A 114019-nucleotide genomic window follows, 5' to 3' on the forward strand; every position below is an offset into this window, starting at 1 on the left:
TTCGGGTCCGACTCGGCCAGCTTCGTCAGGATGCCGAAGTAGTCCAGGCCCCCCGACCAGTCCGGCGGCTCGGTGGTGAGGATGAGATCATTGCCCGCGAGGAAGGCGCGCCGCACCACCTCCTCGCGCTCGGTGCCGAGGTGCTCGGCGAGCGCGCCGATGGCCACGTCGTCGGTGACGGAGATCCACCCGCTCTCGTGAGCCATGGCGACGAGCGAGGGCTCGAGGATGGCGGGCGCCTTGCCGAGCTTCTCGTAGACGATGTTCGACATCATCACGCCACCCAGGAACCGGTCCGCGGCGAGGAACGCCGACGCCTCCTGGCGCACGCGCTCCACCTCCCAGTCGGCGATGGCCCGCACGTGGTCCGAGTCGGAGTCGAGGTCCCCATAACCCGGGAAGTGCTTGCCGATGGAGACCACCCCGGCCTTCGCCAGCCCCCGGGCGAAGGCGGTGGCCTTCTGCTTCACCACCTCGGGGTCTCCGGAGAACGCGCGCCCGTTGCGGAACATGTGGCCCTTGGGCGACACGTCGAACACGGGCGCGAGGTTCATGTTGAGCCCCACCTCCCGCATCGCCTTGCCGACGCGCACGCCCCACGCCTCGACCGCGGCGTCCTCCATCGTGGCCATGTCCCGCGCGGATGGAAGCTCCTTGAGCGCCGGGTGCCGGTTGAGGCGGTTGAAGCCGCCCCCCTCGATGTCCACCGCGAAGAAGGGAGGCACGCGGGAGCGCTCGCGGGATGAACGGATGCGCTCCTTCGCCGCCTCCAGCTTGCGCAGCGTCCCGCCCACGAACAGCACCCCGCCCACCTCCACGGGGTTCTCCTTGCCGACCTGCGGATAGGCGAGGAGCAACTGCCCCACCTTCTCGCGAGGGGACAGCGACTGGAGGACGCGCTCCACGCGGGCCTCGTCGGGCACGCGGTCATGGATGCCCGGGTGCGTTCCCCCCGGAGTGGCCGCTCCGGCGACGGTGGACACCACGAGCGTCAGGACGATGAGCGATGAGCAATACACTGCGCGCATGAGGGGCTCAGTCTTCCACGGAGGCGCTCCAGGGGCTCGGACCAATTCACTGGCGGGTGACGGCATGCCCGGCCGCGAGGCTGGCGGGCGGCCGCGCCTGTCCCCTCACCCCACGTCCCAGGCCAGCGGCAGGTGCTCGTAGCCGCGCACGAAGAAGTGGGGCCGGCGTACGGGGCGGAGCCCGTCCTGGTAGCGCAGGTTCGGCAGCCGCCGCAGCAGCACCTCCAGCGCGATGCGTCCCTCCTGCCGTGCCAGGGGGGCTCCCACGCAGAAGTGGATGCCCCGGCTGAAGGCCAGGTGCGCGTCCGAGTTGGGCCGGTGCAGATCGAAGCGCTCGGGGTGGGGGAAGACCGACGCGTCATGGTTGCCCGAGGCGTACAGCACGTGCAGGCGCGCTCCCGCCGGTAGCTTCACCCCGCTCAGCTCCACCTCCCGGGTGGTGGTCCGGAAGAGCCCCTGCACGGGCGCGTCCATCCGCAGGCTCTCCTCCACGGCCTGGGGGATGAGTCCCGGGTCCTCGCGCAGCGCTCGCAGCTGCTCCGGCCGGTCGAGCAGCAGGACGAGCGAGTTGCCGATGAGGTTCGTGGTCGTCTCGTGGCCCGCGTTCAGCAGCTGGCTGAGCATGCTGACCAGCTCCGAGTCGCTCAGCGCCGAGTCCCGCTCGTTCCGGCCCGTGACGATGAGCGAGAGCAGGTCGTCGCGAGGCTCGGCGGCGCGCTCCCGGACCCGCGCCAGCAGGTACTTCGTGAGCTGCACCATGCCCCGGGCGTACTCGAGCTGCCGCTCCAGGGGCTCGTGGGCCGAGCCGAGCAGCCCCACCATGGCATCCCCCAGCCGCTTGAGCTCGGGCATGTCCTCGCGCGGCAGACCCAGGATGTCGGCGATCACCCAGCCCGGGAAGGGCGTGGCGAATCGGGTGATGAGGTCCGCGTGGCCCTCGCGCACGAAGGACTCGACGAGCTCCTGGGCCGCCTGGCGGACGCGTGACTCCAGGGCCGCCACCTGGCGGGGCGCGAGGGCCTTGTTGACGAGGTTGCGGAACCGGGTGTGCGACGGCGGGTCGTTGTCGACGAGCGAGGGGGTGATGGGGACGCCCTCCGCCAGCACCGCCAGCACCTCCGGTGGGAACCCGCTGCCCACCGATGCGGCTCCCAACGAGGAGAAGGTCGCCGGGTCCTTCACGACGGTGCAGATGTCCTCGTAGCGGGTGACGAGCCACATCTGCAGCTCGGGGCTGAAGAACACCGGCTGCTCGGCGCGGGCGGTGGCATAGACCGGGTAGGGGTTCTCCATCTGGTGTGGAGACGTCGGATCGAACTTGGGCACGGGGGCGCTCCTGGGTCGGGGGGGTGACGGCCCCACGGAGTTTCCCATGAAGTGCTGACATTCCAGTAATCCCCGGGCCCTACCCGCTCACAGCGCGTCGCCGCGGCGCAGCTCGCGCACCACGGCCACCACGTACAGGGCGATGGACACCGTGAGCAGCGCTCGCCGAAGCCCACGAGAATCTCCAGGTCCGAGCGCGCCTCGCCCGGGGGTCCACCAGCTTCTCCACCAGGTGGTAGCGGCGCTCGGACTGGGAGAAGACGCCCTCCTTCTCCGACCACATGGCCGCCGGGAGGAAGACGTCGGCGAGCTGCGCGGTATCGGTGGGGAAGATGGAGTCGCTGACGACGAGGAAGGCCTTCTCCATGCCCTCGCGGTAGCGGTCCGCGTTGGGCAGCGAGCGCGCCGGGTTGGTGGCCATCACCAGCGCCGCGCGCACCTTGCCCTCGCGCATGGCCTCGAAGAGCTGCACCGCGGGCAGGCCGGGGTTGGGCGAGATGCGGCCCTCGGGCAGCCCCCACAACTTCTCCATGTCGTGGCGGTCGTGCTCCTTGGTGACGAGCCGCCCGGCCGGCAGAGCGTGCGCCAGCGTGCCCGTGTCTCGCACCCCGCCGCCCGCGTTGGGCTGGCCCGTCAGCGAGAAGGGCCCCGTCCCCGGGCGTCCAATCTGTCCGGTGAGCAGGTGCAGCGCCATCACCATCCGGTTGGCCGCCACCCCGTGCGTCTGCTGGTTGAGCCCCATCGTCCAGAAGCTCATCGCCGCCTGGGAGATGCCGAAGAGCCGCGCCGCCTCGCGAATCTCCGCCGAGGACAGGCCGCACAGGTCCGCCACCTTCTCCGGCGCGTAGTCCGCGAGGAACTTCCGGAAGTCCTCCCGCGTGAGCGGCGGCGAGTCCGCCGTGCCCTCGCGGAAGGTGACGAACTTCTCGATGAAGGCCGCGTCCACCAGGTTCGTGTTCAGCAGCTCGTGGGCCATGGCGTTGAGCAGCGCCACGTCCGTGCCCGGGCGGAGCTGCAGGTGCAGCGTGGCGTCGCGCGTGGTGGGCGTGCGCCTCGGGTCCACGACGATGACGCGCGTCTCGGGCGCGGTGCGGATCCGGTCTCGCACGCGCTCCCAGACCACCGGGTGGCACTCGGCCATGTTCGCGCCAATGACGAAGAAGAGCGTCGCGTGCTCGATGTCGTCGTAGCAGCCCGAGGGCTCGTCCGCCCCGAACACCGACTTGTAGCCGAACGCCGCCGACGCCATGCACAGGCGCGGGTTGCCGTCCACGTTGTTCGTCCCGATGCCACCCTTGAAGAGCTTGTTGGCCGTGTAGCTCTCCTGCGTGAAGAGCTGCCCCGAGCCGTAGAAGGCCACCGCGTCCGGTCCTCCCTGGGCCAGGGCCTCGCGAAAGCCCGCCGCCGCCGCGTCGAGCGCCTCGTCCCACGTGGCTCGCACCAGCTGCCCGTTCTTGCGCACCATCGGGTACTGGGCCCGGTCCGAGACGTAGAGGATCTCCCGGTTGAGCAGGCCCTTGATGCACAGCCGGCCCCGGTTCCACCCCGACTGGAGGCCCTCGACCTTCACCACCTTCCCGCCTCGCACGCCCACCCGCGTCTCGCAGCCCGAGCCGCAAAAGCGGCACACGCTCTTGTGCCAGGAATCGACCGGGATGGCCTCCTCGCGCGTCCAGCCGATGCACCCGGACCCGCTCAGGCCCGCCGCCGCCGTCATGCCGAAGTACTGGAGCAGCTCGCGCCTCGTCAGGTTCATCTTCCCTCCGGGCCCGGCATCTCAACCCGGGTCCGGAGGCTCTGATTGCGCTTGTGTGCCTCTCGTCCCGGAGTTGTCCGCTCAGCGACGGCGGCGGGACTGTTTTGTCTGGGTGATGCTCGTGGGTGAACGGTGCGGCACGGGCACGGGCTCGTATACCCTCACCCTGTCCCTCTCCCAGAGGGAGAGGGGTTGTGTGGGCTCAGCGGCCCACGGCGCTCGGCGTCAATGGCTTGAAACGCACCACGAGGAACGGCGGCTGCGTCTGCGCCTTCCCGTTGTTCAGCACCGCGTGCCGGTGCAGTTGGTTCACCGTCACGTAGAAGTACCCGTCCGGCCCGTAGCTCAGTCCGTCCGGCCAGCGCAGCAGCTCGTCCTTCACGTACTCACCATAGCTCCCGTCCGGCTTCGTCACTCCGATGGCCCCCGCACCCAGGTCGGTGATGTACAGGTTCCCCCCGGAGTCGATGCTCATTCCATCGCTCACCGCCTTCTCCCCGTACCGCTCCACCTTCCCGCCCAGCTCCGCTGGCGACAGCTTCGGGTCCGCCACGTCCTTCAATGGCACCCGCCACACCGTGCGGCCGTTCATCGCTCCGAAGTAGAGCCACTCGCCCTTTGGATCCATCGCGATGGGGTTGAGGCCCAGCCTCGGCTCCACCTGCATGCCCTGTGCGTCGGACACGGTGAGCTTCCGGCCCTCGACGGTCATGGAGACGTCCTCGGCGTTGAGGCTCGGGTGGCCCATGAGCACGCGCCGGCCCTGGCCGCTCTGCAGGTCCACCACCACCAGCGCCGGCATGTTCTCGCCCACCAGGTCGCCCCGGCCCATGTCCGCCAGCACCGCCACGCCCCGCTCCGTGTCCACCACCAGGTCCTGCAGGAAGGAGTTGGGCGCCGCTACCGGCTGGGTCAGGGGGATGCTCTTCACGAGCTTCTCGCCCCGCGTGTCCCAGCCCACCAGCTTCGCCCCCTCGCCGCCGCCCTTGCCGTTGTCGAGCATCCACAGCACGCCGTTCTTGTCCGACTCGAGCCCGATCACCGTCCGCAGGCCGATGCCGTCCGCACCAGGGGCTCGGGCCCACTGCTCGGTGGGGTAGGGGCGCGTGGTGCCTCCCGGCAGTAGCTCCACCACCGAGTGTTGGGGGCCGCCGAACGGGTGCAGGCTGAGGAAGACGCGGCCCTCGGGGCTGATGGCGATGTTGCCCGGCGTCTGCTCCAGACGCGCCACCACCTCCAGGTGGGACGGGCGCTTCTCCAGCGCCGGGAAGTGTTCCCGCATGGCCAAGGCGCCCTGCGTCTCCTGCACGTCCTGCTGGGCCGTCTGGGTGGAGGACTCCGCGCCGGGCGAGCTCTTTCCGCTCGTGGCGCAGCCGGTGGAGAGCAGTCCCAGGAGCAGCAGCGCGCGGGGCGTACACGATCGATTCGACATGGTTCGAACCTCCGAGGAAATGAGGAAGGCGCCTATTTAGCGTGCGCGGAACGCGCTCCTCCAGTGCCGCTTCTCGAGCACTCTCACGTTGATGGCATCCGCGAGCGTCGCCAGGTACCTGGACAGGTGGAGCAGCTCGTCATCGTGTTCCGCGCCTTTGTACTCGCTCACATAGATGGCGTTGCCGTAGTTGTGGCCGCATTTCTGGGGCGTGTCATCGACGATCAGAACGCGTTCCAGCCGGTAGCCCTTGCGCTTCAGCTTGTGCAGCTTCTTGACGTAGTTGTAGTGATTGGACGGGTCCAGATACCCGGCCATCTGCACCAGCTGATGGTCGAGCGAGAACGTGCACCGGCTTCGCCCCCAGATGAACTCGAGACGAAGCTCCGGCGGGAAGATCTTCTTCACGACTTGCGCCGCGTAGTCATCGGAAGCGGATGACCAGACCGCGAGACGGAAGTGGGCCGCGCACTCGAGCAGGAAGCGCTCCACATGGGGGCGCACGTAGACGAAGTAATCGAAGAGACGGAAGTCCTCGGCCCGTTCCAATCGCTCGTCGCTGGCGTGGATCAACGTCTCGTCGAGATCGAGCACCAGCAGTATCTTGTCCGTGCCTGTCATGCTTCCGCCGGGAGCCGCCGCGTCGAATATGGCATGGGGTCGGGCTTCAGGAAGGCGGCGGGCAGTACGTCTCCTGCTCCGCCTGGATGCTGACCCTTTCGAGGGGCGGTGGCGAAAAGTCCTGGCCAAGTTCAGGACGCGGCCTTAGTCTTTTCCGCGACGCGCCACCCGCGTCTCTCATGATCTCTGCCCGCTAGAACCACCGCTCCGCCGTGCGACCCTCTGGGGTGAGCCGTCTACCGCACCGGTAGGCAGGCTGCCCGTTCGTTGCCACGAGTGCTCAGTGCCTGCGGAGTGGGGTGCCGACAAGCGAACGAACCGAGGCCCTGGTTGCCCACCTGTGTGGGTGCCTCGCGCTCGCTCGTCACCCGACAGAGTGCTTCCACTGGTGTTGGGGCGAGCAGCCCGGGCAAGACATCCAGAGCCACGGCTCTCCATCGCGTGTCGGTTCGTCCTGGACCCGAACCGCTGTGATGACCGGAGGACCTTATGAGAGTCGAAACCCTGTTTCTCGTTTTCACCTATGGTGTTTTTCCTGCGTGGGCACTCCTGTTGTTCGCACCGCGTTGGAAGTGGACGCAGAGGCTCGTGCACTCGGTGTGGATACCGGTGATGCTGGCCCTGGCCCATATTGGCTTCCTGCTGCTGGCGGCTTCCCCTCCCGAGGGAGCCAGCGCGGCGACCCTCGAGGGGGCCATGCGGCTCTTCCAGGAGCCGTGGACGGCGTTGGTCTGCTGGATTCACTATCTGGTGTTCGATCTGTTCGTCGGCGCGTGGGAAGTCCGGGATGCGATCCGACGCAAGCTTCCCCACCTGGCTGTCGTCCCCTGTGTCCTGCTGACGTGGCTGTATGGTCCGCTCGGGTTGATGCTGTACTTCCTCGTCCGGTTCATCGTCCGCGGGACGGTCACCCTCGAGGAGATGCCCGAGGCCGCGAAGGCATCCGCTCTTCCGTCAGCGGAGACTCCGGCCTCGGGGCATCTGGTGAATGTGTGACAGAGGGCCCACTGCGCTGGCGGACCTGTCAGCGCAGTGGGTCACCGTCTAGTCTCCGCGTCGCTTCGCTCGTGAGCGCTGCCTGCCTTCCAGGATGCGGTTGCGCTCGACGCGCTTGTGCTCGCGCTGCAAGGCGCTGCTCGCCTGACGCGCGTGGAAGGCCTGCTCGCGCTGGAGCTTCTCGAAGCTCCTGAGCCGCTCCTGGGTGAGAGCCCCGGTGTCCACCGCGGCTCGCACCGCGCACCCCGGCTCGCGCCGGTGTGTGCAGTCCGAGAAGCGGCAGTCGGCGGCCAGCGCGAGGATGTCGGAGAACGCCTGGTCCAGGCCCTCCTCCTCCCCCCACAACCCGAGCTCGCGCATCCCCGGCCCATCGATGAGCAGGCCACCCTGGGGCAGCACGAAGAGCTCCCGGTGGGTGGTGGTGTGGCGGCCCCGGTCGTCATCCGGCCGGACGGGCTGGGTGGCCAGCCGTGCCTCTTCCAGCAAGCGGTTGACCAGGGTCGACTTGCCCACGCCCGAGGAGCCGAGCAGCGCTCCGGTCTTCCCGGCGGGAATCCGCTCGCGGAGCGCCTCGAGCCCCGTGCCCTGTTGCGCGCTCAGCGCGAGCACGGGGACCCCTGGGGACAGGGCTTGCACCTCCTGGATGCGTTCGGAGACGTCCTCGTGGAGGTCGGCCTTGCTGAGCACCACCACGGGCTCGGCGCCGCTGTTCCAGGCCACGGTGAGCGCCCGCTCGATGCGTCGCGGGTTGTAGTTCCCATCCAGCCCGGTCACCAGGAACACCACGTCGAGGTTGGCGGCGATGAGCTGGCCCTCGCGCTCGCTTCCCGCCTCGCGTCTCATGAGGACGCTTCGGCGGGGAAGGACGGCGTGGAGCAGCGCCTCGCCCTCACCGGAGGGCAGCAGCAGGGCCACCCAGTCGCCGATGGTGGGCAGGGCCTCGGCGCCCGGGGCGTGGTGGAGGAGCCGTCCCGAGGGCCGCGCGAGGTACGCCCGCTCGGACGTCTGGACGGTGAGGAGCCCGCGCTCCTGGCGCACCACGCGGCCAGGGACGAGGGGAAGGGAGGATTGGGACAGCAGAAGGGAAAACGCGTGGGTGAGGTCTGGACCCCAACCGAGGGACTCGAGTGACACTGAAAGGACTCCGGGCAGAGCGGTGCCTGTGGCGCACCTGGTTCTTCAGGGCACCCAGCGGGGAGTCAGGGACGCGCTGCGACGGACCTACGGAGCCGAGCCAGGCGGCCTACGCCCTCTGGGCGAACAGGACAGCAACCGCGGCGGGGACAATGGGCGAGTTCATGAGTGCCTCCGAGTGCTCGCGGGGCGGCGTTCATCGCCGCTCGGCAGCCCAGGACATAACAGGCTTGTGGGTGTCAGGTCATCCCCCCTCGGGTCAGCGCGCGCCGGTCACGGGGTCCGGCGCGTCCACCTTCTGGTGCCCCGTCACCGTCACTTCCGTCCGGAAGCGCACCTTGTAGAGGAGGACCCCGCCCGAGCCGACGATCTTCATCCGCGTGGGCTGCTGCTCGCACGGGGTCTCCGCGTAGGCCAGGAAGTCCATCTGGAGCTCATCCAGCATGGGAGGCATGTCGGACGGGGACATGCGCAGGGTCATCACCTTCCCGGCCCGCGCGTCCACCACCGCCTGTCCCTTCATTCGCTTCTTGTCCGCCTTCACGGGGGCGAACTTCACGGTCAGGAGCCCCTCGCTCGGGCCCGGTGCGGAGTCGAAGCGGTAATCCGCCCGGGCTCGCGGGTGGAACGGGGACAGCCTTGCCTTGTCGTCCTCGTCCTTCGGTGGGTCCTTCGGCTCGGCCTTGAGCTGGCTGGTCAGGTCCCCCTCTTCCTTCTGGGAGAGCCGCTTGCGTGCAACCACCGTGGTTCCGGACCGGGTGACCTCGTAGCTGCGAGTCAGCCGTCCCGTCACCTTGCCCTCCTTGTCCAACTCCTCCGTGACCGAGCTCTCCACGGTGCGGCAGGCGGGGACGGCCAGTTTTCGCTCCTCCGCCTCGCCCAGGCGTTGGAGGAGGTCATCCAGTGGCGCGTCCGCGCGGGCGGAGACACCGAGGAGCAGGGGCAGAAGGGCAAGCACGCGCATGGCGTGGAACTTAATCTCCACCCGTCTTCGAGTCGCAACCGAATGGCGATGCGCGAAGACTCCGTCCGGGTGGGGACACTCCCGGTCAGAGGACGTGCGCCACCTCCACGTCGAAACGTTTCATCTTGTGCGAGAGCAGGAGTTGATGGAGCCGCTGGGAGATGAGCAGAAGCGGCCGGGGGCGATAGGGGCCCATGCGCTGTCCCACGGCCTGGCGTGTGCAGTGCCAGTCCGCGGCGTTCACGCTGGCGCGTTGGACGTGGACTTCGGAGAGCACGTCGAACCCCGCGACGTGCCCTTCTGGGCAATGCGCATCATCTGGCGCGGGCGCGAAGAAGCCGTGTCCCACCCGTGTCTGAGACGCCAGCTCCAGCCGGCATTCGGGCAGCAGGAGCTGGTTCCAGGCCGGGCTCGGCTTGCCATTTCGATCCACCACCGGTCCCAGCTCGTAGCCACGGAGACCGATGGACTGCATTGCCTCGGCCAATCGCGCGGATACCACGATTTCTCCCCCGAGAGTCTGGGCGATGTCCCGCTTCGGTATCCTCTTCACGTCCAGGTGCAGCGGCCCTACCTGCCTGGCGCCGAAGCCGCACCTGGGACACGCTCTCGTCTCGTCATAGCCGGTGCCGCAATCCTCGCCCGTTGGCTCGAAGAGTGGGCGCACCTTCATCCAGAGGAGCTCTGCTTCGTTCAGCTCCCTGGGCGTGTATTTCCGGTGAATCTCCCAGAAGGTCACCGCCAGCGATCCTTGCCCGCGCTTCTCCTGCTCGTATTGGCGTATCCGTTCGATGAGCGGATCATCCATCTCGAGCACCACCCGGCGTGACATGCCGATCTCCTGCCCCACGTCCGGTGGGAGGAACTGTTTGGCGTCGTCCGCGAAGAGCCGGACCTCGAGGGTTTCTCTCATGGTCAGAAGTGGACTCCGGGGAGAGGGTATCTGGCGTAGACCCTCTTCATGAGTTCCCACACGACTTCGAGCGGAGGTGGTTTCAGCCCATATCCTGCCAGGCGCCGGAACTCGTTGGTGATGAGTTGATGGTAGGCGCGATCCAGGTCCACGGTGGGGCCGTTCTCCGGGCCGCCGAGGTAGCGGGGGTGGATGTGGTGTTTCTGCTTGGGGCCACCGGCCAGGTGGGGGAAGGCCCTGCGGGCCTCTTGCATGCCCTTGTCGTACAGCGCACGAGCGGACTGCGGGTCCAGTGAGGGGGGCGCCGACAGGACGACGAGTGCGCCCACCCCGGTTCCCAATACGGCGGTGACCGCACCGGCTGGCACGGCCATCTCCGCCACCATCAGCGTGCCCTGGGCACCGAGCTTCAGGACCGGGAGACTGGCTCCAGCGCCTGTCACACGTGCCCCCATCTCCAGCCCTCCTCCCGTCAGCATGAGCAGGTGCGTGGACAACCGTGCTGCTTCCCGCACCTGCTCGCGCAAGGGTCTGTCGCCGTAGCTGGCGAAGTACTCGGGAGAGGATGCAATCAATGTGGCGACGGCAGTGGGGAGCTGGCGCAGACCCTCGAGCGTGCCAGGGATGTCCAGCAGGCTGGTGGCCAGGGCCCGAGCCGTTTCCTCCAGGGCATCCTGGGCGCCGTCCAAGGCCGTGTTGAGGAGGTCCTTGTCCAGACCCTGTTCGCCCAGGGGAACGTGGCTGGAGCGGCGGAGCTCGTCGTCCAGTGGATAGAAGACACCACCCAGAGAGAGGTACATGCGACCGACGAGGAAGCCGCCAGCGACGAATGTGCCTTCTCGCAAGGTCACCTGCCCCATCCATTGCACGGGCTGGCCAGTGGACACGGAGGCGAGGTAGCCGTCCGGCCGCATGACGACGAGGGCGAGAAAGCGCTCGCAGAGGGAGTCCAGTTCGGCGGCGGGTACCACGGGCCTCGCCGAAGAGAAGGACGACGGAGTCAGTAGTCGCAGCGGATGCGGCTGCGTGCGGTCCATCCGCCAGTGCGAGTCCGTGACACAACCCACCAGCACTGACGTGATGGCCAGGAGCAGTCCAAGGCGAACGTGAGCCACACGAGACGTGGAGCGTTCAGTGGTGTCCAAGGGCACTCCTCGTGCGTTGGGCGCGGTGGACGTGGGTGGGCTCCGCTCGTGGAGCCCCGTTTTCACTCGTGGGAGCCGGCCCGTCGCTGCGCGGGAAGTCCGGCGTTGTCGGGCACGGGGCTGCCATCGGGCGCGCGGGCGGGAGTGGCGGAAGCGGGTGCGTCCTGCTCCTGCTTCTCCTCCGTGCCCTGGGCCTTGGCGAGCGCCTGGCGGGCCTCCTCCGAGCGCGGGTGGAGGGCCACCGTGCGCTCCAGCCAGCGCAGCTGCTCCTCGTGCTTGCCCTTCCGGCCGTAACGCGCGGCGATGCGCATCATCTCCTCCGCGTAGTCCGGGTGCAGCGCCGCGCCCGTGGTGGCCTCCTCCAGCGCGGGCCAGAGCTCCTCCGGGTCCGACGTCTCGTCCAGCCGGGCCCGTCGCAACTCCTCCACCTGCGAGCTCCGCCACTCCTCGTCGAGATGCTTCACCTCGGTCTGGAGGGCCTCGCTGAAGCGCAGCTCCGTCGGGCACGTCAGCTGCTCGCAGGCGGCGAGGTAGTCGGTGAAGAAGGCGAGGGGGCCTCGCGCGGGGTACTCCCGGAGCTTCTCGGGTCCCAGGGCCTGTTCCAGCGTGCGGGCCATCTGCGCCCCCACGCGGATGAAGAGCGAGCCCCCGCGAGGCTCATGCGCGGTGCGCACGCGCGCCAGGGCGGCCGGGGGCTCCTGGGCGATGGTGGCGCGGTCGAGCAGCGCGGATACCTGAGAGAAGGCCTCGGGCAACTCTCCCGGCTCGGGAAGCGCGCCAGGCCCCCGGGTGGCCCATACGTGCCAGGCGAGCCCGTAGGTGAAGACACGGGAGAGGCCCTCGTGCACCACCGCGTCCACCTCGTCCGCGGCGTGCGTGTCGCGGCGTACCTGCCCGTCCTCCAACAGCACCTCGATGATGCGCAGCGATATGCGCCGCAGCCGTTTCGCCTCGCCCTCCAGGTTCGTGGCGAGCGCGATGACGACGTCCTCCGCCGGCAGCATGAGGAGCAGCGTGGTTGTCTCGGGCTGGCCACCCGCGTGGGCCACCACGTAGTGGCCTCGCAGCGGGTAGGTGGCGAAACCCATGCCGTAGTCGGTGAGCTGGCCCTCGCGGGTGCTCATGGACGTCTGCATCCGCCGCGTGGTGTCGGGTGCCACCAGACTGCTCTGGAGCACGGCCTGACCGAAGGCGAGCAGATCCTCCACCGAGGCACGGGCGCCGCCTCCGCCGAAGCGGCTGGACACGTCCAGGTAGTGCGAGGCGACGAGCTGCCCCTTCTGGTGGCGGTAGCCCAGGGCGTGCTGCTTGTCGCGCGTGCGGTAGTCGTCCAGCGCCGCGTGCCTCATGCCGGCGGGGCCGAAGACATGGGACTTCAGGTACTCACCGAAGCGCTGGCCCGTGGCCGTCTCCACGGCGGCGCCGAGCAGGTTGTAGCCCCAGGTGGTGTAGACGAACTTCGTGCCGGGCTCGGCGACGAGTGGCTTGTCGGCGAAGAGCGCGAGGGCTCCCGCGGTGTCGAGGTGCTGCGTGTTCTCCGAGCCCTCGGGGCCATCGTAATGGGACACGCCGCCGAGGTGTCCCAGCAGCTGGCGCACGGTGACGGGCCAGGGCTTCTCGGGGTAGCCGGGCACCAGGGTGTGGATGTCCGCGTCCAGGTCCAGCCTGCCCTCCTGCGCCAGCTGCAGCACGGCCATGGCGGTGAAGGACTTGGTGATGGACGCCATCCGGTACGTCGTCCGGGGCGTGGCGGGCAGCTTGTGGGCGAGGTCTCTCAGCCCGTAGCCCCGCGTCCAGCGCATGCCCCCGTGGAGCACGCCCACCGAGAGCCCCGCGTAGGGCCCCCGGGCGAGCTCGGCGCGGACGAGGGCATCCAGCGCGCGCTGCACCTCCGGGGGGAAGGCCTTGTCCTTCGCCTTGGAGGAAGCGGGAGTGGAGGCGGCCGGAGCGCGCGAGGGGGCCGGACGGGGGTCCGCCAGCGCGGTGAAACCGAGGAAGAGGAGCGCGACGGGGAGCGCCCTCACCGGGTCTCCTCCGAGGCCTGGAGCGCCGGGGCCAGGGTGGCCTGCCGGCTGGGGTCCTCGGACTCCACCCAGCCGCGCAGCAGCGCATCGGTGAGGAGCTGGCCGAGCAGGTCGAGCCCGTGGCTCCGCGGGTGGACGAGGTCCTCGTGCACGAACCCCGCCTGGACGAAGCGCGCCAGCGAGCCGGAGCCTCCCATGGCGGAGAAGATGTCGAAGAAGGCACAGCCCTCGGCGAGGGCGATCTGCCGCTCGATGCCGATGACCTCGTCGAGGTAGGGCCGCTGGGTGAGCTTGTTCGGCCCGTTGCCGCCGCGCACGGCGTCGATGGGGCCCATCACCAGGCAGGCGCTGTCGGGGCTGGCGGCGCGCGAGCGGCGGATGAAGGTGCGCAGACCCTCCTCGACCTCGGCGAGGTTGGAGCGGCCCCACTCGAGCCGCTTGGCCTCGTTGCCGCCGAGGATGAACAGGAGCAGGCGCGGCGAGCGCTCGGCGAGCTGGGCTCGGAAGATGTCCTCCTGGGCGCGCAGGAAGAGGTTGGCATCGGCGGAGGGTACTCCCAGGGTGTCGAGCACGATGCCGGGGCGCTGGTGTTGCAGCACCACGCCGAGCACCACGGCGCCTCGGCCCTCGGCGACCACGTCCAGGTTGCGAGCCCCCGGAGGGAGGTCGAAGGTGAGCGCCTGGGCCTGGCCGTTGCCCCGTGGCTCGGCGCGGGCGAGCTCCTTGCCATCGACATGGACGGACAGCCGGCCGGCGCGGGGCATGTCGAGCCACCACAGGGTGCCGCGCGGCTCGCCGGTCAGTTGGAACCGGCTGCTGGCCCTGGGCTCGGTGGTCACGTGGTAGACGCCGGTGAGTCCGAAGGGCAGCTCGGCGAGCTTCAGCTCTCCCAGGGTGCGAGCCTCCCAACCGCCACGCGCGAAGCCGGCGCGGACGCGGGGCCCGTACGGCGCGAGCCGATCCACGAAGAGCACGCCGCGGCCGCCATCACCGAAGGCGCCGCCGAGCTCCTCGCGCACCACGTCCACGATGCGGTCCCCGGCGATCAGCGAGTTGCCGAACGCGGAGATGACGGCGGGGGTGGAGGCCTTGCCGGAGGCGAGGGTGTCGAGGGACTCGAAGAAGGGGGTGAGGGCCGTGCGGGAGCAGGAGGCTCCGGACTGAAGGACGCAGGGGTTCTCCAGGCCGATCTCTGGGCGGACGCCGAGCTTCTCGCCGATCTGGTGGAGCTTGAGGGCCCGGGGGGACGGAGCGGGCAGCGCGCGCCGGATGGCGGGAGCCGGAGCCGGAGCGGGCTGCACCGGTTGTGCGGACGAGGGCGCCTGGGCGAGCCGGAGCGGCTTGCCGGGCGGCACCGGGGACCGGACGGTGCGCGGGGCACGGGAATGCCGGGGTACCGCGGGCCGAGACCCGAAGTGCCAGAGGGCCCAGTCGAGCGCACCGAGGAGGAACGGGATGAGGATGAACGCCCACCGCCGACCACGAAAAGCTTCGAGCATGCGGCCCGGGACTCTAGACGAAAGCTCCGGACCGAGACAGGAACCGGCCGCGAAGCCCCCGAGCCGGGCGGCCCACCGCTCTCCCGCTCGCCCTCCCTCCCCGCTTTCAGACGGCGCCGGACAGACCTCCATCCACGTTGATGGCCGTGCCGCTCACATAGGAGGCGCGCGACGAGACGAGGAAGGCCACCACGTCGGCGAACTCCTCGGCCCGGCCCACCCGCCCCAGGGGGACTCCCGCCTCCCGGCTCCGCTCGGCGTACAGCTCCTCCGGCGGCTTGCCAGCGGCCTGGGCGCGGCGCTCCCACTGGCCGCTCTCGATCATCCCCACGAGCACGGCGTTGACGCGGATGCCCTCGGGTCCCAGCTCCTTGGAGAGCACCTTCGTCAGCGCCATCCCCGCCGCGCGGGACACCGACGAGGGCGTGGTGTTCTTCCCGGGCTCCTTGGCCTTGATGGACAGCACGTTGACGATGGCCCCTCCTCCGGCCGCGCGCAGGTGAGGCACCGTCAGGCGCACGGCGCGCATCGCGGCGAACAGCTTGAGCTGGAGATCCTCCTCCCACTCCGCGTCGGTGACCGACAGGAAGGCCTTCGCGGAGGCCGAGCCGGCGTTGTTCACCAGCGCGTCCACGCGTCCCCAGCGCTCGTGCGCGGCGGCCACGAAGCGCTCGAGGTCCTCCGCGCGCGACACGTCGGCGGGGACGGCGAGCACCTCGCCTCCGAGGGCGCGCAGGCGGGCCGCGGTGGCCTCCAGCCGCTGCGGATTCCGGGCACACAGCGCCACGCGTGCCCCCTCCTGGACGAGCCGTTCACACACGGCGGCGCCCAGTCCCTCCGAGCCACCCGTTACCAGCACCACCTTGCCAGCGAGCTGCAAGTCCATACGAGAGGGTCTCCTCCTGCAGAGAGGCCCTCCTTATACACACCGTCGTCACGGAGTAGGTGAAGGACCGGAGCCTCCCACTCCCTGTTGGGACTGCTGCTCCTGGGCCATCGTCGCCCACTGATTCCGGATGGCGTCCTTCTGTGTCTCATCGAGCGCCAGCCACTGCTGGCGGAGCGTTGGCCACTGGGCCTGGAGCTGATGGAGCTGTGCGCGTTGCTCGGGGGGCAGGCTGGGGTAGAGCGCGGAGAGCTCCCGGGCCGCCTTCTCCTCGCAGTCCGCCTGCTTGGGCTGGGCCGCTATCTCCTCCATGAAGAAGCAGAGGGCCTCGGCATTGGCCTCGATGAGCCCCGCGGGGGGCGTTCCTCCTGGAGTGGGTGGGGCGGCGCTCGCCGGCAGTGCCTGGAACAGCGACAGCGCACAACAGAGCGAGGGGACGAGGCGCGGAACTCTCATCGGGCTTCCTCCTGGGTGTTGCCCGGGCACGACACGATGAAGCTTTGTCGTGTCCCAGAAGAGAGGAGGCGGCCCCGTGGTGTGAGGCGTCGGTCCCGCCGAGCGCTCCGGCCCCGGTCTGGAGGCACGCATGCGGCCTGTCGGTGATTCGACCCGCCGCGTGGTGACGGACGCGTCACTCCTCCGGGGAGCCCGTCCCGGTGTCCGGAGGAGCCGCGCGGCGGCGGCGAGGGGGCGAGGCGTGAACGAGCGCGGCCTCGGGGGCGGCGTCCTCGCGGCGGAGGACCTCTCCCTCGACGACGGTGGCGCCCTCGGGGGTGACGGGGTGGCCGATGGTCGCGACGAGCTTGCGGTGGGCCTCCTCCAGCCGGCGGTGGAGGGTGTTGAAGGTCTGCTGGGCGGTGCTGGGCATGTCCTCGGTGTAGGTGAAGTACCAACGCAGGGCGTCCAGACACTCGTAGAAGTGGTCCACGACCGACTGCTCGCGCGCGGGCAGGTTCATGAGGTCGTGGAAGGTGGCCGAGGCATAACGGGTAGCCAGGGTGCTGAGCATGGGCTCGCGGCTGCGCAGGCGGGAGAAGAGGACGAACATCTCTCCCCGGCGCGCCTCGAGTCTCCGCATGATGCTGGCGGAGTCGAGCGCGATGAGGTTGCGGACGCGGGCGGTGATCTCATCGGCCTGTTTGCGGCGAGCCATGGCACGGAGAGCCTACCGCCGAGTGCGCTTCCCGCGTAGGCGGTACCGTGGTGACGGAAGAAGTTCGAGGGCTCAACGTACGGGCACCTCGTGGATGTCTGCCCCGTCCAGCTCCAGGCGCCGGAATGTGTCCACGAAGCGCTCGGTGGCGATGAAGATCGTTTCGAAGTCGCTCAGCCGGAACAGGTCGGTGTCTGCCGGGAGTGATGCCGCGTCCAGGACGGGGTCGTCCGGGAAGCGGAACGAATCCAGACCACACCTGGCGCACGGTGGAGGCCGTGGTGGCGTGCAGTCCGGATGCAACCGGCCATGGGCTGGAATTTCCAGTTCCAGCAACTCCGGGTGTTTCTTCTGCCGGAAGCGCAGCTCCGTCGGGAAACCGCGCAGACCTTGTACGCCCGCGGCCTGCAATTGCTCCAGAGCCTCACGCCGTATCAATACCGCTCCCAGGAGATGGAGATAGAGCGCGCTGAAGGTTCCGGTGGCAGTGCCCGTGAGCGGACCAAACGTAGAGCCCGGGAGGAGTTGGCTCCCGGGCATCACGAGTGGCCGCACCCGTTCTCGTAGACGCACGAATTCATCGAGGGGCTCCGGCCGGGATTTCTCATACTCGTCGCGTTCGGGCAGCGAGGACAGGTCCACGCTTGGATACGCGGTGAACCCTCCCGTCCATGTGTCCTTGCATTCAGTGCAGCGGAGCCATGGGAGGCTGCCCCACTTGTGTCTGGCGTTGATGTCACCGGTGTACCGCGACGTTCTTGGCTCCTTGAGCCGGTAAAACCTCGGCATCTCGTTACCTTCTCCCGCGTTGGTACGGCGCGATGGGGCCTGTCAGCCCGAAGCGGAACATCAGCTCGCCCGCGTGGCGGTATATCTGTTCGGGTGGAGCATTGGGGTAGGTGTTCATGAACTCCCTCCACGCCTGGTTCCACAGGCCCCCATTGGGTCCGCCGCTGTGGAGTCGGATATGGACGTGCTCGGGGATGAGAATGGTAAACTGATGGATGTCGGGTACTCCTCGGCCGTGGAACCAGTTCCTGAGTACCTCTGCCTGCGGGAAGATGTGGTGCTGGACCCAGCGGCCTGGAGGAAGGGCGAACGCAGGGGGCTTGGGGTCGAAGTGCCGGTTGAAGCGGAAGGTGAGGACGGGCTCGTTGTTCCGTGGCCATCCTCCGGGGCGGCCCCACCAGCGGCGCGGAGAAGCGGGTGAGGCACCCGGGATGTAGATGGGCCCGCCGCCCCGGTAGGCCAACAGTACCTCGCCAGGTACTGCCTCCCGGCAGCGAAAGAAGCCACACTCCTCTCCATCGTCACGGCACAGCAGGACGAGGCTGCGTTCGTCCTCGCAGCCCTCCTCCCAGGAGGAGGACACCACCTCCGGTGCTTGGTTCTCTTCCAGCGCGACGGGGCTCGAGGTCGCGCATGCCGCCAGCAGCCCGAGCAGCAGCAGCCAGATTCTCGTCAGGGCTCTCATGGGTCCGCGGAGCGTAGCCTGTTCCTCATCCGCCACCTGCCCGTGTCCTCGCCGTTTCCATTGCCGCTCAGGCAACGCGGCGCGCGCTCGCCACACGGTTGCTGTTGAACCGGAGGGCCATTCGGGACCAGAAAGGGGTCTCCATGGCCCAGACGAAGCGTCCGCCGCCCAACGACCCCTCGTACGACCTGCTGCACCTGCGAGGCCGTCATCCCCTCGACGCCATCTTCAATCCGCGCAGCGTGGCGGTGGTGGGGGCGAGCGAACGGCAGGGGAGCGTGGGGCGCACCATCCTCTGGAACCTCATCAGCAGTCCCTTCGGGGGCACCGTCTACCCCATCAATCCCAAGCGCACCAACGTGCTGGGCATCCGGGCCTGGCCGTCGCTCGAGGCGCTGCCGGAGCCGGTGGACCTGGCCATGATCGTCACGCCGTCCACCACCGTGCCCGGCGTGATGCGCGAGTGCGCCCAGGCGGGGGTCAAGGGCGTCATCATCATCTCCGCGGGGTTCAAGGAGATCGGCCCCGAGGGCGTGAAGCTGGAGCAGGAAGTCCTCCAGATCGCCCGCGAGGCGGGCATCCGAATCATCGGTCCCAATTGCCTGGGCGTGATGCGGCCGCCGAGCGGACTCAACGCCACCTTCGCGGGAGGCATGGCGCGGCCGGGCAACGTGGCCTTCGTCAGCCAGAGCGGCGCGCTGCTCACGGCCATCCTCGACTGGAGCATGCGCGAGTCGGTGGGCTTCAGCGCCTTCGTGTCGATCGGCTCCATGCTGGACGTGGGGTGGGGAGACGTCATCGACTACCTGGGGGACGACCCGCGCACGCGCAGCATCCTCCTCTACATGGAGTCCATCGGTGACGCGCGGGGCTTCCTGTCGGCGGCGCGAGAGGTGGCGCTGCACAAGCCCATCATCGTCATCAAGGCGGGGCGCTCGGCGCAGGCGGCGGCGGCGGCGGCCTCGCACACGGGTTCGCTCACGGGCAGTGACGAGGTGCTGAGCGCGGCCTTCCGGCGCACCGGCGTGCTGCGCGTGGACTCCATCGCGGACCTCTTCTACATGGCCGAGGTTCTGGCCAAACAGCCACGTCCGGACGGCCGCCGGCTCACCATCGTCACCAACGCGGGCGGCCCGGGGGTCCTCGCCACGGACGCGCTGGTGATGGGCGGCGGCGAGCTGGCGAAGCTGTCGGACAAGACGGTGGCGAAGCTGGACGCCATCCTTCCCTCGGCGTGGAGCCGCGGCAACCCGGTGGACATCCTGGGCGACGCGGACCCGGAGCGCTACGCGAAGGCCCTGGAGGTGGCGGGCGCGGACGAGAACAGTGACGGCCTGCTCGTCATCCTCGCGCCGCAGGACGTGACCGAGCCCACCCAGACGGCGGATCGCCTCAAGCCCTATGTGAAGATGGGCAAGCCGGTGATCGCCAGCTGGATGGGAGGCTCGGAGGTGGCGGCGGGCGAGCGCATCCTCAACGACCTGGGGATTCCGACGTTCGGCTACCCGGACACGGCGGCGCGCATCTTCAATTACATGTGGCGCTACACGTACAACCTGGAGGGCCTGTACGAGACGCCGGTGCTGACGCAGGAGCCGGAGCGGCGCGAGGAGGCCGAGGCGCTCATCCGCGAGGCGCGCGCCGCGGGCCGCCTGCTGCTGACGGAGCTCGAGTCCAAGCGGCTGCTGGCCGCGTATGGCATTCCGACGGTGGAGACGCGGCTGGCCACGAGCGTGGACGAGGCGGTGCGCGAGGCGGAGTCGCTGGGCTACCCGGTGGTGCTGAAGCTGCACTCGCAACGCATCACCCACAAGTCGGACGTAGGCGGGGTGCGGCTGAACCTCTGTGACGCGGACGCGGTGCGAGGCGCCTTCGAGGGCATCCGCCAGAAGCTGGAGGAGCTGGGTCGGGCGGACGCGTTCGACGGGGTGACGGTGCAGCCGATGGTGAAGCTGGACGGCTACGAGCTCATCATGGGCAGCAGCCTGGACGCGCAGTTCGGGCCGGTGCTGCTGTTCGGCGCGGGCGGCACGCTGGTGGAGGTGTTCAAGGATCGGGCACTGGCGCTGCCGCCGCTGAACACGACGCTGGCGCGGCGGATGATGGAGCAGACGCGCATCCACGAGGCTTTGCGGGGCGTGCGCGGGCGCAAGCCGGTGGACCTGGTCGAGCTGGAGAAGCTGCTGGTGCGCTTCAGCCAGCTGGTGGTGGAGCATCGCTTCATCAAGGAGGTGGACATCAACCCGCTGCTGGCGTCGGCGGATCGGCTGGTGGCGTTGGATGCGCGCGTGGTGTTGCACGGCCCGGAGGTGAAGGAAGAGGAGCTGCCGCCGCTGGCCATCCTCCCGTACCCGGTGAAGTACGTGGAGCGATGGAAGATGAAGGATGGGTCGGAGGTGATCATCCGTCCCATCCGGCCCGAGGACGAGCCGAAGATGGTGGAGTTCCACAAGACGCTGTCGGAGCAGACGGTGTTCTTGCGGTACGCGGGGATGATGAAGCTGGACCAGCGCGTGGCGCACCAGCGGCTGGCGCGCATCTGCTTCAACGACTACGGGCGGGAGATGGCGCTGGTGGTGGAGAGGAAGAACGGCGGGGAGATTCTCGGGGTGGGGCGCCTGACGCGACTGCCGGGGACGCAGGACGCCGAGTTCGCGATGCTCATCAGCGACGCGGTGCAGCGGCAGGGTCTGGGGTCGGAGTTGCTGAGCCGGCTGGTGGCCGTGGGCCGGGATTGGGGGCTGCGGCGCATCGTCGCGGACATCCTGTCGGGCAACGGGGCGATGCAGCACGTCTGCCGCGGGCTGGGCTTCACCATCCACCAGGCGGAGGCAGTGGGGGACGGCGTGGTAAAGGCGGTGAAGGTGCTGGAGTGAGGAGGGCCCTCTGTTCACACGGTTGGATCCGCGGCGGCTCGAGACGTTCAGGGTAGTGGCCACCACGGGACAGGTGTCGGCGGCCTCGCGGCTGCTCCACCTGTCCCAGCCCGCGGTGACGGCGCAGGTGCGCCAGCTCGAGCGCGAGTGTGGCCAGCCGCTGCTGGTGCGCACCGCGCGAGGCGTGCGTCTCAACGACGCGGGCCGCGCCCTGCTGGAGTACGCGCAGCGCATCCACCAGCTGCTGGACGAGGCGGCGCTCGCGGTCTCCGTCGAGGAGGAGCCGGGCGGAGAGCTGGTGCTGGCGGCGAGCACGACCGTGGCCAGCTACGTGGTGCCGGAGCTGCTGGCCTCCTTCCTGCGCTCGCACCGGGGCGCGCAGGTGCGGGTGGAGGTGGGCAACACCACACAGGTGCTCGCCTGGGTAGGCGAGGGCCGCGCCCCACTGGGCCTGGTGGAGGGACACGCCCGCGCCGCCCTCATCCGCCTGGAGCGCTACCTGGATGACGAGCTGGTGCCGGTTGTCTCCTCGCGGGCCCCGGCGGAGCTGCTGCGGGTGCGCTCGGTGGAGGCTCTTCGCTCGGTGCCGCTGCTCTGGCGCGAGCCGGGCTCGGGGACTCGGGCCGTGATGGAGCGGGCGCTGCGCAAGGCGGGCGTGCGCCGGGGGCTCCAGGCGGGAGACCTGCAGCTCGGCGACAACGAGGCCATCAAGGGCGCGGTGCGGCTCGGCCTGGGCGTCGGCTTCCTGTCCAGATGGAGCATCCAGGACGAGCTGGCGCTGGGCCGACTGCGGGTGCTGCCAGTGCCGGGGCTGAGCGTGGAGCGGGCCTTCTCCTGGGTGCTGCCGGTGGATGCGCCCTCGGGGCTCGCGGGCCGCTTCCTGCGCCACGCACGCGCCTCGCCACCGCCCCTGCTGCTCCCCTGAGCGCCTCACTCCACGAGGCGCAGGACGATGGCGCCGAGGCTCAGGCCCGCCATGCACACCCAGAGCGCCAGTCCCTGGGCGAGGGGCCGCACGCCCACCGAGCGGAGGGCGCCTCGGGTGAGGCTGGCGCCGATGAGGAAGAGCGTCAGGACCAGCGCCTGCCTGGACGCGGCCGCCACCAGCTGCCCCGCCGGCCGGAGCGCGGGCACCCAGGTGACGATCGCCGCCGTGGCGATGAAGCCGAGGATGAACCAGGGATGCCGCGCCCTGCCCTGCTGGGGCGTCGCGTCACCCGAGCGCCGCCGCCATGCGCCGACGAGCAGGGTGAGCGGGACGATCCACAGGGCCCGGGCCAGCTTGACGGTGGTGGCCACCTCCAGGGCCTCGGGGCCGAACTGGATGGCGGCGCCCACCACGGAGCTGGTGTCGTGGATGGCGAGGGCGCTCCACAGGCCGAACCGGCGCGCATCGAGTCCGACGGCATGACCGATGGCGGGGAACACGAAGAGCGCCACGGCATTGAGGAGGAACACGGTGCCGAGCGCGACGGAGACCTCGTGCGCCTTGGGGCGCAGCACGGGCACCATGGCGGCGATGGCGCTCCCGCCGCAGATGGCGGTGCCAACGCTGATGAGCAGACCAGCCTCCCGGGACACGCCGAATGCCCGGGTGAACAGGGCGCCGAGCAACAGACACACGGCGATGCCCGCCACGGTGTAGAGGACGCCGTGTGCGCCCACGGCCGCGACGACGCGCAGATCCATGCCGGCGCCGAGTCCCACCACGGAGAGCGCCAGCAGGGGATGGGTGACGCGGCGGGTCCACTCCACGTAGGGGTTGCCCACGAGCAGGGCCACGAGGACGCCGGCCACGAGCGCGACAGCGGGAGCGTTCATGCGCTCACGATGGGTTCGGAGCCTTCGGGAAACCAGACGGAAGACGGGATGAGCCATCAGCTTCTTGGATGGCTCGCGAACACCCTCTCCCCCTGGGAGAGGGCCGGGGTGAGGGTCTGCGCTCTGGCTCCCTGTCGACAACTCGAGACAGGGCACCCTGGCCCCTACATTCATGGTCACGTCCAGGTGTGCTAGCTGCCATGCGCATGGACCCACTTGCTGGCCTGAAGGAAGCGCTCGCGCTGCCAGTGGCCTCGTTGCGCAAGGAACCTGGGGCAATCACCCTCCTGGTGTATGCCGTGCTGGATGCACCTCCCGCGGAACGGGGGCTGGCCATCGAGCGTCTGCTCCAGCTCACCGAGGCGCGGATGCACCTTCCCCTCCAGGAAGCGCTTCCCGGCCGTGTGGTGGAGCTGCTGGAGAGCGAGCAGTCCGAGGTCCGGCGCATCGCCGCGCGGCTTGTCGTGACATGTCCGCATGCCGCGGCCATCCCGGGGTTGATCCGCTGCCTGGCGGACGACGATGTCCGGGTCCGCGAGGACAGCATCCTCGCGCTGCGGCACGCCGACTTCGACACGGGCGCTCTGGTGCCGCACCTGGGCTCGGAGCGCGCGGAGGTCCGGGAAGCCGCGCTGCGCGTGCTCCATCCCCCGGCGCCTCCATCCGTTCGGGCCGAGCTCCAGCGCCTGCTGGGAGACGACGTGCCGGGGGTGCGCCACCTCGCCGCGGGATTCCTGCCGGATGACGACGGCACGCCCGGGTTGTGGGGCGTCACGGTCGATGCGCTTCGGGCGGGAGGGGACGAGAGCACGCGAATCCAGGCGGCCGGGCGCCTGGGCCGGCTCGAGCCCCAGCCGGAGACATCCGAGGTGCTCCTGGAGGCGCTGAGCACGGGGACGGCGCGTGTCCGAGCCGCCGCCGCCGAGGCGCTCGCGCGGTTCTCTCCCGCGAGCACGGAAGCCGCTGGCGCACTGCTGGAAGCACTTCACGACTCCTCCTCGGCCGTGGCGTGCAGGGCCGCCGCCGCGTTGTCGGTTCGAGGCCCTGCCACGGAGGCACTCGCACCGAGCCTGTTGGCCGCGCTGGAGGATGTCTCCATTCCCGAGGAGGTGCGGGGCCAGGTGGCGCTGGCGCTCGGCAGGCTCGGGGTTCGCGAGGCCATCCCGCCGCTGTCGCGCCTGCTGGACAGGCCGGACTCGTCCTTCCGGCTCGTGCTCGACGCGTTCACCGGCCTGTCCTCGCTCCCGGGGCTGAAGCATGACGCGGTGGTGGCGCTCGGACTGTTCGGTCCGCTCGCGGCGGAGGCGGCATCGGCCTTGTCCCGGCTGGCGCGCGAAGGAGGCCCGGCCCTCCGCCATGCTGCGTCCGAAGCACTCGGGCACATGGGCCTGTTCGCATCATGAGGGGTGAGATGAGCCTGCAGACTTCGAGAATGTCGCTCGCGGGTGCGCCCGCGCTGGTCGTCCACCGGGGTCCTCGCGAGGAAGCCCTCCGCCGTGGCGTGGTGCTCTTCTTCCACGGGCTCGGCGCGTCCAAGGAGGTGAACGAGCGGGAGCTCGGCGTCTTCGCGGACCGGGGACTCGTCGCGGTGGGGCTCGACGCGATGGGGCATGGTGAGCGGCGCTACCCGGACTTCGATGCGCGCTTCACCCACGACAACCCGCGCGCGGAAGAGGACTTCCTCCAGGTGGTTCGTGCGACCGCGAACGAGGTGCCATCGGTGCTCGATGCACTCGTGTCACTCGGGGCGGATGCGGAGCGGTTGAGCATTGGCGGTGCTTCGCTGGGCGGGTTCATCACCTACCGGGCGCTGCTGCTGGACCGGCGGCTGCGCGTGGCGGTTCCGCTCATCGGCTCGCCCGAATGGGAGCTCCCGCTGCCCGAGAGCCCGCACTGTTTCCCGGAGCGTTTCTTCCCCGTGGCGCTCTTCAGTCAGACGGCGGGCCTGGACGACGTGGTGCATCCCGGGATGGCGCGAGCCTTCCATGAGCGCCTGGTCCCTCTCTATGCCCAGGCTCCCGAGCGGCTGCGCTACCGGGAGTTCCCCCTGTCCAGGCACAGGATGCGGCCCGAGGACTGGAACGAGGCCATCCAGGACGCGGCGGACTGGCTGGTCCGCTTCCTGGGCGTTGAGCGGAGCCACCCTTCGCGGAACGCGGTGTAGAAGATGAAGAACGAGAAGGTGCACATGGCGGACACGGGTTTTTTCAAGGGGTGGTTGGGGCGCTTCAAACTCCTCAGGCGGTACGCGGCCAGGAAGCCGGAGCAGGACACAGAGGAACCAGGCCGACTCTACGAGGCCTACAACGTCCTCGAGGACAAGCCGGCCCTGGTATTGATACCGAGCGAGCGTGCACCCATGGAGCCCCAGGAGGAGTGGCGGGTGTGCTTGCGCTCCCAGGCCATGCCTCCCCATTTCGTGCTGGAGGTGGAGAAGGCTCCGAGCTCCGGTCGGTTGTCCCAGCTCCGTGGGATGCTCGAACAGCTCGGCACCGCCGTCGGGCGGTTGGCGAACGATGAGGAGGCGCGTGCCCATCTCACCCGCGTGCCGACGGGGCCGATGGAGTTCATGTGGCACCTGCCCGCATCCGCCTGGAAGTGGGTACGCGCCAGTCGCTGGCGCACCGCCGCGGCGATTGTCCTGATGCTCCTGTCCTCGCGCCTGGCCATCCATCTGGTGGAGCGGGACATGTATGCGCAGGAGCAGGACACGAGCCGTTCGTCCGTGGAGCGGTGGAGGGCCGAGCAGGCCATCGCCGCGCACCGGGCGCCCGCGTTGATCAACAAGGCCAGGGTGGGTCAGGCGCCCATCGCCTATCCCCTGCCCAAGGCGCCATTCGTCGATCAGGCCAAGACGCCCTGCAAACCCAATGAGGACGAAGTGGAAATCAACGGCGGCTGCTGGATGGCACTCGAGAGGCGCCCGCCCTGCCGCGAGAACCAGGCCGAGTACCGGGGCAAGTGCTACCTGCCGGTCTCTGCCAGCTCCCGGACGCGTGAGCCCCAGTCCCTCCACCGGTGAATCATGGCGAGCAGGACCATCGAGGAGAGCCGTATCCAGCGGCTCAACACCCGCGAGTCGAAGGGTGGCGAGTACGTCCTCTATTGGATGCAGCAGAGCCAGCGCGCCGGGTTCAACCCCGCGTTGGAGTACGCCATCCAACGGGCCAACGAGGCGAAGCTGCCGCTGCTGGTGGGCTTCGGGCTGATGGATGGCTACCCCGAGGCCAACGTCCGTCACTACCGCTTCATGTTGGAGGGGCTCCAGGACACGCAGCGCGCCCTGGCTCGCCGGAAGATTCCCCTCGTGGTCCAGCGCGGTGCCCCGGACGTGGTGGCCCTGAAGCTCGCCCGGCACGCGGCCCTGGTGGTGTGTGACCGGGGCTACCTGCGCCATCAGAAGCAGTGGCGCCGCACGGTGGCCGACAAGGCCTCCTGCCCGGTGATTCAGGTCGAGGGGGACGTCGTGGTTCCGGTGGCGGCCGCCTCGGGCAAGGCCGAGTTCGCCGCGCGCACCCTTCGTCCCAAGATCCACCGTCTCTGGAGCGCGTACCTGGTGGAACTCGCGCCCACGCCGCTGAAGACGGACTCGCTCGGGCTCGGCGTGAAGGGACTGGACCTGGAGGACCTCGACGCGGTGCTGGCGAAGCTGGACCTGGACCGCTCCGTGCCTCCGGTGAGCCACCGCTTCAAGGGCGGCACGAGCGAGGCGAAGCGCCTCTTGCGCAAGTTCCTCACGGAGCACCTTCCCGAGTACCAGGAGAGCAGGCCCCACCCGGAGACGACCCACGTCTCGCACATGAGCAAGTACCTCCACTTCGGGCAGGTGAGCCCGGTGGAGGTGGCGCTCGCGGCGCGCGAGGCGAAGGTGGCGGACCATCAGCGCGAGAGCTTCCTCGAGGAGCTCATCGTCCGGCGCGAGCTGGCGCAGAACTTCGCCGAGTACACGCCCCTCTACGACTCCTTCGAGTCCCTGCCCGAGTGGGCCCGGAAGACGCTGGAGAAGCACCGGGGCGACGAGCGGCACCACCAGTACACGAAGGAGCAGCTCGAGCGGGCTCGCACGCATGACCCGTACTGGAACGCCGCCATGCGCGAGATGCGTTACACGGGCTACATGCACAACGCCATGCGCATGTACTGGGGGAAGAAGATACTGGAGTGGAGCAGCACCCCCGAGCACGGGCACCGCACGGCGCTGGAGCTCAACAACAGGTACTTCCTGGATGGGCGGGACGCGAACTCCTACACCAACATCGGCTGGGTGTTCGGCCTGCACGACCGGCCCTGGGGCGAGCGCGAAATCTTCGGCACCGTGCGCTACATGTCCTCGGGCGGTCTGGAGCGGAAGGCGGACATGCGGGCCTATGTCGACAAGGTGGACCGGTTGGTGTCCGAGGCCAGGGCGGCGGGAGTCCGCTTCGAGGGGGACTGAATCCTCGCCGCCCTCGCGATGCACGCCGCCGTACGCACCCCACCGAGCGCCGTGGCCAACGTGCTCTGCCCCGGGAACACCGAGTCCCCCACCAGCCACAGCCCGCGCTGCACCTCGCGGGGCCCCAGCGTGCGGTAGTGGTGCAGCCCGGCGCGCCGCGGCACTCCGCCCACTGCCCCCGCCTCGCGCTGGGTGAAGCGCTCGAAGGTGCGCGGCGAGGCCGTCATCTCGTGCTGCACGTTCTCCATCCACTCGGGCGCCAGCCGTCTCAGTCCCTGCCGCATCCGCTCCTGGATGGTGGAGACGAGCCGGGCCTGCTCCTCCTCGGAGCGCGCCATCAGCGAGCGCAGGGGCACGTGCGTGGACACCGTCAGCGTCCGGTGGCCCGGCGGCGCGCGGCCCGTGTCCGCCTCTCCGCTGAGCGAGGCGAAGAGGTGGTTGCCCTCGACGAAGGGCGCCTGCTCGTTCTGCACCAGCTCCAGGTGGTGCGCGCTCGGTGAGGCCTCCCCGGGTGCTCTCACCACGAGGTACAGCATCACCGCCCCCCAGCCTTCCTCCACCCGTCCCGCCAGCGTTCGCAGGTACGAGGGCACGCGCTCGGGCGGCAGTCCCAGCAGCCGCACCAGCCCCTGCGGAAGCATGTTGGCCACCACGTGGCGCGCGTGCAGCTCGCCCTGCCGCGACGTCACCTTCCAGCCTCCGGGCACGGGCTCGAGCGACTTCACCCGGTTGGCGAACAGCACCTCGCCTCCCCCGGTCTCCACGGCCCCCGCGAGCGCGCTCGCCAGCCGGCCGATGCCTCCGCGCACGTGCCCGGTGCCTCGCCAGTAGTAGTCCATGGCCGCGAGCGCGAAGGGGGCCTCGGCCTCGGTGGCGCCGCACTGCACCGTTATCTGGCAGAGCGCGTCCAGGTACGTGCGCAGCGGGGTGAAGCCCAGCAGGCCGAAGCGCTCCAGCACGGCCCCGAGCGGCCGTCCCATCCAGCGCACCAGCGGCAGGTACCGCGTGGCGCGCGAGGTGTGCCGCAGCAGTGCGCGCAGGTCGAGCGGCGGCAGCAGCGTGGGATCATCGAAGAGGGGCCACAGCGCCTGGGCCACCTGCTGCTGCAGCGTGAAGAAGCCGCGCAGCGCGTCGGCCGGGGCGCCGGGGAAGGCGTGGAGCTGGTCCATCAGGCGCTGGCGCTCGCGGTACACGCCCAGCCGCATGCCCGGGGTGCGCAGCTCCACCAGCGGATCCAACCAGTCCACCGTCACGTCCAGCCCGAGCTGGCGCACCCAGCGTCCGAAGAGCTGCTCCTCGGCGAGCCCGGAGAAGAGGGTGGCGCCCGCCTCGAAGGAGTAGCCGTGTCGGCGGAAGGTGCTGGCGCAACCTCCCGGATAGTTGAGGGTCTCGCAGAGCGCCACGCGGGCGCCCCGTTGGGTGAGCTCGAGCGCCGTGGCCAGTCCGCCGAAGCCCGCGCCCACCACCACTGCGTCATACCAGGTGCTCGTCATCGTCCCGTGCCGCGTGTCCGTCGCGGCAGGAGATAACGCTCCCCGCGTGGCCGGTCACGTCCGATTTCCACGCGGCGTGGTCCGAGGTGGGAGCACTGGAAAGTTGCCGCCTCCCTCCCCGGTGGGCGTCAGGGCTCGGAGGGTTCCTCGCCCTGGGGCTGGACGCCCTGCTCCGGCTGGACGCCCTTCTCGCGCAGCACGCGCACCACCTCGGCGGCCATGACGCGATGGCCCTCGGCGCTCGGGTGGATGCCGTCCACCTCCAACCCGTCCAGGAAGAGGTGCACGTTGTCCGGCTGGCGCGTCACCGCCTCGAGGTCGATGACGTCGGGGAAGGTGCTTCGAATCCACGCGTTCATCGCCAGCCGGTCCCTCTTCACCACCTCGTAGTCGCCGTGGTTGGACTTCTCCTTGGGAAGCAGCGTGCTCACCCAGGTGCGGCACAGGGGCGCGAGCCGCGAGAGGAGCAGGTTCATCCGCGTCTGCAAGCCGCTCACTTCCAGCGAGCTCAGGTCATTGGTGCCCAGCAGCACGATGCAGTCGGTGACGCCCTGGAGCGACAGCACCTCCTGATCCAGGTTCTGCAACTCGTCGTAGAAGCCCTGGCCGGACACACCGGCGTTGACGATGGGCACGCCGAGCTGGGCCTCGGCCAGCGAGGGCCAGGCCTTGCGCGTGTCATCGTGCTCGGTGATGTAGCCCTCGGTGATGCTGTCGCCGATGGCGACGAAGGCGCGCGCGGGCGGGCCCTCCACGTCCACGGTGGCCAGTCCCACCGCGCGGGCCCAGGCCGAGCCACCAATGGCGCCCGTGGTGCCCGTATAGGCCCCCGAGCGCACGTAGCTGCCGGGCAGCGTCTCGATGGCGCTCACGCCCAGCGCGCCCTGCACTTCGAAGGACACGGCCAGCTCGTCGCGGAAGCCCACGGGGAAGGGCACGGGATCGGACACCACGCGCTTCCTCGCCCCCACGGAGAAGCCCTGTGCACCGGAGAACGTCACCGTCACGGGCGTGGAGGCCAGCGAGCCGTTGGGACCGGCGCGCGCCACCGTGGCCCGGCGCAGCACCAGGCTCCCATCCCCCGATCGGAAGGCGAGCCGCACCCGTTGCCCCGCGCGGCCCACCGGCACGCGCAGGCGGAACGTCACGTTGCCCGTGCTGTAGGACCAGCGCAGCGCCGCGTGGTAGCCCGGCTGGAACAGCGGGGGCACGGCCCGGGGCTGTCCCACCTCAGGCTCCACGTTGACGGGCGCCACCTCGAGCCCTCCGTTGGGCAGGGGCGCCTCGGTGGACACCTCCCCGGAGGTGCCCGGCTCGGAAGGGAAGGACTCTTCCCACCCGTCCCCGCCGGGCCCGCAGGCGACCCCGAGGATTGCCCAAGCACACACCAGGACTCGCGTCCGTTGGCTTCCGTTCATTCCTTCCCCTCCGTTGCCGGAAAGGGTGTGCACCTCCCAGGCCAATGGGGAGCGGGCACACCGTCCAGAATCGGTCGCTCGCCTCGTCCCTTCGGGTAGGACGGGCGCGCACCCAAACACCACGGCCCCCGCTCGCGGAGTGCGCGCGGAGGCCGGGGGAGTGCCGCTTTTTCAGGTGCCAGCGACTACGGCAGGATCCGGGCCACCAGCTTCCACTTGGAGCTGGTCTGGGCCTCGTTGTCGAGCCACGTGGACACGCCGATGAGGCCGGCCATGGTGGCGAGGCTGAAGACGCCCAGCCAGTTGACGAGCTTGGTGGCGTTCTTCACGTCCTGCGGGGCCTCTTCCGCGGCCTTGCTGCCGGACTCCATGGGGATGCCCTCCTGGAGGGAGCGCTTGGCCAGGAAGCCGCCACCGATCAGGTTGACGAGCCCGCTGACCAGCGTGGCGCCCATGAGGAAGTCCTTGGCGATGACCAGCTTGCGCGCCACCGGCGAGATGCTCCGGCCGCTCACCTTGGAGCGACCAAAGAACCAGGTGAGGGCGGACGTCCCCAACCCGATGGCGTTGACGATGTTGTAGCCGTTCCACGCCGCGTTGACGATCTTCGCCCGGTCCTGCTTGTCGGTGATGAGCTTGGCCGACGGATTGAGGGCGATGCGGCCGAAGAGCGAGCCGCCGAAGCCCGAGGCGAGACCGAGGTTGTGGAGAACGTAGGCGCTGGTCGTGAGAGTCGGTGTGGGCATGATTCAACCCCTCCTTGCTGCGTTTGTGGTGCGGGGGTGAAACTACGCATGCTCCGTGTGACGGCTCGGCAACCTCGGTCCCCTGCTCGGTGGGAGGCTGGGTGGGCCTGTAGCTCCTTCCCGGATTTCCTCGGCTGGACGGAAGAGCCGGCGGGAAGTCGACACGTGCCCTCCCGAATCCGTTGAGAGTGGATCCGCGTGCGGCCGAGCGGGATGCCGGGTGTCAGTGCGTCTGCCGCCGGGGAAGCTTCACGGTGAAGGTGGAGCCAACGCCCAGCTCGCTCTCCACCCCGATGGTGCCGCCATGGGCCTCGACGATCTGCCGCACGATGTAGAGGCCCAGCCCCAGCCCACCGAAGTTGCGCGAGGACGCGCGCTCGAAGCGCTCGAAGATGCGCTTGCGGGCCTCGGGCGCGATGCCGATGCCGCGATCCCTCACCACCAGACAGACCTCGCCCTCGTGTCCGCGCACCGACACGTCCACCGGCTTGCCCTGTCCGTACCGCGAGGCGTTGGCCAGCAGGTTGCCCACCACCAGCTCCATCCGGGCTTTGTCCCATTGCCCCACCATCGGACCGTCCACGTGCAGCGTGGGTCTGCTCCCGGTCCACGCCAGCTCCTCGCCGAGCCGCCCCACCACGCCGCGCACCACCTGCTCCAGGTCCAGCTCCTCCCGGTGCAGCTCCAGCCTCCCCAGGCGGATGCGCGAGATGTCCAGCAGCTCACTCACCAGCCGCGCCAGCCGCTTCGTCTGGCGCTGTGCCACGTCCACCATCCGGTGCAACTGCTCGTCGGTCAGCGCGTGCGTGCCCTCGCCACCGGCCACCGTGCGCTGCAACCGCTGCAGGTTCATCAGCAAGGGCGTGAGGGGCGTGTTCAGCTCGTGAGAGGCGATGGAGAGGAACTCGTCGCGCACGCGGATGGCCTCCTGCGCCTCGTGGTAGAGCCGGGCGTTCTCCACCGCGCTGCCCGCGCGCCGCCCCAGCTCGTGCACCAGCGCGCGCTCCGGGCCCGTCAGCGGGCGCTCCCGCGTGAAGACGGTGATGACGCCCAGCACCCGCTCGCGGTGCATCAGCGGCACGATGAGCAGCGCCCGCGCCCGCGCGTCCCTCGGCAGTGAGAGACACTCGGACCCGCCGGCCAGCCGCTCCAGCACGCCGCGCGGCAGGGGCGAGAACAGCTCGGGCTGCCCGGTGCGCAACACCTTCTGCAGCGGTGACTCCGAGTGCTCGTCGAGGACGTAGCGGATGCACCGGTAGCGCTCCTCCTCCTCCCGGTGACGCGGGTAGCGGACCGCCAGGCGGCGCAGCGAGCTGCCGTCCTCCTCGAACAGGTCCACCAGGCACCCGTCACCCACCTCCGGTGCCACCTGGCCCGCCAGCAGCTCCGCGATGGTGGGGATGTCCAGGCTGCGCCCCAGCAGGGCGCTGGTGTCCGCCAGCAGCGTCAGGGTGCGCTGGGCGTGCCGCTGCTCGATGTCCACCAGCGAGCCGAGCAGGGTGAGCGCCAGACCGGCCAGCGTGGCCACGCCGATGGCCACCGCGCCCAGCCCGCCAATCTCGAAGCCGCTGGCGACGTACCCCGGTGGCATGGGCGTGGGGACGAAGCGGGCCGCCGCCATTCCCGTGTAGTGCATGCCGGAGATGGCCGCGCCCATCAGCAGGGCGCTGACCAGCTTCGCCCAGGACCAGGCGCGCTGCTCCCGCTGGAACCGCAAGGCCAGCCACAGCGCGGCCAATGACGCGGCGATGGCGACGAGCACCGAGAGCGTGAACAGCAGCGGGTCGTACTGGAGCGTCGCCTCCATGAGCATGGCGGCCATGCCGATGTAGTGCATGGCGCAGATGGCCAGCCCCATGAAGATGCCGCCCGTCACCAGCCGATCCGGCGTGACGAGGCTGCGGCTGACCACGAACAGGGCCGCCCACGCCCCGAGGATGGCCACCCCCATGGAGAGGGCCGTGAGCCCGGGCCCGTAGCTCATCGGCATGGACATGCGGAAGGCCAGCATCCCCACGAAGTGCATGGACCAGATGCCCACGCCCATCATCGCCGCGCCGCTGCCCAGGATGACCCGCCGCGCCATTCCGGTAGTGCCCGCCACCCGGCCCGCGAGGTCCAGGGCCGTATAGGAGGCCGCCACGGCGATCAGGATGGAGAGCAGGACCAGGCCCGGATGATAGGCCCCTTCGATGTGCGCCCCGGCGCATCGAAGGCACCCGAGCAGATTTCCCGCGAGTATCTCGGAGCCCCAGTGCACGATGTCTCTACAACCTGTGCATGCCCGGCACTCCATGCTCCCGTCCACCCGGGGCGGTGCTCCGGAAAACGCGAGCGCCCCGGCTCACCGGCTGACAGCTCGCCGGGGGACCAGGGCACGGAGCGCTCGTCGTGGCGTCGGCCTACGGGCGCTTCTCGGTCACGCGAACCGGCACGGGCACGGGCACGGGCACGGGGCGCGACACCTCCGCGCGGGGCACGGGCCTCCACAGCAGGTACGCCATGCCCAGCAGCAGCCCCAGCTCCAGCGGCAGCCTCCAGAACTGGTTCATCACGGGGAGCCCATCCAGCATCACCGGCCGTCCCTGTACCTCACGGATGCCCACCAGCAGCGCCACCATCATGTCCCCCAGCAGGGGCAGGGCACAGAGCCGGGTGACGAGCCGCGTCGCCGGCAGCCACGCGGCGAGGATGAGTCCCAGACCGCACAGCAGCTCCACCGCGATGACCATCCATGCGTTGAGCAGGGGGAAGGGGATGCCGAGTCCGGCGATCAACCTCGCGAAGCCCTCCGCTCCCGTCGTCACCTGCAACCCGGGCGCGCCCACGAGGATGGGCAGCGTGGTGTCGAAGATCTTCATCAGCCCGAAGACCATGAAGATGATGCCCGTCACGCCGCGCAGCTGGTAGCGGCCGGCGGTCTCGGGGACGCGCTCGAGCCAGGAGTCGAGCCGTTCGCGCGAGACCCGCGAGCGCACGAGGCGGAGGCACGGGTTGCGGCTCTCGGCGGGGCGGGCGGGGACCAGAGTGTTGGCGGCCTGGGAGGTGTGAGGCATGGGCGAGTTCATGGGTGTCTGTCTTTTTTGTGTTGGAGTGTCATTCATTGTCATTGACTGCCACTCTCATGACGCACTGCGGGGTGTTTTGTTGTGCGGGCTGAATTTGTCTGGATTATTGTATGGGATTGTTCGCTCAGGGCGCGTGCTCTTCCGCGTGCGCGGCGGCGACGGGGCGCAGCAGGGCCTTCAGCTCGCGCCGCGCCTGGTGCAGCCAGAAGCCCACGGTTCCCGGGGTGGTGCCGAGCTTCTCGGCGATGGCCTTGTAGCGCAGCCCCGCGAGGTGCAACTCGAAGGCGGTGCGCAGGGGCGGCCGCAGGCGCGTGATGGCCCACCGCAACTCCTCGTCGGAGACGCGCTCCCAGGTGCGCCACGCGCGGGGCTCACGCACGAGCACCGGGGCGCCCACGCGTTCCAGGTCCGGGCCCTCACTGTTCTCGGTGCGCTGGCGGCGGCATTGGTCGAGGAACTTCCGCTGGAGCGTGGTGCACAACCACGCGCGGCGCGTGCTGTCACTCCACTCGCGCAACTGGTCGAAGTGGCGCAGCGCGCGTTCCAACGTGTCCTGGACGAGGTCTTCCGGATCCGCGGCGCCGCTGTTGCGGCACAACTTGCGTGCGAGTCCGAGCAGGAGTGGCCGGTGCGGGCCGATGACGGATTCGAAGTGCTGGCCATCTCCAGCGAAGGCCTGTGACATGAAAACCTCCCGCACCAATAGAGGAGGCTCGATTCGAAAAGAACGCGGGCCGGACAATGTCCGGCCCGCTTGCTCGCTGGTATGGGGGCCTCAGTGGACCGTCGCACACCCGCTATCAGTCTCCCAGGTGGTCCGCCGCGCCACCCGCGACAGGTCCTCCAGGGTGATGCGCCGGGAGGGCGGACCCTGCTGGCTCGCGCCCGAGTCCGTCAGTGTCCGGTTCACCACCTCTTCAAACTCGGTCAGCTCCGAGCACTTGGAGAGGAAGGCCCGGACGCCCGGGGCATGCGGATCCGTCGCGGAGCTGTGCATGATGATGGGGACGTCATGCAGCTCCGCGTCCTGCACGAGGCGCCGGCACAGCTCGACCCCGCTCATGCGCGGCATCTGCCAGTCCGTCACCACGAGGTCCGGCCGCCGCTCGTGGGCGATCTCCAGGGCCTCCCTTCCATCATGTGCACGAAGCACACGGTGGTCCATCAGCTCGAGAACTTCCGTATAGAGGTCGAGGAGCTCGGGCTCGTCATCGACAAGAAGAATGGTGCTCATGACTTCACCTGCTCCTTTCCGTGGAATGGGGTGAAAGCGGGACGGAGCCTCTCCAGGTGGGAACTCCATTCCCCGCCTCTCTATAAGGTGGAGTCCTCGAATCACTGGTGTGATGTGTGAGATTTGGTGCGCGTTGCGCGAGATGGCCACGGCTGCGTCAGCAGGGCCCGCTCGCCTCGCTGGTGGACGCGCCCGCGAGCGCGGACCACGAGAGAAATAAGACGTTACCCCCACCCTCTCGGACGGATGCGTTGCTCGGCTCCTCGTGCACGCCTAGCTTGTGAGGGAGGGGCGGGGGGAGTGCCATGGGACGGACCGGCGATCAGGACGGCCAGGGGTCGGTGCATCTCCATTGGGATGAAGCGAAGCCCGGGGTGGACGCTGCGGCGTCCGACTTCGGCGATTCATTCCTGATGGAGGTGGCCAGCTATGGCCCGGCGTCGACGTTCCGCCGGCTGCTCCCCGGAGAGCGGCTGGGGGGCGCGGACGGACGCCGCTTCGAAATCATCGAGGCGCTGGGGGAGGGCTCCATGGGCCAGGTGTTCCGGGCCCGGGACGACGAGCTGCAGCGCGTGGTGGCCCTCAAGTTCCTCTTTCCGCGCGAGGAACTCGCCGGCATGGGCCTGAGGGAGGCCCGGGCCATCGCGCAGCTCGACCACGAGAACATCGTCCGCATCTTCGACGTGTCCGAGTGGAAGGGGGGACCGGGCGAGCCCACCGTCCCCTTCCTCGTCATGGAATGTCTGGATGGCGAGTCGCTCGCGGACCTGCTGGCGCGGGAGCGGCGACCCCCCCTGCGGCGCACCCTGGAAATCATGCGCGACGTGGCCGCGGGGCTGGCGCACGCGCACGAGCACCACATCATCCACCGCGACCTCAAGCCCAACAACGTCTTCATCTCACGCCAGGGCACGGTGAAGCTGCTGGACTTCGGCCTGGCGTGGCTCGTCACCCCGGGCAGCGCCATGCACCTGCCCATGGCCGGCACGCCTCCTTATATGGCCCCGGAGCAGTGGCTGGGCGAGCGGGTGGACGCTCGCACGGACGTCTGGGCGGCCGGCGTCATGATGTACGAGCTGCTCACCGGACAGCTGCCCTACCCGGGTCTGATGGTGGAGGAGATGCGCGAGAAGGCGCTCTCCCCGGAGCCGGTGCCGTCCCCGCGCGAGCGCAACCCGGAGCTGTCCTGGGAGCTGGAGTCGCTCCTGTCCGTGGCGCTGGCGAAGGATCCCGAGAAGCGTCTTCTATCGGCCGCGGAGCTGAGGGACGAGCTGCGCGAGTTGGAGGAGCTGCTGCGCCCGGGACGCGAGTCGCGGCGCCTGGTGGCGCCCCAGCGCCGGCAGGTGACGCTGGTCTTCTGCCGGCTGGCGGGGCTCTCCCCGCTGGCGGAGGAGTTGGATCCGGAGGACTTCGGCGAGCTGGAGGCGACCTTCCACCGCGCCGGCTCGGAGGTCATCCAGCACCACGGCGGCTTCGTCACCCTGTGCATGGCGGACGAGCTGCTGGCCTGCTTCGGCTATCCGGTGGCGAAGGAGGGGGACGCGGAGTGCGCGGTGCTCGCGGGGTTGGACCTGCCCAAGGCCGTGCACGACGCCCTTCACGCGAAGCTGCCGCCGGGGACGAGCCCGGAGCTGGCGGTGCAGGTGGGCATCTACACGGACATGGTCGTGCTGGACGACATCCTCCCGGAGCTGCGGGGGCGCACACCCACCATCCAAGGCGAGGCTCCGCGCATCGCCGCCTGGCTGGCGGGGCAGGCCGGGCCGGACGAGGTGGTGGTCGGCCCCAACACCCACAGCCTGGTCCAGCGTGCCTTCGACACCGAGCCTCTCGGGGCTCGGGCCTTCGACGGGCGGCGCACCCTGAGGGCGCACCACGTCTTGCGCTCGCGCGCGGCCGTCATCCGTTTCGAGCGCACGCTCGAGCGGGATGGGAAGTTGAGCTCCCTGGTGGGCCGCGGGCGCGAGCTTCAAGTGTTGCTCGACGCCTGGCGCCAGGCCCGCGAGGGACATGGGGGGTACGTGCTCGTCAGTGGTGAGGCGGGCATCGGCAAGTCCCGCCTCATCCAGGAGTTGCGCGAGCGGGTGCTGAAGGAGAAGCCCCTGCTCCTGCGGCTCCAATGTTGGAGCCAGTTCAGCACCAGCGCCTTCCACCCCGTCATCGAGATGTTGCAGCGGCTGTGGGTGCGTCCAGAGCGCACGCCCGAGGAGAACCTGCGCGCGGTGGAGCGGTTCCTCGAGGAGCGGGGGCTGAGGCCGGTCCAGGTGCGCCTGCTGGCGTCGCTGGTGTCACTGCCCGTGGCCGAGGACTCGCCGCACCTGCGCCTCACCCCGCAGCGGCAGAAGGACGAGACGCTGGCGGCCCTGGCCTCGCTGCTGGTGCGCAACGCCGGCGAGCGCCCGTTGCTGATGGTGGTGGAGGACCTGCACTGGGCGGACCCGTCCACGCTGCAACTGCTGACGTTCCTGCTCGGCATCGTGGAGAAGACGCGGCTGCTCTTCGTCCTCAGCGCCCGGCCCGAGTTCCGCCCGCCCTGGGCGCAGCGCCCCGGCTTCCAGTCCATCACCCTGGAGCGGCTGCCAGCGGCGTGCACGCAGCAGCTGGTGAACGAGGTGGCGCGGGGACAGGGCCTGCCGGACGAGGTGGTGTCGCAACTGGTGGCCCGCACGGACGGCATCCCCCTCTTCGTGGAGGAGATGACGCGCGTGATGTTGGAGGGCGGCTCGGCGGCGTCCATCCCCATCACGCTGCAGGAGCTGCTGCTGGCCCGGCTGGATTCATTGCCGCGCCGGCACAAGCAGCTCGCGCAGCTGTGCGCGGTGGTGGGGCGTAGCTTCTCGCATTCGCTGCTCGTCCTCCTCACGGGGCTGGGCGAGGCCGCGCTGCGCAGGGACCTGCTGGGGCTGGTGTCCGCGGGGCTGCTGCAGTCGCGGGACGCGGAGTCCGAGCCCGGCTACCAGTTCCGCCACGCCCTCATCCAGGAGGCGGCCTACCAGTCCCTGCCCCGCAGCGCGCGGCGGCAGTACCACCAGCGCATCGCTCGGGCCCTGGCGGAGCACTTCCCCGAGGAGGCCGGGACCCGGCCCGAGCTGCTGGCCCACCACTACACCGAGGCCGGCGAGGTGAAGCCCGCCATCCGCTACTGGAGACTCGCCGGCATGCGCGCCAGCCTGCGCTCGGCCAACCAGGAGGCGGTGAGCCACCTCACCCAGGCGTTGAAGCTGCTGCGGGCCCTCCCGGATGCCGAGACGCTCACGAAGGAAGAGCTGCAGCTGCTCATCGCCCTGGGCATTCCGCTGATGCATTTGCACGGCTTCAGCTCCTCCGAGGTGGAGAGCACGTACACGCGGGTGCGGCAGCTCGTCCTCCAGGTGGGTGAGGAGCTGCCCCGCCTGGAGCTGAGCTTCTGGGGCGCCTTCGCCTACTACTTCGCGCGAGGCAAGACGCGGGAGGCGCACGAGGTGGGCGAGCTGCTGGTGAGCCTGGGCGAGCGCCAGGGCAACCAGGAGCTGCTCTCCATGGGGCACCGGATGATGGCCACGGACTTCTTCACCTGGGGCGAGATGAGCCGGGCGTTGAAGCACGTGCGGCAGGCGCTGGAGTACTCGGACTGCGAGCTGGAGCAGCACCGGCTCCTCGCCGTGCGGCACTGGGTGGACCCGCGCGCGTCGGCGCTGGCCTATGGCTCCGTCATCCTCTCCGTGATGGGACGCGGGGAGGAGGCCGAGCGCTTCGCGCGGGAGGCCCTGGAGCTGTGCGGGCGCATCGGCCACCCTCACACGACGGCCTTCGTGCTGACATACTGCGCCCTCGGCGCCCAGCTGCGGTGGGACGCGCGGACGACCCTCTCGCTGGCGGATCAGTGCATCCCGCTCGCACGCGAGCACCGCTTCCTGCTGTGGTACCTGTGGCCCTCCGCGATGAAGGCCTGGGCCCTCTCCGAGCTGGGTCAGCCGCGGGAAGGCCTGCGGCTGATGCGCGAGGTGATGGAGCAGTGGAAGCTGTCGGGCATCCTCGCCGGCATGCATCACAACCTGGGCATGCAGGCCATCATCCACCTGCGGCTGGGAGAGGTGCGGGAAGGACTGGCCACCGTGGACGAGGCGTTGACGTGGCCGGCGGTGACGGAGGAGTACTCGTACCTGCCCGAGCTGCACCGGGCCCGGGGCGAGCTGCTGCGGCGGGCCGGCCGCGAGGAGGAGGCCCGCGGGGAGTTCCTCCAGGCCATCCAGCTCGCCCACGAGCACGAGATGTTCGCCTACGAGCAGCGGGCCCAGGCGAGCCTGCGCCGCCAGCTCCAGGAGACGGGCTCGCACGGCGAGGAGCCGCTGCACCCGTGACGCCGGGCGTCCCCCTTGGCCACTGGGACGCGCCTGTGCTCCGCTCGCGGCCATGAGCTCTTCTTCCCGACGCGCCCTGGATGCACCCGAGGGTGAGCTGGTGGTCCTCTCCCGCTCGCTCGTCGAGCAGGCCACCGAGGTCTCCCGGACGAGTCCCCGCCGGCGCATCATCCTGCCCTTCCACAAGACCGAGGCCGAGACGCTGCACCGGATGCTCAACGTCATCCAACCGGACAGCTATGTGCGGCCCCACCGGCACCTGGAGCCGCCGAAGTCGGAGGCCTGGGTGGTGCTGCGGGGCGCGGTCGCCTTCTTCACCTTCGAGGAGGATGGCCGCGTGCGCGACTGCCTGGCGCTGGAGGCCGGCGGCGAGCACTTCGGCGTGGACCTGGCCCCGGGCATCTTCCATGGCCTCGTGGCGCTCGCGCCGGACACGGTCCTCTACGAGGTGAAGAACGGGCCCTACGCACCGGCCAATGACAAGTCTTTCGCGCCCTGGGCGCCCGCGGAGGGCACCCCAGAGGCCACGAGCTACCTGGCCCGGCTGAGCGAGGAGTTCCGGCGGCGCTACCCGTAAGGGGGACTGGCGGACCACCCATTGGCCGGTTGCCTGGGGACCGGCGGGGGAGGCGCACGCGAACGCCCCTCCACCAAGTGTGTCACGAACGCGCGTCGAGCCCTCCAACGTCCATGGGAGCACTGCACATGGACGACACGAGCGCACGCGTATTTCCAGTTCGAGAGACCGAGGCGACGGGGGACACGCTCCTCCCGCGGCGTCAGGAGGTATCACCCCGGCGGGCGCGAGCCAGGGCCCGAGTGGCCGCGAGGCGCAACGCGCTGACCGTGGTCGTTCCCATCCAGTCCGACCCCGAGGGGTGCTGGCGGCTGGAGACGGTCCTGAAGGAGATCGGCCAGGACATCCGGCGCAACCCGCACATCTCCTTCCAGGCGTTGAGGGCCACGCACTTCCTACGCTGGGTCATCGTGCCGGGCCGCGACCGGCGGATGCTGGCCCTCGAGGCCAACTTCGACGGCTCCGTGGGGGAGTTCCTCGACGACCTCATCCAGGTGGCCGGGAAGACGTTGAAGGAGAGCCTCTACTGCCACTGCGAGCCGGCCATCCAACGCGAGGATCCGGACGAGGCCCTCAAGGGCTACCTGCTCGACCACGCGCTGCCTGAGTCGCTCTTCTACCGGGGCTATCCGGGCCTGACCGTCGAGAGCATCGAGAACGACGCCCGGGTGCGCGCGCTCACCAATGAGTATCTCGACCTCCCCCGGAAGGGCCGTTGGAAGTCGGCGTCACAGCTCCAGGAGGACATCCGGCGGTACCTCGAACGGGCCGACCCGATGCCGCGGCTCGACCCGGAGCCGGTGCCGTGGAAGACGCGGCTGATGCGGACGCGCTTCGTGCGCACGCTCCTGGGCGGGCTCTCGCTGCCGGTGGGCATTCCCCTGGGACTGGCCCTGCTGGCCCATGAGGGCGTGGACGTGATGAAGGAGAAGGTGAAGGCGCGTCTGGGGAGACGCTCGCCGGTGTTGCACGCCTACGGTGACGAGGACGCCAGGCGGTTGGGCGAGCTGCTCGTGCGAGAGGACTTCCAGGCGCAGAACCAGCTCACCCACGTGGTGGACCTCAAGCCGGGCCTGCTGCGGGTGCCGCTCATCAAGCTGGCGTTCCGCTACTGGGGCTACCTGGCGACGTACTACTTCGACGAGGGCAAGCTCGGGGGCATCGAGGGCATCCACTTCGCCCGCTGGGTCCTCGTCAAGGACCGGCGGCAGCACGGGAAGCGGCGGCTCCTGCGCCGCGCGAAGTACCAGGTGCTCTTCTTCAGCAACTACGACGGGAGCTGGGAGAGCTACCTCGGCAGCTTCGTGGACCGGGCCAGCATCGGCCTCACCACCATCTGGTGCAACACGGTGGGCTTCCCCCGCACGCGCTTGTGGTTGCGGCCCTTCCGTCTGGAGCTGGGCGCGGACCGCGAGGAGGCCTTCAAGCAGTGGGTGCGTCAGCACCAGGTTCCCACCCAGGCCTGGTTCTCCCGGCACCCGGACAAGAGCATCGGCAACATCGTCAACAACAGGGAGATCCGCTCGAAGGTCCGGGCGCGGATGAGCCCGGAGCGGACGAGGGAGTGGCTGCTGTGTCTGTAGCGCCACGCGGGGGATGGGAGATGGAGAACATGAAGCAACCACTCGAAACACATGACATCCAGGCGCTCGCCTTCGCGGGTTATGGCGAGCTCCGGCGCGCGCGCTACATCTTCCTGCGTCTGGAGGACGCGGCGCGGGCGAAGAAGTGGCTGAGGGACATCGCCTCGGAAGAGGTGACCACCCAGAAGGCCCTCGAGATGCGCAAGGCGAAGGGGGAGAAGAAGCGCCATGCGCTGCACGTCGCCTTCTCCGCGAGCGGCCTGCGGAGCCTCGGGTTGAGCGAGCAGGTGCTGGGCTCCTTCCTGCCCGAGTTCGTGGCGGGCATGGCCGAGGAGTACCGTGCCCGCGCCCTCGGTGACACGGGCTCGAGCGCGCCGGAGAAGTGGCAGTTCGGCGGTCCCGACGCGCGAGGGGAGCGGGACATCCACCTCGTCCTCATGCTCTTCACCCATGGGAACCTGGACCAGTCGGGGTCGATGGACGCCTACCACCTGCGTCATCGCCAGCGGTACGAGGCGCACGGCCTGCGCGAGGTCTTCATCCAGGACGCCTGCCTGTTGCCGATGGTCCGCGACGATGGCACCGAGGACGGCTCCCGCGAGGCGTTCGGCTACCGGGATGGCATGACCCAGCCCACCCTTGAGGGCACCCATCACAAGCCCGGGCAGAGCGCGCCCCTCAAGGCCGGGGAGTTCATCCTCGGCTACGAGAACGAGTACGGGCAGCTGCCCTTCACACCCGTCGTGCCCGCCGAGCAGGATCCCCAGGGCCTGCTGCCCGTGCTCGACGTCAAGGGCTCCTCGGCGAAGGACCTGGGGCGCAATGGCTCCTACCTGGTCATCCGCAAGCTGCGGCAGGACGTGGACGCCTTCGAGCGCTTCCTGTCCGAGCACTGCCATGACCCCGAGGATCCGGAGGGGGACGCCGCGCGCAAGGAACTGCTGGCGGCCAAGATGATGGGGCGCTGGCGCAGTGGCGCGCCGCTGTCGCTGTGCCCGGAGAAGGATGACCCGGGGCTCGGCAAGGACCCCGCGCGCAACAACGACTTCTGCTTCGAGTCGGACCCGAAGGGGCTGCGCTGCCCCCTCAACTCACACGTCCGCCGGAGCAACCCGCGCGACGGGCTCATCCCCGGAGACCCGAAGGAGTCGCTGAAGATCTCCAACCGCCACCAGCTCCTGCGGCGTGGCCGGCCCTACAAGGACCCGGATGGCGAGCAGGGGCTGATGTTCCTCGCGCTCAACGCCAACATCCGGCGCCAGTTCGAGTTCGTCCAGCAGACGTGGATGAACAACCCGAAGTTCGGCGGGCACTACGACAGCAGGGATCCCATCGCCGGGGACAACCATGACCCGGCGGTGGAGGGGAGCGATCCCAAGGCCTATTCGGTGACCATCCCCGGGGAGCCGGTGCGCCAGCGCATCACCGGGCTACCCCGTTTCGTCCACACGCGAGGCGGCGGTTACTTCTTCCTGCCGGGAATCCAGGCGCTGCGCTTCCTGGCCTCGTGACCGTCTTGCCCTTCCGGGAGGGTGAGCGGCCAGCCCCCGACATCGCTCCTGCCCTTCCGACCCGTTGCATTGCCCGGTGACCATGAGACCCATAAATTCATTCATCAAGGCCCTCCGAGGCGAGGGCTCGTCGACCGGGGAGCAGGGAATGCGAGACGAGACCGGTCACAGCAAGGAAGCGTCCCAGGTCGATGACGTGGACTTCGACGATTCCTTCCTGAAGGAGGTGGCGCAGCAGCCACCGCCCTTCCGCAAGCCGGCCAACGGGGAGCGGCTGGGGGGCTCGGATGGCCGCCGGTTCGAAATCCTCGCGGAGCTGGGCGGTGGGGCCATGGGCCGGGTCTTCCGCGCGCGCGACGAGGAGCTGCAGCGCGTGGTGGCCCTCAAGTTCCTCCTCCCGCGCGAGGGCCGGGGCGACCGCTGGATGATGACCCTGCTGCGCCAGGAGGCCCGGGCCATCGCGCAGCTCGACCACGAGAACATCGTCCGCATCTTCGACGTGTCCGAGTGGGTGGGGGAGCCCTGGGAGTCGCGCATTCCCTTCCTCATCATGGAGTGCCTGGAGGGCGAGTCGCTCGCCGCGCTGCTCCACCGGGAGAAGCGGCTCGGCGTGCGGCGCGCGCTCGACATCATGATCGCCGTGGCCGCGGGGCTGCAGCACGCGCACGAGCGCCACATCGTCCACCGCGACCTCAAGCCCAGCAACGTCTACCTGGGCAAGCAGGGCACGGTGAAGTTGCTCGACTTCGGTCTGGCGTGGCTGACGTCCGGCGTCGCCCCCGGGCAGTACATGCCCTCCGCTGGCACGCCGCCGTACATGTCCCCGGAGCAGTGGCGGGGCGAGAAGCAGGACGAGCGCACGGACATCTGGTCCGCCGGCGTCATGTTGTACGAGATGCTCACCGACGAGCTGCTCTACCCGAGCGCCACGCTGGAGGAGCTGCGCGCGAAGGTGGTGTCTCCCGAGCCGGTGCCCTCGGTGCGCGAGCGCCACCCGGAGGTACCCGAGGAGGTGGCGGCGTTGATCGCCGAGGCCCTGGTGAAGGATCCGCGGCGGCGCCTGCGCTCGGCCACCGAGCTGCGTGACAGGCTGCGCCGGTTGGAGGAGCGGCTGGGGCCCTGGCGCGAGGAGCCGCGCTCCCTGGCGCCTCAGCGCCGGCCGGTGACGCTGGTGTCCTGCCGGCTGGTGGGGCTGGTGGGGCTCGCCGGGATGTTGGATCCAGAGGACTTCAGTGAGCTGGAGGCCGCCTTCCAGAAGCGCTGCTCGGAGATCATCCAGGGGCATGGCGGCTCCATCACCACCTGTCTGGGAGACGAGGTGCTGGCCTGCTTCGGCTACCCGGTGGCGCGCGAGGAGGACTCGGAGCACGCGGTGCGCGCGGGCCTGGAGTTGATCGGCTCGCTGGCGGACGAGCTGCGCGAGCGCCTCGCCCACCCCTTCCTGCGTTCGCTGGCGGTGCAGGTGGGCATCCACACCGAGCTGGTGGTGTTCGACGACATCCTCCCGGAGCTGCGGGGGCGCACGCCCACCATCCAGGGCGAGGCCCCGCGCATCGCGTCCTGGCTGGCACGGCGCGCGGAGCCCGGCACGGTGGTGCTCAGTCACACCACGCACACGCTGGTGCAGCGCGGCTTCGAGTCCGAGGCGATCGGTGCGAGCACCTTCGAGGGTCTGTCCGGAGCGCGTCACATGGAGGCCTGGCGCGTGACGCACGCGCGCAAGACGGTGTTCCGGTTCGATCGGGCGCTGGTCTCCGGTGCGCTCTCCCCGCTGGTGGGCCGCCAGCGCGAGCTGAGTCAACTCCTGGGCCGCTGGGAGGCGGCGCGCGAGGGCAGGGGCTCGTTCGTGCTCGTCACGGGCGAGGCCGGCATCGGCAAGTCCCGCCTCGTCCAGGAGCTGCGCCAGCGGGTGTCTCCCGCCACCAGCATCCAACTGCGTTGCCAGTGTTGGAGCCAGTTCACCAACAGCGCCTTCCACCCCATCATCGACATGCTGCAGCACCTCTTCCGGTTGGATCCGGAAGGCTCGCCGCGTGACAACCTGACCCGGCTGGAGGCGAGCCTGGGCGCGTTCGGCATGACGTCGGAGCACATGGCCCTCATCGCCGCCTTCCTCTCGCTGCCGGTGAAGGAGAACCTGCCCGTCCTCCAGCTCTCGCCGGACCGGCAGAAGGAGCGCACCATCGAGGCGCTGGCGGCCCTGCTGCTGCGCATGGCCCGGGAGCGTCCGGTGTTCGGCGTGGTGGAGGATCTGCACTGGGCGGACCCGTCCACGCTGGAGCTGCTCGGCCACGTCCTGGGCCGGGTGGATGGGTCTCGTGTGCTGCTCGTGCTGAGCGCCCGCCCGGGCTTCCAGCACACCTGGCCCTTCCAGGAGCGGCTCCTCTCCCTGTCCCTGGACCGGCTGCCGGCGCGGCTCACCGCCACGCTGGTGCAGGAGGCGGCCGGCGGCCTCGAGCTGTCCGGGGAGCAGGTGCACCAGCTCGTGGCCAAGACGGACGGCATTCCCCTCTTCGTGGAGGAGATGACGCGCATGGTGGTGGAGGGCGGCACCCTCTCCTCCATCCCCGTCACCCTGCACGAGCTGCTGCTGGCGCGCCTGGACCGGCTGCCGGAGCGGCGCAAGGCCCTGGCCCAGGTGTGCGCGGTGGTGGGGCGCGACTTCTCCCATGCGCTGCTGGCCACGTTGACGCGGCGCGACGCCTCCGAGCTGGTGGAGGACCTGGATGCGCTGGTGGCCGCGGGGCTGCTCCAGCGCGAGGAGGAAGGAGATGGGCCCAGCTACCACTTCCGCCATGCGCTGCTCCAGGACGCGGCCTACCAGTCCCTGCTGCGCAACACCCGGCGCCAGCACCACCGGCGCATCGCCCAGGCGCTGGTGGAGCAGTTTCCCGAGGTGGTGGAGACGCAGCCGGAGTTGCTGGCCCACCACTACACGGAGGCGGGGGAGTACGAGCCGGCCATCCGTTCGTGGATGCAGGCCGGCATGCGCGCCAGCCTGCACTCGGCCAACCAGGAGGCGGTGAGCCACCTGCGGCAGGCGTTGAAGCTGCTGCGCTCCCTGCCCGACGCGGGACAGCGCATCCAGCAGGAGCTGCAGTTGCTCATCGCCCTGGGTATTCCGCTCTCGGCGGTGCAGGGCTACCGCTCGCCCGAGGTGAAGCAGACGTACGTGAGGGCGCGAGAGCTCTTCGGGCTGGTGGGGGACGCGCTGCCGGACCTGGGGCTGTCCTACTGGGGGCCCTACGCGTACTACTTCGCCCGCGCCGAGTACCGCCTGTCACACGAGCTGGCCGAGCAGCTCGTGGGGCTGGGCTCGCGTCAGCACAACCAGGAGCTGCTGGCCCTGGGCTACCGGATGATGGCCACCGACTTCTTCATCTGGGGCCGGATGAACGACGCGCGCGAGTTCGTGGAGCGCGCGGTGGCGTGCGCGAACTTCACCCTGGCGCAGCACCGCGAGCTGGCCGTGCGGCACTGGGTGGACCCGAAGTCGATGGCGCTGAGCCACGCCTCCGTCGTCCACTCCGTGCTCGGCCAGCCGGAGCGGGCGCGGCGGTACTGCGATGAGGCGCTGGCGCTGGCCGAGCGCATCGGCCATGCGCACACCCGGGCCTATGTGCTGCTCTACGCGGCCGTGTCCTGCCAGCTGCGCCACGACGCGCGGGGCACGCTCGAGCTGGCCGAGGAGTGCCACGCCCTCTCGCGCGAGCACTGGTTCCGTCTGTGGCTGGTGTGGTCGGGTCTGCTGCGCGGCTGGGCGCGCGCCGAGCTGGGGCTCCCCGAGAAGGGGCTGGAGCAGATGCGCGAGTGGCTGGGCAAGTGGCGGACCGCGGGTCTGCGGGCCGGCATGCCGCACCATCTCGGGTTGTTGGCGGAAGTGCACCTGCGGTTGGGGCATCCCCACGAGGCGTTGCTCTCGGTGCACGAGGGATTGAAGTGGGGCGAGGCGGTGGGCGAGCGCTTCTATGAGGCGGAGCTGCACCGGATCGGAGCCGAGGCCCAGCGGTCGCTGGGCCACGAGGAGGAGGCGCACGGGTGCTTCCTCGAGGCGGTGCGCGTCGCGCGCGAGCAGGGCGCCGGGGGTTACGAGCGGCACGCCCTGCTGGCCATGGGGCGCTCGCCAGCGGAGCCGGGACCCGGAGCGGAGACGCCACGGCCGGTGTGAGTGGAGAACATGGAAGCCGAGAGGCCAGGACGAGGGAGAGCCATCATGCAGTTGGAAGAGCGCGAGAAGCTGGAGCAGGAGATCCGTGAGCTGTGCGGCCGGGGCGAGATGGCCGGGGCCGTGGAGCGGGCCCTGGAGGGATATGGGCAGGAGATCATGCGGCTGATGGCATCCGTGCTGCACGATTACGAGCGGAGCCGGGATGCCTTCAGTCTCTTCAGCGAGAACCTGCTGCGGGGATTGTCGGGCTTTCGTTGGGAGAGCTCCTTCCGGACGTGGGCGTACCGACTGGCGCGCAACGCGTGTTACCAGGTGATGCACGCGCCCTCGGGCCGCGAGCAGCCGGTGAGCATGTCGGCGCTGCCGGACGAGGCGATGAAGCCACGCTCGGAGACACGTCCCTGGCAGCGCACCTCGGTGAAGGAGCGTTTCCGCGCGCTGCGCGAGAGTCTGGATCCCCAGGAGCGCATGTTGTTGTTGCTCCGGGTGGACCAGCGGCTGTCCTGGGAAGAGGTGGCGCGGGTGATGTCCGAGGGGGAGGAGGACCTGACGGACGCTGTGCTCAAGCGCAAGGCGGCGGCGCTCCGGCAGCAGTTCCAGCGCATCAAGACACACCTGCGCTCGCTGGCCGAGGAGGAGGGATTGATTGCCTCGGGGGACTCCTCCACGCACGTGTAGGGCGTCGAGTCAGCGCACGGGGAGGGGTTGGAAGCTGATGCCATCCAACCCCAGCCGCTGACAGGCGTCGGCGAAGCGCTCGGTGCAGACGAGCACCCCAGAGAAGTCCCGCAACCGGAACAGGTCCAGTGGGTCTGTCACCGTGGTGGAGTCCAGCAGGCGGACCTTGGGCAGGGAAACAGGGTCCCGGCCGCAGCGAGGGCAGGGCGGTTGACGGCCAGGGGGCAGGCAGTCCGGGTGCAAGCGGCCCATGGGGAGGATTTCCAGCTCGAGCAACTCGGGTGATTGGCGTTGGCGGAACCGCAGCTGGGTGCGGCAGCCCTTGAGGCCGCGCAGGCCCTCGGCCTGGAGCTTATCCAGCGCTTCGCGCCGCACCATCAACAACCAGGGAACGGGAGCTACGAACGAGCCGAAACGGCCCCGGCCCCAGCCCACGAACGGACCGAAAGTCGTTACCGGAGCGGGTATGGCTCCCGGGGGGAGTAGGGGACGTACCAACTCACTGAGCCTTCTGTACTCCTCGATGGGCTCGGCTCGGGATTTCTCGAAGTTCGCCAGGTTGGCGACGGGGGTCAGGTCCACGGAGGGGTATGCGAAACCGCCTCCCCAGATGGCCTTGCAGAGAGAGCAGTTGATGGCCGGAAGTGCCCACTTGTACGTGCCATCGACGTAGCCCGTGTAACCCGACGCTTTGTCTTGCTCGATGGTGAAGTAGCTCATGCGTGGACCTTCAACTGCTCCTCAGTCGCAATAGTAGGGCACCAAGGGGCCATTCACCCCGAAGCGATTCATGAGCTCGCCCGCGAACCGCCACATGTCTTCCGCGGAGGCGGTATCACGGTTTTCTCTCATGAACTGCCGCCAGGCCTCGTTCCACTGGCCGCCTTCGGGTCCGCCACTGTGCAGCCAGGTGTGGAAGCTCTCGGGAAGGCGGATGGTGAAGGCGTGGATGTCGATGTGCCTGCTCTCGAACCAGAGGGCCAGGACCCTCTGCCGTGGGAAGATGTGGTGCTTCTGGAAGGGCTCTCGCGGACGGATGATGCAATGGACCCGGTACTCCTTGAGCTTCAACCGCTCGCGTTCCCGCCAGTTGTGCCAGGGGATTTCGAAGACCGGGTCCGCTCTCGTGGGCGCCGCCAGGGGCACTCCCCACCAGCGGCTGGCATTGTGTACCTGGGGCAGGCTCGGTAGCGGCTCCACGACTGTCGCCTGTGCCAGCAGCACCGGGTGGGTCTCTGCCTCCACCACGTCCTGGCATCGCCAGACGGCGCAGCGCTCCTCGTCGCACAGAGGCACCACGCAGCTCGGATCCGCGCGCCTCCTCCCACGAGGAAGACACGGTCTCGGGTGATTCGTCCTCCTCGCTCACGGTGGGCATCGAGGTGGCGCAAGCGGTCAGCAGCAACCCGAGGAGCGCGAGCCCCCTCTTCCAGGTCAGGACGTTCATCCAGCGCAGGCTACTTCCAGGCGTTGTCCTCGACGGGCGGAGATGCTCGGCCATGTGGTGGCGAGTGCCCGCGGTTCTTCCGCGGCTACGGGCGCGAGCGGCCGGCCAGGCCCTCTCGTGCCCTGGCCCTGGACGGACGAGTGGAGCGCGAACCCGCTCGCTCGCTGCATTGGAGCACGACAGGCCAAAGCCTTGGGGCAAGCCGAAGACGGCTCCCAGCCAAGGAGGCCAGGATGACGAAGGGTTTCAAGCGCGCGATGGTTCTCGGCACGGCGGCCACGGCCCTGCTTCTGGCGGGTGGTTGTCGCGACCAGCAGCGGGGCCAGCAGGGTCCGCAGTACGTCCCGTCCCAGCAGGACCAGGGCACGGGCGGCGCGGGCCAGTCCGGCTCACAGCAGCAGCAGCCGGTGGACGTGAATCCCCAGCCGGACCAGGAGGGCTTCAAGACGGCGCCCGAGGAGCAGACGGCCCCGCACGGCATCGGCCAGGACGAGGGGCAGGGCGGCTCCGGGACGCAGCAACCCGTGGACGTGAACCCGCAGCCGGACCAGGAGGGCTTCAAGACAGTACCCGAGGAGCAGACGGCTCCGCACGGCATCGGCGATGAGCGGGACCCGGAGGGCTCCCGGGAGGACCCGCGGGAGTAGCGCGACGAGCGGCCGGGCTCACTCCTCCTTCAGGGGGAGTGAGTGCAGCTCCGCGGGCCAGTCCTCTTCCTTCCTGGGTGCTGCCGCGGAGCGGCGCCTGGCGGAGTCGGGCTCGTAGGGAGCCGACAGGAGCTCTTCCTCGAAAATCTCGTGGAGCAGCGCATCGGTGGCCTCGCTCGCCTGCTGGAGCGTCGTGAGCTGGGCCTCGGTGGCGCGTTGCCGCTCCTCGCGGGTCAGCGGGATGACCGCCACTGCCGAGGGCGGCATGACCCGGGGGACTCGCGGCGCCGCGGGCTCCCGGAGCGTGGCGGGCTGGTCGAAGATGCGTCCGTCCCCGGAGGGAGTTGGTTCGCGCTCCTCGGGTTCCTCGGATGCGCCGTGGGCGCCTTCATCACTCTTGCCCATCATCTGTTCCTGACTGGCGCGGTACCGGACAGCCACCCACCGCGTCCCTGGCCTAATGCATGGCGCCTGATAGAGGGTGGGGCAAGGGTCCCCAGATGGACGAAAGCCCGGAACCGCTTCGCGCTCCCGGGCCCTGGACGCCAGTCTGGCGCTCGGCTGTCTGCTTCACATCTCGAGGGGCGGCTGGGGGCCAGGGATGATGCCCGCGATGTCCGGATCCTCGTCGCCCGGCTGCCTGGGGGGCTTGGTATCCTTGTCGCGCTGGCGCTCGGCCTTCTTGGCCTCCTTGTCGCGCTGTTTCTGCTGGCGGGCCATTTCCTTCTGTCGCTTTGTCGACCTTCCCTGCATGGGTTCTCCGGGGAAAGGGTGAAAAAAGAAGCCCAGCCTCAAGGGAGGCCGGGCCTCGTGAATGAAAGGTAAGGAGCCGGAGGCGCGCGATCAGCCGATCGGGCGAACGTTCTCGGCCTGCAGGCCCTTGGGGCCCTTCTTCACGTCGAATTCCACCTTCTGGCCCTCGGCCAGGGTGCGGAACCCGTCGGTCTGGATCGCGGTGTGGTGGCAGAACACGTCGGGGCCCCCGCTGTCCTGGGTGATGAAGCCGAAGCCCTTCGCGTCGTTGAACCACTTCACAGTTCCACTTGCCATTGCTCTGATTCTTTCCCTTGCAGTCCGACGTCCATCGACGAACTGCTCGCTCACTGGAGCGATAACCGGGCCTACACCCGTCCAGGGGGCGAAGTCGAGCCGGGAAATCCTCCCGGTCCCGCTTTCGCACTGTTGGATACAGGGCCGCGATCCACCACATAACACTCCTGGGCGGGCACCTGTTCCGATGAAAATCCAAAGGGGGCGGGTCCGAACGACCCCAGGGGAATAAGGGCCTTCAGGCCTGGGTGCCGCTCGACACCGGGTGAGGTGGCATGGCGCGGCGCCACCGGGCCCACAGCAGGTCCGTGCCCGCGGCGAGCACCACGCCGGCCGCGTAGCAGACCAGGTCGGAGGCGACGAAGCCGCGGCCCAGGAGGAGGGCACCGAAGCGGTTGGCGCGGAGCGCATCGAGCCAGGGCGTGTGGAGGAGCTGGCTGAGCTCGACGAGCACGGAGATGCCGAGGGCCCAGGCCGCCGCATGGCGCACCCGGAGGCGCGGCAGGGCGAACAGGAGGCACAGGTAGACCATGGAGGCCCACAACGTGTCGCCCGCGTACTCCCGGAAGAAGCGCGGCAGGTACGCCGCCGCCATGGCCGAGCGCGAGCCCAGGCCCAGCGCGATGACGAGCAGCATCAGGGGTAAGAGGAGCAGCCGCCCGCGCGCGGGAGGGAGTGGCTCGGGGGCCGGAGGAGTACCGGGGCTCATGCGGGACAGTGTACCGCCGCCGCGTCCCTGGCCTGGAGGAAGGCGGCGAGCTCGGGCCACTCCCGGGCGAGGTACTCGTACTGGGAGGCCCGGACGGGCTTCTCGGGCAGGACACATCCCAGCTTGAGCGGAACGAGCTGCCCGCCCAGCCGGCCGCGCGCGAAGGCGTGGAGGACCGCCACCGCGCCCACGTCCAGCTCGGGCACGTTCTCCCGTGTGGCGCTCTGGATGCGTTTCACCGCCTCCACGTACCTCCCGGCGCGGCAGAGCAGCACGGCCTGCGCGAGCAGCGCGTAGTCCGTCTTGTCGAACATGGGGCGCCGGATGCGCTCCACCCAGTGCTGGGCCTCGTCCGGCACGCCGTACAGGGCCAGGATGGCCGCCATCACCCCTGGGGCCCGCGCCTCGCGCAGGGCCCGCGTCCCTTGTCCCCAGGCCCGGGTGGTCGCCTCGCCGAAGGACAGGGCGCGCTCGTAGTCCCCCTGGCGGAGCCACGCGAGCGTGAGCCCGTGGTAGCTCCGCGCTCGGAGCGACTTCCTCCCTTCGTACGCCGCCCCCGTGAAGGCGCGGATGGCCGCGTCGGGCCTCCCCGCCCGGAGCAGCTCCCAGCCCTGTCGCTCCAGGCGCTTCACCTGCCAGTGGTGCCAGGCGCCGAGGAGGACTCCCGCCCAGAGCAGACCCACGAGGAACACGGGGATTCCCGCCACCGTCACCGCTGGCGCCAGGGGCCACGGGTAGGTGTCCTGTCCTTGGGACACCCAGGGAACGATGCCCATGAGGCCGGCGCCGAGCAGGACGGTCGAGAGGAGCTTCAGCCCTCCGAGCCAGAGGCGGACGGACAGGCCGTGCGTGAGCGGAAGACGGAGGGTGTTGTCGAGGGAGGTCGTCATGTCCGGGCGCCAGTGCAAGGCGGGGCCCAGTCCGCGCCCGAGTCATTTCCGGTATCTGGCGGCCGGGTGCGTCCGTGCCCGGAGATGCCGCGTCCGGACAGGGCGACCATCATGCGTTTGAATGATGACGCCCGCTGCCCGTCTGAGTGGACAGATGCAGCAAGGACATCACCCCAGAAGGATGACTCCCATGAAGGCCCTCTTCGCCGCCGTTGCCCTGCTTACCGCCGCCGCCGCTTCCGCCCAGACCGCTCCCGTCCCCGCCCAGGCCGCCCCGGCGCTCGCGCCGCCTCCGGGCCAGGCCACCGGCAGCGCGCCTCCGACGGCTTCCGGGTTCCGGGGCGAGGACAACAACGAGCTCTGGCGCGGCCGGCGCGGCACGCCCGTGGTCGTCGAGCGCGAGGACCTGGAGCAGCGCCTCGCGCGGCTGGAGCGGTTGCTCGGTGAGGCCTTCGAGCGCAGCGGGCGTGGCCAGGGCAAGGGCAAGCTCCGCGAGGCCTACGATGAGCTGAACGACATCCGCGAGGTGATCGCCGAGGCCCCCGAGCTGCGCGGCCACAACCCGCGCCCCACGCCGCCCCCTCCCCCGGTCCCGGCGTATCAGCCCATCGCCGACGGCAGGCTGCAGAAGATCATGAACGCCATGTCGCGCGAGCCCTTCGGCAAGGACAAGATGAACGTCCTCGAGGATGGCGCCGAGGGTAACTACTTCCTCGTCGGCCAGGTGCAGCAGGTGCTGGGCCAGTTCCAGTTCTCCAAGGACCGGCTGCAGGTGGTGCGGATGCTGTGGTCGCGCGTCCTGGACCGGCAGAATGGCTTCCAGCTCTACAACTCCTTCCAGTTCTCCAATGACAAGGAAGAGCTGAAGCGCATCATCTCCGGCTGAAGTCCGGGTTCGCCGGAGTCCCTCCAGGGGCCAGGCTCGCGGGGCGCGGATGCCCCGACGGGTCTGGCCCTTCGGCTTTCCGGGTCCGTGCGCGCGAGCACGTTCGCTGGTTGAATGCCCCCGCTCATGCGCCCGCGCACCCGCAGAGTGACGCTCCTCTCCGTGTTGGGAGGACTCCTGCTCCTGGCCCTGCTCGTCGTTGCGGGGTACCTCCGGGGCCTGTCCCTCGTGGTGAGGGCCTCCGGCATGAAGGGAGGCGCGGCCGAGCGCATCGCCCGCTGGGGCACCGGCCCCTTCTCCGTCGAGGACGCACGCATTCCCTCGCGCCACGGCCCCTTGCGCGCCCGCGTCTTCCGGCCCGAGCACCTCCACGGACGCACCGTGCTCCTCACCCCCGGCGTGCACGCGGACGGCATCGACGAGCCCCGGTTGGTGGCCTTCGCCCGGAATCTCGCCGCCGGGGGGCTCACCGTCATCACCCTGGAGCTGCCCGACCTGCTCCGCTACCAGCTCACCCCTCGCGAGCCGGACATGATCGAAGACGCCGCGCTCTGGGTCTCCTCGCGGCCGGAGCTCGCGCCCGAGGGCCGCGTGGGCCTCATGGGCATCAGCTTCGCCGGGGGGCTCTCCGTCGTCGCCGCGGGCCGGCCCTCGCTCGCGGGCAGGGTCGCCTTCACCTTCTCCCTCGGAGGGCATGGGGACCTGTCGCGCGTGCTCTCCTTCCTCTGCACCGGCGTCCAGCCCGACGGTCAGCCCCGCCGGCCCCATGACTACGGCGTCGTCATCATCCTTCTCAACGTGGCCGGCCAGGTCGTCCCCCCCGAGCAGGTGGAGCCGCTGCGCGCGGCCCTCCTCACCTTCCTCCGGGCCTCGCACCTCGCCATTCACGATACGCCGCGCGCCAACGAGACCTTCGCCGAGGCCCGGCGGATGCAGTCGCGGCTGCCCGAGCCCGCCGCCACCTTCATGCGCCTCGTGAACGACCGGGATGTCGCCGCGCTCGGGCCGCTGCTGTTGCCGCACGCGAAGGGCTTCGCCGATGACCCGGCGCTCTCGCCCGAGCGCTCTGCCGCCCCTCGGACGCCCGTGTACCTGCTGCACGGCACGGACGACACCGTCATCCCCGCCGTCGAGTCCACGCTCCTCGCGCGCTGGCTGGAGCCCCACACCGGGGTGCACCTCCTGCTCTCGCCCCTCATCTCCCACGCCGAGCTCGACCGCCGGATGCGCCTGTCCGACGTCTGGCGGCTCGTCGCCTTCTGGTCGGCGCTGCTCGGCGAGTAGCGCGCCCCCACCGCGTCAGGCCGGGGGCAGGCCCAGCAGCTCGCGAATCTGGGCGAGCATCTCCTGCTCGGAGAGGTTCACCTGGGCGTCGCTCTCGATGAGCGTGCGCACCGTCGCGAGCACCTCGTCCGGGCGCTGGCGCAGCAGGCCCAGGTTGGGCGCCGGCATGGGCTCGCCCAAGTCCAGGCACTGCTCCAGCCGCTGGAGCTCCGGCAGAGGCACCTTCCACCGGCGGGCCGCGCCGAGCAGGGCCCGGGCCTCGCGCGCATCAATCTCATCATCGCTCCAGGCCACGTGCAGCAGCAGCTTGAGCAGCTCGATGTGGAAGCGGTCGTCGGTCGGTGTCGTCATCCGCGTGTCTCTCGGCCCCCGAGCGTCGCTGGTTCCCGTGCACGCGTCCACGGACGGGCAGTGGCTCGCCCCCCGCCTCGGCACGGGAGCGTGTTGTAGCCATCCGGGCGACGTTTCCCGCTCCAAAGGCCTCCCGGCGGGACCGCTCCCGGTGCGCGTCGGCCCGCTGTCGCCCCGGTGACAACACGCCACGCGGCTTCCGCGTTGCCCGTCTGGCTATTCCCGCTGTGCCCTGGATTCCGCTCTCCCTCGGAGCGCGAGTCTGTCCGGATGTTGGCACATCAACTGCACAGCCCCCGTCCGCCGTCGCGAGCCTTCCTGCACGGGCGCTCGACGGTCCCCTTTACTTCTCATTCTCCAAGGAATTGGTTACATGACCCAGATTCGTCAGGTGCTGCTGTCCCTGGTGTGTTGTGTCCTGCTGCTGTCGACGCAGGCGTCCGCGCAGGAGTGCAGCCAGTTCGACCGTGGGGAGTACGACGCGGTCTCCGCCAAGGCGGAGAGCCAGCTCATCGAGCTGGAGAAGATCGCCGATGGCATCCTGGAGAAGGGCGTGCTGTCCGGTGAGGAGGGGGACCGCTACGACGCCCTCACCAATGATTACGCCTCGAGCATGATGGCGGCCTATCAGATCGTCTACACGGCGGCCGAGACGGCGGGCAAGTCCGAGGGCAAGGAGGGTGACGCGCGGCTCACGGCCGAGTTCGAGCTGCTCGCCTCCAAGCACGAGACGCGCACCGTGGCGCTGGCGCTCAAGTGGGAGAAGATCCACGCCGCCATCGCGCAGGGGGAGATCAAGGAGGCCCACCTGACGATTCCGCAGGGCGCCCCGAGCCCCGTGCAGCAGCTCACCCAGGAGGGCCAGCAGCAGCTCGCCATGCGGGACGTGCTGCGCCCCGAGTTCCTCCAGATTGCCGCGCTCGGTGAGCAGGAGAAGAGCTCCTTCGCCAACACCTGCAAGTCGGCGGCCTCGGTCATCGGCAACCTCATCATCCCCACCGCCGAGGCGGCGCAGATCGCCCGCTGTGTGCGGCCGTGCGTGGCCAAGAACTGGAGCGCGTGCGTGAGCTGCATCCGCAACGCGGGCCCGGTCGTCATCAACGCCTGGAACGACTTCGTGGGCTGCTGGAACGGCACCGGGGCGTGCAAGTGGTACAAGCCGTGGAACTGCGTCAAGAAGGCCTGGTGCCTGGCGAAGCTCATCGCCGTGCTCGCGTAACGCTCCTCGCGCCAGCTCCCAGACGCCCCGGATCGGCCGAGCGGCCGGACCGGGGCGTTCTGTCTTTCGAGGCCCCCGTCGTGTCGGGGAATTGTCGTGTTAACGTTCGTTCATGTCTTCCATCGAGCGTTCTCGTGGCACGACCGACGTTTCTCCCGAGGCTCCCGGGGCCGAGGACGTCAGCGTGACGAGGCCCTACTCGCACGCGCACCGCTCCTCGGAGCTGCCCGCGGTCCGGCGCTTCCTGCTCACCGTGGTGGAGGGGCCCGGGGCCGGCGCCGTCTGGGACTCGGTGTCCGATGCGTGCTCCATCGGTTCGCACCCGAGCAACGACTTCGCGCTCGATGACCCCACGGTGTCCCGCTTCCACTGCGACATCCGCGTGGGCCCCAAGGGCGCGCGGGTGAGAGACCTGGACAGCACCAACGGCGTCATCCTCGATGGGGTGCAGGTGGCCGAGGGCTACCTGCGGGGCGGGAGCCTGTTGCGGCTGGGCCGCGCGGTGGTGCGCTTCGACTACAGCTCGGACAGCAACCGGCTGCCCGTGTCCGAGCGCACGCGCTTCGGCTCGCTGGTGGGCGTGTCGGTGCCGATGCGCATGTGCTTCGCCCTGCTGGAGCGCGCGGCGGCCCGCGACGTGACGGTGCTGCTGGAGGGCGAGACGGGCACCGGCAAGAGCCAGGCGGCCCAGGCCATCCACCAGGAGAGCGCCCGCGGCGACAAGCCCTTCCTCACCGTGGACTGCGGCGCCATTCCGCCGGACCTGCTGGAGAGCGAGCTGTTCGGCCACGAGAAGGGCGCCTTCACCGGCGCGGCCTCCCGGCGCATCGGCGCCTTCGAGGAGGCCCACGGCGGCACCGTCTTCCTCGACGAGATTGGCGAGCTGCCCGCCGAGCTCCAGCCCAAGCTGCTGCGCGTGCTGGAGACGCGCGAAATCCGCCGCGTGGGCACCAACACCTACTCGCCGGTGGACGTGCGCATCATCGCCGCCACCAATAGAGACCTGCGCGCGGAGGTGAACGCGGGCCGCTTCCGCTCGGACCTCTTCTTCCGGCTGGCGGTGCTGCGCATCCCCCTGCCGCCGGTGCGCCAGCGCCCGGAGGACCTGCAACTGCTGGTGGAGCAGATACTGGGCTCGCTGGGTGCGGACCCGGAGCGGACGAAGGCGCTGCGCTCGCACGGCTTCATCTCCCGGCTGGAGCAGGCGGCGTGGCCGGGCAACGTGCGCGAGCTGCGCAACTACCTGGAGCGGTGCCTCGTGTTCGAGGACACGCTGGCGCTGACGGACGTGGCCCTGACGGGCAGCCGCTTCGAGGTGGATCCGAAGGTGCCCTACGCCGAGGCGAGGCGGCTCGCCCTGGACGACTTCGAGCGGCGCTACCTGCGCGCGCTGCTGGAGCTGCACCAGGGCAAGGTGTCCCAGGCGGCCGCCGGCGCGGACATGGACCGCGTGTACCTGTACCGCCTGCTGCGGCGGCACGGCATCAAGTGAGTCTCACGCCGCGCGCCGGGTGACGTGGCGCAGGCTCTCCTTCCCGGGGAGCGGCGCCACCTGGAAGGTGTCCTCCAGCCCCGCGAGCGCCGTCTCCGTCACCACCACGCCCCGGCCCGGGTGCCCCGTCGTCCAGGCCGACAGGCGCAGCAGCCGGCCTCCCCCCAGGCCCGGTCTGCCGCTCGCATCCGGCCTCAGCGTCGCCGTGTCCACGTGCAGCGTGGGCGCCAGGAACACCCGAGCCAGTTGGATTCGCTGGGAGGGCTCCTCCGCCAGCGCGAGCGCCAGCTCCAGCACCCGCCGCCGCGCTTCCCGCTCGGCGCCCGCGTCCTCCGGCAGCGCCGCCACCCCCAGCAGGAAGCTGCTCCCCTCCACCATCACCGTCAGCCCCAGCGCGTCCGCCTTCGTCCGCGCTCCCTCCAGCAGCGCGTCCACCACGTCCAGCGTGATGTCGTCGATCTGCCCCTCGATGAGCGCCTCCACGTACAGCCCCAGCGCGCGCACCTGTCTCGAGCGGCCCGACCCCGTCTCCCTCACCGCGCGCCGCAGCTCCTCCAGCGCCGCGTCCACGTCCGGGTACCGGTCCTCCCGCCGCTTCTCCAGGCAGCGCCCCACCACCGCGTCCAGTGCCGCCGGCACCGGTGCGCGCTCACTGGCCCTCGGCACCGGCGCGTGCAGGTGCTGCTCCTCCAGCTCCACCAGCGTCGTGCCCTGGAAGGGCGGCCGCCCCGTGACGAGCTGGTACAGCATCACCCCCAGCCCGTAGAGGTCCGTCCGCGCGTCCGGCGTCTCCCCGCGAATCTGCTCCGGCGCCATGGACAGGGGCGTGCCCAGCACCATGCCGGTGCTCGTCACCATCGAGCCCGCCTCCTCCGGCGCCAGCAGCTTCGCCACCCCGAAGTCCACCAGCTTCACCAGCGGCCCCGACGCCCTCGGCAGCACCACCACGTTCTGGGCCTTCAGGTCCCGGTGCACGATGCCCGCCCCGTGCGCCGCCCGCAGCGCCGAGCCCACCTGCTCCAGCAGCTCCAGCGTCTCTCGCGCCGAGAAGGGCCCTCGCGCCGCCAGCTCCGCCGCCAGGTCCCTCCCCTCCAGCCACTCCATGGCGATGAAGGGCCGGCCATCCGCCAGCGTCCCGTGCTCGAGCACGTCCACGATGTGCGGGTGCCGCAGCCGCCGCAGCGTCTCCGCCTCCTGCTGGAAGCGGCGCAGCGCCCCCCTCGCCGCGGCGAACTGTGGCCTCATCACCTTCAGCGCCGCGAGCTCCCCGGTGCGGGCCTCGCGCGCGCGATAGAGCGTCGAGACGCTGCCCCGGTAACGGGTGCTCTCGACGATGTAGCCACCCACCTGGGCCCCGGGTGAGAGCTCCTCTCCATAAAGAGAGTGCTCCCGGGCCTCGGGCTCGGGCGGGGTGGCTCGCGGCGCGTCCTTCGGGTTCGTCATGGTCGGGGACCCGGCGGTCTACTTGCCGCGCGACCGCCACTGACAGAGGCTCGCGTCCTGCGTCGCCAGGAGCTCGCACGGGGCGTGGAGGTAGACGGTGACGGGCTCATTCCACTCGTTCTGCTCCGGGTCCAGGCACTGCTCGAAGTCCCCATCCCCGCTGACGAGCGGCCCGTCCTCCACGCCGCACATCGAGGCGGAAGGCATCGAGGGGTTGATGCACGCGCCCGTGACCTTGGCCGCGCAGTCGGCTCCCGAGTCGCCGGGCTGTGCGCACACGCGGTGCAGGGCGTACGCCATCCCCTGGCTCCACTCCGGCGCGTAGCAGGAGAACATCTTCCGGTACATCGAGCCATCGACGTGCTGATCCTTGCCCACGATGCGGCCATCCTTGGTGACGGACACCTCCGCTGCCAGCTCCTCGGAGTCGAAGATCGTCCCGTAGAAGGCGCCCTCCCGGTAGCGGAAGACCTCGCCCTCGGAGAGCGCGTAGGCCGTCCCCGCTGGGGTGCCCGTCTCCACCCCCACGCTGGCCGTGCTCCCCAGCCAGCTGCTGTACGGCGCCAGCATCACGTTGAAGTCCCCCGACGCGGGGCAGGTGAACGTCACCGCGGGTGGCGTGGTCGAGCACGTGCCCTCGCTCTGCGCGAGCCGGCGCGGGTTGGACGCGTCGCAGCCGATGATGCCGGCACAGACGCGCAGCACCGAGCGGCCACTCGTGGTGGAGCCCAGCGCCGGGCCCGTGGCGCACCGGTCCGGTGCCCGCCCTCCCGCTCCCAGCCGCACCGTCTGGCCGGGCACGCACCGGCCGATGTGGCCCGGCTGCCAGCCGCAGTTGCGGTTCGCTCCGCTCTGGAGCGTGGTGCAGCCCTGGAAGCTCGGCACGTACTGCGCGAGGTCCGGGTCGTAATCCACCGCTCGCGTCTGCGGCTCCAGCTCGAAGCGCGTGATGTCGGCTGGGTCTTCGCCGCGGATGGACAGCTCCACCCGCCGGCCGAAGGCGTTGTTGCGCGCCAGGATGCAGGCCGACACCCGGCGCCTGCACTCCTCCGTCGGCACCCCCCCCAGCCACTGCGTGCACAGGCCCGCCTTGCCCTTCCACTGGCGCACCGTGTTGCTGATCGGCTCCTTCCAGGTGAGGGCCTGCGTCTCGTCGAGCGCGCAGCCCGCCAGGTACTCCATGAAGTGCTGCGCAGCTACGTCCCGCAGTTGCAGTTGCAGGTACGCGTTGCCCGTTGCCGGGTCGAACAGGTCCGCCAGTCCCTGACCCGGGAGTCCCTCGGACAGCACCCCCTTGCCCGCCACCAGGTCGTTCGCCTTGGGGTTGGTGGAGATGGCGTTGTAGACGAGCTCCCGCGTGGTGAGTGAGTTGGCCACGCGCATCTCCTCCGCCACCACGTCCAGGGCCTCTGTTTCCACCAGCTGTTCGGGCTGGCAGCCCAGACCGCCGAACAGGGTCGCCACGCCCAGTACGAGGGTGTGGAACCGGAAGTGCATGGAACGGAAGGACCGCCGGATGGACGTGGAATTCATGCGCGCGGGGTGTGCACGGGGCGGGCCATGGGGAGCGGGCATTTCGTGTCCTCGGGTAGACGGTGGGGAAGGGGGGCGCTGTTGCCCTGGAGGCTACAGGGCCGGGGGGACGGGTGTTGCTTCCCAGGCTACGCGCAGCGCGTCCAGGCGCGAGCGCCACAGGGGGGAGGCCGCCGCGGTGCGCTCGGCCCGGGTGAGCCACTCGCCGGCCTCGTCCCGGCATCCGGCGGCCAGCGCGGAGCGGGTGGCCTGGTACAGCACCTCCGTCAGCTCGTCGCCCGAGGTGTTCGGCTCGGCCTCCGCGACGAGCGTCTTCCAGTCCTCCGCGCTCCTCGTGCCGGCGTCGGCCTCGCGCACCTGCAGCTCCACCAGCCGCCACAGGGCCAGCGTGTTGGGCGGGGCGCTCTCGCGTCGGCAGCGCTCGGCGAGCCACGCCAACAGCCTTCGCGCCTCCTCCAGGTCTCCGCGCGCCGCGCACACGCGCGCCAGCAGCACCGCGTCCACCGCCACCGGGTGCTCGTCGAAGAAGCGCACGCCCAGCTCGTGCGCGCGCCGCGCCAGCCGCCAGGACTCCTCCGCGCGCCCGGCCCAGTGGAGGAACTCGGCCAGGTTGCCCGAGGCCCAGCGCTCTATCTGCGGGTGCCCCAGCTCGCGCGCCAGGGCCGAGGAGCGCCGCAGGTCCTCCAGCGCCGCCTCCACGTCCCCGCGCACGCGCCAGAGGAAGGGCCGGTTGATGAGCGTGGCCGCCTCGTGCAGCGTGTCCCCCTCCTTGCGGCACAGCGCGAGCCCCTCGTCGAAGGCCCGCATGGACGCCTCCGCCTGCTCCTGGAGCGCCAGCCCCGTGGCCCGCATCATGAGCGCGATGACGCGCGTCTCCGTGTCCTTGAGAAGCGTGGCGGACTCCTCCGTGGCCGTCAGCAGCCGCGTCGCGCGCGTCCAGTCCCCCTGCCGCCACGCCTGTCTCGCGCGGGCCAGCGAGCAGCGCACGGAGAGGCGCGGGTCATCCAGCGCGTCGGCCTTGTCGAGCGCCTCCTGCGTGCGCGCCGCCGTGCCCTCGCCGTCCTCCAGCCAGTCCAGCACGGTGGCCTCCTCCAACAGCAGGTCCACCTCCAACGCGGTGTGGCCCAGCACCCCGGCCAGCTCGCGCGCCGCGTCCAGGTCCGCCAGGGCCTCGCGGAAGCGGTGCGTGCGGTAGCGCACCCGGCCCCGCCCGGCCAGGACACGCGCGCGCCGCTCCGTGTCTCCCTCGGGCAGCTGCGCCAGGGCGTGCGAGTAGTCCTGCTCCGCCTCCACGTAGCGGTGCGCCTGCCGCGCGCCCTCGGCCAGGGAGAACCAGGCGGTGAAGGACTCCTCGTGCGCGCCACAGGCCGCGGCATGGCGTGCGCGCCGGCGCTGCTCCGTGGCGCCTCCTCCCGAGAGGCTTCGCAGGGCCGCCGCGTGCAGGGCCCGGCGCCACGGGGCGGTCAGGGCCCGCTCCAGGGCGTCGCGCAGCTGGGGCTGCCGGAAGGCGTAGCGGTCCGGAGCCACCGTGCGCAGCACTCCCGCGCGCTCCAGCCTCGCGAGCCCAGCTCCCGCGTCCAGGCCGGCGACGCGCGCCGTGTCCTCCTTTGTATCGAGGTGCCGCTGGGCCGCGTCCACCTGCGCCACCGTCAACTCCTGGCCCAGCACCGCGCACAGCTGCGCCAGCCCCTGGTGCGCCGCGGGCAGCACGGAGAGGGCCCGTGCGGCGAGCCGCTCGAAGAGGGGCGTCACCGAGACGTGCAGCAGCTCGTCCGCGGCCACGTACCCCTCGCCGCCCGCCGTGGCGCGCAGGGCCCCCGAGGCCCTCAGCGCCCCGGCCACCTCCACCAGCGACAGCGGCACGCCCTGCGCCAGTTGCTCCAGGCGGGCCAGCACGGGCTCGGCGATGAACTCGGCGGGGCGCAGCAGGTGCCGCAGCAGCGCGCGGCTGGCCTCGGGCGCGAGCAGTGGCAGGACATGGCGCGCGAGGTGTCCGGCCCGCTCACCGAGGAGGGGACGCATGCCGAGCAGCTCGGGACGGCCGGCGGCGCACACCCAGAGGGGCACGTCCGGCGCGGCGAGCGTGGCCACCTCCAGCGCGTCCAGGCACGTGGGGTCCGCCTGGTGCGCATCGTCCAGGAGGAGGGCCAGGGATTGCCGGGTGGCGAGCTGGCGCAGGGCCTCGGCCACGGCGCGGGCGAGGGTGTGGCGCCGGGCCCTGGAGGGTAGCGCGGGGGGCGTGGCCGTGTCCGGGTGGGCGTGGGCCCAGAGCGCGTTCAGGAGCGCATCCGAGACGGACTCGTCGGGATGGGGCGCGGTGAGCCGCACCACCCGGGTCCGGCCCTCCGCCTCCAGCCGGGCGGCGAGCGCGTCGAGCAGGCGCGTCTTGCCATGGCCCGCCTCGCCCGTGAGGACGGAGAGGCCGGGGCCGTGGCCCGAGAAGGAGCGGGTCGCGTCGGTGAGGAGCGAGTCGAGCAGCGCCTCCCGGCCCACGAGGGGCGGAGGCTCGTGCGTGGCCGGTGCGCGGGTGATGGCGGAGTCGCTGGTGAGCAGCAGGGCGCCCGAGGGGCCCGGAGTCGTCGCGCCCTCTCCGAGCCGGGCGGCGGCCTCGGGCGTGGCCAGCAGCAACGAGTCTCCGCTGGAACCTACGTCGGGCCACCAGGAAGCCGGCTGCTCCAGGGCGGTGCCCGCCATGCGCGTGACGGTGGCACCGGGGCGCACGCGCAGCTCCGCGAGGTGGAGGACGGCGGTGGTGCCGGGCTCGTCGAGCAGCTGCCGGGCGGAGCGGGCGGCGGCGCGGAGTCCCGCCTCGGCCGAGGGGTGCTCGGGGAAGGCGACGAGGTAGCGGCCCGGGTGTACGCGCGCGAGCAGTCCGCCCTCGGGCGCCACGGTCGAGACGAGCTGGTCCACGGGCAGCTCGCCGCGCACACCGAGGAGCGCCATCAGTCGCAGGCCCTGGGGCCGGGAGGGGGCGAGCGCGTCCTCGGCGGTGCTGGACGCGGAGGCTTCGGTGCGGCGGGCGGCGTCGAAGGCGGCGAGGAGCTCGGAAGCGGAGCCGAAGCGCGCGGTGCGGTCCTTGGCGAGACACCGCAGGAGGACGTCATCGAGGGCCGGTGGCACGGGAGCGCGCTCGGAGACGCGGGGGGGCCGGAGGCTGACGTGGCCCCGGAGCACCTCGTCGGGCCCGCCGGTGAAGGGCGGTGCGCCGGTGAGCAGCTCGAAGAGGAGGACGCCGAGCGCGTAGAGGTCCGTGCGCGCATCCACGTCGCGGGCCTCGAGACACTGCTCGGGGGCCATGTAGACGGCGGTGCCGAGCCGCTGGCCGGTGCGGGTGAGGCTGAGGGACTCCTCGGGCTCGCCGGGGTCGGAGGCGTCGAGGAAGCGTGCGAGGCCGAAGTCGAGGAGGCTGAGCGCGCCGCCCTCGCGGAGGAAGACGTTCTCGGGCTTGAGGTCGCGGTGGACGAGCCCCGCGCCATGCACGCGCTCCAGGGCGCCGCACAGTCCGGCGAGCAGCTCGTGCACGTGCGAGAGGGGGGCGGCGCCGGAGCCGGGGAGCGCGGCCATCCAGGCGGCGAGTGTCTGTCCGCGCAGACGCTCGAGGACGAGGTAGGGCAGGGGGCCGAGGGTGCCAACGTGGAGGACGTCGGGGACGGTGGGAGGGCCGACGCGGCGCAGGGCGGAGGCCTCGCGGGCGAAGCGGGGGCCGAAGGGGCCGAGGGCGACCTTGAGGGCCACCTCGCGTCCGTCCTCATCGTGGCGGGCGGAGAAGACGCGGGAGAAGCCCCCGGAGCCGATGAGCGCCAGGGAGTGGAAGCCGGGCAGCCCGGGCACGGGGAGGGGCTCGGGCTCCAGGGCGGACCGGGGCCGCTCCGCGTGCACGGGACAGACGGCGCCAGGAGCGAGGCGACGATGGCAGACCGGGCAGCGCATGGGAGAGGGCGGTGGGGGAGCCGCCGGGGCGGGAGGTTAGCAGAGACGCGGGGCCGGTCGCGTGCCGGACTTCGCCACGAGAGCCATCGGAGCCTCGGCCCCGCCTCCTCCAACAGGACGCGGAACTTCTTCCTCGGTGCGCTCCTTGCCTCCCGTGGTGACGAGCATGTGCAAGTTCAGCAGCCCGCCGTCCACTCCAGCGGGTCCGAGCTCCCATTCAATGACGTAGAGCCGGCCACCTGAGCCAGGGATTGCCGCGCTTGCAGGAAGATTCGTACGGCGTCCTCATCGCGCCAATGATGATTGTCGCTCGCTGCGCCTGGGTGGCCGCAGCTCGCGCACGACCTCTCCCCGCTCGTCGATGACGAGGAGCGAGCCGTCCTCGCGCTCCACCCGCGCCTGCCCGTTGTAGAAGGGCTCCACCATCGCGAAACGCCACGCGTACAGGGGCTCGCCCGCGGTGTCCACGTGGTGCCAACCGCGCTCGTCCCGCGCCCGCGCATATCCCTTGTGGAACACGTCCAGGTCCAGGAAGCGCCGTCCGTTCAGCGGGCAACCGTCCTTGTCGATGTGCAGGTGCGACCCGGAGGGTTCCTGCACCACCGCGATGCCATCCCGGAAGTCTCCGGCATACGCATACCGTTCCGGGTACGCCGGGCGTCCCTTCCGGTCGACGTGTAAGTAGGGACCCTCCACCGTGCGCACCGTGCAGCGGCCATCCTGGAAGTTGCCGCACCACGCGTACCGCTCGGACGACAGCTCCGTGCCGTCCGGGCGGAGGTGGAAGGCACGGCTCCCGTCCTCCACCGCGGCCACCCCCTCGTAGAACCCGAAGGTCCGTGCGAAGCGCCGCGCGTACACCGGCCGGCCCTCGACGTCGATGTGGAAGGCTCCCGTGTCGTCCTTCGCGGCGGCCAGTCCTGGTGCGTGGAAGGACAGCACCTCGGTGAACCGGGACGGGTAGAGCGGTGCTCCATCGAGCGTGTGGTGGGTGCGGTCCGCCGAGACGCGTGTCCTCGTCCACTGGCTCATTTCGCCACCTCCACCGGCTGGCGCATGTTGCAGCTTCGGCACAGCGGGTGCTCCAGGTAGGTCTCGCGCAACCGCCCGTAGGCCTCGCTGTTCCACACCTCCTGGATGCCCACCTGGAGCAGGTTGCCGAGCTCGCCGAGGGTGCGCCGCTGCGCATCCGGCGCGCAGCACGGGTCGAAGCGTCCCTCCGCGCTCACCCAGGCCTCCTTCCCCAGGAACGGGCACCGCGCTCCCGGTGCCAGGTCCTCCACCGCGCCCGCATCCAACTCGAGGATGTTCTCCAGCAGCACCCGGCGTCCGTCCGGCAGCGGGTTCTCCTCCACGGCCCGGCGGGCCTCGCGCACCGCCGCGTTCCACCGCGAGATGGCCTCGGGAGTACGCCGCATCGACAGCGGTTGGAGCTGCTCGAAGTGCGCCCACAGGTGGTGCCCCTTCACCCGGTCCACTCCGAGGCTCGCCGCCAGCCGGACGATGTCCGCCAGCTCGGCTACGTTGCTCTCCAGGAAGGTGAGCTGCAGCGTCACCCGGCACCGGTGTCCGCCCGTCCGTGCGTGCGCGTCGCGCTCGGCGATGAAGGTGCGCAGGTTCTCCAGCACCCGCTCCCAGCGCGTGCCGGGCATGATGGCTTCCTGCGTCCCCTTCGTCGCTCCGTTCCAGGAGATCTTCACGTCCGACAGGATGGGCACCAGCCGCCGTGCCCATTCGCGCGCTCCCCTCCGGGGGAAGGTGCCATTCGTGGTCAGGTTCATCAGCAGCCCGTGCGCCATGCACTGGTCGATGATGTCGTCGAAGTGCTCGTAGATGAGCGGCTCGCCCATCGTGGAGGGGATGATCTCCCGCAGCGGCGTGTCCCGCGAGTCCTCCAGCACCCGGCGCAACAGCTCGATGGGCATGCGCCGCTGCGGCTTCCCGGCCGCTCTGCGCACCTGCTGCCTGTCGCTGTAGGGCGAGTGCTCCTCGCACATGATGCAGCGCAGGTTGCAGTCATCCGGGTTGGTGTCGAACGTGATGCGCCAGGGTCCCGGCTTCGAGGGCTTCCTCGCGGCGCGCTTCTCCCGGATGACCCGTGCGTAGAGCGCCTCCACGTCGTGGACATGGTCCTTCATGTCCACCACGTCGCCGCTCTCCGACTGGAGGTAGCCTCGAGCGCCCAGGCGTGGCGCCAGCGCCGGCTCGTCCACCAACCGTTGCAGGGCTCGCGCGAGGGCCGCCGGGCTCCGGTGCTCGAAGAGCAGGCCGTTGTGCTCGTCCTGGACGTACTCGCGCATCCCACCCGCGTCGGCGGTGATGACGGGGACGCGGGACTGGAGGGCCTCGTGGATGACGAGCGGCGAGTTCTCCGCCCAGACGGAGGGCACCACGATGGCATCCACGTGATTGAACACGTCCCGCACGATGTCCGCGTTGCGGTACTCGGGCAGCCACTCGACGCGTGTGGCGGCATCGCCCGGCAGTGTGCGAGCCAGGGCCCGGAGTGCCTCCGTGTCCGCTCCACGGTGCCGGCCGTAGATGCGCAGCTTCGCCCGTCCCCGTACCTGGCCGAATGCCTCGAGGAGATGGTGGATGCCCTTGGCCGGGATGTGCGTGCCGATGTACCCGAAGACGAAGTCCTGCTCCGGCTGCCGCCGCCGGCCGGTGAGTCGCCCGAGGTCGAAGCCATAGTCCAGGTAGCGCAGCTTGGAGGCGGGCAGGCCGAAGCCATCGCGGAACCGTTCGAGCAGGTAGCGCGAGGGCGCGATGAACAGGTCTACCCGCTCCGCCATGCGCCGCACGTGCGTCATCCGCCGGTGCACCCAGTCCGCCCACTGGGTCACATCCTGCTCGCGCTCCTCGGGGGCGCCCGAGAAGTAGCGCGCGTAGCAGCGCTCGGCGCACTTACGGTCCTCCTGTCCGCTACAGGCAGCCCAGAGATTGCCTGGGTCCTCCGGGTGCATCTGCATGAACTGGCCGCGCGGGCACATCAGCCAGTAGTCGTGCAGGGTGAAGACGATGGGGATGCTCCGGGATGCCGCCTGTTCGATGAGTGAAGTCGACAGGTGGTTCAAGTGCCCCACGTGGACGACGTGGGGGCGGCGCGCGTCGAGCAGCTCGGCGAAGCGGTGGTCCACGCCCTCGTGCCGGTAGCGGTCCCGGCTGTTGGGCATGTTGACGAGGTGCAGCTCGATGCGCGGGTCATCCGGATCCCGCTCCTGGCGCATCGAGTAGTCCGGGACGAACGGGTCCTCGTAGCGCGTGAAGACGTGGACCTCATGGCGATCGGCGAGTCCCTGAGACAGGGCCTGGGTGTAGACCTCCGAGCCGGCGTTGAACCGCATCGGGTAGCCGTGAATCACCTGTAGGATGCGCATGGATGCCCTCACTGGATGAGGGCGGCTTCGGCCGACACACTTCGAATCCCCCGTACCGTCGGCCTCGAGTCCTCGCCGCCATTCGGCCTACCCCCGCACCGGCCCGAAGGCCAGCCACCCGACTCAGAGGCGGAACCCCGCGGAAGTAGGGAAGAGGGAAGCCTAGACCCCTCGACGCCGGGATGTCATGAGCCCCCCGGGCCGGTGTCGGATTTGTGGCTTCAGGCGAGGCATACTCGGGCCGTTCACGCGTACCGGTGTGACCTCATTCCGGAGCCACCATGCTCACCACCCTGCTCGTCCTCTCCGTCCTCCAGTTCTCCCCGGCGGATGCTCCCCGGCTCGAGACCCGGGAGCCTCGTGCGCTCAGCCTGCTCGCGCCGACGCTCGCCGCGCCCTCGGGTTACGGGCTGCTCTCGCATGAGCACCAGCCCGGAGTCCCCGCCCGACACTCGTCCTTCTCGCTCCTGCGGCCGCTGGGGGAGTTCTTCACCGGCTTCGGCACGCAGCTCCTCGTGGGCACCGGCATGTGGGCGGTGGAGGTCGTCACCCTCTTCGGCGCCACCGTCCTCACCTCCGCCTTCACCGGCAGGGAGGGCGTGGACTTCGTCCTGGGCGCGGGCACGCACGCCATGATCCTCCTCAACGGTGCCGTCCTCCCGCTCCTGAGCACCATCCCCATCTGGCTCATCGCCGCCACGGAGCTCGACTACTCCCACAGCTTCATCTGGACGTGGCTCTCGGGTGTCGCCACCTACGGCGTCTTCTGGGCCGTTCAGTACAGCCGGCCCCAGCGCAACGGAGGCCTCGACCTCGTCCTCTGGCCCGCCCATGTCGGCAGCTGGCTGCTCGTCGCCCTGGTGCAGACCCTCTTCATCAACCTCACCAAGGAGCCGGATCGCGCCTTCGCGTCCAGGGCTCCCTCACCCGCGCTCCTCAACGTCGACGGAAAGCGCGTCTCCCTGGGGGCTCCGCTTCCCGTGATCACCTCGGACGTCTCTCGCCCGGGTCGAATGATGCCCGTGTTCTCGCTCGCGCAGGGCCGGTTCTGAGGCGGGACGGACGGAGCGCGTGAGTTGCCGTCCTGCCTCGTTCCCTCCTATGACGAGTGGTGGAGACTGAAGGGGGTCCCGTGTCGCCTGCCACCTCGCGTCGCTTCGTCCCGGTGAATCCACGGGGAGTCCTGCTCGGGCTCCTGTCCGTGGGACTCGCGCTGCTGCCGGGAGGGGCCCTCGCCGAGAAGGATGTCTTCGGCCTGGGCAATGGCCAGCAGGGCTCGCTGCAGGTGAGGGACTCGGGGGACGTCATCAATGCCTCCACGGCGCTCACCGCCGACGCGCCGGCGGGCACCACCAGGCTGCGCGTGGAGAACGCAACGCCCTTCGACGAGGGCGAGCTGGTGCTCGTGCTGCAGGTGGGGGAGACGGTGTCGCTCGAGCAGGCGCGCGTGGACGCGTTCGACCTGGAGGGCTCGCGCGTGGGCCGCTGGGAGCTGGCGCGCCTGGAGGACGTCTCGACCGGAGTGCTGCGCCTCTCCGCGCCGCTCGTGAATGACTTCACCCTTCCGTCCCAGGTGGTGCTCGTGCCCGAGTACACGGACGTGCGCATCTCGAGCAGTGGCTCGCTGCGGGCTCCGCCGTGGAATGGGCGCAGCGGCGGAGTCCTGGCCTTCCTCGCCACCGGTACCGTCTTCAACCAGGGCTCGCTGGACGTCGAGGGCCTGGGCTTCCGCGGGGGTGCGGCCGAGGCGGGCGTGGCCGAGTCCCTCTACGACTGCACGGAGCAGGACGGGCCGGCGACGAGGGGCGGCGGTGCGCGCAAGGGCGAGGGCTTCGCCAGCAGGCTCTATGATGCGCTCTCGCACGGGTACGCCCGGTTCGCCAACGGAGGAGGCGGCGGCAATTGCCACGACGCGGGCGGAGGCGGGGGAGGTCACGTCGGGAGGGGAGGGCAGGGCGGCCGTTCCTCGCAGGAGTCACCGGAGCGCGACGTAGGGGGCCGCGGTGGCATGGCGCTGCGCTACTCGCGCTCCGTGGAGCGCCTGCTGTTCGGCGGCGGTGGTGGCGCGGGAATCGAGGGCTCGGCGGGAGGCGCGGGGGGCGGCATCGTCTTCGTGCGTGCCCGTGAAATCCAGGGCCCTCGCCCTCGCGGCATCATCACCGCCAATGGCCTGGCCGCGCTCGCGGCCACGGCATCGCAGGGGGGCGGAGGTGGCGGCGGCGCGGGTGGCACGGTGCACGTGCGTGTCGCGGAGGGGCTCGGTTGCACGGTGCTCTCGGCGAAGGGCGGCGCGGGCGCGGACGGCACTGCCTCTCCGGGTGGAGGTGGGGGAGGGGGGCTCGTGCTCGTCCAGGCCGCGGGCGGTGTGCCCTCGGAATGCACCGCCTCCGCGAGCGCGGGGCTCTCGGGTGACACGCCCGAGGGCCCCCGGGGCGCCGAGCCCACCGTCGCGGGCGCGCCCGACTTCGAGGGACGCGTGGAGGTCATCGCCCAGGCCTTCGCCGCGCCTGCCGTGCCCACCTGGGTCTCTCCCGGCAACGGAGAGGCCGGCGTCTCTTCGTTGCCCCAGCTCGAGGGCAGGACGGCGCCCGGCGCCACCGTGCAGGTGTTCCTCGATGGCTCCCCCGTCGGTGCTCCCGTGGTGGCGGATGCTTCCGGAGGGTTCGTCTTCGTTCCTCCCGAGGCGCTCGCGGAGGGCGCCCACGAGGCCCAGGCCCGGGCCGAGCAGTTCGGCATGAGGAGCGCCCTCTCGGCTCCGCTTGGCTTCTCCGTGGGAGGCCTGCTCAACCTGCGGGTGGGCTTCGGGTGTGGCGTGGCCTCGGGCGGCGGCGCGTGGGGACTCGGGCTCGCCGTGCTGGCATGGCTGTTGGGACGTGCGCGACACTCCCGAGCATGACGACCCAGCGGCGCATCCTGCTCGAAGGCTATACGCCCGAGGACATCCTCCGGCTCTCCGATGAAGAGCTTCGGGCCTTCGTCTTCACGGACGAGCCCCTCGTCTTCCAGGCCGGGTCAGCGAACATCCTGGGCCGGTTCCAGGTGAAGGAGGCTCGGCTCGTCGTGGAACTGGCGCAAATCGACGGCGGCGGTGAAGGCATCCTCCGGACCCTCTGGCGTCTGGCCGAGCGTCATGCTCGCGACCGTGGGCTGGACTCGGTCGAGTGGATCGTCCACGCGGTCCACTGTGCCCAGCCGAACCTGAAGCTCCGACGGGTCCTCGATGGATTCGGCTTCGTGGTGCGAGAAGTGCCGGGCCACGGGGTGGCGTACCACTATGTCCACGACCTCCAGGGCGTGAAGCGGAGCCGCTGAACGGAGGGAAGGCGGAGTGACCATGAGAATGAAGATGATGCGAACCCTCGGCTGCCTGGGCCTGCTGACCACCAGCCTGGTGGGTGGGAGTGCCCTGGCGCAGTGGACGGGGGCCGTGTGCGGATGGGGCTCGGACGACTGTAATCAGTGCGTGCCCGACGCGGTGGGCGCCGTGAACGGGCTGCGAGACCACGGAGACGTGCTCGGCTTCTTCCCCATCGGCGATCCGGTGACGCAGTCCCATCACTGGCAGGGCATCCAGCGCCTGCCCGCCGCCGGAGGCCGTCACCTCGCCGTCTCGCACTCGGGAGCGACCAAGGCCTTCACCGTGGTGGAGATGGGCTCCCGGGACACGGGCGGCGCCCGCTTCCGCTCCAACCGCCTCGAGGCGGGTCTCTCCTATCCCGCCACCCTCCCGTCCGGCTCGGACCGCGCCATCACCGACGCGTGGTTCTCGGACCTGGACTACACCCACTCGGGCGGCATGCAGGCCTCGGGGAACCTCCTCGCGGTGTCGCTGGAGTCGAGCTCCTCGGGAGCCAGGAGCCGCGTCGTCTTCTACGACCTGCGCTCCCCCTCGAGCCCCCTGCGTCTGCCGGTGAGCCGGGTGGGCACGTCGGAGCAGGCGGGCACGGCGTCGCTGGCGAAGCTCGCGGACGGGCGCTTCCTGCTCATCCTCGGACGGGCGGACGCGAACAACCTCGAGTTCTACCGCTCGACGGGCGCGGACCTGCGCTCCCCGGCGGTGGGCTTCGAGCCTCTGGACGAGTGGAACGAGAACGAGCTGCTCTCGGCCATCGGTGACTGGGAGTTCGGCAACTACCAGAACCTCAACCTGGTGACCCAGTGTGATGGGTCGCTCTTCCTGGCGGGGACGCACCAGAACACGCTCGGCGGCGAGGATTGGATCGACCTGTACCGGGTGACGGAGCAGAACGGCCAGGCGGTCATCACCAAGGTGGCGCGCAAGCACCTGTACTGCGGCTATCCCTCGCCGGGCTACGACAGCGGCACCAACCGGCAGTGCAACCTCGACGCGGCGGGCGGCCTCTACGTGGACCCGTGGGGCCAGCTCCTCGTCTACGGCACCGAGCACGACAACGATGGCCCGGGCGGTTCGGTGAAGATGATGGAGTTCCGCTCCACCTTCCCGAACCCCGGCTGTGACAGCGACATCCACCGCGCCTTCGTCGAGCTGTACGACGACTCCGACTTCAGCGACCGCGGGTTGATGATCGACTACCCGGATTACGGGAGGGAGAACTACGCCAACTTCACCTCCATCGAGGGCTTCAACGACAAGACCTCGGCCGTGCGCTACTGCCTGCCCCCTGGCTGGAGGTTCCGCCTCTACGAGCACGGCAACTTCGGGGGGAGCTACAAGGAGCTCAATGGCCGCGGCTCGTTGAACCTCAACACGGTGGGCTTCGGGGACAAGACGTCCTCGGGAAGGTTCATCTACCTGGGCTTCTAGGTAGACTCCTCGGCATGCCGGAGCGGTTCGTCTACGAACATACCTTCGAGGGACTCTTCGTGCGGGGGCTCGCGGGGCGCCTCTCGCCGAATGTGAAGGAGCGCCTGCGGGAGATCGGGCTGGACCTGGACCGCAAGCTGCTGCCGGCCTACTCCGTCGAGACCTGGACCCGAAGCGTGGCCATCGCCATCGAGGCGCTGTACCCCGGCGAGCCGGAGGCGGTGGCCTACCGGCTGCTGGGCGAGCGGATGCTGGCCGGGTACCAGGAGACCTTCACGGGCCGGGCGGCGTTCCAGGTGCTCCGGCTGCTGGGCCCACGCCGGTTGGTGGAGCGCACCCAGCAGAGCTTCCGCTCCGGCAACAACTACACCGAGGTCCGCGTCACGGATGTGGCGCCCAACGTGGTGGACCTCTGGGTGAACGAGGTGGGGCCGGCCCGGTACATCGTCCAGGGCGCCATCCTCGCGGCGCTGCGTGCCCTGCTGCCCGGGGACGAGGGCGTGCGCGTGGACGTGCTCGGTTTCACGGACAAGGGCATCACCCTGCGCGTGTCCTGGACGGGGTAGTGCTCAGCGCTTCAGGCTGGCCGCGACCGCCTGCGCGAGCGGCGTGGTGGGGCGTCCGATGAGGCGGCGCAGATCTCCGCTCTGATCGTCGAGCTCACCGCGGGCGATACCCTGGTCAGCGCTCGCGAGCATCCTGGCGACGGGGGCGGGCAGCCCCACCCCCTCGAGCGCGCCGATGTACTGGTCGGCGGGCAGGTCCTTGTAGGTCACGGGCTTGCCGGCCTGGCGGGAGACCTCGGCGGCGAGCTCCGCCATGGTGAAGGGCTGGTCGCCCGCGAGCTCGTACACCTTGCCCTCGTGACCCGGGGTGGTGAGGACCGCCACGGCGGCGGCGGCGAAGTCGGCGCGGGTGGCCGCCGCGATGCGCCCGTTCCTGGCGGCGCCCATCAGCGCTCCGTGCTGGAGCGCGGGAGCCAGGTTCCCGGTGTAGTTCTCGATGTACCAGCCGTTGCGCAGCAGGACGAACGGCAGGCCCGAGGCGCGGATGGCCGCCTCGGTCTGGAGGTGCTCGGGCGCCAGCGAGATGCCGGAGGTGTCCGCGTGGAGGATGCTGGTGTAGGCAATGAGCCGCACACCCGCCTTCTTCGCCGCGTCGACCGCGGCCTGGTGCTGGCGAACGCGCTGGCCCACCTCGCTCGAGGAGATGAGGAGCAGCTTCTCGGCGCCCTGGAAGGCGGCCTCGAGCGTCGCGGGCTGGTTGTAGTCGGCCTTGCGGACCTGGACGCCGCGGGCGGCGAGGTCCCTGGCCTTCTCGGGGCTCCTCACGGCGGCGATGACCTGACTGGCGGGGACCTTCTGGAGCAGCTGGTCGATGACGAGCCGGCCCAGGTGTCCGGTGGCTGCGGTGACGACGATCATGGCGGTGTTCTCTCTTTCCTCTGCGGTGTGTGGAGGCGACGCGGAACACTTAACCCCGTCACTTACGTTTCGTAAGTACCCACTTTCAGGTAAGTTACTGGCATGGCGATCACGAGACGGACAGGGCGGCTGGCGCAGGAGCTCAGCAAGCGGGCGAGGGAGCAACGCGGGGAGCTGTTCGCGCCGGCATGCCCGTCGCGCGGGGTGCTGGAGCACGTGACGAGCCGCTGGGGCGTGCTGGTGCTGGTGGCGCTGCTCGAGGGCACGCACCGCTTCAGCGAGCTGCGGCGGAAGGTCGGCGGGGTGAGCGAGAAGATGCTCGCCCAGACGCTGCAGGCGCTCGAGGCGGACGGCTTCGTGCGGCGCGAGGTGTTCCCGGTCATCCCCCCACACGTCGAGTACAGCCTCACGCCGCTGGGACAGGAGGTGGCCGAGCGTGTGGAGGGGCTCGCCGACTGGATCGAAGAGAACCTGGGCCGCGTCCTGGCCGCACGCGCCGAGCGGCAGGCCCGGCGCGAGAAGGACTAGTGTTGCGCATGCTCCCTCTCCCTCTGGGAGAGGGCGGGGGGTGAGGGTCGTCACCCGCGTGTTCCTCGCCCCGGCTTGCATCGCGGCACGCAACCGCCCCCCTCGCCGCCCGGTCATGCGCTCCAGGGGAAAGACCCTCACCCTAGCCCTCTCCCAGAGGGAGAGGGTACATCCACGGGCCCTCGGACTCTGTCCAAGGACTTCGTGGACCACTCCACTAGAACACCTGTCGTCCAGGCCTGTGTGGGCCGCTCAGAAGCCGGCCCAGATGAAGTCCAGCGTCGGGACGAAGTTGTTGCCCCGAACGCGGACGCGCTCACTGAAGCCGTCGCTACCCGTCACCACCTTCGTCGCCCCCTGGTCCGCGTTGGCCCACAAGACGCCCAGGGTGAGGCGGCTGTGCTGGAAGAGGGCGATGTCCAGGCCGACATGGGCGGTGACGACGAGCGGAGACAGTGGAGCGAGTGGCCCCACGTTCGTGCCCGACACCTCGAGGTCGCCCTGCGGGCCGGTGACGTAGAGGTCGAGCTCGCCGCGCAGGCGCAGGCGCTCGGTGAAGGCGTGGTCGTACGCGCCGCCCACGCGCGAGCGGAAGCCGGTCAGTGGCGCCGCGAGCAGGAGATCCACCGGGGTGAGGAAGGAGTTGAGCGGCTCGGCGCTGTTGGGGCCCAGCGCAACGCGGAAGGACGCCTCCGCCCGGAGTGTCCACACGTCGTGCGCGAGCGCGTCGCCGGACAGCATCAGGCCGGCCCGTGGAATCAGCATCCAGCCGATGTCGTTCTGGCTGGTGTCCCACGAGGGGAAGAAGAACCCCTTGGCCAACCGCATGGCGAACGTCGGCACCGAGAGTCCGGCCTCGCCCGTCAGGCGGAGGGGCGATCGCACCAGGGCGAAGCGGGCATCCACGTGGGGGGCCACGAAGAAGAGGAGCGGATGCGTCTGGAGCTCGACCCGGTCATGCACCGCGAGGCGCAGCGGGTTGAAGACGCCCACGCTCCAGGAGCCACGCGGGCCCACGTCGGCGGTGTCCCGAGCGGGCAGTGGCTCCGCGAGGGCGAGGGTGCCGCCGAGCAGGACGAGGAGCAGCAGGGCTCTCATGGCAGCCTCCACGTGCCGGCCACGGGGGCGTGGTCGGACAGCCGGAGGGCGTTGCTCTGGACTCCGAGCCGGCCGGGTTCCTGGATGACATCCGTGTCCGTCCACGTCTCGCCCTTGCGGATGAAGAGGTAGTCCAGCGTGCGGTTCCAGAAGCCGGGCACGCCCTGGTCGTTCACCGCGTCCGGACCGAGCATCGAGTGCGTGAAGTAGGGCCGTTGATTCGCCTCGCCCACGCCGTAGCGGGCCAGCGGGATGAACGGCTCGAAGTCCTCGTAGAACGGCTTCATGACGCTGGGCGTGTAGGGCGGCTGCTCGAACTCGGTGCCCTTGCTGCTCTCGCGCTCGTCCAGGAAGCTGGACAGACGCAGCTTGCCGTCACAGGCCTCCGGCGCTCCCGCGGCCGCGCGCTCGTCGCACACCGGCGGCAGCTCGTTGAAGTCGCCTCCGATGACCCATGGGAGCGTCTCCGCGCGCAGCACGTCGTGGATCTGCTGGATGTGCTTCTGCTTGGTGCCGTCCTGGTCGTACGCCTCGGTGTGCACCACGTACGCGGCGATGGTGCGTCCGTTGCCCACGTCCACCTCGGCCCGGCCGATGACGCGCTTGATGTAGAAGGTCCCCGTCACCACGTCCTGGTCCGTGCGGTCGACCTGGCGGATGCTCTCGGCCTTGGTGATGGGGTAGCGCGAGAAGATGGCGTTGCCCAGGTTCATGCGGCCCACGCCCTCGGACGGTACGTAGCGCGAGTCCCAGGTGGACATGTACGCCGCGTAACGGAGGTTCGTGTTCTCCAGCAGGAAGCTCACCATGTCGATGTAGGCGCTGCGCTTGGAGTCGACCTCGATCTCCTCCGTCATGAGGATGTCCGGGTCATACTCGCGGATGAGCGCCGCCACCTTGGTGAGGCAGTCCGTCACCTCGGTGGAGGACATCTGGACGCGGTCTCCCCAGAAGTCGAACCAGAAGTCGATGCGGCAGGCACCGTACTTCACGTTCCACGCCATCACCTTGAGGGACGTGGGGTTCACCACGGGCGCGGGGTGGTCCGCTTGTGCCTTGAATCGCGGGACCTCCTCCCGGGTGAAGTTCATGGGGTTGGCCACCCATTCGCAGCCGGCCAGGAGTACGAGCAGTGGGAGTAATCGTCTCATTCGGTGTGCGATGGTACTTCAGTGGCCGGGGCATTTCGCTGGCCCTCAGAGAACACGTCTCTCGGAAAGGTAGAACTCCCATGGGTAGGAACATGAAGTCCCCCGACATGAAAGGGCTTCTCCAGACGGCGGCGGCCGGCCGCTACTCCCGCCGCGACCTGCTGAAGCTGCTGGGTCTCTCGGGCGCGGCGCTCGCGATGCCCACGCTCATCGGGTGCTCGGACTCCACCGAGTACGACTACATCATCATCGGTGCGGGCTCCTCGGGCTGTACGTTGGCCTCCCGGCTCCTCACGGACTCGGACGCGCGCGTGCTGCTCATCGAGGCGGGAGGCACGAACGACCGCGAGGAGATCCGCGACTTCACCCAATCCTACCGGCTGACACAGCCGGGCGCCGAGACCGACTGGGCCTTCAAGTCCGAGCCGCAAGCGGCGTTGAAGGGCAAGGCCCAGTCCTATTCCTGTGGCCGGGTGCTCGGCGGCAGCAGCTCCGTCAACGGCATGGTCTGGGTCCTTGGCAACCGGGCCGACTACGATGGCTGGGCCGCGGCCGGGTGCTCCGGCTGGGACTTCGCCAGCGTCCTGCCCTCCTTCCAGGCCCTGAGCGGGCCGATCCGCCCCTCGAACGCACTGACCGCCCGTCACACGCTGTCCCAGGCCATCGTCCAGGCCGCCATCGGGCTCGGCCACCCCTTCAACGAGGACTACAACGGCGACAACCAGCTGGGCACCACGTACAGCCAGCTCAACGTGGTGGATGGCATCCGCCAGGACGCCTTCTCCGCCTTCGTCTCGCAGCACCTGGCCAACCCCCGGCTCACGCTCATGATGAATGCCTGGGTGAAGCGCCTGTCCTTCGATGGGGCGAAGAAGCTCGACAGCGTCATCATCGACCAGCAGGGCGGAGAGCTGTCCGTGCGGGCCAGGCGCGAGGTCATCGTCTGCACCGGCACCATCCAGACGCCCCAGCTGCTGATGCTCTCGGGCATCGGCGCCTCGGCGGAGCTCGAGGCCCACGGCATCCCCGTGGTGGCCAACGTGCCCGGCGTGGGCAAGAACCTGCACGACCACCTCGTCTCGGTGGCGGTGCGCAAGCTGCGGCAGCCCGAGCCCGCCTCCCACACCACCACCATGGACGTGAACCTCTTCGTCGGCAACGGGCCCCGCCCGGGGTCTCCCAAGTTCCAGGTGCAGTCGTATTACATGCGCTACGGCTGGGGCTCCTATCCCTCCGAGGCGCTCGCCTTCGGCCTCATCAACCTGCACCCCACGAGTCGCGGCAGCGTGAAGCTGCGCTCGGCCAACTTCCGGGATGCCCCCATCATCGACCCGAACTTCCTGGGCACGAACGAGGACCTCGCCAACCAGCTCGAGGGCTACAAGCTCATCCGCCAGCTCCTGGGTTCGCCGGGTCTGCGCGACCTGGTGGAGGACGTGGAGCACACCCCCGGCCCCGACACCGTCACCGATGAGCAGACCGTGGAGGCCGTCCGTCAGTATTCGGAGTCCGACTTCCACTCGGTGGGCACGTGCAAGATGGGCACGGATGAGCTGGCGGTGGTGGATCCGCAACTGCGCGTGCGCGGGGTTCAGGGCCTGCGGCTGGCGAGCGCCGCGATCATTCCCGTCGTTACTTCGGGCAATACCAACGCGCCCGCGATGATGGTCGGAGATCGCTGCGGACGGCTCATCCTCGAGAAGGCCTGAGCCTTCCAAGGGGGCAACCCGGGGGACTCGATACCCTCACCCCGTCCCTCTCCCAGAGGGAGAGGGGTTGTTGTTGTTGTTGTTGTTGGGATTGGGGGGCGCGGCCGGCAGGATGACCGTCAGCGTCGTGCCCACCCCCTCGCGACTCTCCGCCCTCAACGTGCCTCCCAGGCTCGACACGATGGCGTAGCTCACCGACAGCCCCAGTCCCGTGCTCGCTGGTCTCGTCGTGAAGAAGGGCTCGAAGAGCCTCGCCAGCACCTCCGGCGCCATCCCCACTCCCGTGTCCTGCACCTCCACCACCACCTCTCCCGCCGGCCCCGTGTACGTCGCCACCCGCAGCACGTTGCGCGCCGCGTCCAGCTCGCTCATCGCCTGCACCGCGTTCAGCAGCAGGTTGATGAACACCTGCCCCAGTCGCCCTTCGTCTCCCTCCACCTGGGGCACCGGCCGGAAGTCCTTCTCCAGCCGCGCCCGGTGCCGCAGCTCGCCCTTCACCAGGCTCAGCGCGTGCTCCAGCACCGGCACCACCTCCACCCGCTCTCGTTGCTCGGGCGGTGCCCTCGACAGCATCCTCAGGTCCTGAACGATCGTCTTCAGCCGGTCCGCCCCATCCCTCGCCTCCCCCAGCGCCTCCTCCACGTCGTCCAGCTCCTCCTCCAGCTCGTTTCCCTGCTCGCGCAGCGTCTTCCGGATGCGCTCCAGCTCCTCGTTCGCGAAGGCCAGGTTGGCCAGCATGTAGGCCAGTGGGTTGTTCATCTCGTGCCCCACCGCCGCCGCCAGCGAGCCCAGCGCCGCCATCCGGTCCGCCTTGAAGAGCTGCGCCTCCATCTGCTTGCGCGCCGTCACGTTCTTCGCGAACACCCGCAGCCCCTCGGGGTCCAACAGCAGCGCCACCGTCAGCTCCCAGTGCCGTCCCCCCAGCTGCACCGTGGGCGGGGACTCGCCTACCTCCGCCCCTCGCTTCGCCCACGTCAGCGTCGCCTCCACCAGCGGGTGCCCCGCCCCGCGCACCAGCAGGTCCGGAAAGGCCGTGTGCGCCGCCGGGTTGGCGTAGCGCAGCGCCCCGTCCATCCCCACCTCCAGCATCGGCTCCGGGTGCAGCAGCGGGAAGGAGGCCAGCCGGTACAGCTCCTCCTCCAGCGCGCGCAGCTCGGTGACGTCTCGCACCAGCAGCGCCGTGGTGGTGCTCGCCCCGCTGCCCGGGGCCGGTGCTCGCACCGTGGCCTCGGCCGCGTACCACCGCGTCTCGCCCTCCACCTCCAGACGGTACTCCACCCGCCCTCCCACGCCGCTGTGCCGCGCCGCCCGCGCGAGCGCCACCAGCGCATCCCCCGCCTCCGGCCCCAGCACCGCCTCCAGCCGCCGTCCCTCGGCATGGCGCGTGTCCCGCCCGAACGCCGAGCCCGCGGGCGTCCACAGCCGCATGCACCGCTCCTGCGCGTCCAGCTCCGCCGCCAGGTACTCCGTGTGCCGCACCGCGCGGGGCGGGGGCGGCCGGGGCACCGGCATGCTGGAGAGGACGAAGCCCTCGCTGTCGAAGAGGCCCAGCAGCGGCTCCAGCCCCGCGCCCCTCACGGCCAGCGTGGTGAGGATGGATACCAGCGCGGCCGCGTCCGCCTCCTGCAACCGCGAGGTGAGGATGAGCCCGTCGGCCAGCGTGGGCTCGGTGAACTCGAAGGGGATGAGCAGGCGCTCGTCCGTCCCCACGTGCTCGGCGAGATAGGCCCGGACGGTGTTCTCCTCCGGATGGCTGGAGTAGATGGCGGCCACGTCCGCCTCGCCGGCCAGCAGCGCCAGCAGCGCCTTGCGGTAGGTGCCGTGGAAGCGCTCCTCGGCGAAGGTGTCCGAGGGGTTGAGCCCCTGGGCCCGCAGGTGGCGCATGGGCAGCAGATAGCCGCCGGTGGAGCGCGGGGCCACCCAGGCGGCACGTCTGCCCTTCAATGTCTCCACGGTGAGCGGCCGCTCGGCCCGGCACACCAGTGCCGCGTGGTAGTACCAGAGACCGGCCCGCACGGCCCTGAGCACCGCGCGCGCTTGCGGCTCGAAAGCGGTGCACTGCTCGGCCGTGCCCCAGGCGAGGTCCACCCGGCCCTCCACCAGCTCCCTCTCCAGCGCCTCGTACGAGGGCGCCAGCTCCACCACCACCGGGCGGCCCAGCCGCTGGGTGAGTGCTCGGCTGAAGAGCTCCGCCCGCACGTGCTCCTTCACCTCTCCGAGCGACGGGGAGAGGAGGAAACGGAGGGGCGCGGCCGGTATCATCACGTGCATGTCTTCGCGGGCGTCCGGAGCTCTCCGGAGCTCCTCCGTTCCCGAAGCATGCCGGACGTCCCGGGCGCGCGCATCTTTCGCGCCCGGAGAGGTCTCATGCACGCGACCCTCTCACGCACGCCGGGAGGGCTCAGGCGTAGACCTGGTCGCTCTCGACGGACGCTTCCAGGCGGTGGTTGAGCTGCTCGAGCCGGCTGTAGCGGGCCTGCAGCATCTCTCGGTAGGCGCGGTGGTCCGAGTGGGCGATCTCGTCGAGCAGCTCGCGCAGGGACGAGTCGAGGACCTCCTTGAGCTCGCGGGCCTCCACGGCGGTCAATTCCAGGAGCATGACGGCTTCCTCCTCACGGACACGTTAGGCACCGCGCACCCCGGTGGCCCCATGCCTCCGCACGCCGCATGCGCGCCGGGGCGAGGAGCCGCCCCCTGCCCCCAGGGCTGCCCCTCCTGCCTGCCCTTGCCGTGGCGCCGGGTGTTCCCCACTCAGAAGGAGAGGGGCCCGGTGCGGGAGGGCGCGGGGGCTCGTGAGGAGGACGTCATGGTGCGGCTGGACGAGGTGCGTGAGGGCATGGTGGTACGGGACGCGGAGGGCCGGAGGGTGGGGCGCGTGGGCGCGGTGGGCGAGAGCCACTTCGAGCTGGAGCCTCACCTGCTGTCGCGCGACGAGTTCCTGGTGGAGTACTCGGACGTGCGCCACGTGCGCGACGGCGAGCTGTACCTCGACCGCACCCCGCACCTGCTCAAGCTGGAGGACGACGATGGTGGCGCCCTGCCCCCGCGGCACAGCGAGGGCCTGGAGGCGGAGCCGGTGAACGTGAACGAGGAGGAGGAGCACCCCATGGGCCATGGGCTGGACGGCTCCCTGACACACCTGTGACGGGCCCATGACGGGCCGCGGCACGAATCCCGCACAACCCGTCAGGCCTGTCGTGAAGAGGACGATAACTCCCGGGAATCACAGGAGAAGTGTGGCCCGGGGATGTCAGACCCGGAGTGTAGACCCGTCCCTCTCGGAACGGAGTGGGGAGGGTCATGAAAAGGGTTTCGACGTCCTGCGCCATGGTGGCGCTCTTCACATTGGTGTTCTCGTGCAGCTCGGCGCCGGCGCCGGACGAGCCGTCGGAGAGGACGGTGTCGCGAGGGCTGTCCACGCCGCGCAAGCTGCTGCCCTTCGTCGCGCTGGCGGACGGGCGGGTGCTGGCCGCGGGAGGGCATGACGGCAACCGCACGCTGATGAGCTGCGAGGTGTACGACCCGGAGACGGGGGAGTGGCGTGCCACGGGGGCCCTGCGCGCGGCGCGGCGCAACCACGCGGCGGTGACGCTGGCGGACGGGCGGGTGCTGGTGATGGGGGGCACGTACTCGGCCTCCTTCGGCGCGCTGGCGAGCGCGGAGATGTACGACCCGGCGACGGGCCGGTGGACGGCGGTGGCGGACATGGCCGAGGCGCGCAACGACCCGGCGGCGGTGCTGCTGGCGGACGGGCGGGTGCTGGTGGCGGGCGGCCTCGACGTGGACCGGCGCCCGGTGCGCTCGGCGGAGCTGTTCGAGCCGGCGACGGGGCGGTGGACGCGCACGGGGGCGCCGACGTCCGCGCGTGGTGGGGCGCAGACGGGCGTGGTGCTGGCGAGCGGCAAGGTGCTCTTCGTGAGCGGGCTGCAGGCGGAGCTGTACGACCCGGCGAGCGGCCAGTGGACGAAGACGGGCCCGGTGGGGGGCGTGGCGGGGACGCACCGCTCGGGGCACACGGTGACGCGGCTGCCGGATGGGCGGGTGCTGGTGGTGGGCGGCACCACGTCGCGCGCGGCGGCCACGGCGGAGCTGTACGACCCGGCGAAGGACGAGTGGCTGCAGGTGAAGGAGCCGGGCACGCCGCGCGAGGCGCATGGGGCGTGGGTGGAGGAGGGCGAGGATGGGCGGGTGCGGGTGCGGGTGGTGGGAGGCTTCCACGTGATGTCGGGGGCACTCGCGTCGGTGGAGAGCTACGACGTGGCGTCGAACACGTGGAGCGCGGAGCCGGCCCTGCGGACGGCGCGGCGGGGGGCGGGGCTGGTGCGGCTGCCGGACGGCGCGGTGCTGGTGGTGGGCGGCTCCAACGACCTCGAGGGGACACTGGCCACGAGCGAGCGGTACGCGCCGGAGGTGTGCATGCCTCTGACGTGCGAGGCGGCGGGCCGGGTGTGTGGCGCGGTGCCGGACGGTTGCGGCGGGACGCTGGAGTGCGGCCCCTGCGCGGTGGAGCCTCGGTGTGGCCCGGAGGGCTGCGGGGTGGAGCGCGCGATGTTCGACCCGGAGCTGAGGGCACCCCGGTGTGACGGGGTGGAGCAGGGGTGCACCTCGGGCGTGCTGCTGACGGGGCGGGGGCGGCTGGGCCCGGAGTCGAACGCGCCCAACGCGCTGTGGGGCTCGTGCGAGGACGGCGAGGGGGGCAAGCACGAGCGGGACGAGGCGCTCGACGGGCTGCGGGTGGTGACGGTGGAGGGAGGGACGCTGGCGCCGGGGAGGACGGTGCGGGTGGAGGCCACGGTGTGGGCGTACACGGATCCGGGGGAGAACCGGTTGGACCTGTACTTCGCGGCGGATGCGCGCAACCCGGCGTGGACGTACCTGGCGACGCTCACGCCGAGCCGTCCGGGGGCGCAGGTGCTGTCGGCGACGTTGGTGCTGCCGGCGGGGGCGCTGCAGGCGGTGCGGGGCGTGTTCCGCTACGCGGGCAGCGCCGAGCCGTGTCCCGGTGGCGTCTTTGACGACGTGGATGACCTCGTGTTCGCCACGCGGTGAGGTGACAATCGAGACGGTCTTCCACGGAGGGTAGACGTGGCGGCGCAACGTGCGAAGCTGTGCCGCCATGAAGAACACCTGGATTCGTCTCCTCGTCCCTCTGTTCCTCTTCACCTCCGCCTGTGCCACCACCGCCCCCGCTTCCCAAGCACCGGAGGCGGCCGCGCCCGAGCGTCCCTTCGGCCCGCTGCGTGACCAGGCCACCCGGCAGCAGGCCTGGCTGCGCGAGCGCATGGACACGGCGCTCCCCCTGCTGATGCGCAAGTACGGCGTCGACATGTGGGTGGTGCCGATGCGCGAGTACAACGAGGATCCGGTCTTCCCGGCGCTGGTGTCGCCCACGACGTTCGCGGCGCGGCGGCGGACCATCTACGTCTTCCATGACCGGGGTCCGCAGCTGGGCGTGGAGCGGCTCGCGCTGGGCGGCGGGTCCCAGGGCGGGGTGTACGAGACGCGGCGCGCGCAGGTGCAGGTGGACGGAGGCGGGGTGACCCGGCAGGCCGAGCTGTGGGGCCCGGACCAGTGGAAGGTGCTGAAGGCGGTGCTGGAGGAGCGCAAGCCGCGGGTCATCGGCATCAACGTGTCGCGCACGTTCGCCTTCGCGGACGGGCTGACGCATGGCGAGTACGAGGGGATGAGCGAGGCGCTCGGGCCCGAGTGGACCGCGAGGATGAAGCCGGCCGGGGGCCTGCCGGTGGACCTCATCGCGTGGCGGAGCGCGGACGAGGAGCGCTTCTACACGGACCTGACGAAGGTCGCGTGGAACATCATCGAGACGGGGTTCTCGAACCAGGTGATTACTCCCGGCAAGACGCGCACGAGCGACGTGGTGTGGTGGATGCGCCAGCGGGTGAACGACCTGGGGCTGGGCACGTGGTTCCAGCCGTCGGTGAGCGTGCAGCGGCAGGGGAAGACGGAGGCGGAGGTGGGCGAGGATCCGGTCATCGAGCGGGGTGACGTGCTGCACTGCGACTTCGGTGTGACGGCGCTGCGGCTGAACACGGACACGCAGCACATGGGCTACGTGCTGCGCGAGGGCGAGACGGACGTGCCGGCGGGGCTGAAGGCGGCCCTGGCGCGCTCGAACCGGCTGCAGGACATCGTGTTCGAGGAGCTGCGTCCGGGGCGCACGGGCAACGAGATTCTCAAGGCGTCGCGCGAGCGGATGGTGGCCGAGGGCATCGACGGGACGGTGTATTCGCACCCCATCGGGCTGAACGGGCACGGGGCGGGGCCGTTCATCGGCCTGTGGGACCGTCAGGAGGGTGTGCCCGGGAATGGAGACCACGCGGTCATCCCGAACCAGTGGTTCTCCATCGAGCTGCAGGCGACGAGCCCGGTGGCCGAGTGGGGCGGGCAGAAGGTGCGCTCGGCGCAGGAGGAGGACGTCATCATCGACGCGAGCGGGAAGGTGCGCTGGGCCCTCCAGCGGCAGACGGCGTTCCACCTGGTGCGCTAGGTCGTCCCACGTGAGCAGGAGAGGCTGTTCTCATGAGGCTGTTGCTGACCCGCCCGAGCAAGAAGACCCTCCTGCTCATCGCCGCCGTCTCCGGCGCCCTGTCCGTCGCGCTCTTCCTCCAGCTGGCCGCCATCGACCGGGAGCTGAAGCCGTACACCATCATCGGCTATGAGTTCGCCTGGTCGGCCGAGCGCGCCAGCCAGATGTACTCGGCCTGGGGGGAGACGGGGAGGAACGCGGCCCGGAGCTCGTTGCGCTACGACCTTCCCTTCCTGCTGGCCTACCCCTTCGTCTTCTCCGCCCTGACGCTGCTAGCCGCGAGGGCCGCGCCCGGGAAGTACGCGCGGCTGGGCGCCTGGCTCGGCGTGGCTCCGTTCGTCGCGGCGATCCTCGATGCACTCGAGAACGCGGCGCTCTGGCGCGCGCTGGATGCCTTCCAGCAGCCGCCCGAGCACCTGCTCCAGTTCGCGGCCATCGCGGCCGGAGTGAAGTTCCTGTTGCTCGGCCTCTCGGGGCTCTACGCGCTGGCCGTCTGGTTCTTCCGCGTGCTGGAGTAGGGCCTCCGAGGCTCCCGGACACCAGGCGAGCACCCGGGCTCCCGCCCCCAGGGCGAGCGGGCATGCGTCTTCCACTCGCCGCGTCATGTGTCCTCGGGGGCGCTGGTCGATGCGCCCACCACGGACCACCTTTGTGCGCATGGAAAACAACCCGCAGAGGCATCGTGTGGTCATCGTGGGCGCGGGCTTCGGTGGACTTCAGGCCGCCAGCAAGCTGCGGAAGTCTCCCGTCGAGGTGACGGTGCTCGACCGGTACAACCACCACCTGTTCCAGCCGCTGCTCTACCAGGTGGCCACCGCCGTCCTCAGCCCGGGTGACATCTCCGCCCCCATCCGCCAGGTGCTGCGCGGCCGTAACACCACCGTGCTGCTCGCCGAGGCCAGCTCCATCGACCTGCAGCGCAAGGTGGTCGTCTGTGACGGCGGCGACATTCCCTACGACTCCCTGGTGCTCGCCACCGGCGCCACGCACTCGTACTTCGGTCATCCGGAGTGGGCCCGGTTCGCCCCCGGCCTCAAGACCATCGACGACGCGAGGGCCATCCGCGAGCGCGTGCTGCTGGCCCTCGAGGCCGCCGAGAGGGATCCCGACCCCGAGCGCCGGCGCGAGTGGCTCACCTTCGTCATCATCGGCGCCGGCCCCACCGGCGTGGAGCTGGCCGGTGCTCTGGCGTACATGACCCGGCACTCCCTGCCGCGGGACTTCCGCCGCGTCGACATCTCCCAGGCTCGCGTCATCCTCCTGGAGGGACTCCCCCGCGTCCTCAACGCCTATCCCGAGGTGCTATCGAAGAGGGCGCGTGTGGACCTCGAGAAGCTCGGCGTGGATGTGCGCACCGGAGCCATGGTCACCGGCGTGGACGAGCTGGGCGTCTCCGTCGGCGACACCCGCATCCCCGCGCGCACGGTGCTCTGGGGCGCGGGCGTGGCCGCTTCACCCCTGGCCCGCACGCTCGGCGTGCCGCTCGACAAGGCTGGCCGGGTGAAGGTGGAGCCCACGCTCACCGTTCCCGGCCACGAGGACGTCTTCGTGATTGGCGATCTCGCCTCGCTGATACAGGACGGCAAGCCGGTGCCCGGTATCGCTCCCGCGGCCATGCAGATGGGCCGGCACGTGGCGAAGAACATCCGCCGCCGCATCGCGGGCCAGCCGCTGGAGCCGTTCCGCTACCATGACAAGGGCTCCTTCGCCGTCATCGGCCGCGGCTCCGCGATCGGCGTGCTCTACGACAAGATCCGCCTGAGCGGGAAGCCCGCCTGGTTGATGTGGCTGGGCATCCACATCACCTTCCTCATCGGCTTCCGCAACAAGCTGACCGTGATGTTCGACTGGGCCTACACGTACCTCACCAAACGGCGTGACGTGCGGCTCATCACGGGTCTGCATGCGGGGAAGCTCCCGCCCCTCCAGCCTGGCCCGGCGCTTCCTGTCTCCGAGGCCCACGGCGACGAGCACCCCGGGGTTGGGATGGCGCGGTCCGAGTCCGAGCCGACGCACGTGCACTGAGGGTCAGACCCTCTCCCCCTGGGAGAGGGACGGGGTGAGGGTATACGGGTCCCGGGTTGCTCCCCGTGTGACGCAGGTGCACCGGGAGGACGAAATACCCTCACCCTAGCCCTCTCCCGGAGGGAGAGGGGACATGCACGGGCCCAAAAAGGCGCTACAGTCACTCGCTCGTTTCCGCAGCGATGATCCAGCTCCGCGCCGTCAACCACCACTTCGGTGAGCACCACGTCCTCCAGGGGCTCGACCTCTCCCTCTCCGAGCGCCGCGTCGCCGTGGTGGGCTCCAATGGTTCCGGCAAGAGCACCTTCGCCCGTCTCCTCAACGGACTCCTCGTTCCCGACCAGGGACAGGTGCTCGTGGAGGGGCTCGATACCCGCAAGGATGCTCGCGCCATCCGCCGCAAGGTGGGCTTCGTCTTCCAGAACCCCGACAACCAGATCGTCCTCCCCACCGTCGAGGAGGACGTCGCCTTCGGGTTGAAGAACCTCCGTCTCCCCGCGGCCGACATCTCCGAGCGCGTCACCTCCATCCTTCGCCGCTACGGCCTGGAGGGCTTCCGCCACCACCCCGCCCACCTCCTCAGCGGCGGCCAGAAGCAGCTCCTCGCGCTCTCTTCCGTGCTCGTCATGGAGCCCCGCTACGTCGTCTTCGACGAGCCCACCACGCTCCTCGACCTGCGCAACAAGCGCCGTCTCGCCCAGGCCATCCACGACATGCCCCAGACGGCCATCGTCGTCTCGCACGACCTGGAGCTGCTGCGCGACTTCGACCGCGTGCTCGTCTTCGACCAGGGCCGCATCGTCCTCGATGACGTTCCCTCCGTCGCCCTCGACGCCTACGTCCGGATGATGGCGTGAGCCTCGGCCTCTACCTCCACCGGGACTCGCCCCTCCACGCCCTCCCCGCGGGCGCCAAGATGCTCGCGCTGCTCGCGGCCGGCACCGGGCTGCTGCTCTTCCGCTCCCTGCCCGTCGTCTCCGCCGCGCTCGTCGTCACGCTCGGCCTCTACGGGCTCGCGCGCCTGCGCCCGCGCGAGGTCGCTCCCGTCCTCCGGCTCTCCGCCTTCGTGCTCGGCCCGCTCTTCCTCCTGCAGGCGTGGCTGTCCGGCTGGGAGCTCGCGCTGGGGACCGTGCTGCGGCTCGCCGTGCTGTTGCTGCTCGCCACGCTCGTCTCCCTCACGACGCGCGCCTCGGATATGCTCGAGTCCCTGCAGCGCGCCTTCCGTCCCCTGGCCCGCTTCGGGCTGAGTCCCGCGCGCCTGGGCCTGCTGCTCTCCCTCACCCTGCGCTTCATCCCCCTGCTGGCCACCTGGCTGCGTGAAATCCAGGAGGCCCAGCGCGTGCGCGGCCTGGAACGCAATCCCCTGGCCGTGCTCGTCCCGCTGCTCGTCAAGACACTCCGCACCGCCGACACGCTCGCCGACGCCATCGACGCGCGCTGCTTCGACCCCGAGGAACCCTCGTGAAGACCCGCGACCTCGTCCACGTCGCCCTGTTCGCCGCCATCATGGCCGCGCTCGGGCTCATGCCTCCCCTCGCGCTGCCCTTCGTCCCCGTCCCCATCACCGCGCAGACGCTCGGGGTGATGCTCGCCGGCTCCACGCTCGGTGCGCGCAAGGCGGGCCTGTCCCTGCTGCTCTTCCACCTGCTCGTGGCCGCGGGGCTGCCCCTGCTCGCTGGCGGCAATGGCGGGCTCGCCGTCTACGTGGGGCCCACCGGTGGCTTCTTCGTGGGCTTCTTGCCCGGGGCCTTCGTCATCGGCTGGCTCACCGAGCGCGCCTGGTCGCGCCTCTCGGTGCCGCTCGCCTTCGCCATCAACGTGCTCGGTGGCATCGGCGTCCTCTACGCCGTGGGCATTCCGTGGCTCTCCGTGGCCGCGCACCTGCCGCTCGCGAAGGCCGCGCTGGGCTCGCTCGCCTTCGTCCCCGGCGACTGCGTGAAGGCGGCCGTGGCCGCCTCCGTCGCCGTCACCCTCAAGCGCGCCTGGCCCCTCATCCAGCCGCCCCGGCCCGCCGGGGCTACCTCGGCGCCCCCGTCATCGACTCCAGCAGCTTCACCAGCGCCTTCTTCTCCTCGTCGGTGAGCTCCAGCGGCTTGATGGTGATGGACACCATGCCCGCGTAGTTGCCCACGGGCTCGCCGCCCTTGTCGTACAGGTCGATGACGTCCTCGAGCGTCCGCAGCTCCCCGGTGTGCATGTACGGCGCCGTCAGAGCCACGTTGCGCAGGGTGGGCGTCTTGTAGGCGCCCTCCAGCTCCGCGCCCTTCTGCTTCACGTCGCTGCTCAACCGCTGCAGCCGTCCGGACTCGACGCTGCCGACGGCCGCGTCGCTGTAGGGCCCCGCCGAGTTGAAGGTCCACGTGAGCAGCGTGTCGGCCGCCGCCATCACGCCGCGCTGGCTGTCGCTCTGGTCCTTCACCCCGATGTTGTGGAACTGGTCGTCGCTCAGCATCGGGCCCTTGTGGCACGCGGCGCACTGGCCCTTGCGCACGAAGGTCTTCAGCCCCAGGTACGCGGGGTCCTTCTCGGCCGTGCCCGCCTCCACCGCGGAGAGGAAGCGGATGACGTCCTGATCGAAGGGCGCGTCGGTGCGGTTCACCGTGCGCTCGTACGCGGCGATGACCTTGCCGAAGTTGGCCAGCAGCTGCTCGTCGCTCTCCTCCTCCGAGGGCAGCTTGCCGAAGAGGCCGCGGTAGTCCTCCGCGTAGGCCTCGGACAGGCGGGCGCGCAGGATGTCGGCGCTGGAGTTCATCTCGATGGGGCTCAGCAGCGGCAGCAGCGCCTGGTTCCACAGCCGGTCCGCGAGTCCGTCCCACATGAACCAGGTGCTGTAGCCCGCGTTCAGGATGGAGGGCGGGTTGCGCCCGGTGCGCTTGCCGTCGCAGCCCTCCGCCACCGGCGTGTCCACCGTGCGGCCCTCGCCGTCGTGGCAGCTCTTGCAGGAGATGGTGCCGCAGCGCGACAGGCCCGGGTCATCGAAGAGCCGGTGGCCCAGCGCCGCCGCCACCTCGCTGTCCCCGTACTTGTTCGTCGCGTCCTTCGGCGGGTTGCGCGTGGGGCTGTGCAGGCTCTGGAGCAGCTCGAGCTCGTCGAGGTTGGGGAACGGCTCCTCGGGCTCCGTGCACGACAGGCCCAGGGCGCCCGCGAGGGCTCCCGCCAGCATCCAGCGACGCAAGGGTTGACGACTCATGCGAGCACTGTAACCCCGGAATACCGGGCGGGGCCATGGCCCCTCGGAGAGGGTGGGTCGCTCCCCGGGTGAGGCTTCCCCGCGCGCTCAGTCCGCCTCGCCGGTGACGAAGGACGCGCCCACGAGCAACCGGACGACGGGGATGTCCACGGCGGTGCCCATGCCGGGCCCTCCGAGGAAGTAGAGATCCAACCCCTTCAGGGCGTGCTTGCGGACCCCCAGCAGCACCTCGCCGCTGGGCCTGCCTCCCTGGAGCGGCAGGTTCACCAGCACGCTGAGCTCGGGCCGGGTGGAGGTGCCGTTCTCCCCGCGCGAGGTGACGGTGGCGCCCACGCGCAGCTCGCTGCCCACCACGTCCTGCGCGCGCTGCGACAGCGGCGACAGGTCATACCGGGGGCGCAGCAGGGCCCCCACCTCGGCGCCCACCTGGTAGCCCTCGCCCTGGAGGCTCGCCTGCACCCGGGGGTTCACCGCGAACGAGTCCCGCGCGAGCAGCGCCTCGCTGCCCATCGGAAGTCCGGCCGCGAGCTCCACGCCCAGGTTCAGCGGCGCGCCGTTCTTCACCTGGAGCGGAGCCGCGCGCACCGACACCCAGGGCGTGCCCATTCCGCGGCCCTCGGGCGGGGTGATGCCCCGGAAGGAGTCTCCCTGCTGGTCCACGATATAGGGCAGCTGCGCTCCGAGCTGCAGCCAGGGCAGCACGCCGACGGCGGCGGTGACGTGCCCGGTGAGCCTGTTCTGCACCAGGCCCATGGAGTGGACCACCGGGTCCCACGTCCTGGCGAAGTTGAGGGGCAGGTGCTCGAAGTGCGCCTGCAGCGACACCCGGACGACGCCTGGATCCAACGTGCGGCCAGTGCCCACCACCAGCGAGCCCAGTCCGGACGGCTCGAGTTGCAGCCGCTCCAGCTCGAAGGTGGGCAGGGGTTGGGTGTTCTGGGCCACGGCGAGGCCGGGCACGAGCAGGAGGCAGAGCAGGAGTCTTCGGGCCAAGGGCTACTCGGTTCGTATGGAGTTCGGACGCCGCCCGGCCGCGGGAGTGTCCGTCATGGGCGCGACATTCTGGGGCAGTTCTTCCCGCTCGCAAGAGGCATTCCCATCAGGGCCGGTGGAAGCGCGGGGTTGTCACACTTCGCGTGAGGGGAGGCGGGCGTGGCCGGGGACGTGATAAGGAGTGGGGTCGAAACAGGCCTTCTTCCTGGGTCTGATGCGAGAGCTGACAGGCCGGGGAGGCCGCTCAGGTGAAGCTGCTGCTGGTTGAGGACTCGCGCTCCGTCGCCGCCTTTCTCGAGCAGATCCTCCGGCGTGAGCCGGACATCGAGCTGTTGCCGCAGGTGACGGATGGCCGCGACGCCGTGGCCGCTGTGCGGCGGTGGAATCCGCAGCTGGTGCTGATGGACCTGGTGCTGCCGGGGATGGACGGGGTGGACGCCATCGCGGAGATCATGGCCACGGCGCCCTGTCCCATCGTGGTGCTCAGCGGGCAGCTGGACACGCCCGGGAGGGACCGGACGTTCGAGTCGCTGAGGGCGGGAGCGGTGGACGTGCTGGCCAAGCCCACGGCGGGGGGGCTGGACGCGGTGAAGGAATTCCGGGAGCGGCTGTTGCGCACGGTGCGGGTGATGGCGCACGCGCGGGTGGTGGGGCGCAGGCGCACGCCGCCGAGCATTCCGGTGACGCAGGTGGCGCGGCCCGTGTCCTCGCTGTCCGAGGGGAAGTCGTGCGCGCTGCTGGCGATAGGAGGCTCCACGGGGGCGCCGCCGCTGGTGTACGAGTTGCTGCGCGCGTTGCCATCGCCGGCGCCGTTCCCGGTGGTGGTGGCGCAGCACATCATCCGCGGCTTCGAGCCGAGCTTCGCGCGCTGGCTGGGGGGGACGGGACACCGGACGGTGGTGGCGATGGGAGGGGAGTGGTTGGGGCCCGGGTCGGTGTTCGTGTCGCCGGCGGACCGGGACCTGGTGGTGAGAGGGGGCCGATTGCAGACGCAGCCGGCGAGGGGCGTGGCGGTGCCCTCGGTGGATGCGCTCTTCGAGAGCGTGGCGGGATTCCACGGCTCGCGGGCGGTGGGGCTGTTGCTGACGGGGATGGGCGAGGACGGGGCGAAGGGGCTGCTGGCGATGCACCGGGCCGGAGCGCTCACGGTGGCGCAGGACGGTGCGAGCTGCGTGGTGGACGGGATGCCGGGAGCGGCGAGGGCGATGGGGGCGGCGAGTCAGATCCTCACCCCCTCGGAGATGACGGCGCTGCTGATCTCCCTGGCCCGGAGCTCCGCGCCCTTCCCTCCCTCTCCCTCCGGGAGGGGGTCGGGGTGAGGGTCTGAACTCCGAGCAGGCCCCCTGCCTCGGCAGGATGTGGACCTCCCGGTCGCGAGCCGGACGAACTGGTCCGATTGTCGGACCAGTTGCTCCCGAGCGCGCCCGGGACCTCCTCTGACAGGATTGACCTCACCTGGCCTGGTGGAGGTCGGATCTCACCGGAACGAGTCCACGATGTAGACTCCAGCCCCTGAAAATTCGAGTACGGCCATCCCAGGCTTCGATTCGGGCAATTTCTTGAGTTGGCCGTGCGCGAGCCTCGCCACCGCGCAGATCGGGATGGTGTCCCCGTCCGGTGGCTTCGCTTCGTAATACCGGACGACGACCTGCGGGCCACCTGTCCAGACCCGTCCGTAGAGCCGGGTGGGTGATTCGAGGAGTCCGAGGTCATCGTTCAACATGCTCTCGACAGGTCCCTCGTACAGGGTGATGGGGCTGGTGTCGGTCTGGTTCACGTCGAGCTCAACGGAGGTCGAGTCCCCCACTCGCAGACGCAGAATCCGCATGGTCTTGAGAGCTTCTTCCGGGCACTTCTCCGGTCCGGGGCTGCCGTCTGGCCGCAGGAGCACGCCCCCCGAAAGGCAGCCCGAGGTCGAGAGAATCAGGGCTACAACCACCAGTGGTAGCAGTGCTCTGGTCGAAGGCATGGCTGGCGCTCTTACTCACGGATAAGACGACGATCTAGAAGAACATGGGTCTCCAGCAGGCCATCATGGCGGTACAACTCCACGGTCAGGTCGCAAGGACCCTCTCGTGAAGTGAATGCGCTCTTGTCCACGACGAGAGCAAGGGAACCGGATGCGCCCGGGCCAAGCTCGTCCCAATCTTTCTGTAGCGCGAACGGTTTCGCCTCTCCGAACAATACGGGCGCCTTCTCCCCTGGCCGAGTGGTCAGTAGACGCGCCTCTGACAGGCTCCAGGGCCGGGTCGGGTCACTGTTCGTCACATGGAACAAGACCGCTGCCTTGGCCTTGCCGGTGAGTACGGTGGCTTCAATGGTCGCCCCCTTGTTCTTGAAGTACCAGCGCTTCCGGGCACGAAGCGGCGTGAACTTCAATGAGCCTTTCGCCAGGAATCTGGCGAGTGCATGGTCTTCGGTGTCTTCCTTCCAATGACGTCTGTTTGCTTCCTCGAGATGCTGTGCCCGGGTACGTGCGTCCTTCAGCTGCGCTCGGAGGGCCTCCTGGGTCTCTGGATCGAGGAACACATTCACTTGTTGGTCGGGCTGCTCCCATTCCGTCTTCCCGATTGCTGTCAGGGTGAACGGTAGTTCCTTTCCGTCCGCGAGCGTCACCAGGAGGAGGAAGCGATCCTCGGGCTCGAGGTCCTGGAGCGGCACGACGAGCACCGACTTTCCGGCGCAATGTACGGGCTCGAAGCGACCTTCCCAGCCCAGCATCTTCGTCCGCTCCGGGTCACAGGGCTGCTGGAACCGGAGCACGGTGACCACCTGCCCCGTGACGTACACCCGCTTCGCTTCGTCCTTCGGATCGTCCCGAACGTAGACGTTTCGCACGTTGGGTTCACGCACCCTGGCAACGGCTGCTGACGCCATGAGGAGAAGCAGCAGGGGAGGATGACGAAGCAGGAACTTCCACATCGGCACAACCTCTCGGAATGGGTTGCATGCACCCGGCCGGGCACGTCCGGGTCGACGAGCACGCTCCGCATACGACATTTCAGGTCATATTTTGATGCCGACTTACGCGGTCGTGTCTACAGTGCCCCGCGCATGGGAAACGATCCACGGCAGAGGACGGAGCGGACGCGGAAGCTCCCGAGGGGAGAGGCGGACAACGCGGAGCCCGAGCGCGAGGAATTGCCCCTGTCCTTCTATGAGCGACTGGCGGAGGCCTCCGTCGACGAGAAGCTGGTGCTGGCGCGCGAGGCCGCCATGCACCCCGGCTTCGACGAGGAGGATGCCTTCGAGGTGGGCAGCCGCGTCGAGGAGGCGCTCGACGCGGCGGGCCGGTACGAGGAGCTCGAGGGGCTGCTCGATGCCTGGAAGGAGCGGGTCCCGCGCGTGCACGACGCGGAGCCGGCGGTGCGTACCTGGCGCACGGAGCTGGCCCTGCGTCTGCCCGGCCGGGACGTGAAGGGGGCGCTCACCGCGCTGGCTCGCGAGACGGGGGATGCCACCCTGGTGATGCGGCTCGCCGAGTGGTGTCTCTACCAGGGCCGCATCGAGGAGGCGCTCGCCGGCCTGCTGGAGGCGTGGCCCCAGGTGCGCGAGGACGAGACGCTCGCCGAGTGGACGCGCGTCGACTACGTGTCGCGCTCGGTGCTCACGTGCATGGACGTGGCGCTGCGCGAGACGCCGGACCTGTCCCTGGAGGCGTTGAACGAGCGCCTGTCGGTCTTCGCCAGGGCGGTGCCGCACTGGGTGGGACGAGCGCTGGCGCTGCGCACCGGCCGGGAGCCCTGGAAGCGTCGCACCCAGCAGTTCCTGCTCAACATGTCCCCGGAGGAGTTCTTCGACGAGCAGCGGGCGCTGCTGCTGTCCTTCGAGCCGGAGCTGCGCGTGCGGCGGAGCTGGCCGTGGGGTCGCCCGCAGCTCGTCTTCCCGGAGCTCTTCCACCTGCTGCCCGGTCCCTTCGGCTACCAGGGGGTGATGAATCGCGCCATGCACGTGCTGCTGCCCGTGCCGGGTGACCTGGAGCACTGGGTGCGCTCCATCCCCGATGAGCGCAGCCTGCACCCGCACGTGCACGGGGCCACGGCCATGGCGTTGCGCCCGTGGGGCGAGTACCTGCACCGGCTCGGCCTGGTGAGCGACTCGGAGCTGGCGGAGTGGTGGGAGCGCGTCTGGGAGGTGCTCGCGTCCCTGCCTGAGCAGCTCACGGTGTCCAACGACCCCGAGCTCGTGGAGGAGTCCCACCGGTGCCTGCGAGGAGGTTGGCCCCATGGCTGAGCGGGACACGCGGGAGCTGGTGCACCAGCTCCTGGAGCACACCCGCCTCGTGCCCTCCCGGTTGCGCGCGGACATCCTCGCGCGTGGCTCCGAGGCCGTGGAGCCGCTGCTGGCGCTCCTGGGGGACGAGTCGTTGGCCAGGGACGAGGCGCCGGGGGGCGGGTACGCGCCCGTGCACGCGGCGGAGCTGCTGTCGGAGCTCCGGGCTCCCGAGGCCCTCGGGCCCCTGGTGCGGCGGCTCCTGCTCACCCGGCCCGGGGAGGTTCTCCATGACGCGCTGCTCTACGCGCTGGAGGACCTGGGGCCTGCGGTGGCTCCCCTCGCGCTGGAGGCGCTCGCCGAGGCCCGGACCCTGGATGCGCGTCTCGGACAGCTCTCCGTGCTGGCCCACAGCGGCGCGCGGGACGAGCGCATCTTCGAGGCGCTCCTCGAGCTGCTCCGGGAGGACCCCGGTCAGGGCGCGTTGGCGCTGGCGCGCTACGGAGAGCCGCGGGCCCTCGAGCCCTTGATGCATGCCTTCGATGCGTGTCCCTTGGACGAGGACGTGGAGGACCTGTTCGCCAACCAGGCCCTCATCGAGCTGGAGAGTGCCATCGTGAAGCTCGGCGGGACGCTCGACGCGGCCCGGCGCGAGAAGCTCGAGCGGGCCCGGAGCTCGCGGCGGTGGCTCGGCGGGATGTTGTGGCGGATGCTCGACTCGATGTCCCCACTCCCGGAGCCTCCCGGGCGTGACGATCCCTGCTGGTGCGGCAGCGGGTTGAGGTACGAGGAGTGCCACCTGGGCCGCGACTCCCGATAAGGTCCGCTCCCTTGAAAGACGCTCGTGGGGTGCCCGGGCCGAGGAGCGCTCCGTTGCCCGCTACCGCACGAGCGGGCACGCGGGCGGTTGCGAGGAGCTGACGAGGCCGGTGGACTCCGCGCGGGAGGCACGTGAGGCGATGAGCGACGAGCAGAGCTGGAGGCCGGCGGAAGGTGGGAGCACGTTGGGGCTGGAGGGCGCGGAGGGCGGCACCATCGTCCGGGACGAGGAGCACCCGGCGGGGTTGCGGCTCACCCTGGAGGAGGACCTCTCGCGCTCGTTCCACGCGCTGACGTGCGGGATTTCAGGGTGGCTGGTGCACCGCCGCTACTTCGGGAGCGAGCCGGAAGCCGCGGCGGCCTGGGACGAGATGAAGCCGGCCCTGGTGGAGCTGGCGATGCAGCTCCCGGCGGCGGGGCCGAAGGGATTGGACCCAGCCACGCGCGAGGCAGGCGTGAAGCTGGGTGCCTTCCTCGCGCGTTTCCCCTGAGGTCCGGCCGGCTAGTACGTACCGCCGAGCTGCAGCAGGGCCTGGTAGCGCCCGTTGCCGATGTTGTTGTCGACGGGGGCGAAGTCCTGCTCGAACGGGATGTTGTAGTTCACCCGTGCGTCCGCGGTGAGCAGCCTGCCGATGTTGTAGCGCAGGCCCACGCCGGCGGGCACGTACCCGCTGGTGTCATCCTGGAAGCCGAACACCTGGCCGGCGCCGCGCACGTTGAAGTGCTCGATGCCGATGCCGCCCATCACGTAGGGCTGCAGCCGGGTGGGGGTGAGTCCCAGGGTGACGGCCGCCTGGGCGCCGTTGCGCACGATGTCCGCGCCATCCGCCGCGCCGCCCGGTCCCGCCAGGTCGATGTCGTTCAGGCCGCCGCTGTAGCCCAGCTCCAGGCCGAGGATCTTCGAGGGCTTCACACCCACGGTGGCACCATAGGCGAAGCCCGGGTTCAGCTCGGGTGCGAGCTGGCCGGTGTAGCCGTCGGTGCCTCCGCCCAGCAGGACGTAGAGGCCCGTGTCGGCCCCTCTCTCCACGGTCCGGTATACCGGCCGCGGCTCGTCCTGCCCCGCCTGCCCGGAGCCGCCGTACGGCTGTTTCCAACTGTCGTCTCCCGCGAGTGCCGCGCCGCTCCACAGCGCCGCGACACATAAACCCATCCGGATGACGGACTTCATGGTGATGGACTCCTTTCGAGTGTCCGCTGGCAAGCTGGGGTTGGGGCTCGGAGGGTGGCAATGGTTCGGAGCAAGGGGTCCGGTTCCCCGCCTGGAGCCCGGCGGACGGTGGGAGAGGGGCGGGCAGGGGGAATAAGGGAAGGACTCGGGAGCCCGTCCGCGCTCCGCGGCCCGTCACGTGGGCGCGGATGACCTGGCATGTCAGGGAGGGAGGGCAGACTGCGTCTGGTGCGCCGTTCCTTCCCAGGGAGTCCCCATGTTCCGCCAGACCGGACAGCTTCCGTTCACCGAGCCGGACACGGCCTGTCTCCACTTCCCGAGCCCCTTCTGGAGCCGGAACCCAGGACGGGACTCCCCTCCCGTCGTGCAGGGGGTGCCGTCGTTCCTGTCACCGGCGCCTCCTCGCTCCGAGGGCGAGGCCCTGCTGCGGCGCATCTTCTCACGGGGTGAGGTGGTGTAAGCAGTGCGTACACACCCCTCCCCGGCTTCCGGGAGTTGCGAGCGCCTGCCCGTCTGGCCGCACCGCGTCGAGTTCCGGGTTTGCTCCCGGACTGTCGGGCATGGCACATGTTGGCTGGAATGCGGCGAGACAGGGTGCACGGCCTGCTGAGGCTGGCGATCGCGTTGGTGATGGGCCTGGGCGGGCCCGCGCTCGCGTTGGATCCCACCCGTCGCGTCACGCAGTACAGCCACGATTTCTGGAAGGACGAGGACGGGTTGCCGCAGAACACCGTCTTCGCGCTGGCGCAGACGCGGGATGGCTACCTGTGGGGCGGCACGTGGGAGGGTCTGGTCCGCTTCGACGGCGTGCACTTCACCACCTACGACAAGCACAACACGCCGGAGCTGCGCGACGAGGTCATCCGCGCGCTCGCCGAGGACGCGGCGGGCACGCTGTGGGTGGGCACGGTGCGGGGGCTCGTCGCGTACCGGGAGGGCCGCTTCGAGCGCGTGGACGTGGAGTCGGGGCCGGGCGAGGTGGAGGTGCGCGCGCTCGCGCCCGGTGCGGACGGCAGCCTGTGGGTGGGCGTGGACGAGGGCCTCTTCCGCCTCGAGGGCGGTCGGGCGCGGCACTACGGCACCGAGCAGGGCCTGCCCGACGAGCGGGTGCGGGCGGTGCTGGTGGACCATGGGGGCACCACGTGGGTGGGAACGGCCCGCGGCTTGGTGCGCCTGTCCGAGGGCGGGCTGGAGCCGGTGCGTCTGCCGACGGGGCCTCCGGGCCGCTCGTCGGTGCGGGCGCTGTTCGAGTCCCATGACAAGTCGGTGTGGATCGGCACGGAGGAGGGGCTGATCCGCCTGCACGAGGGCCGGGCCCGGCTCTTCACCACGCGCGACGGGCTGCCGGCCAACAAGGTCATCTCCCTGGTGGAGGACCGTCACGGCAACCTGTGGGTGGGCACGGATGGGGGCGGGCTGGCGCGCTGGTCGGGCGAGACCTTCGCGGTGCTCGGCTCGAAGGAGGGCCTGTCCAGCGCCAGCGTGTCCTCGCTGCTGGAGGACCGCGAGGGCACCCTCTGGGTGGGGACGATGACGGGCGGGCTCAACCGGCTGCGCGACGGCACCTTCGTGTCCTTCGGCCAGCCCGAGGGCATCCCGGACGAGCTGACCTCGGTGGTGATGGAGGACCGGCAGGGCGCGCTGTGGGTGGGCACCTTCTCGGGCGGGCTGGCGCGGATGAAGGACGGGGTGACCACCGTCTTCGGCCCGGAGCAGGGGCTGCCGCAGGGCAACGTGCGCGCGCTCGCCGAGGACCGGGAGGGCACGCTGTGGGTGGGCACCACCGGGGGCGCCTTCCGCTACGACGGCCAGCGCTTCACCCGGGTGGGCGAGGAGCAGGGGCTGACGGGCGAGGTCCTCTTCTCCCTCTTCGTCGACTCGCGAGGGGACGTGTGGTTTGGCACCCTCAAGGGACTGAGCCGCCTGCGCGCGGGTACCTTCACGCACTTCGGTCCGGAGCGCGGGGGCCCGGACCAGCCCGTCGTCTCCGTCGCCGAGGACTCCGAGGGCTCGCTCTGGTTCGGCTCCTTCTCGGGGCTGTACCGGCTGTCGGGCGACACCTTCACGCGCTACACGACGGCGGACGGGCTGACGGGCAACCGGGTGCTGGACGTGTACGCGGACCCCCGGGGTGGCCTGTGGGTGGGGACGAGCAAGGGCCTCACCCTGCTGAGGGGCGGGCGCTTCACCCGCTTCACCACGGCGCAGGGGCTCTACGACGACGCCGTCTTCCGCATCCTCGAGGACGCGGAGGGGCACCTGTGGATGAGCTGCAACAAGGGCATCTCCCGGCTGTCGCGGCGCGAGCTGGAGGAGGTGGCCCAGGGCCAGCGCACCTCGGTGGAGCCCCTCATCTTCGACCGGCGCGACGGCATGCGCAGCTCCGAGTGCAACGGGGCCATGTTCCCCGCGGGGTGGCGCTCGAGGGACGGGCGGCTGTGGTTCCCCACGCTGCGGGGCGTGGTGGCGGTGGAGCCGTCGGAGGTGGTGGTGCGCCGGCCGCCCGCGGAGCCGCGCCTGGAGGAGGTGCGAGTGCAGGGCAAGCCGCGTCCGGTGCCGGCCTCTGGCGGGCTGGTGTTGCAGCCGGGACAGCGGGACGTGGAGTTCCGCTTCACCGCGCTGTCGCTGGGAGACTCCACGCGGGTGCCCATCCGCTACCAGCTGGAGGGCTACGACAATGAGTGGGTGGACGCGGAGGATCGGCGCGCCGTCTCGTACACGCACCTGCCGCCGGGGGACTACCGCTTCGTGGTGACGGCCGCCAACCGGGACGGGGTGTGGATGGAGCCCGGCGCGGTGGTGGAGCTGACGCTCATTCCGCTCTTCTACCAGACGCGGTGGTTCTACTCCCTGTGCGTGCTGGGGGTGGTGGCTCTGGGCGGGTACGCGCTGAAGGCGGTCCGGCTCAAGAGGCGCGAGCGCTGGCTGGAGGCGCGCGTGGAGGAGCGCACGCGTGAGCTGGCGGCCGCCAACCGCGAGCTGGACGAGAACCTGCGGGCGTTGCGTCAGGCCCAGTCGCAGCTGGTGCAGGCGGGGAAGATGGCGGCGGTGGGCACGCTGGCGGCGGGCGTGGGACACGAAATCAACAATCCGCTGGCCTACATCGTCTCCAACCTGGAGTTCGCGAGCACGGAGGCGGCGGCGCTGGGCAGGGAGCTGCCCGCGCAGGCGCCGGGCCGCAAGCGGCTGGAGGACATGGATCGGGCGCTGCGCGAGGCCTGGCACGGGGCGGACCGGGTGCGGCGCATCGTGAGGGACTTGAAGACGTTCTCCCGGGGCGACGAGGAGGCCCGCGGGCCGGTGGACCTGAACGCGGTGCTGGACTCGGCGGCGAAGCTGGCGGGCAACGAGCTGACCCCGCGGGCCCGGCTGGAGAAGGAGTACGCGGACTCCGCGTGGGTGGACGGCAACGAGTCGCGGCTGGCACAGGTCTTCCTCAACCTCATCATCAACGCGGCGCAGGCGCTGCCCGAGGGGCAGGCGGCGCGCAACGAGGTGAGGCTGGTGACGCGGCGGGAGGGGGAGCGGGTGGTGGCGGAGGTACGGGACACCGGGTGTGGGATTCCGCCCGAGGTCCTGGGTCGCATCTTCGACCCCTTCTTCACCACCAAGCCGGTGGGTGTGGGTACGGGGTTGGGGCTGGCGCTGTGTCATCGCTACATCACTGCGATGGGGGGAGAGATCACCGTGGAGAGTGAGCCGGGCAAGGGGACGGTGGTTCGTGTGACACTGAAGGTGGCGGTGGCGCCCGTGGCCCAGCCCCAGCAGGGAGTACGTCCGGTGCAACAAGAGCAGGAGGGTGCGCGTGTGCGTGGCCGAGTGATGATCGTGGACGACGATGTGATGGTGAGCTCGGCGGTGAGGCGCACGCTGGCGCGCGAGCACGACGTGGAGGTGGTGACGAACTCGCGCCAGGCGTTGGAGCTGCTCAAGGGCCCGAAGGGGCAGCAGCTGGACGTGATTCTGTGCGACCTGATGATGCCGGACCTGACGGGGATGGACCTGCACGCCGAGCTGACGGCGGCGGCGCCCGAGGTGGCCCGGCGGATGGTGTTCCTCACCGGAGGGGCGTTCACGCCGGCGGCGAGGGCCTTCATGGATCAGGTGCAGAACGCGCGGGTGGACAAGCCGTTCGATCCGCAGAAGCTGCGCGAGCAGGTGCGCGACTGGGTGGCCAAGGCGCGCACCGTGGAGCCGGGCCAGGCGGCCTGAGAGGGCGCCTGCCGGTCAGGTGGCGCCGGGGCTGTGCTCGACGACGACCCGGCGGCGTGTGTCTGCCCGGTCGATGATGGCGCCGGAGGCCTCGGCGGAGAAGGCCTCGAAGTGGACCTTCTCGCGGGGCCACTGGTGGAGGAGGGAGGCTTCGCGCACGGCGCGCATGAGGCCGGCGGGGCCGCAGCAGTAGAGGCGGGTGCCGCCGGTGCGCGTGGCGAGCAGGGCCTTCACGTCGAGCCCGCGGGCGGGGTCCCCCCCATCATGGTGGAGGGTGACGTGGCCGGCGAAGGCGGAGGAGAGCCGGGCGCGGAAGGCGGTGCGCTCGGGCGAGCGGGTGCAGTAGTGCAGGTGCCAGGGGATGTGCTGACGCCGCAGGGCATAGGCCATGGAGAGCAGCGGGGTGATGCCGATGCCACCCGCCACGAGCACATAGCGACGTGCGTACAGCAGCGGGAAGTCGCAGTGCGGGAAGCTGGTGGTGAGCACGTCGCCCTCGCGCACCAGCTCGTGCATGGCGCGGGAGCCGCCGCGGCCGTGGTCATCTCGTTGGACGGCGATGACGTAGCGGTGGTGGGTGTCCTCCGGGTCGTTGCAGAGCGAGTACTGCCGCAGGAAACCACCGGGGACGTGGACGTCCAGGTGGGAGCCGGCCTCGAAGGGCGGCAGGCGGCCGCCGTTGGAGGCAACGAGCTCATAGGAGAAGATGCCCTCGGCTTCGGGCGTGATGCGCCGCACGCGCAGGCGCAGGGTGTCAGTGGCCACGATGTTTCCCCCCCTCGACTTCAGGGCCAGACCGGGTCCATGGAAGGATCCGGTCCGACCGTCGGGAGGATGGGCAGTGCATTCCGGGGCGGCAATGCACCTGGGGGCTTGCCCATAGGTGGTAGGTGGACACCGACGGATTCATCCGTTTCATCTGGAGAACCAGGGAACGCAGCCCTGGCGCGATACAGAGGAGCGAAGCTGTCGGGCCGGTAACAGGGCGAGAGGGAGAGGAGGTACGAGGGCAACCCCCTCCCTCTCCCTCCGGGAGAGGGGTCGGGGGTGAGAGTAGGCGAGCCCTGGGTTGAACCCGTGTGCGCTCCCTCTCCCTCTGGGAGAGGGCTGGGGTGAGGGTCGTCCCGATTTCCACCCGTGCACCCCTCCCCACCGAGCAACCAGCCCCAGCACACTCGCCGGGGAACACTGCCACCCCTTGCACGCGGTCCCACCTTGAAAGGGAGCCCGCCGAGAGGAGGCACGTCGATGTCGGTTGCGCGCACGGCCCTGCTGCTGGTCCTGCTGATGAGCACGCTGGCCCCACTCGCGAAGGCCCAACCGAGGGAACCACCGCCGCCGCCGGCCCCAACGCCCACGGTCCCCATCGTCGCGAGAGGAGAGAGAACGCTCCGTGTGGAAGGACTGGGAGAGGTGAAGGTGGAGCCGGACGAGGCCTTCATGGACCTGGGGATGGAGACGCTGGCGCCGACGGCGAAGGCGGCGGCGGAGGAGAACGCGAGGAAGATGGAGAAGGTGGTGGGGGCGCTGGTGAAGGCGGGGATACCGCGGGAGGAGATCGAGACGCGCAACTACACGGTGTCGCCGGAGTACCAGCCGCCGACGAGGGCGGACGAGGCGCCGAAGCTGAAGGGGTACCGGGTGAGCAACACGGTGGAGGTGCACGTGCGCGAGCTGGCGCGGGTGGGGCCGCTGCTGGACACGGCGTTGAACGCGGGGGCGAACCGGGTGGAGTCGGTGCGGTTCGGGCTGAGCAAGCCGGAGGTGGCGCAGGGGGAGGCGTTGAGGAACGCGGTGGAGAGGGCGAGACAATCAGCGCAGGTGTTGGCGTCGTCGCTGGGGGTGAGACTGGGACCGGTGCTGGACGCGAGCACGGTGACGGAGCCGCAGCGCCCCATCCCGGTGGTGACGCGCTTCGAGATGGCGAGCGCCGCGGGAGCGCGGGACGCGACGACGCCCATCCAGCCGCAGGAGCAGACGATTCAAGCGACGGTGACGCTCGTCTTCGCCATCGAGCAGGGGCCTGGCCGTTAGGGCAGGGGAAAGCCCCGGGGGCGAGAGGACCACCGGGGCTTCGTGTGTGACTCGGTGTCAGCGAGGCAGGTCGGCGGCGCGGCGCGCGGCGTTCCAGGTGCCGGAGATGTTGGGAGGCAGCTCGCTGTCGATCTTCTCGGCCAGCCGCTCGGTGATCTGCGAGTGGATGGAGGCGAAGACGACGTGGAGGACGAGGCGGACGTTCTCTGCCTCGATCTGCATGCGCTCGGCGATGTCGAGGTAGAAGTCGTCCTTGTCGAACTTCTGAGCGGGAGCGCTACGGTCCTTCCAACCGCGTTCGAAGAGCCTGCGGAGCCCCTCGGGGAACTGCTCTTTCAATTCCTGTACGAGCCCACCGGGGAGCCGCTCGCAGAGCGCGCTCATCACGGCATCGGCCGCCTCGGACGGGGAGTACTCGGGGACCTCGCGGTTGATGCGCGCGAGGAAGGACTCCACGCTCGTTCCTACACCTTCACCAGACCAGGACTCCGTCTCCTGATTGTGCATCATGGCCATGGGTGTGTCCGCCTCCTTTCCCTGTCAGGTTGGTGACGTCGGACCCGGGCGGCAGCAGGCGGGGGCCGGAGCGGGTCCCATGGCAGGAGAGCGGGTGACCGGGCTCAGGGAGAGGGCTTGGAGGCCCTGGAGCCCTTGCTGGCGTACAGGTCGATGACCTCGGAGAGGGAGCGCTGGCAGACGGAGCAGAAGGGGACGCGGTCGCGGGTGAACATGACGCAGTCGAGCTGGGGCCGGTAGTAGCCGCGGGCCTCGTACATGGCGCCCTCGAAGGCACCGACCTTGCCGGAGTACTGCTGCTGGGAGAGGAAGGGCTCCTCCCAGTCGCGCTGGGCGGTGAAGAGGGCATCCATCTCCGATTCGGGGCGGCGCTCGGCGCGGATGCGGCGGCGCTGCTCGAGCACCTTGCGCGCATGCTCCTCGTACTCGTCCTTCTTCCACGGAGTGGGCAGGGGGGTGCTGGCGGCGACCAGGTCCTTCCACTTGAGGCGGGAGGGGTCTTTCAGCGCGGTGACGTTCTTCTCCCAGGGCTCCACGCGGTCCTCGGCGGGGGCATAGGCGGAGTCGGAGGTGTAGTACTCGTCGGCGAGGCCGGCGAAGTGGTGGCCGAACTCGTGGACGAAGACATAGGGGGACCAGAGGTTGTCGGCGGCGACGGTGCTGTAGAGGCCGAAGATGCCGCCGCCGCCATAGGTGTTGCCGTTGACGAGGATCTCGACGAACTCGTAGGGGGCGAACGCGGCGAGGTCGCGGAAGCGGCGGTTCTCGAAGGTGAGGACGTAGCGCTCGCTGCCGAAGGCGTCATAGGTGGCGCCGACGGGGGAGTCGCGGTGGATGCCGGTGGAAGGCCGGGAGATGCCGGACTGACGGGAGGCGGGCATGAGGCCCCAGACGTTGAAGTCCGACTTGCGCTCCTTGAAGGGAGAGAAGGTGAAGAGGATGTCGACGAGCCGCCGCGCGTCCTTCTCGAAGCGGGGGCGCTCCTTCTCGGTGTAGCCGTCGCCGAGGATGAGCAGGTCCACCTTGTCGGCGGGAGGGCCGTTCTCGAGCAGCTTCACGAGGGGGCCTGGAGCACCGGGGTTGGACGGGTCGACGAACATGTCCTTGGGGTCGACGGTGAGGCTCCACACCTCGCGGAAGGAGTTGTCCTTGGCGCGCTTCTTGAGGATGACCTGGACGGGCCTGGCCGGGGAGGGGAAGCGGAGGGACTCGTGGAAGGTGCGGTTCACCTCGCGGGCCTCGGGAGTGGTCTCCCACTCGCCGTAGATGGAGGCGAAGCCGCGAGAGTAGAGCATGCGGTTGGTGTCGAGGTCGCGCACCTCGAAGAGGTACTTGCCGAGGTTGGTCTCGTCGATGGAGCGGGAGGGATTACCGGGCCAGGGCAGGGGTTCCACGACGAGGCGGTCGAGGCTGAAGCGCTCCTCGGAGGCGTTGCCGGTGTGGAAGTAGTCGACGCGGAAGGTGGCGGGAGCGGGAGTGCTCGCGGCCAGCAGCAGGGCCAGCAGGACGTTCATGGCCGGGAACGTACCCGAGACTGAGTCAGAACGTCCCCGAGGAGCGCCCGCCGAGCTCCGGGAAGCGCTCGTAGGCCCTCAGGAGCGCGTCGAGGTGCGCAGGGTGGTCGAGATCGAGCGGCGCGTCCGTGCCAATGTCATTCTGCGCGGTCGGCATTTTGGCATCAGTCCATGACGACGACGTTGAGATTGCGATCCACGCGCTCCGGCGCCGACAGCGGTCAGAACGTCCCCGAGAGCGAGGCACCCGCGCCATTGGGCGTGGCGGTGACGCCCACCGAGACAGGCGGGGGCTCGGGCGAGAGGAGGTAGAGCACGGCCCCGGTGGCGAGCGCTGCGCCCGAGCCGATGAGCAGACCATTGAGGATGTTGGCCTTCTGCCCGAGCCTGCCGAGGATCTCCTTGCCGACCGTGTCGTTGGCGTCGACCTTGTTGTTGGCGTTGATGTGGGGCTGGAGCGCCTGCCAGTCCGGCTCCGCGGCGATCCGCACGACGCCAGCGCCCGCCAAGCTGGCGACGCCCACGCCCAGCACGACGTAGGAGACGGCGCGCAGGGGACGCACGGAGCCTGACTTCGCCTCCTTCGTGTCGTCCGCAGCGGAGGCGCTCGGTTCCGCGGCGGCGGCCCAGGGCGGCTGGATGTTGGAGCTGAGCACCACGACGCTGGGCTGCGTCTTTCCGGTGGTGACGTAGTCGACCAGCGCGGTGAGGGACTCGGCCGGAGCGTCGAGCCCCTGCGTCTTGAATCCACCCTCGCGCAGCTTCTGGCCGCCCTCCACGTTGAGCACGGTGGCGGCGAGCCACTTGGGGCCGCTGCTCGCCCGCTCCAGCCTCACGACGATGACCTCCTCCACGCCCAGGGTGCCGCCCATGCGGACGGCGTGCGAGAGCACCTTGTCGTCATCGTCGCCGGAGGCGAGGCAGGGAAAGGGGCTGGCCGAGATGGAGCCCTCGTACGCCAGGTCCACGAGCACCGGCGTCTCCTCGCCCTGCACCGGAATCTGCCGGGGGAAGCTGACGGCCTCGCCATTCTTGAGGGCCAGCTCGTAGGTGCCGGCGGGGACCTCCAGGCTCAGCGGGGTCTGCCCCATGCTCCGGCCATCGAGGAAGACCTCGGAGGCGGGCAGGGTGGACTTCACCGAGAGCTTCACCTTCTTCGCCTTGACCAGCTCCTTGCGCAGCTTCTCGAAGGCCTGGCGCGTGGATGGCGTGTACTGGTCCGGGTCGAGCGTGTACTGCGCATCCAACCGCAGCACGTTGCGGAAGGCGTCATCGCTCTCCTTCACGCGGTTCATGGCGCGGGAGTTGAGGGCCTGGAGGAGCTGGGCCTCGACGTACAGCTTCCAGCGGGCCTCGCCCACCGGGAGACGGGCCACCTGCTTGAGGACCTCCTCGAGCCCCTGGGCCGCCCGGGCGTAGCGCGCCTCGTAGAACTGTCCCTGCGCGGCGTCGAGCTGCCGCTTGATGTCCTCGAAGCTGCCGGAGGGCATGGGGAACAGCCGCTCGGTGAAGGCCGCCGCGGAGAGGACGTCCTCGCCCGGACGGGCCATCAGCGCGGTGTAGAAGGCCTTGGTCTGACTGCTCAGCTCCGCGTCCTTGCAGTCACCGCTGGCCACCACCACGCGGCGCGGAGCCGCTCCCGCCGCGCCACTGAGCGCGAGGGCGAGTACCACCATCATCTTCTTCATGTCGTTCCTCGAAGCGTTGAAAGTTCGTGCGCCGTGCGCGGGGTGCTACGGGTAGTTCCATCCCCAGGAGCTCAGCACCGGGTTGCCCACCAGGTCCGTCACACCGTTCAGCTGGAGCTGGGCGGGCCCGGAGGGCGGCAGCCCGTAGCGCGTCCTCACCGTCAGGACCTTGCCATCGGAGGACAGCTCGGCCTGCACCTGCTGTCCCAGCTCGTTGACCCACAGCCGCACCGTGTCGGCATTCACCGTGGAGGGCTCGAGGGGCTCGGAGAACTCGGCCTGGATGATCGAGTCCCGCGCCACGGAGGAGCCGGGAGCCGGTTTGCGTTGCGCGATGGCGGGGGCTGTCCGGTCCAGCACCACCGTCCGAGAGGGGCTGACCAGGAGCTCGCCCCGGTCGATGGCCTGGAGCTGGAGCTCGTGAGCCCCCTCCGTCAGCGTCCGCGTGTCCCAGGTGTACGCATCCGGCGGCTCCAGGCGCGCCTCGCTCCTTCCGTCGACGAGCAGCTCGATCAGGTTGGGGGTGACCCCCTGCAGACCGACCGACACGCTCACGTCGGGGCCCCGGGTGTGGACCGGTCCTTCACCGCTGTCGCCCTGGATGACGAGGTTCACTTCACGTGGAGCTGTTTCCACCTCGGGTACGACGATGCAGCCCGCCGTGAGGACGGCGAGGAGCGGACTGAGGGGTCTGGCGAGATTCATGATTGTGGGGTGGTTTGCACGGCCCGTTCCGTCGGTCGCCGGGCGAACGGCCTCGAAATACCAGCCGCCGCGCCATGCCCACAACCCACCCTCGGGGACGCGAAAAGGCCCTCATTCCAGGGACTTGGGCGGGTACCAGCCTCCCTACCCATGACGGTGGTTCTTCCTCCGGTCCGGTTCCGTGTCCTCTCGGGGGCCCCACCGCCGTCCCGCCCGATGGACGACCCATCCCGGGTTCCGGAGCTGGCCGGAGCCTCCCGGCGGCTCCCGCTACCCCGCCCGCCCAGCGGGGGAACGGTGGGTGCTCTCGTGCGCCGCCGTGCGTCATCGCCATCTTGGTCAACTGGAGGTCCGACGGCCGGGCGGGGACTTCCGGCCATGCACGGGGGTGGAACGAGGAACAGGGGGGCCCCGGTGCCTTCTGCTGGCGGGTGGACTGCTGGCCCTGGCGTCGGGCTTGCGCCGGACACGAGCGCGCCACAGCGTGGGGGCGCGTGGCGCTCGGGTGGGTTGGGGAGGAACACCCCATGTGTCCGCCACTGGAACGTGACGCATGGGCTGGTCCGCCATGACCAAGCCATGACATGGCTCGGGGAGAGTGACAACGCCATGAACATCGCCGTGATGGTCAACCTGCGTGCCCGCCACAGCTCGGAACGAGTGGGTGGGATGGTGCAGCGCTTCTTCCCCCGCGCCCGGTTGGCGCTCACCCGCTCCTTGGACGAGGCCCGGACGTGGATCTCCGAGCAGCTCCGGCCCAATCCGCCCACGCTGCTGCTGGCCGGCGGCGGAGATGGAACCATCACCGGGCTGCTCAACGAGCTGCGCGAGCAGGGCCTGTCGCTGCCGGCCATCGGCGTGCTGCCGCTGGGGACGGGCAATGCCTGGGCGCGCGTCACTGGAGCGCCGAAGCCCTCGGTGGCGCTGAGCCACCTGGCCGCCTGTGGCGAGCGCCTGCCGCCCCTGCGCCTCTTCTCGCTCGTGCGGGTGGAGAACAAGGTGGCGCCCTTCGCCGGCACCGGCTGGGACGCGGAGATGCTGCAGGACTTCAAGGACCAGCTCTCGAAGTTCCCGGCCGGCCCCCTGCGCGAGGCCAATGCCGGTCTGCGCGGCTACATGGGCGCCATGTTCACCCGCACCATTCCGCGGCACACGTTCGGCGTGGGCGACCCGAAGGTGAAGGTGTACAACCTGGGGAGTCCGGCGCTCACCGTGGATGCGCGGGGCTCGGTCATGCCGCTGCCCCGGGGGGAGACCGGAGCGCTGCTCTACGAGGGCCCCGCCGGAGTCGCCGGAGCGGCCACCACGCCCGAGTGGGGCTTCGGCTTCAAGGCCTTCCCCTTCGCGCAGGCGGTGCCGCACCGGCTCTCCGTGCGCGTCTACGGGGCCGGTGTGCTGGAGGCCACGCGCAACATGTTCAAGCTGTGGCGCGGCCAGCACCCGATGCCGAAGATGCACGACTTCTTCGTCGAGCGCCTGCGCATGGACTTCGACCGCGAGGTGCCCTTCCAGATGGGCGGCGACGTGATGGGGATGCGGCGCTCGCTCGAGTTCAGCCTGGCCCAGGAGTCCGTGCAGCTCGTGGACTGGCGGCAGCTGCGGCGGCTCGTCGGGGTGGCGTGAGGCACGGCGGCGCGTGCCGGCTCAGCTGTTGGCACGCGCCGTGGGGAGCCCGAGCACGTAGGTGAGGGTGCCCTTGCCGCCCATGGGCACCTGGCCCACCTCCCAGGTGTAGCCCTCACGGGCCAGCGAGGCCGTCACGGCGCGCAGCTCCTCGGGGCGGTGCGCCCGGAGCACGGACACCAGACCATCCCAGGTGATGGTGAGCGGGGCCACCGGGAGCACGTAGGTGAGCAGCAGGCGCAGCGGCGTCAGCGGCCGGATGAGCGGGGTGAAGAGCAGCACCAGCAACGGGATGAGCAGCGCGCCGAGGAGGCCCTTGGGCGTGCGCTCCACCACCTCGAAGGCGGCGATGGGCACGCCGCTGGCCTGGGCATCCGCGAACATGGCCCGGACCTGCTCGGGGCGGAAGTGGTGGAGGGCATTGAAGAGGGTGCGCGTGCCCCGGAGCTCCTGGGGCACCCGCAGGGCATCCACCGGCCGCTCCAGGTAGTCGACGCCCAGGGCGCGGGCCCGCTCGGTGGCCTGGACGTTGGGATACAGGTCGGTGAGCAGCACGTGGGGCTTCAGCCCGTGTTTCGAGGCCAGGGGCTCGCGCAGCCCGGGCAGGGCGCCTCCTCCTCCCGAGCCCAGGTCGATCAACTCCTGGCGCTCGGAGGCGCGAAGGGCGCGGGCGAGTACGTCCACCGCGCCGTCGAACATGCCCATCCGGCTGCTGATGGTCTCGAGGTAGTCCGTGCCGAGATCTCTCAGGGCTCGCGGGTACCAGTCCTGGTCGATCAGCTCGAAGAGGTGCAGCCGGGGCAGAGGGGTCATCGCGGTCAGGGTCTCGTTCATGTTGGGAAAGTTGCCAGCGAGGCCTCCGTTGCGCATTGACCGCTGGCGCCAGAACGGCTTGCCGGCGGCGCCAGCCGGTCGCTAGCGTCCTGTCGGGCGATGTCCTCCCCTCCTGCCGCCCTCTCCTCCCGGCTGGTCCTTCAGGCGCTGAACATCGCGGCCGAGCACGGTGTGCCCGTCGAGGTGCTCTGCCGCGAGCTGGGCATGCGTCTGGCCGACTTCGACGACCCCGAGCTGCGCATTCCCTACACCGTGCTGGACACCCTCCTGGAGCGGTCGGTGGAGATAACGGGGGACGACAACCTGGGGCTGCACATGGCACGGATGAGCCATGTGGATCCGGACGATGCGGCCTCGCTGGTCATTCTCACGAGCGCGACCCTGAAGGAGTCCATGGTGCGCGGGTGCCGTTACCAGCGTGTCTGGGGTGACGGGGAACGCTTCAAGGTGGAGGAGACGGAGCGCGGGGTGCGCATGCGCTTCACGCCGGTGGGAGCCTGGCGTCCGGCCCACCGGCACATGGCGGAGATCGCGCTGGCCCAGGTCGCCGTGGGAATGCGCTTCTTCACCGGAGCGGACGTGCACCCGCTCCAGGTGCGCTTCGTCCACCCCGCGCCCGCGGACCTCCGGGAGCATGAGGAACTCTTCGCCTGCCCGCTCGTCTTCGGAGCACCGCACAACGACATCGAGTTCTCCCACGAGGACGCGGAGCTGCCCTTCGTGCACGCGGACGCGCTGTTGAGCTCGATGTTCGAGCAGCAGGCGCAACGCGCGCTGGCGAAGCTGCCAGTGACGGCGAGCCTGGCGGAGCGGGTCCGGGAGCAGGTGAGGCGGACGCTGGCGGGAGGGGACTTCTCGTTCGAAGCGGTGGCGAGGGCGCTGCACATGCCGCAGCGCACGCTGCAACGAAAACTGGCCGAGGAGGGGCAGAGCTACGCGGGCATCCTGGAGGCGGTGAGGCGGGAGCTGTCGGAGGACTACCTGAGGCGGCGGATGTCCATCGCGGAAGTCTCCTTCCTCCTGGGCTACGGAGAACCGGCCACGTTCCATCGAGCCTTCAAGCGTTGGTGGGGGATGAGCCCCGAGTCCTTCCGGAGGACCCACACTCCCCACACTCCCTCTCCCTCCGGGAGAGGGCCGGGGTGAGGGTACCCGTCACCGTCTTGACTTCGTGTCCCACCAACACTACGCGGGGACAATCACGACACGAAAGGGAGCACCCGTGAGCTACACCTACGACTACCCGCGTCCGGCGTTGACGGTGGACTGCGTGGTATTCGGCCTGGATGACGAGGATCTGAAGGTGTTGCTCATCCGGCGAGGGCTGGAGCCCTTCCAGGGGAGGTGGGCGCTGCCGGGAGGCTTCGTGCGGATGGAGGAGTCGCTCGAGGACGCGGCGCGCCGGGAGCTGCAGGAGGAGGCGGGCGTCCGGCCCAACCTGCTGGAGCAGCTCTACACGTTCGGCGCGCCGGACAGGGATCCGCGAGGCCGGGTGGTGAGCGTGGCCTACTTCGCGCTGGTGAAGCTGTCGGACCACCGGGTGCATGCCGCCACGGATGCGAAGGAGGCCGCCTGGTTCTCGGTCTATGACGTGCCCAAGCTGGCCTTCGACCACGCGGACATCCTGGGCACGGCGCTGCAGCGGCTGAAGGGGAAGGTGCGTTACCAGCCCATCGGCTTCGAGCTGCTCCCGCCCAAGTTCACGCTCACCCAGCTCCAGCGCATGTACGAGAAGATACTGGAGCGCGAGCTCGACAAGCGGAACTTCCGCAAGAAGATCCTCTCGATGGACCTGCTCGAGGAGTTGGACGAGGTGGAGCAGGACGTGTCCCACCGCGCCGCCCGCCTCTACCGGTTCGACCACAAGAAGTACAAGCAGCTGGAGAAGGCCGGCTTCAACTTCGAGCTGTAGGCCTCCGGACACGGCCAGCGGGCGGGGCAGCGGCCTGGCTTGACTTGGTGTTTTAAGGACACTAACTATGTGTCCTGTAGACACGAAGTCCTGCCGGGCCACCCGGAGAGGAGAGCCATGTCCTCGCTGCCCTTCGAGCTTGCCGCCGCCACCGTCCTGGGCCGGGAGCACGCGCGAGCCGGACGCAACAACCAGGATGCCCTCTGGGCGAGAGCCAGCGAGCAGGGCCTGGCCGCCGTGGTCGCGGACGGGTGCGGCAGCGGGGCACAGAGTGAGCTGGGGGCGCAGCTCGGCGCCCGGCGCGTCGTGGAGGGGGCGCTCTCGCTGTTGGGGCAGGTGCCCGTCGACTCGCCCGAGTTCCTCCAGCGCCTGGGCGCGGACGTGCTCTGCTTGCTGCAGGCCGTCTCCGGGCAGCTCGGCGAGCGGGCCATCGGAGAGGCGCTCCTCTTCACCATCGTCGGCGCGGTCGTCACTCCGGAGCACACGCTCGTCTTCTCCGCGGGCGATGGGCTCTGGGCGCTCAATGGCGAGGTGCACCGGCTCGGGCCCTTCCCCGGCAACGCGCCGCCGTACCTCGCCTATGGACTGCTCAAGCCGGGCGTCGTCGCCTTGAAGGCGAATTCCCTCCGGCCCACCGCCGAGGTGGACTCGCTGCTGCTCGGCACGGATGGGGTGTCGGACCTGGCGGGCCTCGCCGAGGCCCAGGTGCCCGAGCGTGAGGAGCCCGTGGGCCCGCTCTCCCAGTTCTGGAGCGAGGACCGCTACTTC

Annotated in this window: 97 protein-coding genes and 1 pseudogene (2 of these 98 cut by a window edge); 44 read left to right on the top strand and 54 right to left on the bottom strand. The window is 70.2% G+C overall.

The features are described 5' to 3' along the window. The 5 genes from JRI60_RS02800 to JRI60_RS02820 all read right to left on the bottom strand — a co-directional run. Positions 1 to 1028, bottom strand: the 5' portion of a protein-coding gene (locus tag JRI60_RS02800; RefSeq protein ID WP_204224324.1) for a glycoside hydrolase family 3 N-terminal domain-containing protein. It extends 79 nt beyond the left edge of the window; only the first 1028 of its 1107 coding nucleotides appear in the window; the start codon lies at positions 1026 to 1028; its stop codon lies off the left edge, out of view. A 105-nt stretch (positions 1029 to 1133) separates the two neighbouring features. Beyond that, positions 1134 to 2354: a cytochrome P450 gene (locus tag JRI60_RS02805; protein ID WP_204224325.1), complete on the bottom strand. Its 1221-nt coding sequence runs from the start codon at positions 2352 to 2354 to the stop codon at positions 1134 to 1136. Positions 2355 to 2433: 79 nt separating this feature from the next. Continuing rightward, on the bottom strand, positions 2434 to 4110 hold the full coding sequence (locus JRI60_RS02810) for a molybdopterin-dependent oxidoreductase (RefSeq protein WP_204224326.1): 1677 nt from the start codon (positions 4108 to 4110) through the stop codon (positions 2434 to 2436). Positions 4111 to 4312: 202 nt separating this feature from the next. After that, the gene (locus JRI60_RS02815; protein ID WP_204224327.1) at positions 4313 to 5542 is read right to left on the bottom strand and encodes an L-dopachrome tautomerase-related protein; all 1230 of its coding nucleotides are present in this window, start codon (positions 5540 to 5542) and stop codon (positions 4313 to 4315) included. Positions 5543 to 5578: 36 nt separating this feature from the next. Further along, complete coding sequence (locus tag JRI60_RS02820) at positions 5579 to 6163, bottom strand: NIF family HAD-type phosphatase (RefSeq protein WP_204224328.1); 585 nt, start codon at positions 6161 to 6163, stop codon at positions 5579 to 5581. 552 nt (positions 6164 to 6715) lie between these two features. Between JRI60_RS02820 and JRI60_RS02825 the strand changes: the two genes are divergently transcribed. Then, a complete protein-coding gene (locus tag JRI60_RS02825; RefSeq protein WP_239470307.1) occupies positions 6716 to 7159 on the top strand; it encodes an ABA4-like family protein in 444 nt (147 codons plus the stop codon). A gap of 48 nt (positions 7160 to 7207) precedes the next feature. Here the strand turns inward: JRI60_RS02825 and rsgA are convergent, their stop codons facing one another. The 11 genes from rsgA to sitA6 (JRI60_RS02880) form a co-directional block, all read right to left on the bottom strand. Continuing rightward, complete coding sequence (gene rsgA, locus JRI60_RS02830) at positions 7208 to 8293, bottom strand: ribosome small subunit-dependent GTPase A (RefSeq protein ID WP_204224330.1); 1086 nt, start codon at positions 8291 to 8293, stop codon at positions 7208 to 7210. A 259-nt stretch (positions 8294 to 8552) separates the two neighbouring features. Continuing rightward, a complete protein-coding gene (locus tag JRI60_RS02835) occupies positions 8553 to 9257 on the bottom strand; it encodes a hypothetical protein (protein ID WP_204224331.1) in 705 nt (234 codons plus the stop codon). Positions 9258 to 9342: 85 nt separating this feature from the next. Further along, positions 9343 to 10170 carry a hypothetical protein gene (locus tag JRI60_RS02840; protein WP_204224332.1) on the bottom strand — a complete coding sequence of 276 codons (828 nt, stop codon included), beginning with the start codon at positions 10168 to 10170 and terminating at the stop codon, positions 9343 to 9345. A 2-nt stretch (positions 10171 to 10172) separates the two neighbouring features. After that, positions 10173 to 11285: a hypothetical protein gene (locus JRI60_RS02845; protein WP_204224333.1), complete on the bottom strand. Its 1113-nt coding sequence runs from the start codon at positions 11283 to 11285 to the stop codon at positions 10173 to 10175. Between the two features lie 92 nt (positions 11286 to 11377). Beyond that, positions 11378 to 13339: a serine hydrolase domain-containing protein gene (locus JRI60_RS54315; RefSeq protein WP_204224334.1), complete on the bottom strand. Its 1962-nt coding sequence runs from the start codon at positions 13337 to 13339 to the stop codon at positions 11378 to 11380. Next, the gene (locus tag JRI60_RS02855; RefSeq protein WP_204224335.1) at positions 13336 to 14838 is read right to left on the bottom strand and encodes a GDSL-type esterase/lipase family protein; all 1503 of its coding nucleotides are present in this window, start codon (positions 14836 to 14838) and stop codon (positions 13336 to 13338) included. Before JRI60_RS02855 ends, JRI60_RS54315 begins: the two co-directional genes overlap by 4 nt. A 106-nt stretch (positions 14839 to 14944) precedes the next feature. Next, a complete protein-coding gene (locus tag JRI60_RS02860; protein WP_204224336.1) occupies positions 14945 to 15724 on the bottom strand; it encodes an SDR family NAD(P)-dependent oxidoreductase in 780 nt (259 codons plus the stop codon). A gap of 48 nt (positions 15725 to 15772) precedes the next feature. Continuing rightward, positions 15773 to 16180, bottom strand: coding sequence for a hypothetical protein (locus JRI60_RS02865; RefSeq protein WP_204224337.1), 408 nt, complete (start codon positions 16178 to 16180; stop codon positions 15773 to 15775). A 175-nt stretch (positions 16181 to 16355) separates the two neighbouring features. Beyond that, a complete protein-coding gene (locus JRI60_RS02870) occupies positions 16356 to 16877 on the bottom strand; it encodes a hypothetical protein (protein WP_204224338.1) in 522 nt (173 codons plus the stop codon). Between the two features lie 72 nt (positions 16878 to 16949). Next, entirely contained in the window at positions 16950 to 17666 is a 717-nt protein-coding gene (sitI6, locus tag JRI60_RS02875; protein WP_204224339.1) for a SitI6 family double-CXXCG motif immunity protein, read from the bottom strand. A 4-nt stretch (positions 17667 to 17670) separates the two neighbouring features. Beyond that, positions 17671 to 18351, bottom strand: a complete 681-nt coding sequence (sitA6, locus tag JRI60_RS02880) for a SitA6 family polymorphic toxin lipoprotein (RefSeq protein WP_204224340.1) — start codon at positions 18349 to 18351, stop codon at positions 17671 to 17673. Positions 18352 to 18494: 143 nt separating this feature from the next. On the opposite strand from sitA6 (JRI60_RS02880), the gene JRI60_RS02885 reads away from it, so the two are divergent. Together JRI60_RS02885 and JRI60_RS02890 are read left to right on the top strand one after the other, a co-directional pair. Next, positions 18495 to 21227 (top strand): bifunctional acetate--CoA ligase family protein/GNAT family N-acetyltransferase, encoded by a 2733-nt coding sequence (locus JRI60_RS02885; protein ID WP_204224341.1) that lies wholly within the window; start codon positions 18495 to 18497, stop codon positions 21225 to 21227. Positions 21228 to 21282: 55 nt separating this feature from the next. Next, positions 21283 to 22152, top strand: coding sequence for a LysR family transcriptional regulator (locus tag JRI60_RS02890; protein ID WP_239470308.1), 870 nt, complete (start codon positions 21283 to 21285; stop codon positions 22150 to 22152). Positions 22153 to 22157: 5 nt separating this feature from the next. Here the strand turns inward: JRI60_RS02890 and JRI60_RS02895 are convergent, their stop codons facing one another. Further along, positions 22158 to 23048: a YeiH family protein gene (locus JRI60_RS02895; RefSeq protein WP_239470309.1), complete on the bottom strand. Its 891-nt coding sequence runs from the start codon at positions 23046 to 23048 to the stop codon at positions 22158 to 22160. 206 nt (positions 23049 to 23254) lie between these two features. Here JRI60_RS02895 and JRI60_RS02900 point away from each other — a divergent pair, with 206 nt between their 5' ends. The 4 genes from JRI60_RS02900 to JRI60_RS02915 are packed head-to-tail and all read left to right on the top strand — an operon-like array spanning position 23255 to position 27483. Beyond that, entirely contained in the window at positions 23255 to 24451 is a 1197-nt protein-coding gene (locus tag JRI60_RS02900) for a HEAT repeat domain-containing protein (protein ID WP_204224343.1), read from the top strand. 8 nt (positions 24452 to 24459) lie between these two features. Further along, entirely contained in the window at positions 24460 to 25212 is a 753-nt protein-coding gene (locus tag JRI60_RS02905; protein ID WP_204224344.1) for an alpha/beta hydrolase family protein, read from the top strand. A 3-nt stretch (positions 25213 to 25215) separates the two neighbouring features. Beyond that, positions 25216 to 26070, top strand: coding sequence for a hypothetical protein (locus JRI60_RS02910; protein ID WP_204224345.1), 855 nt, complete (start codon positions 25216 to 25218; stop codon positions 26068 to 26070). A 3-nt stretch (positions 26071 to 26073) separates the two neighbouring features. Beyond that, entirely contained in the window at positions 26074 to 27483 is a 1410-nt protein-coding gene (locus tag JRI60_RS02915; protein WP_204224346.1) for a deoxyribodipyrimidine photo-lyase, read from the top strand. Here JRI60_RS02915 and JRI60_RS02920 read toward each other — a convergent pair. From JRI60_RS02920 to JRI60_RS02950, 7 genes are all read right to left on the bottom strand, one after another. Continuing rightward, positions 27414 to 28976 (bottom strand): phytoene desaturase family protein, encoded by a 1563-nt coding sequence (locus JRI60_RS02920; protein WP_204224347.1) that lies wholly within the window; start codon positions 28974 to 28976, stop codon positions 27414 to 27416. The two genes, JRI60_RS02915 and JRI60_RS02920, sit on opposite strands and share 70 nt — an antisense overlap. A gap of 128 nt (positions 28977 to 29104) precedes the next feature. Further along, a complete protein-coding gene (locus tag JRI60_RS02925; RefSeq protein WP_204224348.1) occupies positions 29105 to 30394 on the bottom strand; it encodes an SGNH/GDSL hydrolase family protein in 1290 nt (429 codons plus the stop codon). Positions 30395 to 30579: 185 nt separating this feature from the next. Next, positions 30580 to 31140, bottom strand: a complete 561-nt coding sequence (locus tag JRI60_RS02930; RefSeq protein WP_204224349.1) for a hypothetical protein — start codon at positions 31138 to 31140, stop codon at positions 30580 to 30582. 223 nt (positions 31141 to 31363) lie between these two features. Beyond that, entirely contained in the window at positions 31364 to 33400 is a 2037-nt protein-coding gene (locus JRI60_RS02935) for an MHYT domain-containing protein (protein ID WP_204224350.1), read from the bottom strand. Between the two features lie 142 nt (positions 33401 to 33542). Next, entirely contained in the window at positions 33543 to 34208 is a 666-nt protein-coding gene (locus JRI60_RS02940; RefSeq protein WP_204224351.1) for a DoxX family protein, read from the bottom strand. A 124-nt stretch (positions 34209 to 34332) separates the two neighbouring features. After that, positions 34333 to 34893 carry an RNA polymerase sigma factor gene (locus JRI60_RS02945; RefSeq protein WP_204224352.1) on the bottom strand — a complete coding sequence of 187 codons (561 nt, stop codon included), beginning with the start codon at positions 34891 to 34893 and terminating at the stop codon, positions 34333 to 34335. A 90-nt stretch (positions 34894 to 34983) separates the two neighbouring features. Further along, positions 34984 to 35442 carry a response regulator gene (locus tag JRI60_RS02950; protein WP_204224353.1) on the bottom strand — a complete coding sequence of 153 codons (459 nt, stop codon included), beginning with the start codon at positions 35440 to 35442 and terminating at the stop codon, positions 34984 to 34986. A 305-nt stretch (positions 35443 to 35747) separates the two neighbouring features. On the opposite strand from JRI60_RS02950, the gene JRI60_RS02955 reads away from it, so the two are divergent. The 6 genes from JRI60_RS02955 (at position 35748) to JRI60_RS02980 (ending at position 48299) form a co-directional block, all read left to right on the top strand. Next, positions 35748 to 39782, top strand: a complete 4035-nt coding sequence (locus JRI60_RS02955) for a protein kinase domain-containing protein (RefSeq protein ID WP_204224354.1) — start codon at positions 35748 to 35750, stop codon at positions 39780 to 39782. Positions 39783 to 39834: 52 nt separating this feature from the next. Next, a complete protein-coding gene (locus JRI60_RS02960; protein WP_204224355.1) occupies positions 39835 to 40359 on the top strand; it encodes a WbuC family cupin fold metalloprotein in 525 nt (174 codons plus the stop codon). Between the two features lie 128 nt (positions 40360 to 40487). Continuing rightward, positions 40488 to 41942 (top strand): hypothetical protein, encoded by a 1455-nt coding sequence (locus JRI60_RS02965; protein WP_204224356.1) that lies wholly within the window; start codon positions 40488 to 40490, stop codon positions 41940 to 41942. A 29-nt stretch (positions 41943 to 41971) separates the two neighbouring features. Next, positions 41972 to 43453: a Dyp-type peroxidase gene (locus JRI60_RS02970; protein WP_239470310.1), complete on the top strand. Its 1482-nt coding sequence runs from the start codon at positions 41972 to 41974 to the stop codon at positions 43451 to 43453. A gap of 148 nt (positions 43454 to 43601) precedes the next feature. After that, positions 43602 to 47621: a protein kinase domain-containing protein gene (locus tag JRI60_RS02975; RefSeq protein ID WP_204224357.1), complete on the top strand. Its 4020-nt coding sequence runs from the start codon at positions 43602 to 43604 to the stop codon at positions 47619 to 47621. 45 nt (positions 47622 to 47666) lie between these two features. Next, positions 47667 to 48299, top strand: coding sequence for an RNA polymerase sigma factor (locus tag JRI60_RS02980; RefSeq protein ID WP_204224358.1), 633 nt, complete (start codon positions 47667 to 47669; stop codon positions 48297 to 48299). A 9-nt stretch (positions 48300 to 48308) separates the two neighbouring features. On the opposite strand, the gene sitI6 (JRI60_RS02985) is transcribed toward JRI60_RS02980, so the two are convergent. Both sitI6 (JRI60_RS02985) and sitA6 (JRI60_RS02990) read right to left on the bottom strand, forming a co-directional pair. Beyond that, the gene (gene sitI6, locus JRI60_RS02985; protein WP_204224359.1) at positions 48309 to 49019 is read right to left on the bottom strand and encodes a SitI6 family double-CXXCG motif immunity protein; all 711 of its coding nucleotides are present in this window, start codon (positions 49017 to 49019) and stop codon (positions 48309 to 48311) included. Positions 49020 to 49040: 21 nt separating this feature from the next. Then, positions 49041 to 49746, bottom strand: a pseudogene (sitA6, locus tag JRI60_RS02990) (SitA6 family polymorphic toxin lipoprotein). 233 nt (positions 49747 to 49979) lie between these two features. Here sitA6 (JRI60_RS02990) and JRI60_RS02995 point away from each other — a divergent pair. Next, the gene (locus tag JRI60_RS02995; RefSeq protein WP_204224361.1) at positions 49980 to 50393 is read left to right on the top strand and encodes a hypothetical protein; all 414 of its coding nucleotides are present in this window, start codon (positions 49980 to 49982) and stop codon (positions 50391 to 50393) included. Between the two features lie 18 nt (positions 50394 to 50411). Here the strand turns inward: JRI60_RS02995 and JRI60_RS03000 are convergent, their stop codons facing one another. The 5 genes from JRI60_RS03000 to JRI60_RS03020 all read right to left on the bottom strand — a co-directional run bounded on the left by JRI60_RS03000 (position 50412) and on the right by JRI60_RS03020 (position 53042). Continuing rightward, entirely contained in the window at positions 50412 to 50798 is a 387-nt protein-coding gene (locus tag JRI60_RS03000) for a hypothetical protein (protein WP_204224362.1), read from the bottom strand. A gap of 165 nt (positions 50799 to 50963) precedes the next feature. After that, positions 50964 to 51146 (bottom strand): hypothetical protein, encoded by a 183-nt coding sequence (locus JRI60_RS03005; RefSeq protein WP_204224363.1) that lies wholly within the window; start codon positions 51144 to 51146, stop codon positions 50964 to 50966. 90 nt (positions 51147 to 51236) lie between these two features. After that, on the bottom strand, positions 51237 to 51443 hold the full coding sequence (locus JRI60_RS03010) for a cold-shock protein (RefSeq protein ID WP_043411966.1): 207 nt from the start codon (positions 51441 to 51443) through the stop codon (positions 51237 to 51239). 238 nt (positions 51444 to 51681) lie between these two features. Next, complete coding sequence (locus JRI60_RS03015; protein WP_204224364.1) at positions 51682 to 52152, bottom strand: DUF2809 domain-containing protein; 471 nt, start codon at positions 52150 to 52152, stop codon at positions 51682 to 51684. Next, a complete protein-coding gene (locus tag JRI60_RS03020; protein WP_204224365.1) occupies positions 52149 to 53042 on the bottom strand; it encodes a tetratricopeptide repeat protein in 894 nt (297 codons plus the stop codon). The genes JRI60_RS03015 and JRI60_RS03020 overlap by 4 nt, the downstream gene beginning before the upstream one ends. 190 nt (positions 53043 to 53232) lie before the next feature. Here JRI60_RS03020 and JRI60_RS03025 point away from each other — a divergent pair, with 190 nt between their 5' ends. Together JRI60_RS03025 and JRI60_RS03030 are read left to right on the top strand one after the other, a co-directional pair. Beyond that, positions 53233 to 53928, top strand: a complete 696-nt coding sequence (locus JRI60_RS03025) for a DUF4476 domain-containing protein (RefSeq protein ID WP_204224366.1) — start codon at positions 53233 to 53235, stop codon at positions 53926 to 53928. A gap of 126 nt (positions 53929 to 54054) precedes the next feature. Then, entirely contained in the window at positions 54055 to 55212 is a 1158-nt protein-coding gene (locus JRI60_RS03030; protein WP_204224367.1) for a hypothetical protein, read from the top strand. A 15-nt stretch (positions 55213 to 55227) separates the two neighbouring features. Here the strand turns inward: JRI60_RS03030 and JRI60_RS03035 are convergent, their stop codons facing one another. Next, positions 55228 to 55563 (bottom strand): TerB family tellurite resistance protein, encoded by a 336-nt coding sequence (locus JRI60_RS03035; RefSeq protein WP_204224368.1) that lies wholly within the window; start codon positions 55561 to 55563, stop codon positions 55228 to 55230. Positions 55564 to 55936: 373 nt separating this feature from the next. On the opposite strand from JRI60_RS03035, the gene JRI60_RS03040 reads away from it, so the two are divergent. Both JRI60_RS03040 and JRI60_RS03045 read left to right on the top strand, forming a co-directional pair. Further along, positions 55937 to 56782: a hypothetical protein gene (locus JRI60_RS03040; protein ID WP_204224369.1), complete on the top strand. Its 846-nt coding sequence runs from the start codon at positions 55937 to 55939 to the stop codon at positions 56780 to 56782. A 112-nt stretch (positions 56783 to 56894) separates the two neighbouring features. Continuing rightward, positions 56895 to 58274, top strand: a complete 1380-nt coding sequence (locus tag JRI60_RS03045) for a sigma 54-interacting transcriptional regulator (protein WP_239470311.1) — start codon at positions 56895 to 56897, stop codon at positions 58272 to 58274. Positions 58275 to 58277: 3 nt separating this feature from the next. Here the strand turns inward: JRI60_RS03045 and JRI60_RS03050 are convergent, their stop codons facing one another. The 5 genes from JRI60_RS03050 to JRI60_RS03070 all read right to left on the bottom strand — a co-directional run bounded on the left by JRI60_RS03050 (position 58278) and on the right by JRI60_RS03070 (position 68560). Then, positions 58278 to 59717 carry a serine/threonine-protein kinase gene (locus JRI60_RS03050; RefSeq protein ID WP_204224370.1) on the bottom strand — a complete coding sequence of 480 codons (1440 nt, stop codon included), beginning with the start codon at positions 59715 to 59717 and terminating at the stop codon, positions 58278 to 58280. A gap of 18 nt (positions 59718 to 59735) precedes the next feature. Continuing rightward, positions 59736 to 61250, bottom strand: coding sequence for a hypothetical protein (locus JRI60_RS03055; RefSeq protein WP_204224371.1), 1515 nt, complete (start codon positions 61248 to 61250; stop codon positions 59736 to 59738). Between the two features lie 93 nt (positions 61251 to 61343). Beyond that, entirely contained in the window at positions 61344 to 65180 is a 3837-nt protein-coding gene (locus tag JRI60_RS03060) for a serine/threonine-protein kinase PknK (protein ID WP_204224372.1), read from the bottom strand. Positions 65181 to 65465: 285 nt separating this feature from the next. Further along, entirely contained in the window at positions 65466 to 66212 is a 747-nt protein-coding gene (locus JRI60_RS03065; protein ID WP_204224373.1) for a WG repeat-containing protein, read from the bottom strand. After that, positions 66209 to 68560: a glycosyltransferase gene (locus JRI60_RS03070; RefSeq protein WP_204224374.1), complete on the bottom strand. Its 2352-nt coding sequence runs from the start codon at positions 68558 to 68560 to the stop codon at positions 66209 to 66211. Before JRI60_RS03070 ends, JRI60_RS03065 begins: the two co-directional genes overlap by 4 nt. Positions 68561 to 68841: 281 nt before the next feature. On the opposite strand from JRI60_RS03070, the gene JRI60_RS03075 reads away from it, so the two are divergent. From JRI60_RS03075 to JRI60_RS03095, 5 genes are all read left to right on the top strand, one after another. Next, on the top strand, positions 68842 to 69612 hold the full coding sequence (locus JRI60_RS03075; RefSeq protein ID WP_204224375.1) for a hypothetical protein: 771 nt from the start codon (positions 68842 to 68844) through the stop codon (positions 69610 to 69612). 80 nt (positions 69613 to 69692) lie between these two features. Continuing rightward, positions 69693 to 71456, top strand: a complete 1764-nt coding sequence (gene agmC / locus JRI60_RS54320) for an adventurous gliding motility protein AgmC (protein WP_204224376.1) — start codon at positions 69693 to 69695, stop codon at positions 71454 to 71456. Beyond that, the gene (locus tag JRI60_RS03085; RefSeq protein WP_204224377.1) at positions 71453 to 71872 is read left to right on the top strand and encodes a hypothetical protein; all 420 of its coding nucleotides are present in this window, start codon (positions 71453 to 71455) and stop codon (positions 71870 to 71872) included. The genes agmC and JRI60_RS03085 overlap by 4 nt, the downstream gene beginning before the upstream one ends. A gap of 34 nt (positions 71873 to 71906) precedes the next feature. Further along, positions 71907 to 73346: a hypothetical protein gene (locus JRI60_RS03090; RefSeq protein ID WP_204224378.1), complete on the top strand. Its 1440-nt coding sequence runs from the start codon at positions 71907 to 71909 to the stop codon at positions 73344 to 73346. Between the two features lie 14 nt (positions 73347 to 73360). Further along, positions 73361 to 73912 (top strand): DUF2378 family protein, encoded by a 552-nt coding sequence (locus JRI60_RS03095; protein ID WP_204224379.1) that lies wholly within the window; start codon positions 73361 to 73363, stop codon positions 73910 to 73912. Between the two features lie 3 nt (positions 73913 to 73915). Here JRI60_RS03095 and JRI60_RS03100 read toward each other — a convergent pair whose 3' ends face one another. Continuing rightward, positions 73916 to 74770: an SDR family oxidoreductase gene (locus tag JRI60_RS03100; RefSeq protein WP_204224380.1), complete on the bottom strand. Its 855-nt coding sequence runs from the start codon at positions 74768 to 74770 to the stop codon at positions 73916 to 73918. 102 nt (positions 74771 to 74872) lie between these two features. Between JRI60_RS03100 and JRI60_RS03105 the strand changes: the two genes are divergently transcribed. After that, the gene (locus tag JRI60_RS03105; RefSeq protein ID WP_204224381.1) at positions 74873 to 75298 is read left to right on the top strand and encodes a winged helix-turn-helix transcriptional regulator; all 426 of its coding nucleotides are present in this window, start codon (positions 74873 to 74875) and stop codon (positions 75296 to 75298) included. Between the two features lie 252 nt (positions 75299 to 75550). Here JRI60_RS03105 and JRI60_RS03110 read toward each other — a convergent pair whose 3' ends face one another. Both JRI60_RS03110 and JRI60_RS03115 read right to left on the bottom strand, forming a co-directional pair. Continuing rightward, the gene (locus tag JRI60_RS03110; protein ID WP_204224382.1) at positions 75551 to 76396 is read right to left on the bottom strand and encodes a hypothetical protein; all 846 of its coding nucleotides are present in this window, start codon (positions 76394 to 76396) and stop codon (positions 75551 to 75553) included. Further along, positions 76393 to 77547, bottom strand: a complete 1155-nt coding sequence (locus JRI60_RS03115; RefSeq protein ID WP_204224383.1) for an endonuclease/exonuclease/phosphatase family protein — start codon at positions 77545 to 77547, stop codon at positions 76393 to 76395. The genes JRI60_RS03110 and JRI60_RS03115 overlap by 4 nt, the downstream gene beginning before the upstream one ends. A 107-nt stretch (positions 77548 to 77654) precedes the next feature. Here JRI60_RS03115 and JRI60_RS03120 point away from each other — a divergent pair, with 107 nt between their 5' ends. Next, a complete protein-coding gene (locus tag JRI60_RS03120; RefSeq protein WP_204224384.1) occupies positions 77655 to 79256 on the top strand; it encodes a GMC family oxidoreductase in 1602 nt (533 codons plus the stop codon). Between the two features lie 36 nt (positions 79257 to 79292). On the opposite strand, the gene JRI60_RS03125 is transcribed toward JRI60_RS03120, so the two are convergent. Both JRI60_RS03125 and JRI60_RS03130 read right to left on the bottom strand, forming a co-directional pair. Next, entirely contained in the window at positions 79293 to 81527 is a 2235-nt protein-coding gene (locus JRI60_RS03125; protein WP_204224385.1) for a sensor histidine kinase, read from the bottom strand. 130 nt (positions 81528 to 81657) lie between these two features. Next, the gene (locus JRI60_RS03130) at positions 81658 to 81855 is read right to left on the bottom strand and encodes a hypothetical protein (RefSeq protein WP_204224386.1); all 198 of its coding nucleotides are present in this window, start codon (positions 81853 to 81855) and stop codon (positions 81658 to 81660) included. Between the two features lie 207 nt (positions 81856 to 82062). Between JRI60_RS03130 and JRI60_RS03135 the strand changes: the two genes are divergently transcribed. The 8 genes from JRI60_RS03135 (at position 82063) to JRI60_RS03170 (ending at position 89910) form a co-directional block, all read left to right on the top strand. Continuing rightward, positions 82063 to 82401, top strand: coding sequence for a DUF2171 domain-containing protein (locus JRI60_RS03135; protein WP_204224387.1), 339 nt, complete (start codon positions 82063 to 82065; stop codon positions 82399 to 82401). A gap of 155 nt (positions 82402 to 82556) precedes the next feature. Further along, positions 82557 to 84305, top strand: a complete 1749-nt coding sequence (locus JRI60_RS52945) for a Kelch repeat-containing protein (RefSeq protein ID WP_239470312.1) — start codon at positions 82557 to 82559, stop codon at positions 84303 to 84305. 67 nt (positions 84306 to 84372) lie between these two features. Beyond that, the gene (locus JRI60_RS54325; protein ID WP_204224388.1) at positions 84373 to 85764 is read left to right on the top strand and encodes a M24 family metallopeptidase; all 1392 of its coding nucleotides are present in this window, start codon (positions 84373 to 84375) and stop codon (positions 85762 to 85764) included. 32 nt (positions 85765 to 85796) lie between these two features. After that, positions 85797 to 86321, top strand: coding sequence for a hypothetical protein (locus tag JRI60_RS03150; RefSeq protein WP_204224389.1), 525 nt, complete (start codon positions 85797 to 85799; stop codon positions 86319 to 86321). A gap of 139 nt (positions 86322 to 86460) precedes the next feature. Further along, entirely contained in the window at positions 86461 to 87828 is a 1368-nt protein-coding gene (locus tag JRI60_RS03155; protein ID WP_204224390.1) for an NAD(P)/FAD-dependent oxidoreductase, read from the top strand. Positions 87829 to 88010: 182 nt separating this feature from the next. Next, on the top strand, positions 88011 to 88685 hold the full coding sequence (locus tag JRI60_RS03160; protein ID WP_204224391.1) for an energy-coupling factor ABC transporter ATP-binding protein: 675 nt from the start codon (positions 88011 to 88013) through the stop codon (positions 88683 to 88685). Continuing rightward, positions 88682 to 89293, top strand: a complete 612-nt coding sequence (locus JRI60_RS03165; RefSeq protein WP_204224392.1) for an energy-coupling factor transporter transmembrane component T family protein — start codon at positions 88682 to 88684, stop codon at positions 89291 to 89293. The genes JRI60_RS03160 and JRI60_RS03165 overlap by 4 nt, the downstream gene beginning before the upstream one ends. Continuing rightward, the gene (locus tag JRI60_RS03170; RefSeq protein WP_204224393.1) at positions 89290 to 89910 is read left to right on the top strand and encodes a biotin transporter BioY; all 621 of its coding nucleotides are present in this window, start codon (positions 89290 to 89292) and stop codon (positions 89908 to 89910) included. Before JRI60_RS03165 ends, JRI60_RS03170 begins: the two co-directional genes overlap by 4 nt. Here JRI60_RS03170 and JRI60_RS03175 read toward each other — a convergent pair. Next, entirely contained in the window at positions 89846 to 91018 is a 1173-nt protein-coding gene (locus JRI60_RS03175; RefSeq protein WP_204224394.1) for a cytochrome-c peroxidase, read from the bottom strand. The two genes, JRI60_RS03170 and JRI60_RS03175, sit on opposite strands and share 65 nt — an antisense overlap. 87 nt (positions 91019 to 91105) lie before the next feature. Next, complete coding sequence (locus tag JRI60_RS03180; RefSeq protein ID WP_204224395.1) at positions 91106 to 92011, bottom strand: flagellar motor protein MotB; 906 nt, start codon at positions 92009 to 92011, stop codon at positions 91106 to 91108. A gap of 248 nt (positions 92012 to 92259) precedes the next feature. On the opposite strand from JRI60_RS03180, the gene JRI60_RS03185 reads away from it, so the two are divergent. Then, positions 92260 to 93330, top strand: coding sequence for a chemotaxis protein CheB (locus JRI60_RS03185; RefSeq protein ID WP_204224396.1), 1071 nt, complete (start codon positions 92260 to 92262; stop codon positions 93328 to 93330). 158 nt (positions 93331 to 93488) lie between these two features. Here JRI60_RS03185 and JRI60_RS03190 read toward each other — a convergent pair whose 3' ends face one another. Together JRI60_RS03190 and JRI60_RS03195 are read right to left on the bottom strand one after the other, a co-directional pair. After that, positions 93489 to 93980: a serine/threonine protein kinase gene (locus tag JRI60_RS03190; protein ID WP_204224397.1), complete on the bottom strand. Its 492-nt coding sequence runs from the start codon at positions 93978 to 93980 to the stop codon at positions 93489 to 93491. Between the two features lie 11 nt (positions 93981 to 93991). Continuing rightward, positions 93992 to 94933, bottom strand: coding sequence for a DUF2381 family protein (locus tag JRI60_RS03195; RefSeq protein WP_204224398.1), 942 nt, complete (start codon positions 94931 to 94933; stop codon positions 93992 to 93994). Positions 94934 to 95065: 132 nt separating this feature from the next. Here JRI60_RS03195 and JRI60_RS03200 point away from each other — a divergent pair, with 132 nt between their 5' ends. The 3 genes from JRI60_RS03200 (at position 95066) to JRI60_RS03210 (ending at position 97533) form a co-directional block, all read left to right on the top strand. After that, complete coding sequence (locus JRI60_RS03200) at positions 95066 to 96244, top strand: hypothetical protein (protein ID WP_204224399.1); 1179 nt, start codon at positions 95066 to 95068, stop codon at positions 96242 to 96244. After that, entirely contained in the window at positions 96237 to 97043 is an 807-nt protein-coding gene (locus JRI60_RS03205) for an SEC-C domain-containing protein (protein WP_204224400.1), read from the top strand. Before JRI60_RS03200 ends, JRI60_RS03205 begins: the two co-directional genes overlap by 8 nt. 139 nt (positions 97044 to 97182) lie before the next feature. Further along, entirely contained in the window at positions 97183 to 97533 is a 351-nt protein-coding gene (locus JRI60_RS03210) for a hypothetical protein (RefSeq protein ID WP_204224401.1), read from the top strand. 11 nt (positions 97534 to 97544) lie between these two features. Here JRI60_RS03210 and JRI60_RS03215 read toward each other — a convergent pair whose 3' ends face one another. Beyond that, positions 97545 to 98195 carry an outer membrane beta-barrel protein gene (locus JRI60_RS03215; RefSeq protein ID WP_239470313.1) on the bottom strand — a complete coding sequence of 217 codons (651 nt, stop codon included), beginning with the start codon at positions 98193 to 98195 and terminating at the stop codon, positions 97545 to 97547. A 274-nt stretch (positions 98196 to 98469) separates the two neighbouring features. On the opposite strand from JRI60_RS03215, the gene JRI60_RS03220 reads away from it, so the two are divergent. Both JRI60_RS03220 and JRI60_RS54330 read left to right on the top strand, forming a co-directional pair. After that, positions 98470 to 98673 carry a hypothetical protein gene (locus tag JRI60_RS03220; protein ID WP_204224403.1) on the top strand — a complete coding sequence of 68 codons (204 nt, stop codon included), beginning with the start codon at positions 98470 to 98472 and terminating at the stop codon, positions 98671 to 98673. A 119-nt stretch (positions 98674 to 98792) separates the two neighbouring features. Next, the gene (locus tag JRI60_RS54330) at positions 98793 to 102425 is read left to right on the top strand and encodes a two-component regulator propeller domain-containing protein (RefSeq protein ID WP_204224404.1); all 3633 of its coding nucleotides are present in this window, start codon (positions 98793 to 98795) and stop codon (positions 102423 to 102425) included. A gap of 15 nt (positions 102426 to 102440) precedes the next feature. Here JRI60_RS54330 and JRI60_RS03230 read toward each other — a convergent pair whose 3' ends face one another. Next, positions 102441 to 103190: a ferredoxin reductase gene (locus JRI60_RS03230; RefSeq protein WP_204224405.1), complete on the bottom strand. Its 750-nt coding sequence runs from the start codon at positions 103188 to 103190 to the stop codon at positions 102441 to 102443. A gap of 483 nt (positions 103191 to 103673) precedes the next feature. Here JRI60_RS03230 and JRI60_RS03235 point away from each other — a divergent pair, with 483 nt between their 5' ends. Then, positions 103674 to 104459 (top strand): SIMPL domain-containing protein, encoded by a 786-nt coding sequence (locus JRI60_RS03235; protein ID WP_204224406.1) that lies wholly within the window; start codon positions 103674 to 103676, stop codon positions 104457 to 104459. Between the two features lie 57 nt (positions 104460 to 104516). Here the strand turns inward: JRI60_RS03235 and JRI60_RS03240 are convergent, their stop codons facing one another. From JRI60_RS03240 to JRI60_RS03255, 5 genes are all read right to left on the bottom strand, one after another. Further along, positions 104517 to 104975, bottom strand: coding sequence for a DUF2267 domain-containing protein (locus JRI60_RS03240; RefSeq protein WP_204224407.1), 459 nt, complete (start codon positions 104973 to 104975; stop codon positions 104517 to 104519). Positions 104976 to 105079: 104 nt separating this feature from the next. Further along, complete coding sequence (locus JRI60_RS03245; RefSeq protein ID WP_204224408.1) at positions 105080 to 106489, bottom strand: IgA Peptidase M64; 1410 nt, start codon at positions 106487 to 106489, stop codon at positions 105080 to 105082. A gap of 25 nt (positions 106490 to 106514) precedes the next feature. Continuing rightward, positions 106515 to 106646 (bottom strand): DUF5953 family protein, encoded by a 132-nt coding sequence (locus tag JRI60_RS52970; protein ID WP_239470314.1) that lies wholly within the window; start codon positions 106644 to 106646, stop codon positions 106515 to 106517. A gap of 64 nt (positions 106647 to 106710) precedes the next feature. Then, positions 106711 to 108177: a PEGA domain-containing protein gene (locus tag JRI60_RS03250; RefSeq protein ID WP_204224409.1), complete on the bottom strand. Its 1467-nt coding sequence runs from the start codon at positions 108175 to 108177 to the stop codon at positions 106711 to 106713. Between the two features lie 45 nt (positions 108178 to 108222). Continuing rightward, on the bottom strand, positions 108223 to 108882 hold the full coding sequence (locus tag JRI60_RS03255; protein WP_204224410.1) for an Ig-like domain-containing protein: 660 nt from the start codon (positions 108880 to 108882) through the stop codon (positions 108223 to 108225). Between the two features lie 609 nt (positions 108883 to 109491). Here JRI60_RS03255 and JRI60_RS03260 point away from each other — a divergent pair. Beyond that, positions 109492 to 110505: a diacylglycerol/lipid kinase family protein gene (locus tag JRI60_RS03260; protein ID WP_204228708.1), complete on the top strand. Its 1014-nt coding sequence runs from the start codon at positions 109492 to 109494 to the stop codon at positions 110503 to 110505. Positions 110506 to 110526: 21 nt separating this feature from the next. Here the strand turns inward: JRI60_RS03260 and JRI60_RS03265 are convergent, their stop codons facing one another. Then, entirely contained in the window at positions 110527 to 111339 is an 813-nt protein-coding gene (locus JRI60_RS03265; RefSeq protein WP_204224411.1) for a hypothetical protein, read from the bottom strand. Between the two features lie 99 nt (positions 111340 to 111438). Between JRI60_RS03265 and JRI60_RS03270 the strand changes: the two genes are divergently transcribed. From JRI60_RS03270 to JRI60_RS03280, 3 genes are all read left to right on the top strand, one after another. Then, positions 111439 to 112485, top strand: coding sequence for an AraC family transcriptional regulator ligand-binding domain-containing protein (locus JRI60_RS03270; RefSeq protein ID WP_204224412.1), 1047 nt, complete (start codon positions 111439 to 111441; stop codon positions 112483 to 112485). A 76-nt stretch (positions 112486 to 112561) separates the two neighbouring features. Then, a complete protein-coding gene (locus JRI60_RS03275) occupies positions 112562 to 113251 on the top strand; it encodes an NUDIX hydrolase (protein ID WP_204224413.1) in 690 nt (229 codons plus the stop codon). A 117-nt stretch (positions 113252 to 113368) separates the two neighbouring features. Next, a protein-coding gene (locus JRI60_RS03280) for a protein phosphatase 2C domain-containing protein (protein WP_204224414.1) crosses the window boundary here: on the top strand, positions 113369 to 114019 show its 5' portion. It continues 153 nt past the right edge of the window; the window shows 651 of its 804 coding nt (coding positions 1-651); its start codon is at positions 113369 to 113371; the stop codon falls past the right edge of the window.

It is taken from the genome of Archangium violaceum (assembly GCF_016887565.1).
GTDB lineage: Bacteria > Myxococcota > Myxococcia > Myxococcales > Myxococcaceae > Archangium > Archangium violaceum_B.

Coding starts and splice junctions, on each gene's coding strand:
- JRI60_RS03090 (WP_204224378.1), top strand. CDS start 71,907: ATGATGCGAACCCTCGGCTGCCTGGGCCTGCTGACCACCAGCCTGGTG.
- JRI60_RS02930 (WP_204224349.1), bottom strand. CDS start 31,140: ATGCCCACACCGACTCTCACGACCAGCGCCTACGTTCTCCACAACCTC.
- JRI60_RS03205 (WP_204224400.1), top strand. CDS start 96,237: ATGGCTGAGCGGGACACGCGGGAGCTGGTGCACCAGCTCCTGGAGCAC.
- JRI60_RS03060 (WP_204224372.1), bottom strand. CDS start 65,180: ATGCGCTGCCCGGTCTGCCATCGTCGCCTCGCTCCTGGCGCCGTCTGT.
- JRI60_RS02945 (WP_204224352.1), bottom strand. CDS start 34,893: ATGTCACAGGCCTTCGCTGGAGATGGCCAGCACTTCGAATCCGTCATC.
- JRI60_RS03015 (WP_204224364.1), bottom strand. CDS start 52,152: ATGAGCCCCGGTACTCCTCCGGCCCCCGAGCCACTCCCTCCCGCGCGC.
- JRI60_RS03065 (WP_204224373.1), bottom strand. CDS start 66,212: ATGAGCCAGTGGACGAGGACACGCGTCTCGGCGGACCGCACCCACCAC.
- JRI60_RS02870 (WP_204224338.1), bottom strand. CDS start 16,877: ATGGCTCGCCGCAAACAGGCCGATGAGATCACCGCCCGCGTCCGCAAC.
- JRI60_RS03150 (WP_204224389.1), top strand. CDS start 85,797: ATGAGGCTGTTGCTGACCCGCCCGAGCAAGAAGACCCTCCTGCTCATC.
- JRI60_RS03115 (WP_204224383.1), bottom strand. CDS start 77,547: ATGAGACGATTACTCCCACTGCTCGTACTCCTGGCCGGCTGCGAATGG.
- JRI60_RS02860 (WP_204224336.1), bottom strand. CDS start 15,724: ATGGACTTGCAGCTCGCTGGCAAGGTGGTGCTGGTAACGGGTGGCTCG.
- JRI60_RS03110 (WP_204224382.1), bottom strand. CDS start 76,396: ATGAGAGCCCTGCTGCTCCTCGTCCTGCTCGGCGGCACCCTCGCCCTC.
- JRI60_RS03160 (WP_204224391.1), top strand. CDS start 88,011: ATGATCCAGCTCCGCGCCGTCAACCACCACTTCGGTGAGCACCACGTC.
- JRI60_RS02970 (WP_239470310.1), top strand. CDS start 41,972: ATGAAGCAACCACTCGAAACACATGACATCCAGGCGCTCGCCTTCGCG.
- JRI60_RS03005 (WP_204224363.1), bottom strand. CDS start 51,146: ATGCAGGGAAGGTCGACAAAGCGACAGAAGGAAATGGCCCGCCAGCAG.
- JRI60_RS02980 (WP_204224358.1), top strand. CDS start 47,667: ATGCAGTTGGAAGAGCGCGAGAAGCTGGAGCAGGAGATCCGTGAGCTG.
- JRI60_RS03040 (WP_204224369.1), top strand. CDS start 55,937: ATGACCCAGATTCGTCAGGTGCTGCTGTCCCTGGTGTGTTGTGTCCTG.
- JRI60_RS03255 (WP_204224410.1), bottom strand. CDS start 108,882: ATGAATCTCGCCAGACCCCTCAGTCCGCTCCTCGCCGTCCTCACGGCG.
- JRI60_RS03200 (WP_204224399.1), top strand. CDS start 95,066: ATGGGAAACGATCCACGGCAGAGGACGGAGCGGACGCGGAAGCTCCCG.
- JRI60_RS02995 (WP_204224361.1), top strand. CDS start 49,980: ATGACGAAGGGTTTCAAGCGCGCGATGGTTCTCGGCACGGCGGCCACG.
- sitA6 (WP_204224340.1), bottom strand. CDS start 18,351: ATGAGAGCCCTGACGAGAATCTGGCTGCTGCTGCTCGGGCTGCTGGCG.
- JRI60_RS03000 (WP_204224362.1), bottom strand. CDS start 50,798: ATGGGCAAGAGTGATGAAGGCGCCCACGGCGCATCCGAGGAACCCGAG.
- JRI60_RS03070 (WP_204224374.1), bottom strand. CDS start 68,560: ATGCGCATCCTACAGGTGATTCACGGCTACCCGATGCGGTTCAACGCC.
- JRI60_RS52945 (WP_239470312.1), top strand. CDS start 82,557: ATGAAAAGGGTTTCGACGTCCTGCGCCATGGTGGCGCTCTTCACATTG.
- JRI60_RS02820 (WP_204224328.1), bottom strand. CDS start 6,163: ATGACAGGCACGGACAAGATACTGCTGGTGCTCGATCTCGACGAGACG.
- JRI60_RS54325 (WP_204224388.1), top strand. CDS start 84,373: ATGAAGAACACCTGGATTCGTCTCCTCGTCCCTCTGTTCCTCTTCACC.
- JRI60_RS03055 (WP_204224371.1), bottom strand. CDS start 61,250: ATGAATTCCACGTCCATCCGGCGGTCCTTCCGTTCCATGCACTTCCGG.
- sitI6 (WP_204224359.1), bottom strand. CDS start 49,019: ATGAGCTACTTCACCATCGAGCAAGACAAAGCGTCGGGTTACACGGGC.
- JRI60_RS03215 (WP_239470313.1), bottom strand. CDS start 98,195: ATGGGTTTATGTGTCGCGGCGCTGTGGAGCGGCGCGGCACTCGCGGGA.
- JRI60_RS03220 (WP_204224403.1), top strand. CDS start 98,470: ATGTTCCGCCAGACCGGACAGCTTCCGTTCACCGAGCCGGACACGGCC.
- JRI60_RS03195 (WP_204224398.1), bottom strand. CDS start 94,933: ATGTGGAAGTTCCTGCTTCGTCATCCTCCCCTGCTGCTTCTCCTCATG.
- JRI60_RS03030 (WP_204224367.1), top strand. CDS start 54,055: ATGCGCCCGCGCACCCGCAGAGTGACGCTCCTCTCCGTGTTGGGAGGA.
- JRI60_RS03130 (WP_204224386.1), bottom strand. CDS start 81,855: ATGCTCCTGGAATTGACCGCCGTGGAGGCCCGCGAGCTCAAGGAGGTC.
- JRI60_RS02855 (WP_204224335.1), bottom strand. CDS start 14,838: ATGCTCGAAGCTTTTCGTGGTCGGCGGTGGGCGTTCATCCTCATCCCG.
- JRI60_RS03240 (WP_204224407.1), bottom strand. CDS start 104,975: ATGGCCATGATGCACAATCAGGAGACGGAGTCCTGGTCTGGTGAAGGT.
- JRI60_RS02940 (WP_204224351.1), bottom strand. CDS start 34,208: ATGAACTCGCCCATGCCTCACACCTCCCAGGCCGCCAACACTCTGGTC.
- JRI60_RS03210 (WP_204224401.1), top strand. CDS start 97,183: ATGAGCGACGAGCAGAGCTGGAGGCCGGCGGAAGGTGGGAGCACGTTG.
- JRI60_RS02950 (WP_204224353.1), bottom strand. CDS start 35,442: ATGAGCACCATTCTTCTTGTCGATGACGAGCCCGAGCTCCTCGACCTC.
- JRI60_RS03135 (WP_204224387.1), top strand. CDS start 82,063: ATGGTGCGGCTGGACGAGGTGCGTGAGGGCATGGTGGTACGGGACGCG.
- JRI60_RS03010 (WP_043411966.1), bottom strand. CDS start 51,443: ATGGCAAGTGGAACTGTGAAGTGGTTCAACGACGCGAAGGGCTTCGGC.
- JRI60_RS03075 (WP_204224375.1), top strand. CDS start 68,842: ATGCTCACCACCCTGCTCGTCCTCTCCGTCCTCCAGTTCTCCCCGGCG.
- JRI60_RS02925 (WP_204224348.1), bottom strand. CDS start 30,394: ATGAACGGAAGCCAACGGACGCGAGTCCTGGTGTGTGCTTGGGCAATC.
- JRI60_RS02975 (WP_204224357.1), top strand. CDS start 43,602: ATGCGAGACGAGACCGGTCACAGCAAGGAAGCGTCCCAGGTCGATGAC.
- JRI60_RS03175 (WP_204224394.1), bottom strand. CDS start 91,018: ATGAGTCGTCAACCCTTGCGTCGCTGGATGCTGGCGGGAGCCCTCGCG.
- JRI60_RS02840 (WP_204224332.1), bottom strand. CDS start 10,170: ATGAGAGAAACCCTCGAGGTCCGGCTCTTCGCGGACGACGCCAAACAG.
- JRI60_RS03100 (WP_204224380.1), bottom strand. CDS start 74,770: ATGATCGTCGTCACCGCAGCCACCGGACACCTGGGCCGGCTCGTCATC.
- JRI60_RS03095 (WP_204224379.1), top strand. CDS start 73,361: ATGCCGGAGCGGTTCGTCTACGAACATACCTTCGAGGGACTCTTCGTG.
- JRI60_RS02895 (WP_239470309.1), bottom strand. CDS start 23,048: ATGAACGCTCCCGCTGTCGCGCTCGTGGCCGGCGTCCTCGTGGCCCTG.
- JRI60_RS03020 (WP_204224365.1), bottom strand. CDS start 53,042: ATGACGACCTCCCTCGACAACACCCTCCGTCTTCCGCTCACGCACGGC.
- JRI60_RS02865 (WP_204224337.1), bottom strand. CDS start 16,180: ATGAGAGTTCCGCGCCTCGTCCCCTCGCTCTGTTGTGCGCTGTCGCTG.
- JRI60_RS03035 (WP_204224368.1), bottom strand. CDS start 55,563: ATGACGACACCGACCGACGACCGCTTCCACATCGAGCTGCTCAAGCTG.
- JRI60_RS02915 (WP_204224346.1), top strand. CDS start 26,074: ATGGCGAGCAGGACCATCGAGGAGAGCCGTATCCAGCGGCTCAACACC.
- JRI60_RS02960 (WP_204224355.1), top strand. CDS start 39,835: ATGAGCTCTTCTTCCCGACGCGCCCTGGATGCACCCGAGGGTGAGCTG.
- JRI60_RS03155 (WP_204224390.1), top strand. CDS start 86,461: ATGGAAAACAACCCGCAGAGGCATCGTGTGGTCATCGTGGGCGCGGGC.
- JRI60_RS03045 (WP_239470311.1), top strand. CDS start 56,895: ATGTCTTCCATCGAGCGTTCTCGTGGCACGACCGACGTTTCTCCCGAG.
- JRI60_RS03260 (WP_204228708.1), top strand. CDS start 109,492: ATGAACATCGCCGTGATGGTCAACCTGCGTGCCCGCCACAGCTCGGAA.
- JRI60_RS03245 (WP_204224408.1), bottom strand. CDS start 106,489: ATGAACGTCCTGCTGGCCCTGCTGCTGGCCGCGAGCACTCCCGCTCCC.
- JRI60_RS02910 (WP_204224345.1), top strand. CDS start 25,216: ATGAAGAACGAGAAGGTGCACATGGCGGACACGGGTTTTTTCAAGGGG.
- JRI60_RS02905 (WP_204224344.1), top strand. CDS start 24,460: ATGAGCCTGCAGACTTCGAGAATGTCGCTCGCGGGTGCGCCCGCGCTG.
- JRI60_RS02900 (WP_204224343.1), top strand. CDS start 23,255: ATGGACCCACTTGCTGGCCTGAAGGAAGCGCTCGCGCTGCCAGTGGCC.
- JRI60_RS54330 (WP_204224404.1), top strand. CDS start 98,793: ATGCGGCGAGACAGGGTGCACGGCCTGCTGAGGCTGGCGATCGCGTTG.
- JRI60_RS02835 (WP_204224331.1), bottom strand. CDS start 9,257: ATGCGCGTGCTTGCCCTTCTGCCCCTGCTCCTCGGTGTCTCCGCCCGC.
- JRI60_RS03050 (WP_204224370.1), bottom strand. CDS start 59,717: ATGACGAACCCGAAGGACGCGCCGCGAGCCACCCCGCCCGAGCCCGAG.
- JRI60_RS02815 (WP_204224327.1), bottom strand. CDS start 5,542: ATGTCGAATCGATCGTGTACGCCCCGCGCGCTGCTGCTCCTGGGACTG.
- JRI60_RS03235 (WP_204224406.1), top strand. CDS start 103,674: ATGTCGGTTGCGCGCACGGCCCTGCTGCTGGTCCTGCTGATGAGCACG.
- JRI60_RS02810 (WP_204224326.1), bottom strand. CDS start 4,110: ATGAACCTGACGAGGCGCGAGCTGCTCCAGTACTTCGGCATGACGGCG.
- JRI60_RS03025 (WP_204224366.1), top strand. CDS start 53,233: ATGAAGGCCCTCTTCGCCGCCGTTGCCCTGCTTACCGCCGCCGCCGCT.
- JRI60_RS02955 (WP_204224354.1), top strand. CDS start 35,748: ATGGGACGGACCGGCGATCAGGACGGCCAGGGGTCGGTGCATCTCCAT.
- JRI60_RS03120 (WP_204224384.1), top strand. CDS start 77,655: ATGAAAGGGCTTCTCCAGACGGCGGCGGCCGGCCGCTACTCCCGCCGC.
- JRI60_RS03125 (WP_204224385.1), bottom strand. CDS start 81,527: ATGCACGTGATGATACCGGCCGCGCCCCTCCGTTTCCTCCTCTCCCCG.
- JRI60_RS02885 (WP_204224341.1), top strand. CDS start 18,495: ATGGCCCAGACGAAGCGTCCGCCGCCCAACGACCCCTCGTACGACCTG.
- JRI60_RS03250 (WP_204224409.1), bottom strand. CDS start 108,177: ATGAAGAAGATGATGGTGGTACTCGCCCTCGCGCTCAGTGGCGCGGCG.
- JRI60_RS03085 (WP_204224377.1), top strand. CDS start 71,453: ATGACGACCCAGCGGCGCATCCTGCTCGAAGGCTATACGCCCGAGGAC.
- sitI6 (WP_204224339.1), bottom strand. CDS start 17,666: ATGCCGAGGTTTTACCGGCTCAAGGAGCCAAGAACGTCGCGGTACACC.
- JRI60_RS03105 (WP_204224381.1), top strand. CDS start 74,873: ATGGCGATCACGAGACGGACAGGGCGGCTGGCGCAGGAGCTCAGCAAG.
- JRI60_RS03270 (WP_204224412.1), top strand. CDS start 111,439: ATGTCCTCCCCTCCTGCCGCCCTCTCCTCCCGGCTGGTCCTTCAGGCG.
- JRI60_RS03265 (WP_204224411.1), bottom strand. CDS start 111,339: ATGAACGAGACCCTGACCGCGATGACCCCTCTGCCCCGGCTGCACCTC.
- JRI60_RS03190 (WP_204224397.1), bottom strand. CDS start 93,980: ATGCCTTCGACCAGAGCACTGCTACCACTGGTGGTTGTAGCCCTGATT.
- JRI60_RS02920 (WP_204224347.1), bottom strand. CDS start 28,976: ATGACGAGCACCTGGTATGACGCAGTGGTGGTGGGCGCGGGCTTCGGC.
- JRI60_RS52970 (WP_239470314.1), bottom strand. CDS start 106,646: ATGCCGACCGCGCAGAATGACATTGGCACGGACGCGCCGCTCGATCTC.
- JRI60_RS02965 (WP_204224356.1), top strand. CDS start 40,488: ATGGACGACACGAGCGCACGCGTATTTCCAGTTCGAGAGACCGAGGCG.